The sequence below is a fragment of the Agrobacterium radiobacter genome (assembly GCF_040801995.1).
GTDB lineage: Bacteria > Pseudomonadota > Alphaproteobacteria > Rhizobiales > Rhizobiaceae > Agrobacterium > Agrobacterium radiobacter.
In genome coordinates this window covers 1357501-1472008 of the sequence record NZ_JBEGHX010000002.1, presented here as the reverse complement: position 1 = coordinate 1472008, position 114508 = coordinate 1357501, and the positions used below count along the sequence as shown (strand labels likewise).

At 59.9% G+C, this 114508-nt stretch carries 100 protein-coding genes, 1 tRNA gene, 2 rRNA genes and 1 pseudogene (1 of these 104 cut by a window edge); 38 read left to right on the top strand and 66 right to left on the bottom strand.

Annotation, left to right across the window (positions count from 1 at the left end; genetic code table 11):
* Positions 1–52 carry the final stretch of a type VI secretion system-associated protein TagF gene (gene tagF, locus MRBLRC7O_RS20585; protein WP_020812995.1) on the top strand. 1349 nt of this gene lie to the left of the window's left edge, so only the last 52 of its 1401 coding nucleotides appear in the window; its start codon lies off the left edge, out of view; it ends in the stop codon at positions 50–52.
* Positions 39–935, top strand: coding sequence for a protein kinase domain-containing protein (locus tag MRBLRC7O_RS20580; protein WP_020812996.1), 897 nt, complete (start codon positions 39–41; stop codon positions 933–935). Before tagF ends, MRBLRC7O_RS20580 begins: the two co-directional genes overlap by 14 nt.
* A 10-nt stretch (positions 936–945) precedes the next feature.
* On the opposite strand, the gene MRBLRC7O_RS20575 is transcribed toward MRBLRC7O_RS20580, so the two are convergent.
* Entirely contained in the window at positions 946–2082 is a 1137-nt protein-coding gene (locus tag MRBLRC7O_RS20575) for a polysaccharide biosynthesis/export family protein (protein WP_020812997.1), read from the bottom strand.
* Between the two features lie 276 nt (positions 2083–2358).
* On the opposite strand from MRBLRC7O_RS20575, the gene MRBLRC7O_RS20570 reads away from it, so the two are divergent.
* On the top strand, positions 2359–2655 hold the full coding sequence (locus MRBLRC7O_RS20570; protein WP_003504518.1) for a PRC-barrel domain-containing protein: 297 nt from the start codon (positions 2359–2361) through the stop codon (positions 2653–2655).
* 166 nt (positions 2656–2821) lie between these two features.
* Positions 2822–4342 carry a glycine betaine/L-proline transporter ProP gene (gene proP / locus MRBLRC7O_RS20565; RefSeq protein WP_020812998.1) on the top strand — a complete coding sequence of 507 codons (1521 nt, stop codon included), beginning with the start codon at positions 2822–2824 and terminating at the stop codon, positions 4340–4342.
* A 104-nt stretch (positions 4343–4446) separates the two neighbouring features.
* Here proP and MRBLRC7O_RS20560 read toward each other — a convergent pair whose 3' ends face one another.
* The 14 genes from MRBLRC7O_RS20560 to MRBLRC7O_RS20495 form a co-directional block, all read right to left on the bottom strand.
* Positions 4447–5172: an SDR family oxidoreductase gene (locus tag MRBLRC7O_RS20560; protein ID WP_003504515.1), complete on the bottom strand. Its 726-nt coding sequence runs from the start codon at positions 5170–5172 to the stop codon at positions 4447–4449.
* Between the two features lie 57 nt (positions 5173–5229).
* Entirely contained in the window at positions 5230–6840 is a 1611-nt protein-coding gene (locus MRBLRC7O_RS20555; protein ID WP_020812999.1) for an FGGY-family carbohydrate kinase, read from the bottom strand.
* Between the two features lie 91 nt (positions 6841–6931).
* On the bottom strand, positions 6932–7663 hold the full coding sequence (locus tag MRBLRC7O_RS20550; protein WP_003504511.1) for an SDR family oxidoreductase: 732 nt from the start codon (positions 7661–7663) through the stop codon (positions 6932–6934).
* Between the two features lie 39 nt (positions 7664–7702).
* Positions 7703–8680: an ABC transporter permease gene (locus MRBLRC7O_RS20545; RefSeq protein WP_020813000.1), complete on the bottom strand. Its 978-nt coding sequence runs from the start codon at positions 8678–8680 to the stop codon at positions 7703–7705.
* Positions 8670–10172, bottom strand: coding sequence for a sugar ABC transporter ATP-binding protein (locus MRBLRC7O_RS20540; RefSeq protein WP_020813001.1), 1503 nt, complete (start codon positions 10170–10172; stop codon positions 8670–8672). The genes MRBLRC7O_RS20545 and MRBLRC7O_RS20540 overlap by 11 nt, the downstream gene beginning before the upstream one ends.
* A gap of 69 nt (positions 10173–10241) precedes the next feature.
* Entirely contained in the window at positions 10242–11153 is a 912-nt protein-coding gene (locus MRBLRC7O_RS20535) for an ABC transporter substrate-binding protein (protein WP_020813002.1), read from the bottom strand.
* Between the two features lie 97 nt (positions 11154–11250).
* The gene (locus tag MRBLRC7O_RS20530; RefSeq protein ID WP_003504503.1) at positions 11251–12135 is read right to left on the bottom strand and encodes an AraC family transcriptional regulator; all 885 of its coding nucleotides are present in this window, start codon (positions 12133–12135) and stop codon (positions 11251–11253) included.
* Between the two features lie 373 nt (positions 12136–12508).
* Positions 12509–13561, bottom strand: coding sequence for an NAD(P)-dependent alcohol dehydrogenase (locus tag MRBLRC7O_RS20525; protein ID WP_020813004.1), 1053 nt, complete (start codon positions 13559–13561; stop codon positions 12509–12511).
* A 260-nt stretch (positions 13562–13821) separates the two neighbouring features.
* The gene (locus MRBLRC7O_RS20520; RefSeq protein ID WP_020813005.1) at positions 13822–14280 is read right to left on the bottom strand and encodes a DUF1801 domain-containing protein; all 459 of its coding nucleotides are present in this window, start codon (positions 14278–14280) and stop codon (positions 13822–13824) included.
* Between the two features lie 267 nt (positions 14281–14547).
* Positions 14548–15981 (bottom strand): ABC transporter permease, encoded by a 1434-nt coding sequence (locus tag MRBLRC7O_RS20515; protein ID WP_020813006.1) that lies wholly within the window; start codon positions 15979–15981, stop codon positions 14548–14550.
* Positions 15978–16667, bottom strand: coding sequence for an ABC transporter ATP-binding protein (locus MRBLRC7O_RS20510; protein WP_367727577.1), 690 nt, complete (start codon positions 16665–16667; stop codon positions 15978–15980). The genes MRBLRC7O_RS20515 and MRBLRC7O_RS20510 overlap by 4 nt, the downstream gene beginning before the upstream one ends.
* Before the next feature lie 4 nt (positions 16668–16671).
* Entirely contained in the window at positions 16672–17136 is a 465-nt protein-coding gene (locus MRBLRC7O_RS20505; protein WP_003504497.1) for a hypothetical protein, read from the bottom strand.
* A gap of 115 nt (positions 17137–17251) precedes the next feature.
* Positions 17252–19006: an alkaline phosphatase gene (locus MRBLRC7O_RS20500; RefSeq protein ID WP_020813008.1), complete on the bottom strand. Its 1755-nt coding sequence runs from the start codon at positions 19004–19006 to the stop codon at positions 17252–17254.
* Positions 19007–19296: 290 nt separating this feature from the next.
* Positions 19297–19890 carry a TetR/AcrR family transcriptional regulator gene (locus MRBLRC7O_RS20495; protein ID WP_020813009.1) on the bottom strand — a complete coding sequence of 198 codons (594 nt, stop codon included), beginning with the start codon at positions 19888–19890 and terminating at the stop codon, positions 19297–19299.
* Positions 19891–20011: 121 nt separating this feature from the next.
* Between MRBLRC7O_RS20495 and MRBLRC7O_RS20490 the strand changes: the two genes are divergently transcribed.
* Both MRBLRC7O_RS20490 and MRBLRC7O_RS20485 read left to right on the top strand, forming a co-directional pair.
* Positions 20012–21238: an MFS transporter gene (locus MRBLRC7O_RS20490; RefSeq protein ID WP_020813010.1), complete on the top strand. Its 1227-nt coding sequence runs from the start codon at positions 20012–20014 to the stop codon at positions 21236–21238.
* A gap of 427 nt (positions 21239–21665) precedes the next feature.
* Positions 21666–21818, top strand: coding sequence for a hypothetical protein (locus tag MRBLRC7O_RS20485; RefSeq protein WP_223565243.1), 153 nt, complete (start codon positions 21666–21668; stop codon positions 21816–21818).
* Positions 21819–21855: 37 nt separating this feature from the next.
* Here MRBLRC7O_RS20485 and purU read toward each other — a convergent pair whose 3' ends face one another.
* From purU to MRBLRC7O_RS20455, 6 genes are all read right to left on the bottom strand, one after another.
* Positions 21856–22740, bottom strand: coding sequence for a formyltetrahydrofolate deformylase (gene purU, locus MRBLRC7O_RS20480; RefSeq protein ID WP_003504493.1), 885 nt, complete (start codon positions 22738–22740; stop codon positions 21856–21858).
* Between the two features lie 122 nt (positions 22741–22862).
* Complete coding sequence (glyA, locus tag MRBLRC7O_RS20475; protein WP_080864576.1) at positions 22863–24131, bottom strand: serine hydroxymethyltransferase; 1269 nt, start codon at positions 24129–24131, stop codon at positions 22863–22865.
* 17 nt (positions 24132–24148) lie between these two features.
* Entirely contained in the window at positions 24149–24703 is a 555-nt protein-coding gene (locus MRBLRC7O_RS20470; RefSeq protein WP_020813013.1) for a sarcosine oxidase subunit gamma, read from the bottom strand.
* Positions 24704–24716: 13 nt separating this feature from the next.
* Complete coding sequence (locus MRBLRC7O_RS20465; protein WP_020813014.1) at positions 24717–27707, bottom strand: sarcosine oxidase subunit alpha; 2991 nt, start codon at positions 27705–27707, stop codon at positions 24717–24719.
* Positions 27704–28024: a sarcosine oxidase subunit delta gene (locus MRBLRC7O_RS20460; protein ID WP_003504489.1), complete on the bottom strand. Its 321-nt coding sequence runs from the start codon at positions 28022–28024 to the stop codon at positions 27704–27706. Before MRBLRC7O_RS20460 ends, MRBLRC7O_RS20465 begins: the two co-directional genes overlap by 4 nt.
* Positions 28025–28036: 12 nt before the next feature.
* Positions 28037–29290 (bottom strand): sarcosine oxidase subunit beta family protein, encoded by a 1254-nt coding sequence (locus MRBLRC7O_RS20455; protein ID WP_020813015.1) that lies wholly within the window; start codon positions 29288–29290, stop codon positions 28037–28039.
* A gap of 85 nt (positions 29291–29375) precedes the next feature.
* On the opposite strand from MRBLRC7O_RS20455, the gene MRBLRC7O_RS20450 reads away from it, so the two are divergent.
* Positions 29376–30422, top strand: coding sequence for a GlxA family transcriptional regulator (locus tag MRBLRC7O_RS20450; RefSeq protein ID WP_020813016.1), 1047 nt, complete (start codon positions 29376–29378; stop codon positions 30420–30422).
* 16 nt (positions 30423–30438) lie between these two features.
* Here the strand turns inward: MRBLRC7O_RS20450 and MRBLRC7O_RS20445 are convergent, their stop codons facing one another.
* The 19 genes from MRBLRC7O_RS20445 to MRBLRC7O_RS20355 form a co-directional block, all read right to left on the bottom strand.
* Positions 30439–30762 carry a cytochrome C oxidase subunit IV family protein gene (locus MRBLRC7O_RS20445; RefSeq protein WP_020813017.1) on the bottom strand — a complete coding sequence of 108 codons (324 nt, stop codon included), beginning with the start codon at positions 30760–30762 and terminating at the stop codon, positions 30439–30441.
* A 14-nt stretch (positions 30763–30776) separates the two neighbouring features.
* Positions 30777–31499, bottom strand: a complete 723-nt coding sequence (locus MRBLRC7O_RS20440) for a heme-copper oxidase subunit III family protein (protein ID WP_111820473.1) — start codon at positions 31497–31499, stop codon at positions 30777–30779.
* A gap of 110 nt (positions 31500–31609) precedes the next feature.
* Complete coding sequence (locus tag MRBLRC7O_RS20435) at positions 31610–32314, bottom strand: cytochrome c oxidase subunit 3 (RefSeq protein ID WP_020813019.1); 705 nt, start codon at positions 32312–32314, stop codon at positions 31610–31612.
* A complete protein-coding gene (locus MRBLRC7O_RS20430; protein ID WP_080864577.1) occupies positions 32311–34089 on the bottom strand; it encodes a cytochrome c oxidase subunit I in 1779 nt (592 codons plus the stop codon). Before MRBLRC7O_RS20430 ends, MRBLRC7O_RS20435 begins: the two co-directional genes overlap by 4 nt.
* A 56-nt stretch (positions 34090–34145) precedes the next feature.
* Positions 34146–34961 (bottom strand): cytochrome c oxidase subunit II, encoded by an 816-nt coding sequence (locus MRBLRC7O_RS20425; protein ID WP_020813021.1) that lies wholly within the window; start codon positions 34959–34961, stop codon positions 34146–34148.
* A gap of 179 nt (positions 34962–35140) precedes the next feature.
* Positions 35141–35527 carry a c-type cytochrome gene (locus MRBLRC7O_RS20420; RefSeq protein ID WP_020813022.1) on the bottom strand — a complete coding sequence of 129 codons (387 nt, stop codon included), beginning with the start codon at positions 35525–35527 and terminating at the stop codon, positions 35141–35143.
* Between the two features lie 101 nt (positions 35528–35628).
* A complete protein-coding gene (locus MRBLRC7O_RS20415; RefSeq protein ID WP_020813023.1) occupies positions 35629–36444 on the bottom strand; it encodes a DUF2189 domain-containing protein in 816 nt (271 codons plus the stop codon).
* Positions 36445–36828: 384 nt separating this feature from the next.
* On the bottom strand, positions 36829–38928 hold the full coding sequence (locus MRBLRC7O_RS20410; RefSeq protein ID WP_020813024.1) for an FAD-dependent oxidoreductase: 2100 nt from the start codon (positions 38926–38928) through the stop codon (positions 36829–36831).
* Positions 38929–39004: 76 nt separating this feature from the next.
* Positions 39005–40660, bottom strand: a complete 1656-nt coding sequence (locus MRBLRC7O_RS20405) for a GMC family oxidoreductase (RefSeq protein WP_111820474.1) — start codon at positions 40658–40660, stop codon at positions 39005–39007.
* Between the two features lie 86 nt (positions 40661–40746).
* Positions 40747–42252, bottom strand: a complete 1506-nt coding sequence (locus tag MRBLRC7O_RS20400; protein ID WP_111820475.1) for a GMC oxidoreductase — start codon at positions 42250–42252, stop codon at positions 40747–40749.
* 16 nt (positions 42253–42268) lie between these two features.
* Positions 42269–43384, bottom strand: coding sequence for an ABC transporter ATP-binding protein (locus MRBLRC7O_RS20395; protein WP_111820476.1), 1116 nt, complete (start codon positions 43382–43384; stop codon positions 42269–42271).
* 3 nt (positions 43385–43387) lie between these two features.
* Complete coding sequence (locus tag MRBLRC7O_RS20390) at positions 43388–44272, bottom strand: carbohydrate ABC transporter permease (protein WP_111817593.1); 885 nt, start codon at positions 44270–44272, stop codon at positions 43388–43390.
* On the bottom strand, positions 44272–45150 hold the full coding sequence (locus tag MRBLRC7O_RS20385; protein ID WP_111820477.1) for a carbohydrate ABC transporter permease: 879 nt from the start codon (positions 45148–45150) through the stop codon (positions 44272–44274). The genes MRBLRC7O_RS20390 and MRBLRC7O_RS20385 overlap by 1 nt, the downstream gene beginning before the upstream one ends.
* Positions 45151–45315: 165 nt before the next feature.
* A complete protein-coding gene (locus MRBLRC7O_RS20380; RefSeq protein WP_020813028.1) occupies positions 45316–46557 on the bottom strand; it encodes an ABC transporter substrate-binding protein in 1242 nt (413 codons plus the stop codon).
* Between the two features lie 146 nt (positions 46558–46703).
* Entirely contained in the window at positions 46704–48224 is a 1521-nt protein-coding gene (locus MRBLRC7O_RS20375) for an aldehyde dehydrogenase family protein (RefSeq protein ID WP_367727569.1), read from the bottom strand.
* The gene (locus MRBLRC7O_RS20370; protein ID WP_111820479.1) at positions 48224–49003 is read right to left on the bottom strand and encodes an enoyl-CoA hydratase/isomerase family protein; all 780 of its coding nucleotides are present in this window, start codon (positions 49001–49003) and stop codon (positions 48224–48226) included. Before MRBLRC7O_RS20370 ends, MRBLRC7O_RS20375 begins: the two co-directional genes overlap by 1 nt.
* A complete protein-coding gene (locus MRBLRC7O_RS20365; protein WP_111820480.1) occupies positions 48996–50609 on the bottom strand; it encodes an acyl CoA:acetate/3-ketoacid CoA transferase in 1614 nt (537 codons plus the stop codon). Before MRBLRC7O_RS20365 ends, MRBLRC7O_RS20370 begins: the two co-directional genes overlap by 8 nt.
* Positions 50606–51619, bottom strand: a complete 1014-nt coding sequence (locus MRBLRC7O_RS20360) for a Gfo/Idh/MocA family protein (protein WP_111820481.1) — start codon at positions 51617–51619, stop codon at positions 50606–50608. The genes MRBLRC7O_RS20365 and MRBLRC7O_RS20360 overlap by 4 nt, the downstream gene beginning before the upstream one ends.
* Positions 51616–52662, bottom strand: a complete 1047-nt coding sequence (locus MRBLRC7O_RS20355; protein ID WP_111820482.1) for a LacI family DNA-binding transcriptional regulator — start codon at positions 52660–52662, stop codon at positions 51616–51618. Before MRBLRC7O_RS20355 ends, MRBLRC7O_RS20360 begins: the two co-directional genes overlap by 4 nt.
* A 98-nt stretch (positions 52663–52760) precedes the next feature.
* Here MRBLRC7O_RS20355 and MRBLRC7O_RS20350 point away from each other — a divergent pair, with 98 nt between their 5' ends.
* The 9 genes from MRBLRC7O_RS20350 (at position 52761) to MRBLRC7O_RS20310 (ending at position 61798) form a co-directional block, all read left to right on the top strand.
* Positions 52761–53018 (top strand): hypothetical protein, encoded by a 258-nt coding sequence (locus MRBLRC7O_RS20350; protein WP_162690737.1) that lies wholly within the window; start codon positions 52761–52763, stop codon positions 53016–53018.
* A 56-nt stretch (positions 53019–53074) separates the two neighbouring features.
* Positions 53075–53545, top strand: a complete 471-nt coding sequence (locus MRBLRC7O_RS20345; protein WP_111781634.1) for a heme-degrading domain-containing protein — start codon at positions 53075–53077, stop codon at positions 53543–53545.
* A 203-nt stretch (positions 53546–53748) separates the two neighbouring features.
* Positions 53749–56163, top strand: a complete 2415-nt coding sequence (locus MRBLRC7O_RS20340) for a TonB-dependent receptor (RefSeq protein WP_367727565.1) — start codon at positions 53749–53751, stop codon at positions 56161–56163.
* 65 nt (positions 56164–56228) lie between these two features.
* On the top strand, positions 56229–57146 hold the full coding sequence (locus MRBLRC7O_RS20335) for an iron-siderophore ABC transporter substrate-binding protein (protein WP_111820484.1): 918 nt from the start codon (positions 56229–56231) through the stop codon (positions 57144–57146).
* Entirely contained in the window at positions 57143–58171 is a 1029-nt protein-coding gene (locus MRBLRC7O_RS20330; protein ID WP_111820485.1) for a FecCD family ABC transporter permease, read from the top strand. Before MRBLRC7O_RS20335 ends, MRBLRC7O_RS20330 begins: the two co-directional genes overlap by 4 nt.
* A complete protein-coding gene (locus tag MRBLRC7O_RS20325) occupies positions 58168–59154 on the top strand; it encodes a FecCD family ABC transporter permease (protein ID WP_111820486.1) in 987 nt (328 codons plus the stop codon). Before MRBLRC7O_RS20330 ends, MRBLRC7O_RS20325 begins: the two co-directional genes overlap by 4 nt.
* Entirely contained in the window at positions 59141–59938 is a 798-nt protein-coding gene (locus tag MRBLRC7O_RS20320; RefSeq protein ID WP_080867163.1) for an ABC transporter ATP-binding protein, read from the top strand. The genes MRBLRC7O_RS20325 and MRBLRC7O_RS20320 overlap by 14 nt, the downstream gene beginning before the upstream one ends.
* A gap of 296 nt (positions 59939–60234) precedes the next feature.
* Positions 60235–60786: an RNA polymerase sigma factor gene (locus MRBLRC7O_RS20315; protein WP_003504311.1), complete on the top strand. Its 552-nt coding sequence runs from the start codon at positions 60235–60237 to the stop codon at positions 60784–60786.
* Positions 60787–60844: 58 nt separating this feature from the next.
* Positions 60845–61798, top strand: coding sequence for a FecR family protein (locus tag MRBLRC7O_RS20310; protein ID WP_003504309.1), 954 nt, complete (start codon positions 60845–60847; stop codon positions 61796–61798).
* A gap of 25 nt (positions 61799–61823) precedes the next feature.
* On the opposite strand, the gene MRBLRC7O_RS20305 is transcribed toward MRBLRC7O_RS20310, so the two are convergent.
* From MRBLRC7O_RS20305 to MRBLRC7O_RS20255, 11 genes are all read right to left on the bottom strand, one after another.
* Complete coding sequence (locus MRBLRC7O_RS20305) at positions 61824–63221, bottom strand: FGGY family carbohydrate kinase (RefSeq protein ID WP_111820487.1); 1398 nt, start codon at positions 63219–63221, stop codon at positions 61824–61826.
* Complete coding sequence (locus MRBLRC7O_RS20300) at positions 63221–64483, bottom strand: NAD(P)/FAD-dependent oxidoreductase (protein WP_111820488.1); 1263 nt, start codon at positions 64481–64483, stop codon at positions 63221–63223. The genes MRBLRC7O_RS20305 and MRBLRC7O_RS20300 overlap by 1 nt, the downstream gene beginning before the upstream one ends.
* Positions 64480–65877 (bottom strand): NAD(P)/FAD-dependent oxidoreductase, encoded by a 1398-nt coding sequence (locus MRBLRC7O_RS20295; protein WP_080867464.1) that lies wholly within the window; start codon positions 65875–65877, stop codon positions 64480–64482. The genes MRBLRC7O_RS20300 and MRBLRC7O_RS20295 overlap by 4 nt, the downstream gene beginning before the upstream one ends.
* Positions 65878–66019: 142 nt before the next feature.
* Positions 66020–66814, bottom strand: a complete 795-nt coding sequence (locus MRBLRC7O_RS20290) for an ABC transporter permease (protein ID WP_060724358.1) — start codon at positions 66812–66814, stop codon at positions 66020–66022.
* 12 nt (positions 66815–66826) lie between these two features.
* Positions 66827–67705: an ABC transporter permease gene (locus MRBLRC7O_RS20285; protein WP_020010153.1), complete on the bottom strand. Its 879-nt coding sequence runs from the start codon at positions 67703–67705 to the stop codon at positions 66827–66829.
* Complete coding sequence (locus tag MRBLRC7O_RS20280; protein ID WP_111820489.1) at positions 67702–68775, bottom strand: ABC transporter ATP-binding protein; 1074 nt, start codon at positions 68773–68775, stop codon at positions 67702–67704. Before MRBLRC7O_RS20280 ends, MRBLRC7O_RS20285 begins: the two co-directional genes overlap by 4 nt.
* A gap of 276 nt (positions 68776–69051) precedes the next feature.
* Positions 69052–70092, bottom strand: a complete 1041-nt coding sequence (locus MRBLRC7O_RS20275; RefSeq protein WP_367727560.1) for an ABC transporter substrate-binding protein — start codon at positions 70090–70092, stop codon at positions 69052–69054.
* Between the two features lie 62 nt (positions 70093–70154).
* Positions 70155–70820, bottom strand: coding sequence for an RraA family protein (locus MRBLRC7O_RS20270; protein WP_111820491.1), 666 nt, complete (start codon positions 70818–70820; stop codon positions 70155–70157).
* Between the two features lie 15 nt (positions 70821–70835).
* A complete protein-coding gene (locus tag MRBLRC7O_RS20265) occupies positions 70836–71618 on the bottom strand; it encodes a carbon-nitrogen hydrolase family protein (RefSeq protein ID WP_367727716.1) in 783 nt (260 codons plus the stop codon).
* Positions 71619–71765: 147 nt separating this feature from the next.
* The gene (locus tag MRBLRC7O_RS20260; protein WP_003504286.1) at positions 71766–72674 is read right to left on the bottom strand and encodes a LysR family transcriptional regulator; all 909 of its coding nucleotides are present in this window, start codon (positions 72672–72674) and stop codon (positions 71766–71768) included.
* A gap of 312 nt (positions 72675–72986) precedes the next feature.
* Positions 72987–73646, bottom strand: a complete 660-nt coding sequence (locus MRBLRC7O_RS20255; protein ID WP_020813041.1) for a hydrolase — start codon at positions 73644–73646, stop codon at positions 72987–72989.
* Positions 73647–73800: 154 nt separating this feature from the next.
* Here MRBLRC7O_RS20255 and MRBLRC7O_RS20250 point away from each other — a divergent pair, with 154 nt between their 5' ends.
* Complete coding sequence (locus MRBLRC7O_RS20250) at positions 73801–74721, top strand: LysR family transcriptional regulator (protein WP_099087048.1); 921 nt, start codon at positions 73801–73803, stop codon at positions 74719–74721.
* Positions 74722–74757: 36 nt separating this feature from the next.
* Here MRBLRC7O_RS20250 and MRBLRC7O_RS20245 read toward each other — a convergent pair whose 3' ends face one another.
* Entirely contained in the window at positions 74758–75111 is a 354-nt protein-coding gene (locus MRBLRC7O_RS20245; protein ID WP_003504280.1) for an antibiotic biosynthesis monooxygenase, read from the bottom strand.
* A gap of 127 nt (positions 75112–75238) precedes the next feature.
* Between MRBLRC7O_RS20245 and MRBLRC7O_RS20240 the strand changes: the two genes are divergently transcribed.
* A complete protein-coding gene (locus MRBLRC7O_RS20240; RefSeq protein ID WP_112488678.1) occupies positions 75239–76126 on the top strand; it encodes a LysR family transcriptional regulator in 888 nt (295 codons plus the stop codon).
* Here MRBLRC7O_RS20240 and MRBLRC7O_RS20235 read toward each other — a convergent pair.
* From MRBLRC7O_RS20235 to MRBLRC7O_RS20215, 5 genes are all read right to left on the bottom strand, one after another.
* Positions 76080–76718 (bottom strand): DinB family protein, encoded by a 639-nt coding sequence (locus MRBLRC7O_RS20235; RefSeq protein ID WP_367727557.1) that lies wholly within the window; start codon positions 76716–76718, stop codon positions 76080–76082. The genes MRBLRC7O_RS20240 and MRBLRC7O_RS20235 overlap by 47 nt on opposite strands.
* A 145-nt stretch (positions 76719–76863) precedes the next feature.
* Complete coding sequence (locus tag MRBLRC7O_RS20230; protein WP_035212736.1) at positions 76864–77460, bottom strand: NUDIX domain-containing protein; 597 nt, start codon at positions 77458–77460, stop codon at positions 76864–76866.
* A 27-nt stretch (positions 77461–77487) separates the two neighbouring features.
* Complete coding sequence (locus MRBLRC7O_RS20225) at positions 77488–78333, bottom strand: PhzF family phenazine biosynthesis protein (protein WP_111820494.1); 846 nt, start codon at positions 78331–78333, stop codon at positions 77488–77490.
* Positions 78334–78383: 50 nt separating this feature from the next.
* Positions 78384–79013 (bottom strand): LysE family translocator, encoded by a 630-nt coding sequence (locus tag MRBLRC7O_RS20220; RefSeq protein ID WP_111820495.1) that lies wholly within the window; start codon positions 79011–79013, stop codon positions 78384–78386.
* 39 nt (positions 79014–79052) lie between these two features.
* A complete protein-coding gene (locus MRBLRC7O_RS20215; protein ID WP_111820496.1) occupies positions 79053–79457 on the bottom strand; it encodes a VOC family protein in 405 nt (134 codons plus the stop codon).
* 132 nt (positions 79458–79589) lie between these two features.
* On the opposite strand from MRBLRC7O_RS20215, the gene MRBLRC7O_RS20210 reads away from it, so the two are divergent.
* Positions 79590–80942: an aminotransferase-like domain-containing protein gene (locus MRBLRC7O_RS20210; RefSeq protein WP_162690738.1), complete on the top strand. Its 1353-nt coding sequence runs from the start codon at positions 79590–79592 to the stop codon at positions 80940–80942.
* A 54-nt stretch (positions 80943–80996) separates the two neighbouring features.
* The gene (locus tag MRBLRC7O_RS20205; protein ID WP_111820497.1) at positions 80997–81605 is read left to right on the top strand and encodes a nucleotidyltransferase domain-containing protein; all 609 of its coding nucleotides are present in this window, start codon (positions 80997–80999) and stop codon (positions 81603–81605) included.
* Between the two features lie 48 nt (positions 81606–81653).
* Here MRBLRC7O_RS20205 and MRBLRC7O_RS20200 read toward each other — a convergent pair whose 3' ends face one another.
* The gene (locus MRBLRC7O_RS20200) at positions 81654–82511 is read right to left on the bottom strand and encodes a LysR family transcriptional regulator (RefSeq protein WP_111820498.1); all 858 of its coding nucleotides are present in this window, start codon (positions 82509–82511) and stop codon (positions 81654–81656) included.
* 91 nt (positions 82512–82602) lie between these two features.
* Between MRBLRC7O_RS20200 and MRBLRC7O_RS20195 the strand changes: the two genes are divergently transcribed.
* Positions 82603–83847 carry an MFS transporter gene (locus tag MRBLRC7O_RS20195; protein WP_111781653.1) on the top strand — a complete coding sequence of 415 codons (1245 nt, stop codon included), beginning with the start codon at positions 82603–82605 and terminating at the stop codon, positions 83845–83847.
* A gap of 49 nt (positions 83848–83896) precedes the next feature.
* On the opposite strand, the gene MRBLRC7O_RS20190 is transcribed toward MRBLRC7O_RS20195, so the two are convergent.
* Both MRBLRC7O_RS20190 and MRBLRC7O_RS20185 read right to left on the bottom strand, forming a co-directional pair.
* Positions 83897–84988, bottom strand: a complete 1092-nt coding sequence (locus tag MRBLRC7O_RS20190) for a rhodanese-like domain-containing protein (protein WP_111817609.1) — start codon at positions 84986–84988, stop codon at positions 83897–83899.
* A 40-nt stretch (positions 84989–85028) separates the two neighbouring features.
* A complete protein-coding gene (locus tag MRBLRC7O_RS20185; RefSeq protein ID WP_003504259.1) occupies positions 85029–86636 on the bottom strand; it encodes an ABC transporter substrate-binding protein in 1608 nt (535 codons plus the stop codon).
* A 395-nt stretch (positions 86637–87031) separates the two neighbouring features.
* On the opposite strand from MRBLRC7O_RS20185, the gene MRBLRC7O_RS20180 reads away from it, so the two are divergent.
* The 15 genes and pseudogenes from MRBLRC7O_RS20180 (at position 87032) to MRBLRC7O_RS20110 (ending at position 105341) form a co-directional block, all read left to right on the top strand.
* Entirely contained in the window at positions 87032–87874 is an 843-nt protein-coding gene (locus tag MRBLRC7O_RS20180) for an NADPH-dependent oxidoreductase (RefSeq protein WP_080867155.1), read from the top strand.
* Between the two features lie 310 nt (positions 87875–88184).
* On the top strand, positions 88185–89213 hold the full coding sequence (locus MRBLRC7O_RS20175; RefSeq protein ID WP_003504255.1) for a ketopantoate reductase family protein: 1029 nt from the start codon (positions 88185–88187) through the stop codon (positions 89211–89213).
* Positions 89214–89262: 49 nt separating this feature from the next.
* Complete coding sequence (locus MRBLRC7O_RS20170; RefSeq protein ID WP_111820499.1) at positions 89263–89835, top strand: TetR/AcrR family transcriptional regulator; 573 nt, start codon at positions 89263–89265, stop codon at positions 89833–89835.
* A gap of 12 nt (positions 89836–89847) precedes the next feature.
* Positions 89848–90450, top strand: coding sequence for a 2-hydroxychromene-2-carboxylate isomerase (locus tag MRBLRC7O_RS20165; RefSeq protein ID WP_020813053.1), 603 nt, complete (start codon positions 89848–89850; stop codon positions 90448–90450).
* A gap of 113 nt (positions 90451–90563) precedes the next feature.
* Positions 90564–91940: an FAD-binding oxidoreductase gene (locus MRBLRC7O_RS20160; protein ID WP_111820500.1), complete on the top strand. Its 1377-nt coding sequence runs from the start codon at positions 90564–90566 to the stop codon at positions 91938–91940.
* Between the two features lie 38 nt (positions 91941–91978).
* Positions 91979–94322: pseudogene (locus tag MRBLRC7O_RS20155) on the top strand (molybdopterin guanine dinucleotide-containing S/N-oxide reductase).
* A gap of 398 nt (positions 94323–94720) precedes the next feature.
* Positions 94721–96376 (top strand): ABC transporter substrate-binding protein, encoded by a 1656-nt coding sequence (locus tag MRBLRC7O_RS20150; RefSeq protein WP_003504244.1) that lies wholly within the window; start codon positions 94721–94723, stop codon positions 96374–96376.
* 38 nt (positions 96377–96414) lie between these two features.
* A complete protein-coding gene (locus MRBLRC7O_RS20145; protein ID WP_111820501.1) occupies positions 96415–97425 on the top strand; it encodes an ABC transporter permease in 1011 nt (336 codons plus the stop codon).
* Positions 97422–98267 (top strand): ABC transporter permease, encoded by an 846-nt coding sequence (locus MRBLRC7O_RS20140; protein ID WP_003504242.1) that lies wholly within the window; start codon positions 97422–97424, stop codon positions 98265–98267. Before MRBLRC7O_RS20145 ends, MRBLRC7O_RS20140 begins: the two co-directional genes overlap by 4 nt.
* Positions 98246–99964 carry a dipeptide ABC transporter ATP-binding protein gene (locus MRBLRC7O_RS20135; protein ID WP_111820503.1) on the top strand — a complete coding sequence of 573 codons (1719 nt, stop codon included), beginning with the start codon at positions 98246–98248 and terminating at the stop codon, positions 99962–99964. The genes MRBLRC7O_RS20140 and MRBLRC7O_RS20135 overlap by 22 nt, the downstream gene beginning before the upstream one ends.
* Positions 99961–101073 (top strand): LLM class flavin-dependent oxidoreductase, encoded by a 1113-nt coding sequence (locus MRBLRC7O_RS20130; protein ID WP_111820504.1) that lies wholly within the window; start codon positions 99961–99963, stop codon positions 101071–101073. The genes MRBLRC7O_RS20135 and MRBLRC7O_RS20130 overlap by 4 nt, the downstream gene beginning before the upstream one ends.
* A gap of 129 nt (positions 101074–101202) precedes the next feature.
* Entirely contained in the window at positions 101203–102306 is a 1104-nt protein-coding gene (locus MRBLRC7O_RS20125; protein ID WP_003504237.1) for an LLM class flavin-dependent oxidoreductase, read from the top strand.
* 114 nt (positions 102307–102420) lie between these two features.
* Complete coding sequence (locus tag MRBLRC7O_RS20120) at positions 102421–103602, top strand: acyl-CoA dehydrogenase family protein (RefSeq protein ID WP_111820512.1); 1182 nt, start codon at positions 102421–102423, stop codon at positions 103600–103602.
* Between the two features lie 50 nt (positions 103603–103652).
* On the top strand, positions 103653–104213 hold the full coding sequence (locus MRBLRC7O_RS20115; RefSeq protein ID WP_111820505.1) for an NAD(P)H-dependent oxidoreductase: 561 nt from the start codon (positions 103653–103655) through the stop codon (positions 104211–104213).
* A 198-nt stretch (positions 104214–104411) separates the two neighbouring features.
* Positions 104412–105341 (top strand): MYG1 family protein, encoded by a 930-nt coding sequence (locus MRBLRC7O_RS20110; RefSeq protein ID WP_111820506.1) that lies wholly within the window; start codon positions 104412–104414, stop codon positions 105339–105341.
* Positions 105342–105405: 64 nt separating this feature from the next.
* Here the strand turns inward: MRBLRC7O_RS20110 and MRBLRC7O_RS20105 are convergent, their stop codons facing one another.
* Positions 105406–106086 (bottom strand): DUF2161 domain-containing phosphodiesterase, encoded by a 681-nt coding sequence (locus MRBLRC7O_RS20105; RefSeq protein ID WP_111820507.1) that lies wholly within the window; start codon positions 106084–106086, stop codon positions 105406–105408.
* Positions 106087–106194: 108 nt separating this feature from the next.
* Positions 106195–107478, bottom strand: coding sequence for a cystathionine gamma-synthase family protein (locus MRBLRC7O_RS20100; RefSeq protein ID WP_111781669.1), 1284 nt, complete (start codon positions 107476–107478; stop codon positions 106195–106197).
* 123 nt (positions 107479–107601) lie between these two features.
* Here MRBLRC7O_RS20100 and MRBLRC7O_RS20095 point away from each other — a divergent pair, with 123 nt between their 5' ends.
* The gene (locus MRBLRC7O_RS20095) at positions 107602–108060 is read left to right on the top strand and encodes an Lrp/AsnC family transcriptional regulator (RefSeq protein WP_111820508.1); all 459 of its coding nucleotides are present in this window, start codon (positions 107602–107604) and stop codon (positions 108058–108060) included.
* 77 nt (positions 108061–108137) lie between these two features.
* Here the strand turns inward: MRBLRC7O_RS20095 and MRBLRC7O_RS20090 are convergent, their stop codons facing one another.
* Positions 108138–109832 (bottom strand): dihydroxyacetone kinase family protein, encoded by a 1695-nt coding sequence (locus MRBLRC7O_RS20090; protein ID WP_111820509.1) that lies wholly within the window; start codon positions 109830–109832, stop codon positions 108138–108140.
* A 203-nt stretch (positions 109833–110035) separates the two neighbouring features.
* Between MRBLRC7O_RS20090 and MRBLRC7O_RS20085 the strand changes: the two genes are divergently transcribed.
* On the top strand, positions 110036–110398 hold the full coding sequence (locus tag MRBLRC7O_RS20085; protein ID WP_060724383.1) for a hypothetical protein: 363 nt from the start codon (positions 110036–110038) through the stop codon (positions 110396–110398).
* A 134-nt stretch (positions 110399–110532) separates the two neighbouring features.
* Here MRBLRC7O_RS20085 and MRBLRC7O_RS20080 read toward each other — a convergent pair.
* From MRBLRC7O_RS20080 to MRBLRC7O_RS20070, 3 genes are all read right to left on the bottom strand, one after another.
* Positions 110533–110609 (bottom strand) — tRNA-Met (locus tag MRBLRC7O_RS20080).
* A 100-nt stretch (positions 110610–110709) separates the two neighbouring features.
* A 5S ribosomal RNA gene (gene rrf, locus MRBLRC7O_RS20075) occupies positions 110710–110824 on the bottom strand.
* 280 nt (positions 110825–111104) lie between these two features.
* Positions 111105–113991: ribosomal RNA gene (locus tag MRBLRC7O_RS20070) — 23S ribosomal RNA — on the bottom strand.
* Between the last annotated feature and the right edge of the window lie 517 nt (positions 113992–114508).

The following is a 114508-nucleotide window of genomic DNA, read 5'->3' as shown; positions in this document are numbered from 1 at the left end:
ACGCGAGAATGTCAGCGCCATCGTGATTGGAAACCGGCTTGAGCAAGGGTAAACAACCGGGCGATGGGCCTGCCTATCCGCAGGTCGCCGAGCGCTTTTCCGATCTGTGGGAAAGCATCCGCCACGATGGCACTGAGGAGAGGTCGGCCGAAGACCGGAAGGATCTGATCGACCAGATCAGGAACGCGCTGGATCGGAAAGTCTCGCATTTTTCCGAGGCAAAACCCGACTGGATTGCCGACAGTTTTTCCCTTGAACGGATTGCCTACGAAAGCGAAAACACGCTGCTGCTGCAAGTGCGGCACCGCGATCTCGGCTCCCTTCATGCGCTGAAGACCGTGCCACCGACGTTGAGAAACGACGCGGCGCTGCTGCAAAGATTGCGGGAGGAGGCACAGGTCGGACTGACACTGCGTCATCCGTGCCTGGTGGAAACATCGGCGCTGCTGAGATTGCCCGATGGCCGGCCGGGTCTGTTGCAACCATGGCTCCCGCAGTCACTGGCGTCGCAGCGGCCTACTACCGCGCCGCAGGCGATCACAATCCTTCGCCGCATGCTGGAAGGGCTAAGCGCCATGCATGCACGGGGTTATGTCCACTGCGATGTCACGCCAGCCAATATCTTGCTGGAGGACGGCGATTTCGAAACAGGCAGGCTTGGCGATTTCGGCATTGCGCTTAAAATCGGCCAAAAACATGCGGAACGGGGCATGAGTTTCGCCGCCTCACGCGAATTTGCGGCACCGGAACGGATGCGGGACGCAGCGGCAAAGCCGGATCAGGATATATTTTCAGTGGGACGGCTTGCCCGGCGGCTTGCTGGGTCAGATGGGGCGCGAGCAACGCAAAGCTTGGCGGATTTTGCGGACGCCTGTTGCCATGACGATCCCGCTTTGCGTCCGCAATCGGCGATGGAAGCGCTACAACTTCTGTAGCGCCCGATCGTCAGTTGCCGCTGCCGGGAAGCGGTGCTGCCGCCGTCGGCACGCTCTTCTGGAACACGGTCAGGAGCTTGGCCGAATCCACCAGCGGCGCGTTGCTGGCATAAAGCACATCACCCTTCTGCATCTGGAAAAGCTGCATGAGGGCAATGCTGGAAGCGTCGCGCATATTGACGTGATAGATCACCGGCCGCATGGTCGTGGCTGTCGCGACCGGGCCTTTCGCGCCCGATGCCGTTGCGGCGGGAACCTGAATGATCTCGTTGCGGAAGACATAGACATTGCGTGCGTCCGCACGGTCATCCAGCAACCCGCCGGCGCGGCCGACAGCCTGCGCCAGGGTGAGTTTTCCGGCTTCGAACTGGAATTCGCCGGCGCTCTTGAAGGCGCCGAGCGCCGTGTAACTCGCCGCATCGCCATCGATCATGATCTGATCATCAGGTGACAGTCGGATATTCTGTCGGTCTTCCCGCATGACGCGGTCAAGCGGCGCGCTGGCCCTGTGCGAGCCGCGAACAACGGTGACCGTGGCAGCGCCCGGCGCGACAGTCGGGCCGCCGGCCTGATTGAGGGCGTCGAGCACCCGCTCCTGCCGGGCGGTAAGCGTTATTTTGCCGGGGTTCTTCACCGCACCGCTGAGCATGACGGCGCTCGTCGGTTTATCGACGACGGTGACGACGGCCTGCGGGTTCACGGCCGATCCCTTGAGCCCGGCGACGACCTGCGATTGCAGCCCCTCGGGCGTCGAATCCACCACACGCTGTTTGCCGACGAAGGGAATATTCACCGATCCGCTCTGGTCCACTGTAAAGCGGCCGAGATTGAGCGTCTTGCTTTGCGTCGGGGAGAAAAGTCCGTCTTCTCCCGTATCCAGCACGGTGATGTCGATCACGTCGCCGCGCCGCAATCGCTGGGCGTTGTAACCGGTGTTGCGAAGCGCGGTAAGGCCGGGGCCGGAGGCGCCCTGCAGGCTTCCGGCGGAAACCGTAGCAGCCGGTGCATTCGCCAGTTCGATGACGGGGATTTTTTCGTTGGTTCGCGGGAAGGTCGCAGATCGGATATTGCCTGCGGTCGGTCCGTCAGATGGCTTTGCACATGCGCTCAAAAGCGCCACCAGCAAAACCGCCCCCAACTTTTTCATCCCTCATCCCCTCGATGATTCAACCTGACGCAGAGATAACATCCCGACACGTCATCGCAACAACTTTAGCGGTTGCAATTTAGCGAAAACTTGTCTTCCAAAGAAAAGGTGTGACCATTCCGCAACCTTTTCGAAAGCGCCCAAAAGCAAACCCCAACAATGTACCGATGAGAAATAGGCAGCGATCCCGCGCTCACCGGCATGGGGGATTTTGGATGGAACGGTTTTGCGGTGCGGGAGTTTGTTTTGTGCAAACCCAAGACAGGAGGAAGAACAATGGACCACAGCAATCACGTCCGTCTGGCTGAAACCGAACTCACGCCATCCGTTCTGGAAGGCGCCACCGTTTATGGCGCGGATGATCACAAGGTCGGTAAAGTTGACCATGTGCACGGTGTCGGCGCCAACACGACAGCCATCATCGATGTCGGCGGTTTTCTCGGCATTGGCGCAAAGCCCGTTGCAGTGCCGATCAGCGACCTTGATTTCATGCGCGACGAGGATGGCGACGTCCATGCCGTTACCTCGTGGACCAAGGACCAGCTGAAGGACATGCCCGAACATCGTCACTAAGCCTGTTCCAGCAGACTTCAGAAGCGCCCGGCCATGTGCCGGGCGTTCGTTTATATGGGCCGCTCCCCGCAACACTCCCCTTCGGTCGGCAAATGGAACGCTTGCGCATGTCAGGCATTTTCATGGCGCGCGATAATTGATCGCAAGGCATTCAAGGGGATAACAATTGCACAATCAGGTTCAGGCCAGCCCGCTGAGCATTGACGACGTGACCATCATCGATGACGAAAAGGTCAAAAAGGCCGTAACGGCCGCAGCCCTTGGCAACGCCATGGAGTGGTTTGATTTCGGCGTTTACGGTTTTGTCGCTTACGCCGTCGGCAAGGTCTTCTTTCCCGAGGCGGCTCCCGCCGTTCAGACCGTGGCGGCACTGGCGACATTTTCGGTGCCGTTTCTCATTCGTCCTCTCGGTGGCATTTTTTTCGGCGCGATGGGTGACAAGTTCGGACGCCAGAAAGTCCTTTCGCTCACCATCATCATTATGGCGGCCAGCACCTTCTGCATCGGCCTCATTCCGGGATATGCGACGATAGGCATCTGGGCGCCCGTCCTCCTGCTGCTCTGCAAGCTCGCACAGGGCTTTTCCGTAGGCGGCGAATATACCGGCGCGGCGATCTTCGTGGCGGAATATGCGCCGGACCGCAAACGCGGCTCCCTCGGCAGCTGGCTCGATTTCGGCTCAATTGCCGGCTTCGTGCTTGGCGCGGGCTTCGTCGTGCTGCTCAGTAGCGCCATGGGGGAAGCAAAGTTCCTAGATTGGGGCTGGCGCATACCCTTCTTCCTTGCCGCACCGCTCGGGCTCATCGGCCTTTATCTCCGCCACGCCGCGGAAGAGACCCCGGCTTTCACCGAACGGCTGCAGCGCGCTGAAGAAGAGGACCGCCAGTCGCTCAAGGAGCGGCCGATGGTGCCGATCGCGGAAATCGCCAGAGAGCATACCCGATCCCTGGCAATCTGCATCGGCATGGTTCTCGTCACCAACGTGACCTATTACATGCTGCTGACCTACATGCCGACCTATCTGTCGAAAACGCTGAATTACAGTGAGGATCACGGCGTTCTCATCATCATCGCTGTCATGGTCGGCATGCTGTTCGTCCAGCCGGCGATCGGCTTGCTGAGCGACCGGATCGGCCGCAGGCCGTTTCTCGCCGTCGGCAGCACGGCGATCCTTTTTTTCTCGCTGCCGGCCTTTCATTTCATTGCCAGCGGTCAGGTGGTGCAGATCTTCTTCGGGCTGCTCATTCTCGCAGTCGCACTCAATTGCCTGATCGGCATCATGGCCTCCACCTTACCCGCCCTCTTCCCGGCCCGCATCCGCTACAGCGCTTTGGCAATCGCCTTTAATATCTCGATCATCGTCGCGGGGCTGACACCAACGGTAACCGCCTGGCTGGTGGAGGTGACCGAAAACATCTACATGCCCGCCTATTACCTCATGGTCGCAGCCATCTTCGGCATCGTCACGACCTTCTTCCTGAAGGAAACGGCCAACCGGCCGCTCTATGGCGATACGCCGAATGCCTCCAGCCGGAAGGAAGCAAAATCGCTTCTTGCCGAGCAATATCTCCACATCGAAAAAAGTGTCGAGGAGATCGACGAGGAACTCGTCAAGCTGGAGGAGCAGAAGAAAACCCTGCAGGCGAAACGCGAGGAACTCGTTGGCCGCCATCCGGACCTGAACTGACAACTGCGCGTCAAAAAATAAAATGCGCGGCGGTGCATCTTGCACCCCGCGCATCAGGTTTGATGGTTTTCAGCAATGCGCCTTGATATCCGCCGTTGCCTGTCTCAAACGGCGAGGAAACCGCCATCGACGGGCAAGACGGCGCCGGAAATCATCTTGCTGTCGTCCGAGAGCAGCAGCGCGATGCTCTGCGCCACCTCTTCCGCTTCGGCAAAACGGTTAAGCGGATGACGAACCATCATCGGCTGGCTCTTTGCGGGGTCGTTCCAGGCTTCGGCAGCGAGTTCGGTCAACGTGATGGTCGGCGCAACCGCGTTGACGCGGATACCGTGGGGGCCGAGTTCCTTGGCGAGAACGCGTGTTGCGCCTTCAAGCCCTGCCTTGGACGCTGCATAACACAGGTGATCCTGAAAACCGCGATGGCCGGCGATAGACGTGATGTTGACGATGGCGCCACCGCCGCCATTTGCGATGCGGGCGCGGGCAAATTCCTGGCAGGTGACGAGGGCCGCGCGCAGGTTGATGCCCAGCACGGCCTCATAACCCGCATCGCTCATGTCGAGCACGCTTTCCAGCACGTTGATGCCGGCGCTGTTGATCAGGAAATCGCAGGGGCCAGCTTCCGCCATGGCGGCGCGGGTGGCGGCGACATCGGCAAGATCGACACGGATCGAACGTCCGCCGATTTCGCTTTTCAGGCTGTCGAGATCTGATTGCGTGCGGCTGATCGCCACCACTTCCGCACCGCGCGCGGCCATCAGCTGCGCACAGGCGCGGCCGATACCTTTTCCTGCGCCGGTGATGATGACGGATTTTCCGGAAAACTGCATGGAATCCTCGTTATTTTGCGGCCGATACGGCCGGATGATCTAAGCTTGTGACGCGTTTCAGGAATGGCTGGCGGAACGAATGGCGCGCGCCGCATTCTGTAGCGCCAGAAACGCATCGTAACGCGCCTGATGAACATTCTGAAAATCAGGATCGGGTGTCGCGCAGCTGGCGATACGCGACATCGCTGGCATGGCGGCGATGAGGTCGGGATAGGTTCCCGCAGCAACGGCACCCAGCATAGCCGAACCGAGCAGCACCGGCTCCTCGCATTCGGTCAGTTCAACCGGAAGGCCGGTCGCATCCGCCAGCAATTGCCGGGCAAGCGGATGAGCACCCGCCCCACCGCTGACGCTGATCGTTTCCACAGGCGCGCCGTTGCGGGCCTGCGTCTCGATAATCTGGCGAAGCCCATAACCGAGGCCGAGAAGCCCCGCCACATAAAGCGCGACGAGAGAATCCACGCCCGTCTCCATGCCGTAACCGGCAATGACCGCGCGGGCATGCGGATCGGCGAAGGGCGCGCGGTTACCGAGAAATTCCGGCACCACATGAAAATCCTCGGCGATCTCAGCTGCGGCGGAAACGGAAGCGGCAAGGCCGAGGGCGCGGTCGGCAAGCCAGACCGGCAAGGCTTTGCCATCCTTCTCGGCAAGCGCCTTCGCCTCGGCAGAGGCCGGGTGCAATTGCACCAGGTAATCGATGGCCGCGCCGGCGGCGGACTGACCGCCTTCATTGAGCCATGCGCCGGGAACCATGGCGGAATAATAGGGACCCCAGACGCCAGGCACAAAGGCGGGCTCGGCTGTGGTGGTCATGGTGCAGGAGGAAGTGCCGAAGACATAACCGAGGCATCGCGAGGCGTCGCCACCCGCTGCCACCGTGCCAACGCCGCCGGCATGGGCGTCAATCAGGCCTGCGGCAACGGCGGTGCCTGCAACCAGCCCCATGGCTTTTGCAGCGTCTTCGGTGAGACCCTTGCCCAGCGCCGTGCCGGGGTGAACGACGCTTTCACCGATGCGGCGGAAGCCCTGCTCCGCGAGATCACCAAGCCCGATGCGGGTGAAATAGTCCGCATCCCAACGGTTCTCATGGGCGAGATAGGTCCATTTGCAGGTGACCGTGCAGGCGGAGCGATCAAGCGCGCCGGAAGCCTTCCATGTCAGAAAATCCGTCAGGTCGAAGAAGTGCTCGGCCCGGGCGTAGATTTCCGGCCTGTTTTCGCTGAGCCACAGCAGCTTCGGCGTCTGCATTTCCGGGGAAATACGCCCGCCGACATATTTCAGGACGGCATGCTCGCCCGCATTGATGCGCTCCGCCTGTTCGACCGCGCGGTGATCCATCCAGACGATGATATCACGTTCGGGATGATCGGTAGCGCCGACCGGCAAAGTCTCGTCATCAGCACCACGCACGACAAGCGAACAGGTCGCGTCGAAACCGATGCCGGCAACCTCAGCCGGATTGATACCGGCGCGTGACACGCTTTCCCGCACACTTTCGCAAACGGCCTGCCACACCTCACCACTCGATTGTTCGGCAATGCCCCCATCTTCGCGGTGCATGGTGATCGGGCGCTTGGCGGTGGCGAGAAGCTTGCCCGCGACATCAAAGACACCGGCCCGCGCCGAGCCGGTCCCGACATCGACGCCAACAAGATAGGAAGCCATTTACGATACTCCTCGGAGCGGATCATCCGGTACTTGAACAGATTTTAAGCGGCGGGGGCCGTTTCCGGTTTTCCCGCCGCTCCAGAAGTTTTTAAACGCGGTCGAAGTTGGTCGGCAAGACCAGCATGTCGCGGATGGTGACGGTGCGCTTGCGCGTCAGCATGTAGATGACGGCATCGGCCACTTCGCTCGCATCGATCAGGCTGCCCGATTCCTTGGCCTTGCGGAGGTTTTCCTCCGGCCAATCGGCCAGAAGTGCGGAAACGACCGGGCCGGGAGAAACCTGCGCGACTCGCACGCCGTGCGGGATCATCTGGCGGCGCATGCCCTGCACGAAGCTGGTGATCGCCCATTTCGAGCCCGAATAGACCGGCTCCCAATAGGTCGGGAAATGGCCGGCGATGGAGCAGGTGACAATGATATCGCCGGTCTTGCGCTCGGACATATGCGGCACGACGGCATGAACGTTCTTCATGACGGCGTTGACGTTGAGGTTCAGCATCTTGTCGATGGCTTCGGGCGTCGTCTCCGTGAGATCGCCGCCGATATAGGTGCCTGCGTTGCAATAGAGAATGTCGATATGATCGACCTTCGCAAGTATTTCCGGGATCATGGCGTTGCAGCTGTCGGCATCGAGCAGGTTCGTGACCTGCGGGATGGCGCGGTCGCCAAGCTTGGCCACCAGATCATTCAAGGCTTTCTCGTTCCAGTCGACCATGACCACGGTCGCGCCCTGTTCCAAGAGGGCTTCCGTGGTGGCAAGCCCGATGCCGGATGCGGCGCCGGTGATGACCGCGATCTTGCCTTGCAGCGATTCAGACATTTAGTTCTCCTGCGTTTATGAAGATGTTTCCGGGCCGGCTCAGCGCCACTCGCGCCCGATATAGATGGCCAGTAGGATGATGCCGCCCTTGATGACATCCTGCAGATAGGGGTTGATGCCCATCAGATTGAGGCCGTTATTAAGGATACCGAGCAGCACCGCGCCGATGAGCGTGCCGAGAATGAGACCCCTGCCGCCTGCAATCGCCGTGCCGCCGAGAACGACCGCCGCAATGGCGTCCAGTTCGAAGCCGACACCGGCATTGGGCTGACCGCTCATCAAGCGGCCGGTGAGGATGAGCGCGGCAAAAGCTGCCGTGACGCCCGAGATGCCATAGACCGCAAGCTTGACGCGCTGGGTCTTCACGCCCGAAAGACGGGCCGCCAGCTCGTTTCCGCCAAGTGCATAGACATGACGGCCGAAAGCCGTGCGCTGCAACAGCACCCAGGCGATGGCATAAATAACCACCATGATCACGACAGGCACCGGAACGACGCCGATACGGCCGACGCCGAACCAGGAAATCCAGCTCGGAATACCGCTGACCGGGTAACCGCCGGAATAGATGAGGCCGAGACCGCGCGCCATGCCCATGGTGGCAAGCGTCACGATAATGGCGGGCATCTTGCCCCAGGCGACAAGCGCCCCGTTGAAGATGCCGATGCCGAGACCGATGAACAGGCCAGCTGGCAAAGCAACCGCGGGCGACAGGCCGGTATTCACCATCAGGCCGGCCGACAGCGTGCCGACAAGCGCCATGACCGCACCGACCGATAGGTCGATGCCGCCGGTGAGGATGACGAAGGTCATGCCCACGGCGAGAATGCCGACGACGGAAACCTGCCGCAGCACGTTCATGATGTTGTTGACGCTGAAGAAATTGTCGCTCGCAAGCCCCATCAGGATCGATACGACGATGAGACCTGCCAGAGGCAGAGCAAGTGGCGAACGCAACATGGCGCCGAGACTGAAACCGCCCGTTTTCGCGGCTGTGCCGGTGTTTGCATCAAGCGACATGTTCAACTCTCCCGGTGGTGGCGTTTGTCATTATTGTTTCTGAATTGATGTCTTCGCCCTCGACCGTGGCGACGATGCCGCCGGAACGGAAGACGCAGACCCTGTCGGACATGCCGATCACTTCCGGCAGCTCCGAGGAGATCATGATGATCGAATGGCCCTTGGCGGCGAATTCACGCATGAGCGAATAGATTTCCGCCTTCGCGCCGACATCGATGCCGCGTGTCGGCTCGTCGAAGATCAACACGCGCATGTCATGGTTCAGCCAGCGCGCGATGACGATCTTCTGCTGGTTGCCGCCGGACAGCGTGTCGACGCGGGCAAAAGGCCCCTGCGCCTTCACCTGCACCTGCGCCATGGCCTTCGTCGTGTGCTCCAGTTCCTTTTTGAGATCGAGGAACCAGTGCGCCTTGCGGTATTTGCGGTAATTGTTCAGCGAAATATTCTGCAGGATGGAGAAGCTGGTGATCAGCCCCTCTTCCTTGCGGCTTTCCGGCAAGAGGCCGATGCCGCGCATCAACGCTTCGTCGGGGCCGGAAAAACGCGTGTCCACGCCATCGACCTTGATCTTGCGGCGCGATGCGGAATGCGCGCCGAGCATGGCCAGCACCGTTTCGGTGCGGCCTGAACCGACAAGCCCGGCAAAGCCGAGGATTTCACCCTTGCGCAGCGCAAAGCGCGAGACGGGGCCGCCCTTCTTCAATTGCAGCTCTTCCACTTCAATCACGCTTTCGGCGGAAGGATCGAGCTGCGGCTTCGGCGGGAAATTGGCTTCGATGCGTCGGCCGACCATCATCTCGACGAGACGGTCATTATCGACCTCCGACGTCAGGCAGGAGCCGATCAGTTCGCCATCGCGCAGAACGGTGATGCGGTCGCAGATCTCGAATATTTCCTCAAGGTGGTGCGAAATGAAGATGATCGCCACACCCTGACGACGCAACTCGCGCATGACCTTGAACAGGTGCTCGGTCTCAGACGGGGTGAGCGTCGCGGTCGGCTCGTCAAGAACAAGGATGCGGGCATCCAGCGACAGCGCCTTGGCGATTTCGACAAATTGCTGCTGGGCAACGGAAAGACGATGCACCGGCACGTCGAGCGGCACATCCACGGCCAGCCGGCTCATGATCTCGGCCGCGCGCTTGCGCATCGCGCCCTTGTTGAGAAGGCGCAGCGGCCCGCGGATTTCGCGGGCGAGGAACATGTTTTCCACGGCATTGAGATAGGGGATCAGGCTGAATTCCTGAAACACGATGCCGACGCCGGCGGCAATCGCCTCATCATAATTGGCGAAGCGGCGATCCTTGCCGTCGATGCGGATCGTCCCCTCCGAGGGCTGCAGAATGCCGCACAGGATCTTCATCAAAGTCGACTTGCCGGCGCCGTTTTCGCCTAGAAGCGCATGCACCTCACCGGCGCGCGCCTGAAGGTCGACGCCACGCAGGACTTCGATCTTGCCAAAGCTTTTTCTTATTCCATTCAGTTCCAGCATTTCACCCTCCTCGATGGTCGGGACTGCCCCGCCCCCGCACGAAGCGGGGACGGGACCTGGGAGGAGTTCTTACCAGCTGAACTCGCCGGCGTTTTTGCTGTCAACAACCATGACGTCGATCGGCACTTCCTTCGGCACGACGCGTGCGCCCCACTTCTGGGCGAGCGCCATGGCAAGACCGACACGAACCTGGTCACGCGGGAACTGCGCGGTGGTTTCGATGAAAGGGCCACCGTCGGCAATTGCCTTCACCGCTTCCGGCGCACCGTCTACCGAGGTCAGCTTGATGTCCTTGCCGGAACCCTGGATCGCAGCGAGTGCACCCATCGCACCGCCATCGTTGACCGAGAAGATACCGGCGAGGTTCGGACGCGACTGAATCATGTTTTCGACGACGCCGAGAGCAACGGAGCGGTCCTGACGGCCGTTCTGCGTGTCGACCAGCTTGATGTCTGCGAATTCTGCAAGAGCCGCCTTGCAACCTTCGACGCGCTGCAGGATCGGCACGACCGGAATGCCGTCGAGGATAGCAACCTCACCCTTACCACCGAGGGCTTCACCGAGATATTTGCACGACTGGTAACCCGCGTCGCGGTTCTTCGAGCCGACGAAGGTGTCGACCGGGCCATTGGCGTTGGCGTCGACGGCGACGACAGTCACGCCGGCAGCCTTGGCAGCGTGAACGGCGGCTTCGATGCCGGCGCTATCGGTCGGGTTCAGGAGCAGGATGTCGATCTTCTGCTGAAGCATGTCTTCAACATCGGAAATCTGCTTTGCCACATCGTGGCCGGCATCGGTGACGACGACATCTGCGCCAATGCTTGCGGCGGCTTCCTTCAGGGCTTCCTGCATCGATACGAAATAGGGGTTGTTCAGTTCCTGGAAGGTCATGCCGATCTTCAGCTTTTCCTGCGCCAGCGCCGGAGCGGCCATCATTGCAATTGCGGCTGTCGCCATCAGAAACTTGGATTTCATTTTCATCTCACTTTTCCTCCCGTTTGGAAAGTTGGGGCAACAGGTGCCCGGTTCCGGACAGCCCTCTGCCCGAATTGGTAAAAATCGGCGATGTGTCGCTGGTTTACTCCGCCATGACCGCTGCCTTCTGGGCTGCGAATATGGTTCGGAACCTCGACGGCGACATTCCCTTCAGTTTCAGGAAATGCCGGTTGAAATTCGAAAGGTTGGAAAAGCCCACATCGTAGCAGACCTCCGCCACCTTCACATCCTGATCCGCCAGGAGCATCTGGCAGGCAAGATCGATGCGTAACTGATTGCGATACCGCACCAGCGTCGTTCCCGTGTGGCGCTTGAAGGCGCGGGAAAAGGCGCTCGGGCTCTGACCCACCATGTCGGCGAGATCGATTTCCTCAACCTGCTCGGTCAGATGCTGGCGCAGATGCGACAGAGCACGGTTGATGCCGCTGTCGCCGATGCCGGTCAGATCCAACTCGTAGCTAAGGCTCGCCAGCACCTCCGATGTCGGGGCATTGACCAGGAGATCGAGAATTTCCCAGAAAAGCGCCAGACGCGTCAGTCCCTGCGCTTCGATCAACCGGAGGATCAGCGGGCGGACGCGGTCGCTCGTCTCATCATCGAAAAGAATGCCGCGGCGGCTGCGATCCAGGAGGCCGCGCACCACGTCCATTTCCGACATGGAAGTGCAGGCATCCTCGATAAAGCTCTCCGGAAACTGGATCACGAGGGAACGTGTCGGCACGATTTCGTCCGGCTCGATCTCGCTGATCCAGTTCTGGGGGAGATTGGGACCGGTCATGATGAGCTGACCGGGGCCGAAGCGGCCGACGAAATCACCGATATAAAACGTGCCCGATGTGGCGACGACGAGGTGGATTTCGTATTCGGGATGATAATGCCAGCGCACGGTGCGGAACGGATAGCCATGCCGCCAGGCGGCGAAGGATTCGCCCTTGCGGATGTGCACCAGTTCCAGATCGGGCTGCATCATGGTTCCTCCCATCAGTCGCGTCCGCCGTATTTGCGGACAGGAGCCATTTCCTCTTTATGGCTCGTCCCAGGCGTTGATGAGGAGCATATGGCGGGCGGCTGCGGTACATCCACATCACGCCGAAGAAATTACCGATACTTTTTTGACTCTTTTTTGTCGAAAATTGAAGAGTCGCCCGAAAGGGCTGACCATAAACGCGGCGATGGGGCCGATTTTTCCGCTCAATTTGGCGTGATGCGCTCAAACAATGCGCAACCGGAAGCGATTTTCGTTGAAATTTTGACGTGTAGCCTGCCGGATGCCGGCAAGCTACACTCATACTTTTCCGCAACGTCTCTGCCGCTCAATCATCAGCGGCTGGCTTCGTTCGTTACTGCGGCATCACGATCTGCAGTTTCACATCCGTTTCCCGCGCTTCCACCGCACGGTCGAAACCGGCGATGCTATCTTCGAAGGGGATGGTCGCGGAAATCAGCGGCTTCAGGTCCACCTTGCCGGACGCGATGAGCGCCACGGCGCGGTCATAGACGTTGGCATAGCGGAAAACCGTCTCCACCCGAAGTTCCTTGGCCTGCAGGCCGACAATATCGACCGGAACCGGATCGACGGGCATGCCGACCAGCACGATCGCACCGCCCGGCCGCGCCAGCTTCGCCATGCCAAGCACGGCGGGTGCGGCGCCCGAGCATTCGAAGACGACATCGCAACCCCAGCCGTCGGTCGCAGCCGAAACGGCCTCTGCGAGATTGCGTTCGCGAATGTTGACGGTTTCGATGCCATCATAGGAGCCGATGATATCGAGCTTCGGCTGGGCAAGATCGGCAACGATGACCTTCGCGCAACCGCCGGCAAGTGCTGCGAGCGCCACCATCATGCCGATCGGACCTGCACCCGTTACCACGGCGATATCGCCCGGCTGGATACGCGCCCGCAGCGCCGCCTGCATGCCGATGGCGAAGGGTTCGACCATGGCGCCTTCGGCAAAGGACACGTTTTCGGGCAGCTTGTAGGTGAAGGCGGCAGGATGAATGACCTCAGGCGTCAGGCAGCCATGGATCGGCGGCGTCGCCCAGAAGCGGACAGCCGGATCGACATTATAGATGCCGAGCTTTGCGGCGCGCGATGTCGGATCGGGAATGCCGGGCTCCATGCAGACGCGATCACCAGCCTTCAGGTGTGTTACCTCGGCACCGGTTTCGATCACCGTTCCAGACGCTTCGTGCCCGAGCACCATGGGCGCATTGACGACGAAATGACCGATCTTGCCATGGGTATAATAATGGACATCAGAGCCGCAGATGCCGACCGTATGGGTGCGGATAAGCACATCCTTCGGCCCGAGTTCACCGGATCCTGCTCCACCGGGAATATCAAAATCCCTGAGCGAGAGCTTGCCTTTTTCTTCCAGCACCAGTGCCTTCATCTCATCCTCCGTGGTTTGCGATACGCCTGGCAGCGAGTTCAGCAAGCGTGATGGCGTGCAACATCGGCAAAAGTAAACAGAAATCGGCCGGATCGGCCGGTTTTTCTTCGCGACGGAAAAACTGTATCGAGGAGCCTGCAATTTCTCATCATCCCCAGTGCGGCGCGGCCTTTGAAGGTGAGGAAAGACGGCATGATTCGCCGCCGCATTCCGCGATCTTCACCCGCTCCCAAGCCTGCCGAGCCGGCGAACCAAATCGCTCACATTTTTTCGCCGGGCAAGGCGCTCGCCTGCCGCACCCAGTCGGCAAACTGCGTTTCATCAAACGCACCCTCATGGATATCGAGGTAACGAACCTTCGGATGTTTGGAGGTGCCGGGTGGCAAGGGTTGTAAAGATACGCCGTTGAGAAAGGTCACTTTGATATATTTCGTAAAACAGTGAAGGCTGAGAAACCAGACATCGTCTTCCATGCCGTAAAAGGGCGAATTCCACTTCACGGCCTTACGCACACCGGGCACGAGGCTTTCGATCAGCGCATCGATACGTGCTCCGACCGGACTTTTCCAACCCGGCATGGCGGCAATATAGGCCTGCACCGGGCCGTCGCCATATCCCTTGGCAATCTGCGGATTGCCGCCCGAAAGAAGTGTCGGCGCAGCAGCGTACGGCTCGGTTTGCGCGATTTCGGCAGATTTACCCGGCTTCTTTTCGACCATCTCGGTTCCCTCCCGGTATTACGCGGCTCCTGCTTTTTTTTCCCAAGCCTCGATGCAAGCCTGCCATAAAAAGCGGCCACAGTAAAAAAACTATATTTTATGTGCGTGCTCATGCTTTACGCCTTGGAGAGCATATTTGAGGCCGAAGCGTCGATGTGTCGGCGTGGCTATCAAAACGCTGACGAACTAGACCGTGCCAATCGCCCGGACTTGCACGCCATTCGATCAATCCAAAAAAAGCGCAGGCTGCGGCACCCTGCCCGAGGCCTAGGCGCGGAGGGCGGCGGCTGGAGACTGACGATAGGCGAGCAAAGCCGGTATCGCCGAAAGAACCGCGGCAAAGCCCAGCAGGAACAGTGCAAGACGCAAATCTTCGCGGGTGAAGCCAACCGGCAGGATGACGCCGCTTTTTGCGGTAAAGAGTTGTGCGCCGATATGGGCAGCGCCCAATCCGACCAGAAAACCGATGCCGACACCGAGCACCACCAGTAAAAAAAGCTCCAGCCAGACGATGGCGAATACCGAGCCGCGCGGCGCGCCGAATGCCCGCAATGCGCCGATCTGCCTGCGTCGTTGCCCGACATGGATCACCGTCACCAGCACCAGCGCCGCCGCCACCAACCCCTGCGAACCGGCGGCAACCGCGCTCAGCACCATCTTGGCATCGCCGAGCGTCGCATAGAGACCCGTCAGAACTTCGCCCGGGAAAACGCCAAGCGTATTACCGGTCCGGTATTCCTGCCGCAGGCGATAGGCGTCGGCGATCGTTTTGGGCTTGACGAGAATGGCCGGCAGGCCGGGCGTGCCCTCGCCGAAAGTCTCCACGATTGGCGCATCCGCATCGATGCCGCCTTGATGGTCAGACTCCACATGCGCCGAAGTGGCTGGGCCGAGGGCCAAAGCATGCTTTTGTCGCTGCGAGACCACCAGCTGAACAGCGGCTTCGGCATGATCCGCCTCGCCTTCGGCATGCGTATCACCATCTTCGTGATGTTCTTCGCCTTCATGGGCGTGATCGTGACCGTCCCCGTGGTGATGTTCTTCATCATGCGCGCCCGCATGGCCATCCTCATGCCCTTCATCATGGCCATGATCATGACCGAGACCATGGACGTGCCACACGGCCTGTATCGGCACGAGAATGGCGCGATCCCAGGGCGTGCCGGTGGGCTGCAATTTGCCAACGACTTTATAGGCGATCTCGGTATGGGTGTGGCCGCCGGTCTCGGCGGTGCCGTGCATCGGCTTGATCTCAGCAGCGAGAGACAGATCGACGGCAGCCCCGAGTATGGCTTCGCCTTCCAGCGCGAACATCCTGCCCTCGGCAAAACCTGATGTCGTGTTGCTGACGAGGCTCATCGTCGTGCCGACTATCGGGTATCCGGCAAAGGAATCGCCAAACCCGACAGGTGCCGCCCAGGCAACGCGCGGATCGGCGGCGAGCTTCGTCAGAACAGCGCCGTCCACAAGCGGCAGCGGTGCGGCCTGCAGAAAAATGGAGGAAAGGATCAACTGGGTTTCGCTGCCGGCCGCGCCGATAACGAGATCGAATTTATCGGCGGCACGGGCGCTGCCGAGACGCAGCGAACGCTCCTGCAGCGTGACCGCAACGCCAAGCGCGGTGGCAAGCGCAACCAGGAGAACCACGACGATGCCACCCAGCCAAAGACGGCGCAGGTCGGCAAGGATGAAACCGATCATGCCGCAATCTCCTTCCGCTCGGTATCGGCGACGATACGGCCGCCGCTGAGGGTGAGACGCCGGTCGAGGCGGCCGATAAGATGCTGGTCATGGCTGGCGACGATAAGCGTGCTGCCGGTGCTGGCCGCAACGGAAAGCAGGAGATCACCGACAGCCTCGCCGCTTTCGAGATCGAGGCTTGCGGTCGGTTCGTCGGCAATGATAACGCCGGGACTGCGCAGCAGCGCACGGGCGATAGCGACACGCTGCATTTCACCGCGCGACATGGTCTCAACGTGCTGCCCCGGGCGTTTGAGGCCGACAGTCGCAAACAGGGATTCCGCGCGCTTCATGAGGTCCGCATTTGCCGCACGCGACAGGCGGGCGGGCAGCAGGATATTATCCAGCGCGGAGAAGCCGGGAAAAAGATGAAACTCCTGCATGACGAGGCCGATATTGGCGGCCCGCCAGCGGTCGCGACGGCCCTCGGGCAAATCCGCAATGTTCTCTTCCCCCCAGACAACGCGGCCGGCCTGAACACGCTCAAGGCCGGCGATGATGTTGATGAGGGTGCTTTTGCCCGAGCCGGAACCACCCGTCAGCGCAACGCGGCTACCGGCAGCGATTTCCAGACCGTCGAGAACGAGAACCGGCGCTGACAAACCGGGAAAGGATACGGCAAGATCATCTATCTTCAGGGACAGCATGGTCTCAAACCGTCGCGTATTCTGCCTGGCGGATGCGCAGCAGGCTGACAAAGCCGGTATCCGGATCGGTCCAGGAACCCGTTTCCAGCGTGCCGCGCACTTCGATTGTCTGGCTCGGCTGGGTAAAAGTCTGTTTTTCGCCGAGATAAACGACGACGATGTTGTCCGGCCAATCTGCATCCGTGGAGCAGAAGGGGCAGATCGACATGGGGATTTCGGTCAGCACGAAAAACTGCGCTTCGGCCTTCAGCGGCGGCGCCATGAAACCACGCATGGCGATCTCCTTGCCGTTCAACTGCTTGACCTTTTCGGAAAACTCCAGCCCGAGGACGCTAACCTTGCCATAGAGTTCGTCGAAGGTGATGTCGCTGTTCGCCTGCGCGCGCGTGCCGGCGGCCAGCAGCGGCAGACCGGCAATGAGACCCAGGGTCTGACGACGGTTGAAGTGCGCCCGATCAGCCTTGCTCATGACCATTCTCCTTCTTGAAAAGGTCTGCCATCGTCCCTCGTCAGAATGGACGATGAAAGACCTGAAACTATTGTGAGGGCACGCGATAGCGGCGTGCCCTCACAACATTCATATCTTAGTTGGTCTGCTTGGCGCCAAGTGCGAAAGCTTCGGCGAGACCCTTGTAGACGTCGCTCTGTTCCATGTAGCCACGGAAGCCTTCGGCGCCGGGGCCTTCAGCCTGCAGAACGACATCATCCACCGCGTGGACGCCGCTATCCGAGCTTTTCGGAATGATGCCGGGTACGAACACAGCACCGGGAACGTCCTTGTACTGCTCGTTGGCGACATATTCCTTCTTTTCGTTCTGGACGGCCGGTGTGAACGGGCCATCAAGCTTCGGACGGAAGGTCTCGTAATGGTCAGGACCGTTATTGGCGTTCAGGAACAGACGACGGGAAACGTCGACCTTATCAGGATAACCGTCACCGTCCTTGTCTTCATAGTTCGGGAAGCCGGCCTCGGCATAGGTGCCGACCTTTTCGCGCATTTCGGTACCCGGCTTGTCATCATCGACGGTGCCGATGATGGAAACGCCATGCGTATGGTCGCCGGTGACGACGATCAGCGTATCGGGGTTCTTCGCGGCGAATTCACGGGCGACACCGACGGCCTTGTCGAATTCGATCGTGTCGACGACAGCGCGATCCCAGTCAAGCGGATGGGACATCTTGTCGACGTTGGCAGCTTCGACCATCAGGAAGAAGCCGTCCGGGTTCTTCGACAGTTCGCCGAGCGCAACCTTGGTCATTTCAACGAGGCCCGGCTGATCCGGGAACTTCGCCGTGGTGCCCTTCTTGAGGAACTCGCGGTCGAGCGCTGTGTCCATGTTGCCGGTGTGGAACAGGCCGAGGATCTTGCCGGTGTTGGTGCCGGCGGCCGTGGCGAGTTCCGCCTTGCTGGTCGCCAGCGTGTAGCCAGCTTCCTTGAACAAAGCGATATAGTCCTTGTCATCCTTGCGCTTGGAACCCGCCGTCGCCTGCGGCAGGAAATAAGCGGAGCCGCCGCCGAGGAGGACATCCGGCTTCACGTCGAACAGCATGCCGTTGATGTCGGCCTTGTCGCCGCGCTTGCGGGTGTGGGCAACGACGGCAGCCGGCGTGGCGTCCTGCAGTTCGGCGGTTGAGATGATGCCGATCGACTTCTTGGTCTGGCGGCGCAGGGCTTCCGCGATCGTTTCGACCTTCGGATCGTCGAGCGAGGCCGGGGTGCGGTCGGCATAAACGCCAATGGCGTTCACGGCGGTCTTGTGACCGGTCATGTAGGCTGACATGGTGTTGGCGCTGTCGGTGGCGACGGCGTCGGTGGCGGAGGTGCCGATGAAGGCGACCGGCGGCACATCATCCATGTTGAGGCGGCCATTGGCCTTACCCTCGGTCATGCCCTTGGACATGATGCGGGCAGCAGTGCGGTGAGCGACGGACAGGCCGTCGGCGATCAGGAAGATGACGTTCTTGGCTTTTGCCTGGGCCGGCGTGCCATAAACGGTCCAGGTGATCGCCTTGGTTTCGGAACCGGCAGAAACTTCGACCTTGTAGTCACCGGCGCTGGCGAGCGTGACCCCACGCAGGATGACGGCCGATCCAAGGACCTTGTCCTTGTTCTTTTCTTCGGCGACGAACTCGGCATCCTTGCCGAGAGCGGCCTTGTAATCCTGGCCGTTGACGGTGATCTTGACGTCTTCCGGCTTTACGACGGAAGCGAACTCGACTTTGAAATCGAACGGCGAACCGGTCAGGATCGTAGCACGATCAAGCGGATAAACCTCGGCAGCCTGGACGGCGCCGGCAAGAAAGGTCGTGGCGACCAAAGCAGCAACGATTTTGCGCATATTCCCCTCGCGAAACGTGTGAAAACCACACTTTCTCCTAGACCCGCGATATGACAGTTGCATGACTTGCAGGCAGCATATCCGGGCTCATGGGAAATTCGCGGGGGACGGTTTCAGCACGCCGTCCTCCTCCGGTCGCCGCGCGGCGCGGCAACCCTCTATGATGCGTTTCTCTCCGAGGGGGCCAGCGGATATCGAGCCTCGACGAAATTGTCGGGCGTATGCAGAGATGCTGCGGGGCCGAATGATCGGGCTGCCCGGCGCGCATGGGCAACCGTGTAAAGCCCGGTTCAGTCTTTCCTGATCCGCAATCCCTCCAGAAAGGCCCGGAAGCTGCCCACGGCCCGTTTCGAGGTCATTTCGGGGTCGTCGGAATTGGCGATCCACTGAGCGGCGGCGCTGCTTGCCGCGTTGATGAAGCGGGCGCATGCCTCCGCATCGATATCGCCGATGGTGCCTTCTTCCTTCAGGGCATCGAGGCTTCGCGCGACTGCCGAGATGCAGCCGTTTGCATTTGGCCAGCGCGACGGATCGCCGAGCACCGCCGGCCCGTCACGAAACATGATCCGCTGGATTTCCGGTTCGAGAGCCATGCGCACATAGCCGAGATTCTCCTCGACAAAACCTTCCCACCGGGACTCGGCCCTCGAGGAGATGTCACAGAGCCTCTTCGTCATTTCCGCATCGATTTCGGCCACCACCGCCAACAGCAGGCCTTTTTTGTCGCCAAAATGGTGATAGAGCGCGCCGCGGGTGAGACCGGCCTCGGCGGTGAAGTCATCCATCGACGCTTCCGCATAACCGATGCTGCCAAAGGCCTTGCGGCCGGCAGCCAGAAGCTTCGTCCGCGTCTCGGCAATCATTTCACTGCGAGGTTTGCGCATTTTTTCTCCATTTTCCACATACGACGCGTATATTAGTTGACATACGCGCCGTATGCAATTATCTCATTCACATACGCCACGTATGTATGTGGTGGACACCCTCTGAACAAGGTGCATCCCGATGGCTAATCCATACAGAGAAATTTTCCGGGCTCCAGGCGCAAAAGGCTTTTCCGCCGCCGGTTTCTTCGCCCGCCTTCCCATTGCCATGGCCCCGATCGGCATCGTCGCCATGCTTTCGCAAACCCATGGCGAATATTGGCTGGCCGGCGCCGTCTCCGCAACCTTTGCGCTGACCAATGCCGCCGTCTCCCCACAAATCTCCCGGCTGGTGGATCGCAAGGGGCAGAGCAAGGTCCTCATCCCCGCCACCATCGTCTCGGTCATCGCCTTTGCGGCGCTGATTATCGCGACAAACCAGAAATGGCCGGCCTGGACGCTGTTCCTTTCCGCCTTCCTCGCCGCTGCCATGCCGAGCATTCCGGCCATGATGCGCGCCCGCTGGACGGAAATCTTCCGCGACCGGCCGGAACTGAACACCGCATTCGCCTTTGAATCCGCCGCCGACGAACTCGTCTACATTTCAGGCGCCTCGCTTTCCGTCGGCCTGGCAGTCTCGCTCTTTCCGGAAGCGGGCATGATGATCAGCACCACCTTCCTGGCGCTCGGCACCTTCGCTTTCCTTCTGCAACGTTCGACCGAGCCCAAGGTACGCCCGGTTGAAAGCGGTCGCCGGCAGCGTTCGGCCATCTCCCTGCGTCCGGTCCAGATCATCACGCTTGCGCTGATCTTTGTCGGCTCCACTTTCGCCACTGCCGAGGTAAGTGCCGTCGCAATCACCAAGGAACTTGGCCAACCGGAAGCCGCCAGCCTCGTCATCGGCGTCTATGCCATCGGGTCCTTCGTGGTCGGCCTCATTCTCGGCGCGCTCAATCCCAAAATGCCGCTGCAACGCCAACTGCTGATCGCCGTCAGCGTGCTTGCACTCACCGCTCTGCCGCTGCTTGTCGCCAGCACTTCTGTCGCCCTTCTGGCTTTTGCCGTTTTCCTCAGCGGCGTTGCAATCTCTCCGATCTTCATCACCTCATTCGGCCTGATCGAGCGCCGTGTGCCTGAATCGATGCTGACGGAAGGCGTGACCTGGGTGATGACCGGCATCGGTATCGGCATGGCGCTCGGGGCATTTCTCTCCGGCTGGGTCATCGATAATTTCGGCCCGGATAACGGTTTCTGGGTGTCAGTCGCCGCAAGCCTTTCGACCGTTGCCATCATCACGCTCGGTCAGCGCAGCCTCTCCGGAGATCGCGAAAGATCCGGCATAGAGGCCGTGGCGCAGCCCGCCGAATAACAACCTTTACTCGTAGTCTGCCTCATTCATCGCGGTAATTGATATTTGCGCAGGAAAGGTCACAGACCAATCTATAGTACAGCGATTGTTTTACTTTGCTGTCGCCCCGCAAGCATGATACCGGCAACATTGATGGCCGATGATATCATGCCTGCGGGGCGATCCTGCTTATCGACGCCGTCGCTTCGCATATTCTCGAATTCGGCACCGACTGCTGCATCGTTCGACACTATCTGCTGGCCGGAGATGAAGCGGCCTTGCCGCCCGCATCTGCGAGAACCTGCGCGAAAATGCCGTGGGCCATATCTTCCTCCGGGCCGAGAATTGCCGATATGACATCGCCGCACCTTCGGGAATAAAAATATACTGGCTGCCGCGCTCGGCCGTGTCTTCCGCAAAATTTGTTGAATGCGTTTGCGATGCGGCAATGGAGACAGCCGCTTCCACCAATGATTATTTCCTGTGGCTCGCCAATGCATTCTCCCAATGGCAGGGCTTTCGGGACAAATTATCCGTCCTGTCCAAAAAACGTTATCTCAACGCCTGCTACTGGCGGGACGACATGACGACGAACCACTGACGAAGGACACAAATCACGGCTCCGCGCGACCCCGCATTCAACCCATGCGCTCGGACACGTGTTCTCCGGGAGACGCGGGAAAGACAACCGTCCTGTTTCCATTTAGGAAGACCCGGTGATGAATATGGGCGTGGATGGCCCGCGCAAGAACCTGGCTTTCCACATCCCGACCCAGGCTGACATAGTCCATCGCGCTTTGGGCATGGGTTACGCGGATCGTATCCTGCTCGATGATCGGCCCTTCATCGAGATCGGCGGTGACGTAATGGGCGGTCGCGCCGATCAGCCTCACCCCGCGTTCATAGGCCTGTTTATAAGGGTTGGCGCCCTTGAAAGATGGCAGGAAAGAATGATGGATGTTGATGATGCGGCCAGACATTTCCTGACACAGCCGGTCCGACAGGACCTGCATGTAGCGCGCAAGCACCACAAGCTCCGCTCCGGTATCCCGCACCACCTGCAGGATCGCGGCTTCCGCCTCGGGCTTCGTTTCCGGCGTGACGCGAATGTGGTGAAAGGGAATATCCTCGTTCACCACCTGCTTCTGGTAATCGAGGTGATTGGAAATCACCGCGACGATCTCGACCGGCAGCGCGCCGATGCGAGAGCGATACAGCAGATCGTTGAGACAATGACCGAAGCGCGAGACCATGATCACGACCTTCGTCTTTCGCGAAAGGTCATGAATATCATAGTCCATATCGAAATCGGCCGCGACGGGACCAAAGCCGTCGAGCAGCGCATCGCGTCCCGATCCCTGTTCGGAAACGAAGCTCAACCGCATGAAAAAGCGGCCAGTCTCCTGGTCGGTGAATTGCGAACTGTCGTTGATATTGCATCCGGACCGGGCGAGATAACCGGATACGGCGGCGACGATGCCGCTGCGCGCCGGGCACGCGACTGTCATTATATAGGTGCTCAAATCCTGCTCCCCTGGGTCTTTGCCGCGCGGACGGATCGCCCGCGCTTTCGCGCAGATTGCCTATCAACCGCCGGCCGTGGTCAGGACGGCGATTGAGACTAATCGAAGCCCGGCAGGGCCGCTTACGAACCGTAGATCGGGAAGGCCTCGCAAAGTGCAGCAACCTCTCCCCGCACCTCGGCTTCGACCGCGGCATCCCCTTCGGCATTCGCCGCCAGCGCGTCGATGACACGTAAGATCAGCGCGCCGATCTGTTCGAATTCGGCCACGCCGAAACCGCGGGTGGTACCCGCCGAGCTTCCAAGCCTGACGCCCGAAGTGACGAAGGGCTTTTCCGGGTCGTTGGGAATGGCGTTCTTGTTGCAGGTAAGCCCCGCCCGCTCCAGAGCGATTTCGGCAACCTTGCCGGTCACGCCTTTCGGCCGCAGATCGACCAGCACCATGTGGCTGTCGGTTCCACCCGAGACGATGCCCAGACCACCCTTCGTCAGCACCTTTGCCAGCGCCTGCGCATTGGCGATGACCTGGCCGGCATAGTCGGAAAATTCCGGACGCAAGGCCTCGCCGAAAGCCACGGCCTTGGCGGCGATGACGTGCATCAGGGGGCCGCCCTGATTGCCGGGGAAGACGGCCGAGTTCAGCTTCTTCGCCAGATCGGCGTCATTGGTAAGGATCACGCCGCCGCGGGGGCCGCGCAGGGTCTTGTGGGTGGTGGAGGTGACGACATGGGCGTGCGGCACCGGGTTCGGATATTTGCCGCCGGCGATCAGACCGGCATAATGGGCCATGTCGACCATCAGATAAGCGCCGACTTCGTCGGCTATTCTGCGGAAGCCGGCAAAATCGATCTGGCGCGGATAGGCCGATGCGCCCGCCACGATCAGCTTCGGCTTGGTCTCCAGCGCCCGCGCCCGCACCTTCTCCATATCGATCAGATGTGTATCGGCATCGACCTCATAGGAGACGACATCGAACCACTTGCCGGACATCGTCACCGGCGAACCGTGGGTCAGGTGGCCGCCATGGGCAAGTGACATGCCCATGATCCGGTCGCCCGGCTGCAGCAGCGCCAGAAACACCGCCTGATTGGCCTGCGCGCCGGAATGCGGCTGCACATTGGCGAATTCCGCACCGAAGAGCTGCTTCAACCGGTCGATGGCGACCTGTTCGACCTTGTCGACAAATTCGCAGCCGCCGTAATAACGCTTGCCGGGATAGCCCTCGGCATATTTGTTGGTCAGCACCGAGCCTTGAGCCGCCAGAACATCGGCGGAAACGATGTTTTCCGAAGCGATGAGCTCGATCTGCGTTTTCTGGCGGTCGAGTTCCTCGGCGATGGCGTCAGCGATCACCGTGTCCGAAACGGTATTATGTGACAGGCGGTTGAGCATTGTTTTCTCCTCCCAGATCAAGCGATATCAGCCGCAAGTTCCTTGCAGCCGGTTTCAAGCAAATGGCCAAGATGCGACACGAAACTGTTCCAGATATCCATGCGGAAACGGTTTTCCGCATCGCGCCAGAGCACCACGGTCACGCCGTCGAAAATCGTTCGGCGCGCCTCACCGACAGCAATGGTGTCGATATCGCGGGCGCAGCCCAGCGTCAGCAGTTCGCCAGCCTGTGGCCCCTCGATCGAGAGCGTCACTTCCCGGCCGGAAATGTCGACGAGGCTGTGTGGGTGGCTGGCATAGACAGCGCCGCAGGCCGCAATCAGCCTGTCGGCTTCCCCTGTCGGAGCAAGGATCGTCCATTCGTCGGGACCGAGGCGCACGGCCTCGATTTCGCCTGCGGCGGAGCGGGTGCCGATCCGGTCGGGCAAGGCAAGGCCAAGGGCGGCGCTGAGCGGGGTGAGATCACCCCGGGCGCGTAGCGACAGCCGCGTCTGCACCGGCAGGATGCTGACCCGGGCCGCTTTGCTCTCGGCCAAAGTGCCGGAAACGAGGGAGGAAACGCGCATGTTCATTGTCATCTCCGGGTCAGATTTTCAGGCGGGTATTTTCGGGATCGACAAAGACCATCCCGGTGATTTTCGCGGCAATGGTGCGGTCCAGCATGGGGATGTAGACGGTCTCGCCCATCCGCTCATGGCCACCCTCCACCAGAGCCAGCGCGATGGGCTGGCCGGCGGCATCCGAGTGATAGGACGAGGTGACGTGGCCGACCATTTTCATCGGGATCGGCTGTTTCGGATCAAAGACGATCTGCGCGCCCTCTTCCAGCTTCGAGCGGTCTTCGGTCAGAAGGCCGACGAGATGACGGCGATCCTTGGCGACGAGATCGGGGCGGGCAAGGCCACGCTTGCCGACGAAATCCGGCTTGTTCTTGCCCACGGCCCAGCCCATCGCGGCGTCATAGGGCGTGACGGTACCATCGGTATCCTGACCGACGATGATGTAACCCTTTTCGGCACGCAGCACATGCATGGTCTCGGTGCCGTAAGGCGTGATGCCATATTGCTGGCCGGCCTCCCACAGGATTTCCCAGAGCTTGCGGCCGAGCGGTGCAGGGACATTGACCTCGAAGCCGATCTCGCCGGTGAAGCTGACGCGGAACAGCCGCGCCGGCATGCCGGCCACCGTGCACTCCACGCAGGACATATGCGGGAAGGCCTCTTCCGTCAGTTCGACGCCTTCCACCAGCGGCGCGAGCAGCTTTGCCGCGTTCGGGCCGTTCAGCGCAATGGTGGACCATTGTTCGGTCGTCGAGGTCAGCCAGACATTGAGATCCGGCCACTCCGTCTGGAGGTAATCCTCCATCATGTTCAGCACCCGGGCGGCGCCGCCTGTCGTGGTGGTGACGTGGAAACGGTCTTCGGTCATGCGGCCGATGACGCCATCGTCGCGAATGAAGCCGTCATCGCCGAGCAGCAGGCCATAACGGCAACGGCCGGCGGCGAGCTTCGTCCAGGGATTGGTATACATGCGGTTCATGAACTCGACCGCATCAGGCCCGACAACCTCGATCTTGCCGAGCGTCGAGGCGTCGAAAATGCCCACACTCTGGCGCACCGCCCGGCATTCACGGCCGACAGCCGCATCCATGTCTTCGCCCGGTTTAGGGAAATACCAGGCGCGACGCCATTGTCCGACCGGCTCGTAGACCGCGCCATGCGCCTCAGCCCACCCGTCGATCTGCGTCTTGCGCGTTACCTCGAAATGCGCGCCGCGGTGATAACCGGCGAAGGCTCCGAAGGTCGTCGGCGTATAGGGCGGGCGGAAGGTGGTGAGGCCGACCTGCGGCTGGCGTTTGCCGAGTGCTTCCGCCGCGATGTTGAGGCCGTTGATGTTGGACATCTTGCCCTGATCGGTCGCCATGCCGTTGGTGGTGTAGCGCTTGACGTGCTCTATGGAACGCATGCCCTCACGCACGGCGAGCCTCAGATCCTTGGCGGTCACATCGTTCTGGTAATCCACGAAAGCCTTGGCCTTGCCGGCATCACGGTCGCTCGGCAGTTCCGTGTGCGAGACGCCGCTGCCGGTGCGGTCATGTTCCACCACAAGAGCGGAAGGGTTGGCGGCCTTGCCGAGCACTGCTGCAACTTCGCGACCCCGTTCAGCACCGTCCTTCAGCGCCGCTTCGATGCCCCACAGCCCGCGTCCGGCCCCGGCAATCACGCAATCCTCGTTGGTGGCGGCAGGAAGGAAGGTAGTCCGCTCATCATCCCAGGCGATCTTGCCCTGCGTATGGGAAAAGAGATGCAGCGACGGCGTCCAGCCGCCGGACATCAGCACCGCATCGCAGGCGATTTCCTGTCCCGCACCGACCGACGCGCCACTAACCGGATTGACCCGGACTGACTTGACGCGCAGCCGCCCCGACGTCGCCGTGACCGTATGCGACAGCTTGACCGGAATGCCGAGCGCACGCGCCTCGTTCACCAGTTCTTCCCGCACCTTGGCGCGGGTATCGACAATTGCCTGAACGCGTGCGCCCGCGCCGTGAAGATCAAACGCCGCATACCAGGCGCTGTCATGGCTCGTCACCACCACCGGCCGGTTGCCGACCTTGACGCCATAGCGGTTGAGATAGGTCTGGGCGGCACCCGCGAGCATCACGCCCGGCCGGTCGTTGCCGTGGAAAACCAGCGGCTTTTCCAGTGCACCCTGCGCCAATACGACGTGACGCGCCCGAACGCGCCACAGGCGTTCGCGCGGCGTATCCTTCGGCACGGCCTCTAAATGGTCGGTCAACTTTTCGCAAAGGCCGATCATGTTCTGGTGGTAATAGGCGATGGCCGTCGTGCGGGTCATTACCTTGACGCCGCGCTCCTTCAGTGCCGTCAATTCATCCGCCAGCCAGTTCCATACGGGCTTGCCATCGATCTTCGCCTGCGGCTCCGACAGCAGCGTGCCGCCGGCTTCGGCATTTTCATCGACCAGCACGACCTTGAGACCATCGACCGCCGCCGCACGCGCCGCCGCCAGACCAGCCGGACCAGCGCCGACGATCAGCACATCGCAATGCAGGTTGCGCGAGGCATAGATATCCGGGTCTTCCTCGGTGGGGGAAACGCCGAGACCCGCGGCCGCGCGAATGAAGGGCTCATAGACCTTGTTCCAGAAACTCTTCGGCCACATGAAGGTCTTGTAATAGAAACCTGCTGAAAACAGCATATAGGCCATGTCGTTGACAGCGCCGATATCAAATTTCAGGCTCGGATATTTGTTCTGGGAGGTGGTTTCCAGCCCGTTCCAGATTTCCTGCACCGTGGCGCGGGTGTTCGGCTCAAAACGTCCTGCGCTGCGGCGGGTGCCGATCAGCGCATTCGGCTCTTCGGAACCCGCCGCCACCGGGCCGCGCGGGCGGTGGTATTTGAACGAGCGGCCCATGAGATGCACGCCATTGGCGAGAAGTGCCGAGGCGACCGTATCGCCCTTCACGCCGCGATAGGTCCTGCCATCGAAGGTAAAGCTGACCGAGCGGGTGGCATCCACACGGCCACGGCCGGAAACGCGATAGGAGTTCATTTCGACACCTCGGAACTGGCTGGTGCACGGGTCAGGGAAGAAAGTTCTGGACGCGGTTCACCCGCACGATAGGTCGTGAGGAAGCGGTCGCTCACCGTGTCACGCACGGCGTTGAAGAAGCGGCCGCAACCATGCAGATGCCGCCAGCGCTCGAAATGCGGGCCTTTCACGTTTTCGCGGATGAACAGGAATTCTTCCCATTGCTCATCGGTCTGCGACGAAGGATCGGCGGCGCGGGTAATATGGGCCTGCCCGGCATAGGTGAATTCGGCTTCGGGCAGCGTTTCATTGCAATAGGGGCAGCGGATCAAAAGCATGGGGTCGGCTCCTCAATGCGCCACCGCGGCGGCGGCGGCCTCGTCGATCAGGCGGCCGGTGCGGAAGCGTTCCAGCGTGAACGGCGCGTTGATCGGGTGCGGTTCGTTTTTGGCAATGGTCCAGGCGAAGGTGTGCGCAGCGCCCGGCGTGGCCTTGAAACCGCCCGTACCCCAGCCGCAATTGACGTAAAGCCCGTCAACCGGCGTCTTGCCGAGAATGGCCGAGCGATCCGGCGTCACATCGACGATACCGCCCCATTTGCGCAGCATCCGCATGCGATTGAAGATCGGGAAGATTTCGACGATGGCCGCAATCGTATGCTCGATCAGCGGCAGGCCGCCGCGCTGCGAATAGGATGTATATTGGTCCGTACCCGAACCGATAACCAGCTCGCCCTTGTCGGACTGGCTGATATAGGCGTGGACCGCATTCGACATGACAACGCAGGGGAAGATCGGCTTGATCGGCTCCGACACCAGCGCCTGCAAAGGATAGCTTTCGAGCGGCAGGCGCACGCCGGCCGTGTCCATAACAACTGAGGTGTGGCCGGCGGCGGAAACCGCGACCTTCTTCGCCTTGATGAAGCCCCTCGCCGTCTCGACACCAGCGACGGAGCCATCGGCATTGCGACGAATGGCGGTGACCGGGCAGTTCTGGATGATATCGACCCCACGGGCGGCAGCGCCGCGCGCATACCCCCAGGCGACGGCGTCGTGGCGCGCAGTGCCGGCACGTTCCTGAAGCGCACCGCCCATGACAGGATAACGCGCATTCGGCACAATGCTGAGCGGCGGGCAATATTCCTTGCATTCTTCCGGGGTGAGCCAGCGATTGTCCACACCGTTCAAACGGTTGGAATGGATATGACGCTTGAAGCTCTGCACATCGTGCACATTATGCGCCAGCATCAGCACGCCGCGCCTTGAATACATGACGTTGTAGTTCAGCTCCTGGCTCAAGTTCTCCCACAGATCGACGGCGTGATCGTAAAGACGGGCGCTCTCGTCATAGAGATAGTTCGAGCGGATGATCGTCGTGTTGCGGCCGGTATTACCGCCGCCGAGCCAACCCTTGTCGATGACGGCGACATTGGTGATGCCGTGCTGGCTGGCCAGATAATAGGCGGCACCCAAACCATGGCCGCCGGCGCCGACGATGACCACGTCATATTCGGCTTTCGGCTGGCTGTCCGGCCACTGCTCGTCCCAGTTCTTGTGGCCGGTCAGGGCATTCCGCAAAAGATTGAAAGCATTAAAACGCGTCATGAGCGGACCCGATGGTTGGAAAATCTCGTGTCGTAAACGCTATGAGCATTTGCCGCGCCCCGGCTGGACAATCGCGTCTGTTTGCATGAATATTTGCGTCATGACTTCACACCGCGCCAGAAAACGCCTCAGCGTCGCCTTCCTGCTTGCCGACCGCTTCACGCTGTCAGCCTTTGCGAATTTCGTTGATGTGCTGCGTCTTGCCGCCGACGAGGCGGACCGTTCCCGGCCTATCCTGTGTGAGTGGTCGGTGCTCTCGGCAACGCTGGGCAGCGTGCAATCGAGCTGCGGCGTGAAGGTGCAGCCGGATACACGGCTGATGGACGCCGGGCATTACGACTATATCGTCGTTGTCGGCGGCTTGATCAGCGATCACAGCGCCCTGCCGCAGGAAGCGCTGCGGTTCCTGAAAGACCGGGCGGCGGCGGGCATTCCCATCGTCGGGCTCTGCACCGGTGTCTTCATTCTGCATGAAGCGGGCCTGCTTGATGGTTATCGCTGCTGCGTGAGCTGGTTCCACCATCAGGATTTTCTCGACCGTTTCGATACCGTCCAGATGATCTCCGACCAGATTTTCGTCATCGACCGTGACCGGCTGACCTGTTCCGGTGGTCACGGCGCAGCCCATCTGGCGGCTTTCCTCGTCGAGCGCCATGTCGGCCAGTCCGCCGCCATCAAAAGCCTCAACATCATGATGATCGACAGCGCGCTGAGCGGCGAAAAACCCCAGCCCGGCCAGCAGAGCGCGCGAAAGGCCAATGATCCTCTGGTCAAAAAAGCGATCCTGCGGATGCAGCAGAATATCGAGGTTCCGAAAACAGTGCTGGAACTGGCGAACGACCTTGGCCTTGGCCGCCGCAGCCTCGAACGGCGTTTCCTCACCGACCTGAACGCGACGCCGTCCAAGGTCTATCTCGAGCTTCGGCTGGACCGTGCGCTCTCCCTCCTGCGCACCACGCATGACCCGATCACCCAGATTGCGCTCGCCACCGGTTTCTGCGACGCGCCGCATCTTTCTCGCACGCTGCGAACCGAGCGCGGTTTCACGCCCAGCGAATATCGCAAGACGCAGGCCGGCCACACAGCGACTGACGAGGAATTCGCCGTCGGCGTGCTGCTTCCGCAAGCCTGAAATATGTTGCAGCGGCCTAGGAACCCGCAGTCATAAAGGTCAGCCGGGTGAAAGCCGTATAATTGGATTCCGACACCATCAGGGCGGCGAAGACAAGCACGAGGACCGGTGGGAGCAGGATGACGTAGATCAAGACGAGCCGTTCCCAGGCCAGATGCATGAAAATCGCGATGATCAGCCCCGCCTTCAGCAGCATGAATACGATGATCAAAGACCATCGGGGATAGCCCTGAATGCCGAGATAATCGACCATATAGGAGAACGTGCTGAGAACAAAAAGCAGTCCCCAGGCCACCATATAAAGTCTTATCGGATGCTGCTGTGATTGTTCCTGTGCCATGATGCCATCCTCACTCACCACAGATAGAAGAATGCAAAGATGAAGACCCACACCAGATCGACGAAGTGCCAATAAAGCCCCATGATCTCGACGACCTCGTAGTGCCCCTTGCGGCTGGTGAAAAATCCCCGCCTTTCCTGTTCGAAATCTCCCCGCCATACCTTGCGCGCGATGATGAGGAGGAACAGCACGCCTATCGAGACATGGGTGCCGTGAAAGCCCGTGATCATGAAGAACGTCGAACCGAATTGCGCCGCACCCCATGGGTTTTCCCAGGGACGCACGCCTTCCTCGATCAGTTTCGTCCATTCGAATGCCTGCATTCCGACGAATGTCGCGCCAAGGAGGGCCGTTACCACCATCAGCGCCGCGGTTTTGCGACGGTCACGGCGGTATCCGAAGTTGACGGCCATGGCCATCGTGCCGCTGCTGCTGATGAGGACGAAGGTCATGATGGCAATCAGGATCAGCGGGATATCCTTGCCGCCAATCGTCAGCGCAAAAACCTCGCTCGGATTGGGCCAGGCGACGGTGGTCGACATGCGCGCGGCCATATAGGCCAGGAGGAAACAGCCGAAAATGAAGATGTCGCTGAGGATGAAGATCCACATCATCGCCTTGCCCCAGGAGACGTTCTTGAACGCCCGCTGGTCCGATGACAGATCGGCGGCAACGCCGCGCATTCCCGTGGGGCGCAGATGCGGATCGCTTGCTGGCCTTTCCATGGATGCGGTCATGATCGACACTCCTTAGAGGATTTCCAGTAAAAGTACGTAGCGTCCGGAAAATCTGATGCTTAGATAAAACTTAGAGCGGCGGGACCTGCTCCGGTTCATCTCCCGCCGCTCTAGCTGACCAATTGACGGCATAGATCGACAAAACTATTCGCCCAGCCGGCGAAGAGCGCAAAAAGGATCAGCCACACCACCAGCATGAAATGCCAGTAGATGGCGCACAGCTCCACGCTCAGGAGCATCCTTGCCAACAAGGGCTCGCTGCGGGCGCGGATTGCGGTGCGTCCAAGCACACAGAGCCCGCCCACTATATGCAGGCCGTGCAGCCCGGTGATCATGTAAAAGAAGCTGTTCGATGGGTTATCCGCCAGCACATAGCCTGCGGAGGTGAGTTGCCACCACGCCAGAAACTGCCCGGCAACGAAGAGAACGGCCGTCGCAAAGGCTGCCGCGAGAGCCATATTCAGCCTGTCGCGGCGACCGGCGCCGGCTTCGGTTTTCGCCCATTGCAGCGCCAGACTACTAGCGGCAAGCGTCGCAGTATTGGCCCATAACAGCCCGGGAATGGGGATGCCCCACCAGTCCGCGCCGCCCATGCGGCCGAGATAGGCGCTGATGAGCAGCGTGAACAGCGCGCCCACGACACCCAGAAAAATGCCGAGCCCAAGTTTCGCTATTGTCGCCGACGATCCCTGCATCTGCGGTGCATCGCCTGCCACCCCCACTTCCAGCCATGGCTTTGAAGTGAGCCGCTGCCCCGCCATCCACCAGGCGATGATGCCGGCAATACCCGCCATGAAGATGAGAATGGCGATCATGACAGGGCCCTCTCCGACGGCCCGGCCGCAGCCGGCTGGTTTTGCGGCAGGAAGTCCTCATCCGCGCCGGGCACGCTGTAGTCATAAGGCCAGCGATAGACGACCGGCAGCTCCTTGCCCCAGTTTCCATGAACGGGCGGGGTCTGCGGCGTTTGCCATTCCAGTGTCGTCGCCCGCCACGGATTGCCGCCCGCCTGTTTGCCCCAGCGAAGGCTCCAGGCGAGATTTAACAGGAACAGCAGTTGTGCGGCGCCAACAACCAGTGCTGCAACGGAGATGAACATGTTCAGCGTGTGTGCCGAGGGCGGAATGAAAGCGGCCTCGCCCAGTTCGTAATAACGGCGCGGCACGCCCATCAGGCCGAGATAATGCATCGGGAAGAAGATGGCGTAAGCGCCGAGAAAGGTGATCCAGAAGTGGATATGCCCCATCGCCACGTTCAGCATGCGGCCCGTGACTTTGGGATACCAATGGTGGATCGCGCCGAAAATCACCATGATCGGCGCGACCCCCATCACCATATGGAAATGCGCGACGACGAACATCGTATCCGAAAGCGGAACGTCTACGACGACATTGCCGAGGAAAAGACCGGTCAATCCGCCATTGATGAATGTGACGATGAAGGCGAGCGCAAACAGCATCGGCAAGTTCAGATGGATATCGCCGCGCCAGAGCGTCAGCACCCAGTTATAGACCTTGATCGCCGTCGGCACGGCGATGATCAGCGTCGTGGTCGCGAAAAAGAAGCCGAAATTCGGGTTCATGCCGCTGACATACATATGATGCGCCCAGACGACGAAGCTCAGCGCCGCGATGATGACGATCGCCCAGACCATCATCCGGTAACCGAAGATGTTCTTGCGTGCATGGGTGCTGATGAGATCCGAGACGATGCCGAAGGCCGGAAGTGCCACGATATAGACTTCCGGATGGCCGAAGAACCAGAACAGATGCTGGAAGAGGATGGGACTGCCGCCCTCCTGTTTCAGCTGTTCGCCCATCTCGACGATGGCGGGCATGAAGAAGCTCGTGCCGAGCAGCCGGTCGAACAACATCATGACGGCGGCAACGAGAAGCGCCGGGAAGGCGAGCAGCGCCATGGCGGTTGCCGTGAATATGCCCCATATCGTCAGGGGCATGCGCATCAACGTCATGCCGCGCGTGCGCCCTTGTAGCACCGTGACGACGTAATTCAGCCCGCCCAGGGTAAAGCCGATGATGAACAGGATCAGCGAGGACAACATCAGGATGATGCCCCAGTCGCGCCCGCCCGGCGTTCCCGATAAAAGCGCCTGCGGCGGATAGAGCGTCCAGCCAGCGCCCGTCGGCCCGCCAGGCGCGAAGAAACCGGCGACCAGCACGAGGACCGCGAGCAGGTAGAGCCAGTAGCTCAGCATGTTCGCATAGGGAAACACCATGTCGCGCGCGCCGAGCATCAGCGGGATCAGATAATTGCCGAAACCGCCGAGAAACAGCGCGGTAAGCAGGTAAATCACCATGATCATGCCGTGCATGGTGATGAACTGATAATAATGTTCCGCGTCGATGAAAGAGAAATAACCGGGAAAGCCGAGTTGCAGGCGCATCAACCAGGATAGCACCAGCGCCACCATGCCGATTGCCGTCGCGGTCAGGAAATATTGAATGGCGATGATCTTGGCATCCTGGCTGAAGACATATTTCGTCCACCAGCTTTTCGGGTGATAAAGCTCGACATCCTCGACCTCAGCGGGCTGGATGACCTGCCCCGCGCCGGATCCAATCTCGACCATCTTCCGTCCTCCCTGTTTCCTCCGACGCGGCTTTTCCGTTCAACGACGCATGGCGCTCATCTGGCTGCCGACTTTTCCGCCAAAGCGAGCGATTTCGAGAAAGTCGGTTGCTGCTGTAGCCAGGCCTGATAGTCAGCCTCGGTATCGACGACGACGGTGCCGCGCATCTGCGGATGGCCGACGCCGCACAATTCCGCGCAGAGAACCTCGAAGGTTCCTGTCCGCGTCGGGGTGAACCAGTAGTAGGTGACCGAACCGGGGATCATGTCCATCTTGGCCCGGAACTCCGGCACGTAGAAATCATGCACCACGTCAACCGCGCGCAGCAGCATCTTCACCGGCCTGCCGGCGGGTAAATGCAACTCGCCGCCTTCAACGATGACATCGTCCATTCCGGCGGGGTCGTTTCTGTTCAAACCGAGCGGATTGTCCGGCGCAATGGCGCGCGTGTCGGCCCGTCCGAGCCGGCCGTCCGCGCCGGGCAGCCGGAAACTCCATTGCCATTGCTGACCGACGACTTCCACCTCGCTGGCGCCATCAGGCACGGTCACGAACTGGTTCCACACGAAGAGGCCCGGCAGGAGCATGGCAGCCACCCCGACCCCGGTTCCTCCAGCAAGCCACCCCTCCAGGCGCTTGTTTTCAGGCTGGTATGCCGCCCGGTTTCCCGTGCGATGCCTGAAACGGAACACGCAATAGGCGACGAACAACACGATGGCCGAAAAAACGAAACCGGTGATCCAGAAGGTGATGATGATCGTATTGTCGATATAGCTCCAGTTGGAGGCAATCGGCGTCCACCACCAAGGGCTCAGCAGGTGGAATACGATCGATCCCACCACCAGCAGAACGAGAACCACAACGACAGCCATCGTCTCCTCCCCTGACACGGCCGCGACTATTTCTACAATCCTATCGCGAAACGTATTAGCATTATCTCATGAACAGTTCGGGCGAGCAATTGCGGCAACAGCAGCAGTTCGCCCCTCATTCGGCCCTATCCTGCCGATCCACCCCGGCGAGAAACAGCTCTTCAGCTCGCATCATTTCGCTACTTGGAGTATTGCTTCAGATAGGCGATGAGATTGGTGATGTCGGTGTCGTCCTTCACCCCGACAAAGGCCATTTTTGTGCCCTTCACCTTCGCCTTGGGGTCGTGCAGATAATCGCGAAATGATGTCTCGTCCCATACCAGCCCGGCCTTGCCCGCATCCTGCATCGCCTGCGAATAGGCGAAATTCGGATGGGTGCCGGCGGCTCTGCCGAACAGGCCGTTCAGTGAAGGTCCGACCTTGTTCTGGTCGGTTTCGGCGACATGACAAATGCCGCATTTTTTGAAAACGGTGGCGCCGGCGGCAGGGTCCCCCTCCTGTGCGTGCGCATCAAGCGGAAGGGTCGTGGCGAAAAGCAGACAGATGGCAAGAAAACGATACGACATGGCATCCTCACGCGCTCCATCGCCATCCCGGCCGCAACGGCTCCCTTAGGAGAGCCGCAACAGCGGGAAGGATGATCGACAGCTAGATTTCCGTTATGGGTTCAAGGCATACGGTTTGGATAAACGGGGACGATCAATTTCCGATAGAGGTGCCAGGTTGCATGTCCGAGGATGGGCATGATGACTGCAAGGCCGACGAAAACCGGGATTGTGCCGACGACGAGCAGCGCCGCGACGATCAACCCCCAAAGCGCAACTGGAACCGGATTGGCGAGCGTGGCGCGTATGCTCGCATCCACCGCCGCGACTGCGCCGACATCCCGGTCAAGCATCAGCGGGAACGCCACCACCGTTGTCGCCAGCACAATGACCGCGAAAACGAAACCGGCAAGATTCCCCCAGATTATCAGGGAAAGTCCCTCCGGGGTGGTCAGCACGTCTGACAGAAAGGTTGAGAGTGAAGCCGGACCGGCCGCATCGAACGTCGTGGTGTAGAGGTGCTGCGCCACAATCAGCCAGAGGGCGAAAAGCACGAACAGCATGACGGCGACCGCGATAATCGACGGCAGGGCCGGAGAGTGTCGAACCTCCAGCGCATGACGCCAGGAGCTATCCAACCCCTGCTCACGTCGTCGGCTGATTTCATAAAGACCGATGGCGGCGATCGGACCGATCAGCGCAAAACCTGACATCAAGGGATAAATCAGCGGCAGCAGATTGGCGCCGGAACTCCACATGACCAGAAAAACACCCGCAATCGGATACATAAGACAGAGAAAGACATAATGGGACGGCTTCTCTTTGAAGTCATCAAGTCCCAACTTCAATGCATCGACAATATCCGCGAAACCAATCTTGCGGACTTCGGGGCGAGTAAATTCACCGGTCGCACCGGCCATGACATGGAATGCCGTCATAGCACTTCTCCTCCTGCGCCATGATCCGGCTGGCGGCGTGGAAACGCCTGGAGACTTTATCCGCGCGTCAAACCGCAACCGGCTAAATTGTAATTTATCAAATCCGGGCGCCTTTGTCGCCTGTTCTTTAAATTAGAGAAATTAGATGCTCGTCGTCAGCGCGACCGGGGGCAACGCCGGTCCTCCGAAGACAATCCCGCCGGGGGGCTCCTCGCACCGGCAAGCTGGCCAGCCATGGAGGAAAACACCTCCACCGGCAGAGGCTGATCCGCTTCTTCATTTTTTTTCTTGAAAGGCGCCTAGCTTGCGAGCGCGAGGACAGAATGCTGATCGGCCGTATCAAAGGCGTGAATGGGGCCCGTCCGAGCATAATTCAAAACGAATTCAGTCTTCGGCGCATCCTTCTCTTTCACCGAGATCATAGATGCGTCCGGTGAGCCAGGCGGGCCAGTCCCGTTCAAAGAAGGATTTCTTGCTTTCATCGAAGACGCGGTTGGGACGCGTCGATGTCGCCATATCCTCACCTTCGAGCCTGACGACGATCTGCTCGCTTCGATGGTCGTCTTTCTCCCTGCGAAAGCGGAATTGATGCAAGGGTCCCGCATTGACGTTCGGAACCAGTTCACCGTCAGCATCGCAGATCGCGCGTGCGCCTCGGCTGCCGCCGCCATCGCGAATGAAGTAATCCAACGCCGTGAGCACGGCCTCGGACGCAATCGCCATCTGTTGCCACTGAACGGCGCGAACCGCCTCGGCAGCCCGTCCGTAAGCAATCCCGTTCGAGCGGATCGTCGCATTGAGCGAACGCGCCCCGGCAAGCGCCTGCGAAACGCTTTCGGCATCGCATATCATCCCCGCCTTATCGCTCATGCGGGACTGGATTTCGGTGCGGATGTTCTTGGCGGACAGGCGACTATCCTCCTTCAGAATGGCGAGAAGGTCATTGATGCCCGCTAATGCCGCCGCCTCAATATTTGCCGATGACGGGGATTTCGCGCGGCGACTTGCGCCGATATGTTCGGCCGCGCGTGTGCCGAATACCTGCCCGGCATTCAGCGCCGCACCACCCGGACGTGTCACACCATGCGTACCTGCGGCCTCGCCGACAGAATAGCAGCCCGTCAGGTTGGTCCGCCCCCAGGTATCGACCATGATGCCGCCGTTCATGTGCTGGTTGTTCACCGCAAATTCCAGCGGCTCGCTGGCGATGTCGATCTTGTAGCGCCGGTAGAGTTCGATCGCGAGCGGGTTCATATGCTTCAACCGGTCGATCGGCCGTTCCTTCATCGCGCCGGCGTTTTCGATGTAGCTGCTGACGTCTGCGTCGAGACGGTCAAGGCTGAACGGAAGATCGCCGGGCACCGCCAGCGGATTGCGATTGAAGTCCATAAAGACCCGCCGCCCGGCCGCCGACTCGCGGAAGATCGCAAGGTCGACCAGACTTGAACCGAAATCGAGCATACGGGTCGAATGGAAGGGCCATTGATAGCCCTTTCGGAAAATGTTGGAGGCCATTTCCTGCGTATTGCGATAGTAGTCCGCCAGAAAATGATGCTCTTTGCCCCCGGCATCCAGCGAATAAATATGCGGGATGGCCTGAACATAGGTTCCCGACAGGTTCCAGGGAAATCCCTCCCGTCGGGTGCCTATACCGAACTGGCTTTCCGTGAGGTTGACGAGGTCTATCCCCGCCTCCAGCGCCAGCCCCAGAGAACCAAAACAGCCATTGGGATAAACGCTGTCGCGATAAAGCTCGCCCGGTCCGCCGGCTGCAAGCACAATCACCGGACACACGAAGAGAGCAATCCCGAACGGGTTGGTATCGCTGCGCTCATGGGGCTGCATGGCGAGGACGCCGACGACCCGTCTTTCGTCATTCAAACCTTCGGTCAGTATTTTGACGACGGTGGTATGATTGTGAAACGGGATATCCAGACGGATCGCTTCATCCGCAAGCACCTTGACCATCAGCCGCGATGTGCGGGGGCCGCAACTGGTCGCCCGGCCGACTTCGTCGTGGTCGGTCTGATATCGCAGCGTCCCGCCCAGCGGGTCCTGCGGCAGGGGCAGCCCGAGGAATTGCAGGGAGGCCATCATGCGCGCCGATCCCACCGCCTCGACATAGGCGGTATCCTCATCCATGGCGCCGCCGCTGCGGATGGCGCGCGCCATTGCCTTGAAGTTGTCGCCCTGATCGGCCGTGTTCGCGGTGTGGAGCGTTTGTTTGTCGGATCCGGAACAGGCGGATGTCCCACCCCACGCGCTCTGGCTGAGGATGACGACGTCATCGCCGCGCCGCTTCATTTCCACCGCAGTCCGCAGCCCGGCGGCACCGGAGCCGACCACGACGCAGCCGGCGCGATGAACCGGGACATCGATGCCACCGAGCACGATCATCTCCTTGGGACCGGGCGCTTTCGGCAAACGCGGCATGTTCACATCCGTGAGCGCGTCAAGAATATGCTGCGGGACGGTCGCGTCCATGAGCGTTGTACTCCTCGTAAATTGCCTTGCAGGCTTCGTCTCGGGTTCGCATCAAGACCGCCTGATCGCGGAATGACTATCGAACCTGCGCGCGCGCCCTTGGACGCGTTTCATTGCGTTCGTGCGAGAAAATCGCCGGTGCAAGGGGGGCAAGTCCTCTTATCAGGTCCGCGCCCTTCTCTCCGACCATGATCGTCGGCGCATTGGTGTTGCACGAGGGAACGCGCGGCATGACGGAGGAATCGCAGACGCGCAGTCCTTCAAGACCGTGTACCTTGAGATCAAGGCCGACGACTGATTCCGGCCCGTTGCCCATCTTGCAGGTGCCGACGGGATGGTGATCGGTCTTGGCATTCGCGCAGCCGTATTCGAAAAGCTCATCATCCGTCATGACCTTGGGGCCGGGCAGACGTTCCGCCATGATGTATGGCTTCAACGCCGCCTGCTGGAATATCTCGCGGGCGATCTTGAGACCTTCCAGTGACATCTTCCGGTCATGGGGATCGGACCAGTAATTGGGATCGATCAACGGCGCGGCGGCCGGATCGGAGGATGACAGCCGCACGGTTCCGCGCGATCTGGGATGAAGATAGGCGGAATTCAGCGTGACCCCGGCGTTTTTCAGCCGCTCCACGCCCGCCTCGATACCCGACCCCAATCCCAGATGGAACTGGATATCCGGCGAGCGCGCGTCCGGGTCCGCATACCAGAAACCGCCCGTTTCAAACAGCGAGGAGGCAACCGGGCCGGTGCGGAACAGAATATATTCAAGCCCCGCCCATATCGTCCGGTGAAGTTTGGCGACGCCGTCATAGGTATGGTCGCCGGTGCATTCGGCAATCACGAAAAGATCGAGATGATCCTGCAGGTTCGAACCGACGCCGGGCAGGTCATGCAGCACCTTCACGCCCACGGATTTCAGATGGTCCGCCGGGCCGATACCCGATTGCTGCAGGAGCTTGGGGGAGCCGATCGCGCCGGAAGAGACGAGGACTTCCCGTTCGGCGCGGATGATTTCCGAGCCGGATTTTCCGACAACCTCGACCCCTATGGCGCGTTTTCCTTCCAGAACGATGCGGGAGACGCGTGCGCCGAGTTTGATCGTCAGGTTCTTGCGATGCCGGATCGGGTTGAGATAGGCGAGTGATGCGGACGACCGGCGCCGGTTGCGCTGCGTGAGCTGATAGAAGCCGACGCCGGCCTGCTGCCGGCCGTTGAAATCGTGATTATAGGGCATGCCGAGTTCCTGGCCTGCTCGAATGTAAGCATCGCAGATGGGCAGGGCCGAAACCGGCATCGAGACGCCAAGCGGTCCGCCATAGGAATGATAGTCGTCGGCGAAACGCTGATTGTCTTCGGCGCGTTTATAATAGGGCAGGATGTCGCGATAGCTCCAGCCTTCACAGCCATCCTCGGAGACCCATGTGTCGTAATCGGCCGCATTGCCGCGCGTATAAAGCTGGGCATTGATCGATGAGCCGCCGCCCAGCACCTTGGCCTGGGTGTACCGCAACACCCTGCCCTTCATGTGCTTTTGCGGCACCGTCTCCCAACCCCAGCTCGCCACGCCTTTGGTCATTTTGGCAAAACCGGCCGGCATGTGGAAAAGCGGATTCCAGTCCCCTCCACCGGCTTCGAGCAGCAGGACGTTGACATCGGGGTCTTCGCTCAAACGGTTTGCAAGCACACATCCTGCGGGGCCGGCACCGATGATAATATAGTCGAAACGCATCGAACTATCCTGTTACACTTGAGTAATCTGATGGCCGCCATCGGCATAAAGCGGCATCGCGGCCATGAAATGCGGGGTCGTCAGCCTCATGGGGCGAGGTCCTCCGTCGAGATATGATGGGCAACCCTCAGCGCCTGGCTCGCAATGGTGAGCGCCGGATTGACGGCTGCCGACGTCGGCAGAAAGCTGGCATCGACAACGAAAAGATTGCGGTGGTCATGGGAACGGCAGAAGGGGTCGAGCGGTGCAGCCGCCGGGTCGTTGCCCATGCGGATCGTGCCGCACTGATGCGACGGCGTGCGTTTATCGAAAGGTTTCGACAAGACGATCGGGAAACCGACCGATTTGAGGATGCCTTTGAGTTTCGCAACCAGCGCCAGATGAGCGTCCCAGTTGGTTCGCCGCCAGTGGAGAACGATGCGGTTTCCGTCAACCATTATCCGGCTGTCCGGATGAGGGATATCTTCGCTCATCGCGTAGAAATCGATCGCGTGTCCGGTCAGTTGCCGGAGCAACCATTCCGGCACGCGGGGCATTGCCCCCTTCAAGATCGCCGGAGAAATCTTGCCGAGCAGTTGGACGTTGCCAAGAGGCGGCCCGCCCTCACCGTCGGACAGATAGAAGTCATTGAAGCCGAATGTCTTTTGATAGACGGCCGTGTTGCGGAAGCTTGGCGACACGGCAATTACAGCCGACGAATTGTGGTTCATGAAGTTTCGCCCGACCTGATCGGAGGAATTCGCAAGACCCTTCGGATATCGTTCATCCGCCGAGCGGAGCAGCAGCACGGCCGACTGCACGGCTCCCGCAGACAGGATCACCAGTTTTGCCGTAACCGAGCGGGCCTCGCCGTGCTGTTCATAATGGACGCGCTCAATGCGGCCGCTCGCGCCAGCCTCAAGTCTGGTTACTCTCGCGGATGTTTCGATTTTGACGTTCGGATATTCAAGGGCTTTGAGAAGTGCCGCAGTCTCCGCATCCATCTTGCCATCGCGAGAATTCGGATGGGCATCCCACGGCGTCCGACCTTTCAAGAGCCATTTTTCGATATCGATGGCCAAGGGCAGGGAGAACGGATGCAAACCCTTCGCCTTCAGGCGTGCCCGCACATCCGCCACCGGCGGCTCGTCCGCAACGGGAGAAAATGAATATGCGGCGGAATGTTCGGGTTCGGTCGGGTCCGCGCCCAGCTCGCCGCGAACCTGATACATTGCCTCCGCCTTGCTGTACCAGGGTTCCAGCTCCTCGTAAGCGAACGGCCAGGCGGGCGAAACGCCTTCCCTATGCCTGATCTCACTGAAGTCTTCCTTGCGATAACGGGACAGCACCGCGCCGTAGAATTTCGAATTTCCGCCGACATTGTAATAATTACCGGGATTGAACGCAGCGCCATTGGCCTCGTACCAGCTCTCCTTGGGGCGAAAATGGCCCTTTTGAAAGATGGCGCGCTGGTCGCGATTGACCGGGCTGTCGGCGATGTAATCGCCGGCTTCAAGGATCAGGATGTCGGCACCTGTCGCCGCAAGCCCGGCGGCAGCCGTCGCGCCGCCGATACCGGAGCCGATAATGACAATGTCTGGACTGTTCATCATGCTGTTACCAAATACTTCAGGCGATACGCACCTGGCTCGTCGGATCGAAGAACACGGCCTTGTCGAGGTTGAAGGCAAGACGGGCGTTCTGGCCGGCGTGAATGCGGGCATCGGCGCGCAGGCGGGCAACGACCTCCTTGCCGCCGAGCTTGGTGACGGCGAATGTGTCCGATCCGGCCGGTTCCACGACCTCGATGTGGCATTCTCCCTCGGCAAGCGTTCTGGCGTTCCGGTCCGCCCCTTCCGGGTCTGTCAGCGCTTCTGGACGAATGCCGAAAATGACCTGCCGGCCGGTATGAGACGCCAGCGCCTCCTTGCCGGCAGCGACTGGAAGGCGCATCGGCTCGCCATCGGGTCTGGCAAGGGAAACGGAAAGACCGGACGCGTCCTGCTCAATGGTGCCCGTCAGAAGGTTCATGGCGGGCGAGCCCATGAAATCGGCAACGAACATGTTTGCCGGATTATTGTAAATCTCGGCGGGCGAGCCGAATTGTTGCAGAACGCCGTCCTTCAGAACCGCGATCTTCGTCGCCAGCGTCATCGCCTCGATCTGATCGTGGGTCACGTAGACGATCGTCGTCTTCATCCGCTGGTGAAGCCGCTTGATCTCGGTGCGCATATCGACGCGCAGCTTGGCGTCGAGGTTGGACAGCGGCTCATCGAAAAGAAAGACCTGCGGATTGCGCACCAGCGCACGCCCCATGGCGACGCGCTGCCTTTGGCCGCCTGACAATTGGCTCGGCTTGCGGTCAAGGAGATGGCCGATCTGGAGAATATCGGCAACCTGCTTGATCGCCTTTTCGCGCTCTTCCTTGGGAACCTTGCGGATCTCCATGCCAAAGGCGATGTTCCCGGCAACGGTCATGTTTGGATAGAGCGCGTAGGACTGAAACACCATGGCGATATCCCGCTGCGACGGCGGCAGACCGGCAACGTTGCGCCCATTGATCGAGATCGTGCCTGACGTGATGGGTTCCAGCCCGGCAATCGTGTTGAGCAGGGTGGACTTGCCGCAGCCGGAAGGCCCGACGAGCACCAGAAAGCCGCCCTCCTCGATTTCGATATTGATGTCCTTTAGAATTTCCAGCGCGCCGTAGGACTTGCGCAGATGAGAGATTTCGAGAAACGACATGGTTTATCCTTTCACAGCGCCGGACATGAGACCCCGTACGAAGTAGCGGCCGGAGACGATGTAAACGATGAGGGTTGGGAGGGCGGCGAGGATCGCGCCCGCGAAATGGACGTTGTATTCCTTGACCCCCGTGGACGAGGACACGAGATTGTTGAGCGCCACCGTCATCGGGGTCGAAGACGCACCCGAAAAAGAGGCGCCGAACAGGAAGTCGTTCCAGATATTTGTGAACTGCCAGATGACCGAGACCACGATGATCGGTCCCGATGACGGCAGCAGGATGCGGCGGAAAATCTGGAAGAAACTCGCACCGTCGATCTGCGCCGCCCGGACGAGCTCCGTCGGGAAGGCTTCATAGTAGTTGCGGAAATAGAGCGTGGTGAAACCGAGACCATAGATGACATGCACCATGATCAGGCCCCAGATCGAACCGGCCAAACCCAGCGTACCAAGGATGCGCGCCATGGGGATCAGCACGATCTGGAACGGGATGAAGCATGAAAGCAGCAGCAGCCCGAAGAAGACGTTCGAACCGCGAAAGCTCCACTTGGTCAGAACGTAACCGTTCAGCGCGCCGACGATGGTGGAGATCGCGACAGCCGGAACGACCATCAGGATCGAATTGATGAAGAAGGGCTTGAGACCCGTCGGCTGAACGCCGATCTGCGCCGTGGACCAAGCGGAGAGCCACGGCTCGACGGTCCAAACCTGCGGCAGGTTCAACATGCCGCCCTGGCGGATTTCGTCCAGGGGTTTCAGCGAATTGACCACCATCACGTAGAGCGGCAGCATGTAGTAGAGGGCGAAGAATATCAGCGCCAGATAGATCAGTGCGCGCGTCAGATGGCCGTGGCTGATTGCATTTTGTTGGTTTGGAGCGCCGCTCATCAGCGTTTCCCTCCGCGAATTTCCGAATAGAGATAGGGCACGATGATCGAGAAGATCATGATGAGCATGATGATCGCCGACGATGCACCGATGCCCATGGAGTTGCGCGTGAACGTGTAGGAATACATGAATGTCGCCGGCAGCTCGGTCGCCTGCCCCGGCCCGCCGCCGGTCAAGGCGACCACAAGGTCGTAGGCCTTGATGGCGAGGTGAGCGAGAACGACGAATGCGGACAGGAAGACCGGGCGCATGAGTGGAATGATGATGCGGCGATAGGTCATGACGGTGGACGCGCCGTCGATCTGGGCCGCCTTGATGATTTCATTGTCGACGCCGCGAAGGCCGGCCAGAAACATCGCCATGACAAAGCCCGAGGACTGCCAGACGGCGGCGATCACCACGCAGTAGATGGCGTAGTTGCGGTCCTTGATCCACGCAAACTGGAAGCTTTCCCATCCCCACAGATGCATGGTGTTCTGCAGGCCGATGCCGGGGTCCAGAAACCACTTCCACGCTGTACCCGTGACGATAAAAGACAGCGCCATGGGATAGAGATAGATCGGCCGCAGGAAGCCTTCACCCCGGATTTTCTGGTCGAGCAGGATCGCCAGAAACAGGCCGAGAACCGAGCAGATGATGATGTAAAGCGACGCGAAGATCGCCAGGTTGCTGATCGCCCGCCACCAGTGCGGCAGCGCCCAGAGCCGCTGGTAATTCAGAAGCCCGACGAAATTGTGGGAGGGCAGCATCTTACTGTCCGTCAACGACAGGAAACCCGTATAGGCGATGAAGCCGTATACAAAAATGATAATGACGACGAAGCTTGGAGCCAGAACAAGCTTCGGTAACAGCTCCTGAAGTCGACTACGACCAGTCATCGCGCAGATATCCTTGATCCTTGAAACAGCGCCCGATGCTTGCCGTTTCCATCAGTTGGGTAGCCGAAGGCGACAGGCTGCCTGCAAGGCGCCCGGACGGTTCGACTGCGATTTCATGCGAGCATTGGTGCGGCGGGGGCATGCCCCCACCGCATTTTCGCGCGTTTACTTTGCGGCCGCGACGGCAGCCGGCAGTTCGACGATTGCTTCATCCGGCGTCAGTTCGCCGTTGAATTCACGGGTAACGACGTCATAGATCGCGTTCTTGACGGCGGCCGGGTTGGCGTGACCGTGGGCCATCGAGCCGAAGAGCTTGCCGCTCTTGTCAGCCTCGGCAAGGTCGGCAATCGCCTTCTTGCCGCAGGCGTCAAAGGCCTCGTTCGACACATCGGACCGGGCCGGAGCCGAACCCTTCACGACATTGAATGCCGACTGGAAGGTCGGGCTTTCGATTGCCGCCGCCATTTCCATCTGCGCTGGCACCTTGTCGGCAGCGACCTTGAACATGGCGAACTGGTCGGAGTTGAAGGTCACCGCACCCTGCGTTTCAGGATAACGGACGCAGACAAAGTCCGTGCCCGGCACCTTCTTCGCCTTGACGAATTCACCCTTCGCCCAGTCGCCCATGAACTGAACGCCGGCCTTGCCTTCGATGACCATGGCGGAAGCAAGGTTCCAGTCGCGACCGGAGAAGTTGTCATCCACGTAGGAGCGAAGCTTCGTCATGCGCTCGAAAGCGGTCTTCATCTTCTCGCCGCCAAGTGCTGCCGGGTCGAGGTCGATGAACGCCTGCTTGTAGAAATCCGTGCCGAGCGACAGCACGACCGCGTCGAAGATCGTTGCGTCCTGCCATGGCTGTCCACCGGCGGCGATAGGCGTGATGCCCTGCGCCTTGAAGTTGTCGAGCATGGCGATCAGTTCGTCCCAGTTCTTGGGCTCCTTGCCGCCGGCCTTGTCGAGCGCCGCCTTGTTGATCCACATCCAGTTGGTCGAATGCACATTCACGGGTGCGGCAATCCAGTGGCCGTCATATTTCGAGAAGCGCTGCAGGGCTTTCGGAATGACCTTGTCCCAGCCATCCTTGGCCGCCAGTTCATCGAGATTGCCGAGAGCGCCTTCTTTCGCCCAGTCCTGAATGTCGAAACCCAGCATCTGGACTGCGGTCGGCGCGTTGCCGGCGGTAACGCGGGCGCGCAGCACCGTCATCGCTTCGGTGCCGCCGCCGCCGGCGACAGGCATATCGGTCCAGGAAATATTCTTCGCCTCTAGGTCCTTCTTGAGGACGTCGAGCGCGGCAGCCTCGCCGCCGGACGTCCACCAATGCAGGACTTCAACACTCTCCGCCGCCTGTGCGGCGCCGGCCATCATGGACACTGCCAATGCAGTGCCTGTCAGAAATTTGCGCATATGTTCCTCCCATTGTCGCAAATTAAAGCGAGGAATACCCCGCCCCGTCACCCGTCCTCCTCGGACGCAGTCAGTCTAACCGGCTAGAGCGGGATGGCGAAAAGTGTGTGCGGTTTTCGCCTGAAATCCCGCTCTAATTCTATGATCTACGCCGGTTTTTCAGTCCGCGGCATCCACCAGCTGGTTCGGCCACCGATATGCATGTTCAGGGTCTTTGTTTCCGTATAGTCCTCGACCGCATGGCGGCCGAGTTCCCGGCCGAGGCCGGACTGCTTGTAACCTCCGAACGGCAACTCGCTCGCGCCATCCATGAAAGTGTTCATCCACACCGTACCGGCCCGCACGCGGCGTCCGATCGTCAGGCACGTATCGAAATCGCGGCTCCAGACGCCTGCGGACAGGCCGTAATCGACAGAGTTGGCAATCTCGATGGCTTCTGCGGTTGTCTCAAAGGTCAGAACCGAAAGGACCGGTCCGAAAACTTCTTCACGCGCAACGGCCATTCCAGGCGTGACGTCGGAAAGAATGGTAGGCGACATGAACTGCCCCATTCCCAAGTCGAGCTTTTCTCCCCCATGAGCGATCTGTGCGCCGCTGTTTTTCGCATCTGAAACGTAACCGGAGATTTTTTCAAGATGCTGCGGCGTAATGATCGCGCCGACCTGTGTCGTCGGGTCCAGAGGATCGCCTACCTTTACCTTGCTGGCAAGTTCGCCGACGCGTTTGACCACATCCGCCGCGATGCTCTTGTGAAGAATAAGGCGCGACCCGGCATTGCAGCACTCGCCGGCATTAAAATAGGCCCCGAAGACAGCCGCATCGATGAACGCATCAAGATCAGCGTCCGGAAATACGATCTGCGGGTTCTTGCCGCCCAGTTCAAGCGAGACCTTTTTCAGGCTTTGCGCGGCATTGACCATGGTCAGCTTGCCGACGCCCGTGGAACCGGTGAAAGAAACCATATCGACGGACGGATGCGAGGTCATGATCGAACCGACCTCGGCGCCGGTTCCCGTCACGATGTTGACCACACCCTTCGGCACGCCCGCTTCCTGCAGGATTTCGCCGAGAACAAGCGTCGAGCCGGAACTGAGTTCCGAGGGCTTTACAACCGTGGTGCAGCCCGCCGCCAGCGCAAAAGGCAGTTTCTGACCGACGATCAGGAAAGGGAAATTCCACGGTGTGATGATCGATACGACCCCGATCGCTTCGCGCAGGACAACGCCGAGCGTGCCGTCACCGAGTGTGTTGTAGCTCTCGCCATGCAAATCTCTGGCGAGGGCGGCGGCATAACGCCAAATATCGACGGAACCGGCGATTTCACCGCGCACCTGCGTAATCGGCTTTCCGGCCTCGACGGCGTCCAGATAGGCAAGTTCTTCGGATCGCGCGGCGATGAGGTCCGCAGCCTTCAACAGAATAGCCGAGCGCTCGGAGGCCGTCATGCGGGGCCATGGCCCGGTATCGAAAGCGGTGCGCGCGGCCGCTATCGCCCGTTCCGCATCGGCCCTGGTTCCAGCTTGAAAACGACTGACGATGGAACCATGGCCGGGTGCTATCCGCTCGATAGGATCGACATTGCCTTCGACCCATTGGCCGTCGATGAACATCTTGAAATCTCTGGCCGTCCGGTCACTCAGCATTTTCGGGTTGATCAGAACCGTCATCACCATTCTCCGTTAAATATTGCCGGGCGTTTTGCGCTAAATGCCGCCACGCCTTCTTTCAGGTCGCCGGTCTTGGCAGCCAGGATGGAACCCAATGCTTCGACCGCCGTGCCATTGTCTTCACCGCTTGCCGAAGCGATCATCAGTTTGACGATCTCGGACGCGGCCGGACCACGCGCGGCAACGCGCTCCGCATAGTCTTTCGCAGCGATCAGAGCATTGCCAGTTGTGGTGACGGCATCCACAATCCCAAGCGCCAGCGCCTCCTGCGCGCTGAACACCTCTCCCCCAAGCGCCATCCGGCGCACGGGCTGGGCGCCGAACCGCTTGACCAGCCGCTGCGTGCCCGACCAGCCGGGCACCATTCCGAGGCTGGTTTCCGGCAGACCGATCTTGATCTGCTCCTCGGCAATGCGAATGTCGGCGATACCCGCCAGTTCAAGGCCGCCACCAAGCGCATGGCCGTTCAGCGCGGCAATCAACGGCACCCGCAAGGTCGCGAGACGTTCGAAAACCCGGTGACCGTGGCGAACCCAAGCGTGGCCAAATTCCTGAGGCTGCATGCCACCCCATGCCTTGATATCGCCGCCGGCAGAAAAGCCCTGCCCCTCGCCCGTCAGTATCGCCACACGGACCGCGCTGTTCGCCTCGACCTCATCGGCGGACGCCATCAGCGCGCCGAGCATACCCAGATCGAGCGCATTGCTTTTTTCCGGCCGCGACACCGTCATGATCGCAATATGGCCGTCGATCTCGACGCGAACCGTGCCATTAGCCATGGAAGGTTCCCTCCAGCACGCGGGCGCTTTTTGTCGGAAGCGCAAGGCCGATATTGGCTTCGGCAAAAAGCGAAGCGTCCATCACCTTGAGATCGTCGGCAACGATGAGTTCGAACTCGGATTGATCGAGGATTTGCGTCTGCAAATCGATGCCCGGCGCGATCTCGGTCAACACGACGCCTTGCCGCGTCAGCTTCATCACGCAGCGTTCGGTGACATAGGCGATGTCCTGACCCTGCTCGATCGCCCTGCGGCCGGAGAAGGTCACGTGCTCGACTTCATTGACGAGCTTCTTGAGCTTTCCTTCTTTTTCGACAACCAGCTTACCGTCATTGATCGACAGCTTTGCGCCCGCATTGAACATGCCGGAAAAAACGATCTTCCTCGCCCGCGCCGTGATGTCGACAAAGCCTCCGGCCCCGGCGGTCACATGCGGACGGAAGGAAAGCTTCGAAACATTGACCGAACCGTCCCTGCCGATTTCGAGGAAGGACAGCAGCGACGCATCGAAGCCTGCCCCCTGAAAATAGGTGAACTGATAGGGCGATGGCATATAGGCGTCGGCATTCGAGGCGCAGCCGAATGCGAAATCAAGCAGGGGAACCCCGCCGACCGCCCCCTGCTCGATCACCCAGGTCACGGCACCATGCAGCCCTTCTTCCAGCAGAATTCTCGGCACATTCGCCGAGATGCCGAAACCGAGATTGACGCAACTGCCAGCCTCAAGTTCCTGAGCCACACGCCGGGCAATTACCTTCTGGATATTGAATTCCGGCACCTCGAATGAATCGAGCGGATGGAACACCTCTCCCGAGATCGCCGGATCATAGGCCGTCTGGGTGGTCTGCTTTTGATCGGGATCGACCACCACGTAATCCACCAACATGCCGGGCACCCGCACATCGTGCGGTTTGAGCGAGCCTTCCTTGGTGATGCGCTTCACCTGCGCGATGATGATGCCGCCATTGTTTCGGGCGGCCAGCGCCTGATCGAGACCACCAAGATAAGCGCCCTCATGTTCGTAGGAGAGATTGCCGCGCTCATCGGCAGTCGTCGCGCGAATGATCGTCACCTGCGGAATGATCGACGGAAAATAGAGCCAGTCCTCACCCTCGAAAGTGACGTGCTTGACGACCGGCTCGGCCGCTGCCGAAGCATTCATCGCGCAGCCCTGGCGGGCCGGATCGACAAAGGTATCAAGGCCGATTTTGGTGAGGACGCCAGGACGCTTTGCGGCCGCTTCGCGATGCATGTCGAACATGATACCGGATGGGATATTATAGGCCGGAATTTCATCGGCGGTGATCATCTGCCAGATCAGCGGCGGCTCGGCGCTGGATGGACCGGACGGATATGAACCGCCGATGATCCGCTTCAGCAGGCCCTTCTTAGCAATGTGATCGACGCCCTTGATACCGCTCATATCACCGGCGGCAATCGGATGAAGCGTCGTGATGTTCTTCGGATGTCCGGTTGCATCGAAGCGGTCACCGATCGCCTTCAACATGAGATCGGGGCAGCCGAGACCGCTGGACGACGAGACGGAGACAATAGCATCGTCTGGAATGAGATCCGCTGCCTGCGCTGGAGTGATGTGCTTTTTCATGACCGGCTCTCAATTCCTGTTTTGACCCGAACAGCGGCTCCGCTTTTTGAAGCTTCGACGACGGCAAGCCCGGTCGCCAGCGACCAGATGCCGTCTTCAGCAGTCGCGGAAGGTTTGCCGCCCGTGATGGCCGAGTGAAAAGCTTCGAGCGTGACCTCATAGAGGTTGTCGGAACCTGTTTTGATTTCTTCCTCGCCAGCATCGGTGCGCAGCACGACAGTGCCGACCGACTTCTGGGTCATCACATTTCTGGCGATCAGGGAGCCTTCGGTGCCATGAACCTCAAAACCGGTCTCGGCATATCTGGTCGTGAAGCCATCGTGGAACTGCGCGATAAGACCATTTTCGAAACGGATGACACCCATGACAGCGTCTTCAAGCCCCTCCCGGCTCATGCCGCCGGCTTGAGAAAAAGCGATGGCCTCGACCGGATCGGCACCCAGCACGAAGCGAAGCGTGTCGACATCATGCACGGTAATGTCGAGGATGACACCGCCGCCCGCAGACGGCTTGTCCAGCCGCCAGCCCTGTAAGTGCGGCGGCAGGTAAACCGCATGAAAGACGCGCGCGCTCAGCGGCGTTCCGATCCTGCCGGCGGCGATTGCATCGCGCATCGCCCGGTGAGTGGGCGCATTCCGGAGATGATGATTTGTCGCCAGAACCACATTTGCCTTACGGGCCGCATTTGCCATCGCGTGAGCCTCTTCGAGCGACAGGGCCAGAGGCTTTTCGCAGAGAATGTGTTTTCCCGCGCGGGCAGCGGCAAGCGCCTGCTCGCAATGCAGATCATTCGTCGTCGAAATGTACACCGCGTCGATGGCCGGATCGGCAAGGAGCGACGCCAGATCGGAAGCAACGTTCGGGATGCCGTTTGCCGCCGCATATTCCGCCCCGCGAACAGGGTTGGAACTCAGAACGGAAACGACCTCACCCCCGGTTTTTCTGATCGCGCCGATCACCCATTCGCGCGCGATCGTGCTTGCGCCGATCAATCCCCAACGCACCGTCATGCCAATGTCCTCCCGACTTCATTTCGTTGCGCTCCGCAACTCTCCCGCACAACGAGCCGAACCGCCGTTGTCACGGCCTCCGCATCGGCTTTCTCCGAATTGATCTGTTTGAGAAGCAGTTGCGCCGCCCGCCTGCCAATCCCCTGGGGGTCGACGGCGATGGTCGTCAGAGCCGGCACCGTCGTCTTGGCTTCGATGACATCGTCAAAGCCGACGACCGCGAAATCCCGCCCCGCCTCCATTTGCCGGGCGCGCAGCCCGTCGCAAACGCCAAAAGCCACGGCATCGTTGAAGCAGACGGCGGCCGTGACCGGATCGCTTGCTTCGAGCACGCGCCCGATCGCCTCGACACCGCCGGCACGCGAAGGCGCGCAGGGAACAACGGCCGTCTCCTGAAAAGGCAGACCGGCGACAGCCAAGGCGTCCCGAAAACCGCCGACCCGCTCATGGAAGACCGCCGTATCGGGAAACCCGCCCATGAAGGCGATGTGGGAGTGGCCGAGCGAGGCAAGATGGGCAACCGCCTGCGCCATGCCGGACTGATTGTCCGATGCAACCGACGACACTTTCGCACCGGGCAGGCTGCGGACAACGACCACGACGGGAATGCCGGCGGCAATCAGCGGCTTGAAGTCGAGGGGATCGGTCGCGCGGGCGGGCGATACGATCAGCCCGGAGATGCCGTGCTCCCGCATCGAGGCAATCACCTCGCGCTGCCGGTCGATGCTTTCGCTGGTATTGGCAAGAAACTGCACATAGCCGGCCGATTGCACGACCGTGTCGACGCCCACGGCAAGTTCCGCAAAGAAGCTGTTCGTCAGATCGTTGACGACGACACCGATGATTTTCGATTTCGCGCTGGTCTGGCGCAGGTTCGCGGCGCCGCGGTTATAGACATAACCAAGCTCGCGCATCGCCGCATTGACCTTGGCCCGGGTCCCCTCATTGACGAGCGGCGAACCCCGCAGCACCAGCGAGACTGTCGATTTCGAGACGCCTGCGGCCTGCGCGATATCTATAACGGTCACCCGTCCGCCAGTCATTGAACCCTCCCATGCCGCTCATCAAGATCGAGGGGTAATTAATTGGAACGTTCCAATTTTGTCAAGTGACATCGCCGTAGCAAAGTCGAAAACTGTTGGTGGCGCGATCCAAAATCGCCAATAATGTTTTAAATTCAATTATTTTACAATTGTTTTTCGGTTTCCATGACTTTCAGAACCCCTATGAAATTTCGGCTCAACCACTCTTGAAAAATGGAACGTTCCAAAATACGCTGTTATTTATTCTCAACAGGAGCGATGTGGATCGAGTTTGCAATGTCGGCGAACGCGAAGGCCGGCAGCGTTCGGCCAAGCCGGAACAGCGACGCTTGCCCTTCCGCCCTAATGGATCGTAGTTTACCGGCCAACGCCTACGGCCGGTAAACGATCACCCCTCATTCCGGAGCAATGAATGACCACCGAAACGCCTTCGCTTGACGCCCTGCGGGCCGAACAAGCAGCCCTTCAGCTCAACACCTTCAACTATGACTTCGCCTGGAAGCTGGGCAGCCTGATAAGACTGCGGGCGGCGGCACAGGAGCTTCCCGTCGCAATCGAGATAAGGCACGGCACCGACGTGGTGTTCGCCAGCCTGCTGCCGGGTGCGACCATCGACAATTTTGGATGGACACGCCGCAAATGCGCGGTCGTTCATCGTTTTCATCGCAGTTCGCTTCAGGTCCGGCTCGAAGCCGAGCGAAAGGGATACGACTTCAACGCAAAGTTCGGCCTGCCGGTCAGCGATTTCGTCGCCAGCGGTGGTGGATTTCCCCTCATCATCCGCGGAGGCACACTGATTGGCTCGGTGGGCGTCAGCGGATTGCCTGACGTCGAAGACCACAATCTTATTACACTCTGCCTGAAAGAAATGCTCGCAGGCTGACATGGTTCGATACAGGCCCTCGTCAAAACGGAAGAAGCCGTCCTTCGGATAAGCGGTCGCCAACCATTTCACGATCCGCAAATTTTTCTTTGGCCGAACGTCCCAAATCCCCAAAACCAAACGTCTACCTCACAAGCGGGCGTTTCACCCACGCTTGATGGTGGGCTGCGGCGTGTCGAATACCGTAGGATTTGGGGGTTTTGATGAGTAAGACAATTTCCGTCTCGCGTGGGGCAAAGGCGGGCCTGCGGGCGGCGCTTCTGGCTGGCACTGCCATTGCCATGAGCCCGGCAATACCGGCAATGGTGAGTGCGGCGAGGGCACAATCGGCGGAACGCACAATCTCGGTGCCTGCCGGACCTCTAACCCCGGCATTGAACAGCCTTGCCGCACAGACGGGATTGCAGATTCTCTTCGACGCATCTGTTGCCGCAGGCAAGAAAACCGCTGGAGTCAGTGGCACCCTCACCCCCGAAAAGGCGCTGAATGCCGTGCTGGCAGGCACCAATGTCAATGCACGCTTTGCCGGCAGCAACCGGGTGACCCTGTCGAGCGGCCCCGGCCTTTCGGCCGCAGGCACCGCACAGGACGGCGCGACGGTGCTGGATGCCATCACCATTTACGGCGCGCGCGACGCGACGACGTTGAACAACACGACGGCGAGCGTCGGCGTCGTCACCGCCAAGGCAATCGAGGATGGCCAGATCAGATATACGCAGGACGCTTACCGGCGACTTGCCAACGTGCTCGACAGCGCGACGGTCAATGCCGGCTTCGTCATTCGCGGCATGAGTTCCGAGGGCTTCGTCCCCGGCGGGGCGCCGGTCGGATCGCTTTACGTGGATGGCATTCTCCAGACCCGTTACAATGCCCGTTTCGGTGCGAGAAGCCTCTGGGACGTCGAGCAGGTCGAGGTCTATCGTGGCCCGCAATCGACGCTCTCCGGCCGCGCCGCCATGTCGGGCGCAATCTATATCAAGTCGAAGGATCCGACCTTCGACAAGGAGCTGGAACTGTCCGGCACCGTCGGCAACAATAACCGGGTCGGCTCCGGCTTCGTCGTCAATACACCTGTGGTCGAGGATCAGGTGGCGCTGCGCATTTCCGGTGCCTTCGAGCGTTCCCGTTCGGATGTTTCCTATTCGAATTTCAGAGACTACGCCGGTTATGACGACCTGACCACGGATATCAGCCGCAACATTCGAGCGAAGGTGCTCATAACCCCTTCCGAGATGCCGGATACGCGCGCCCTTCTGACCTACGCCTATTCGAAGGATCGTCCGAACGACCGGCTAGTCGGCCTCTATGACGGGCGCGGCGACTTCAACAACAATCCCGATACCTATACGGAATTCCGCTGGACCGAGGTCCATAATGTCGGTCTCGAAATCACCCATGATTTCTCCGACAGCCTGCGGTTCACCTCGCAGACCGGCTTTCAATACGGCATAAACACACGCCGCTCCGTCGATGCGGGCACGCCCGGCCTGGTCACCGGCATCTGGGGTACGGACGACGATTCGATATTCACCCAGGAACTTCGCCTGAACTACGAAGGAGAACGGTGGAAGTGGGTCGCCGGCCTTTTCGGCAGCCATCAGGTCTTCGATGGCTGGTCGCGTTTTGTCGCGGAAGTGCCGGGCATACCCATGCCCGCACAGCTCGACGACCAGCAGAACCGCAAAACCTCAAACCTCGCCGCCTTCGGCGAGGCGACCTATGAGTTCGCACCGAGCTGGTTCATCACCGCCGGCGGCCGTCTGGACTATCTCGAGGAAACGAATACGGAGCTGAATTCCTTCGTCTTTTACGGGATGGATCCCTTCTTTTCCGGGGGACCCGCATCCTTCGACGAGTTGAATTTCGTACCCAAGATCGGCCTCTCCAGGGAATTCGGCGAAAATCAAACGGTCGGCTTCACCTACACACAGGGTTTTCGTTCGGGCGGCTCCTATGTCAATCGCAGCGATCCGGCCTTCCCCCTCGTGACCTACGAACCGGAATATTCCCAGAGCTACGAGCTTTCGTACAAGGGAACCCTGCTGGACGACCGGCTCACCCTCAATGCCAATCTCTTTTATACCAAATATGAAGATCAGCAGATCGAAATCCGTCCCCCGTCTCTCATTCCGGGATATCGCATCACGGAAAATGCCGCGTCATCGCGCGCATGGGGTTTTGAAATCGAGCCGACCTATCAGGTGACCGACCAGTTCTCGGCTTTCGCCTCAATCGGTTATCTGAACACCAAATTCCTTGAGTTCGATCACGGCGGCCTGGGCGAGCAATCCGGCAAGTCCTTCCCTGAAGCGCCGGAATGGACCCTCGGCTTCGGCGGGCGTTATGAGTTCGAGAACGGGGTTTATGTCGGCGCGGACGCCAAATACACCACGGAGTATAATTCACGCTTCGGCACGCGCGGCATGTACGAAATCGACTCCCGCTTCATCGTCAACGCCCAGCTCGGCTTCAAGAAGGACAATTGGGAGATAACCGCTTTTGCGGAAAACCTCACCGACGAAAAATACTTCACCGTTGTTGATCCGGATGCGGCCCTGCCATTCGGACAGGCCGGCCAAGGGCGGTCGTTCGGTGTCAATCTCCGTGCGAAATTCTGACAATCTGCGTTGCGGGGCGAAAGCCCCCGCAATACGCCTCCACGTTCATTGAATGGGTACCGGTCTTGCGCTTCTGTCTTGCCTTTCTTTTCCTCATCCTGCCCGCCTCCCTTGCCCACGCGGCCTGCCAGGGAAAGGAGATAACCGAAGGCGTTTATAACCCGCCCTTCTGCGTTCCGGCTGAAGTGAAGACGATCGTAACACTCGATCCGCTGCTGACGCTCGGGCTCCTCATCGAACTTGAGGCTCCCGTCGTCGCCACGCCCTATATGGCAATTCAGGACCCTGCGGTTCTTCAGGTCGTCAGGCAGGCGAAGATGATCGATCTGGGCAATCCGAAGGAGCCGAGCCTCGAGCGGATCGCGGCGCTGAAACCTGACCTCATCATCGGCAGCACCGAAGGCCATTCGCCGATCTATGAGACGGCGTCAAAGATCGCACCGACCGTCCTCGTCAACCATATGGACTGGAAGAAATATCTCGCGCTGCTCTCCGAAATGACGGGACGCAAGGGCGCCGCTCAGGAGGCGCTCGCCGCCTACGAAAAGCGGGTGACGTCGATCCGCGCGCGAATGAAGGATGTGACGGTTTCGACCGTTCGTTTCGCTCCCGGCCGGTTCGTCGTCTTCCTGGACGGTCCTGCCGCCTATGCGCCGTTTGCGGTGCTGCGCGAAGCCGGGGTAAAGCGCACGGCCTATGAGACAGTGACTGACGGCACCATCATCAAGCGGCCGGATTGGGAGGAATTGGCCAATCTCGATGGTGACATCCTCCTTTATGTCTCCGCCAGCGGCTTCGAAAGCGGGCCGGACGATGCACTCGAGCAGGAGGTCATCGGCAACCCGCTCTGGCAGCTTCTGCCCGCCGTGCGCAACGGGCGGGCCTACCGTGTCGATCGCATTGCCTGGCAGAGCTTCCACGGCATTGCTTCCGCAAACCGGATACTGGACGACATAGAGCGTTATGTTCTGGCGGATCGATGAACCGCAAACTATCCGGACGTTTTGTCGGCACCGATAGCGGCAAGGCTCTCGCCCTTGCTGCACTGCTGTGTCTACTTGCCGCCGCGTCGCTTCTTGCCGTGGCGCTCGGCACCGTGCGTATACCTCTATCCACGATTCTGGACGCGATTTTCCGGTTTGACGGGTCGCGAAACCACCTCCTCGTCGTGGCGGTTCGCCTGCCGCGTGTCATCGCAGCCCTTCTGGCCGGCAGCGCGCTTGCCGTCTCGGGGGCGATCATGCAGGCCATCACCAACAACCCCCTCGCCTCGCCGGGCCTGCTCGGCATCAACGCGGGTGCTGCCTTCGCAGTTGTCTCCATCATGACCTTTTTCGGTGCGGGTGTCGGCGATATCTACATCTGGTTCGCCTTTTTGGGCGCGGGTATCGCGGCGTTTGCCGTTACTTTGCTTTCCTCGTTCGGCCCCATCCGTCATTCGCCGGTCGGGCTCATTCTTGCCGGTGCGATCGTCGCGACCTTCCTCACGTCGCTCACCAGCGCCGTGCTCATCTTCGATCAAAGCACGCTCGATGCCGTGCGCATGTGGACGGCAGGCTCGGTGACGGGCAGAACCATGGCGCAGGCAGCAACTGTCGCGCCCTATATTGCCTTTGGCCTCATCGTCTCGCTCTTCCTTGGTCAGCATTTGACGACGCTGAGCCTTGGCGCGGATACCGCCCGCTCGGTCGGGCAAAATACGGCCCTCTGCCGCGGGGTGGCGATCGTCACCGTCATCCTGCTTGCCGGCGGCGCAGTGGCGCTTGCGGGGCCGATCGGCTTTATCGGCCTCGTCGTCCCGCATATCGTCCGGATGACCGTCAGCGTCGACTATCGCTGGATCATTCCGTTTTCGGCGCTTGGCGGCGCGCTGCTCGTGGTCGGGGCGGATATGGCCGGGCGCATGGTATTCGGCAGCCAGAATTTTCCCGTGGGCGTGACGATCGCGCTTGTCGGCGCGCCGTTTTTCCTATGGCTCGCACGCAACCGGATGAGAGGCGAAACATGATCCGCCTTTTCCTTTCGCTTACCCTGTTGCTCGCGATCCTTGTCCTCGCAAGCCTCGCATTGGGTGACATTTCGTTATCCTGGCCGGCCCTGTTCGATGTTTTTGCCGGCGGACCAGCGGTAAACACGCAGGATGCGATCATCGTCCTCGACCTGCGCCTGCCGCGCGTGCTGCTTTCTATCCTTGTCGGAATGGCTCTTGCGACCGCGGGCACTATATCGCTCGCCATCATGCGCAATCCGCTTGCCGAGCCCGGAGTGCTCGGCATCAATAGCGGCGCGGCCGCAGCCGTCATGGCCGTCATCGTTCTCATGCGGGACCCGCCGGTGGCACTGCTTCAGGCCGCCGGTTTCGGCGGCGCGGTCCTGATGGCGGCGGCGGTCTATCTCCTTGCCTGGCGAGGGGGAGCCTCGTCGCTTCGCATTATCCTGATCGGGATCGGGCTCGGCGCACTCGCCACCGCCGGCACGACTTTCCTCTCCGCCTTCGGTCAGATCGGCGACGTCCAGCGGGCGATGGTCTGGCTTGCCGGCAGCGTCTACGACGCCACCATGATCAAGGTGCGGCTTCTCGCCTTGTGGCTCATCCTGCCCGCTACACTCGCATGGATGGCTTCACGCGAACTCGATCTCATTCGTTTCGGCGACAATTCGGCAAAAAGCCTCGGCCAGCCGGTCGATCGCATTCGCGGCATGATGATCGTGCTCGTCACGATCATCTCCGGCGCGGCCGTTGCCGTCTCCGGTCTCATCGGCTTCGTCGGCCTCGTCGCACCGCATATCGCCCGCAGGCTCGTTGGAGCGTCTCACGCCCGCATTTTCCCCGTTGCGGCTCTTGTCGGCGCGTGCCTCGTCGTCGCTGCCGATCTCCTGGGGCGCACCGTCATTGCGCCTGCGCAATTACCCGCGGGGATCATTACCGGGCTCGTCGGAGCTCCCTTTTTCGCATATCTTCTCTGGGGACACCGTCATGATCGTGGATGAGCAAAAAGCCGCCGAAAAGCTGGCAGGCGAGGCCATTACACTCGCCTATGACCGCCGCCCTGTCGTCGAGAATCTCGATCTCATCATCCCGGGCGGCTGCTTCACGGCTCTTATCGGCCCCAACGGCAGCGGCAAGTCCAGCATCCTGCGCAGCCTTGCCGGCCTGATGACGCCGCTTTGCGGAACCATCCTGCTCGACGGCCGAAGCATCGCGGCGCTGTCGACCAGGCATATGGCGCGCCGGGTCGGCATGCTCCTACAGGGGCCAGTCGCGCCGGAAGGCCTGACGGTCCGCGATCTCGTCCGCCAGGGCCGCTATCCTCACCGCTCCCTCTTCGGCCGCTGGTCGGTTGAGGACGAAGTGGCCGTCAACGAAGCGCTTATGCTGGCGGGCATGGACACGCTTGGCGATCGCCCGCTCGACAGCCTTTCCGGCGGTCAGCGCCAGCGCGCATGGATCGCCATGACGCTTGCACAGCAAAGCGAGGTGATCCTGCTTGATGAACCCACGACCTACCTCGACCTCGAGCACCAGATTGAACTCATGCATCTGGTGACGCGGCTGGTCAGCCGCCATGGCAAGACCGTCGTCGCGGTGCTGCACGACATCAATCAGGCTGCCCGCTATGCCGAACACATCATCATTCTCAAGAACGGCGAAATCACCGCCGCCGGCCGACCAGCGAACGTGATCTCGGCGGATACCATCGAGACCGTCTTCAACGTCAAGATTGTGGTGATCCGCGATCCGGTCGCCGGAACCCCGCTCTGCATCCCGCTTTAAGCGGCGCGGCTTTCGGCCGCTTTCCAGTTACAAAATTATCACACCAGCTACCTTTTCAAACGAAGCTGGAGACGAGAACCCTCCTTCCCGCCGAAACATTTGAGAGTGAAATCCGCAATAAAATCAGGCATAAAGATGAGTATTAATATCATCTTTAAAGCCTGCCGTAAGTTCAACGTTCGAATCGTTCTAACCTGTTGTGCTTGCAAGCAATCTTTGAAGCCGGTAGCGATTTTACCATTGGCACCCGAGAAACAAACGCACGGGTGAGCCCGGTTATTGCGAATTGAGTGCCGATGTCGAACCCCTCATCTTCTCCGCCTTCCTGGGACATTCCCGACAGCAATGACCTGCTGAACCGGGCGATGGAGATTTATTACCACGACATCACGGCTGCGGTTCACCGCAGGGGGCATCCGCGCTCCACGGCGCGGGATGTGGTGCATGATCTTTATGTCAGGCTCGCCGCAAAACCTGACATCCTGCAAAACAAGCGATCGGTGAAAGCTTTCCTCTGCCGCGCGGCGATCAATCTCGGCATCGACAGGATGCGGCGGGAGACCATGGAATCGCGACTGTTTTCCGGTTCCGAGCGCGAGGCGATGGCGGTGGCGAGCGCAGGTCCGGCACCGGATCATGCGCTGGAGATCGAAGCGCGCATTGCAATTCTTCGTCAGGCGATCACCGAACTGCCGACGCGCCGGCGCGTCGTCTTCATCCTGCACCGGCTGCATCATCTCACACCGGATGAAATTTCGGCAAAACTCAACATCTCCAGAAACATGGTGGACAGGCATCTGCGCCACGCCTTCGCCCACTGCCTCGACCGGCTGCTTCTGATCGGCTAAACGTCCCAAATCGGCGATGCCAAACGTCTAGAAGACAAGGGAGCTGCTGGAGACGCCAATGCGTGAGAACGAAGCGATGAACGCTCAGCGAAAGCGCAACCGCGAGGCTGCGGACTGGTTGCTCCGCAACGGCGATCCTCAGCAATCGGCCGAAGACAGGGCGCACTTCACGGACTGGCTCAACGATCCGGAAAACTGTCGCACCTATAGTGCCGCCGAGCGACTGATGGGCGACGCACGCAAGGCCATCCAGTCGGACCCGAAGCTCGCCGGCATAAAAGCCACGCCGCGTAACCTTGCGAAACCCGTCACAACCACCGTCGTTCTTTTCGCCATGGCAACCGCGACCTTTTTCCTTCTCGACGGCCCGATGCGTCTTCAGGCGGACGTCATCGCCGGGACAGATGAGATGCCGGTCATCGACCTTGAGGACGGCTCCAGAGTTCAGCTCAACGCCTCCTCGGCAATCGCCATCGATTTCAACCGGACCCGGCGAACGGTCCACCTTCTGCGCGGGCAGGCCTATTTCGAGGTTGCCCATGCGCCGGAACGACCCTTCAGCGTCGAAGCCGGAACCACGCGCGTGACGGCCCTCGGGACCGCCTTCGACGTCCGCTACGGCGAGACCGACACGGAGGTGACCGTAACCGAAAACGCGGTCCTTCTTGAACCGGACAATGATGGACCGTTCTCCCGACGCGTCCAGCAGGGCGAGCAGGCGACCTATGATCGAATGAAGGGCGAAACAAGCGTCCAGCCGGTCGACAGTCTCGTCGCACTCGCCTGGAAGCGCGGACAGATCGCCGTCGACAATGCGCCGCTTTCTTATGTCGTTGAAGAAATGAACCGCCATTTCGGCGGCAGGATCGTCATCGCCGGAAGCTCGCTCGCCGCCAGACGCGTGAGTGGAACAGTCGCGATCGCCGACACCGACGCCGCCCTTTCATTCGTGAGGGAAGCGCTCGGCGTGAAAGCGACAAGGCTTGGTCCGTTTATCGTCATCCGCGACTGACGTGGCCATCTCGTAAACAAGCGCCTCACCCGCCCCGCCAGCCCCGCGCATTGTCTATGGCGCGTGCAAAGCGGGCGTGGTCGGCGGCCCCGACCGATCCGTCAGGCGTGAATATCTCGGCATCGTTTCGCATGGCGGCTACATCGATGCCGGAGAGCTCCGCCAAGCCGAGCGCCGTCAACTCGCGCATGGCCGGCACGCGAATGGTCCGGCCACTGGCTGCGGCCAGAAAACGGGCGAAATAGCGACTGTTCGACAAGCCGCCATCGATGGAGATCATGTCGCCTATGGGAGCGACAGCCGACGCCGCCTCGATCAGCCCAGCCGTCAGCAGGGCAATGCCTTCCAGCACGGCGCACACCATGTCACTTCGTTCCGTGGTGTGGTCCATGCCGATGAAAAGCGGCACGGTCTGCCTGTCCCAATAAGGCGCGGCAAGGCCCGAAAGGGCGGGCACGAATACAAGGCCGCGGCGAATGGCCGAGGGTCCTTCGAAACCGTCGAGTTCGGCACTATCTGCGTATAGGCCGATCTTTTTCGCCCATTCGAGCGCCGCGCCGGCATCATAGACGCCGCCTTCAATGGCGAAGACGGCGCGCGCGCCCTGCATCTGCCAGCCGATGGTCGGCAGAAGCTCACCCGTCAACGGACGCCCGTTACCGGCAACGGCCAGCAGAAAGGCCCCGGTTCCGAAGGTTATCTTGCAATCGCCGGCCTTGCGGCAGCCATGCCCATAAAGCGCGGCCTGCTGATCAACGATGGAAACGCGGATGGACGTACCCTCGACCGCGCCAAAACCGCCATCGACAGGACCAATCATGGGCAGGCAATCCATCGGCACGCCGTGAAGCGCGCAGAGTTCAGGGCTCCAGTCTTCGGTTGAGAGATCGAGCAACCCCGTGCGCGACGCCGTCGCAAGGTCCGTGCGGAAAGAGCCCGTCAGGCGGTTCAGAAAAAACACGTCGGTGGTGCCCAGCCGCAAACGCCCTGCAGCCTTTGCCTGCGCCACCGCCGGATTGTGCTTGACCAGCCAGGCCAGTTTACTGGCCGAAAAATAGGGATCGAGCGGCAGCCCGCAAATCTCTTTCGAACGATCCGTTGCCGATGGCGGCAGGGCGGCGAGCGCTTCGGCGGTGCGGGCATCCTGCCAGACGATGACCCGCGACAGCGCCTCGCCGCTCACGGCATCCCACGCCAGACAACTCTCGCCCTGATTGGCGATGGCGATGGCGTCCACCGGTCCGGCGGCAGCCAGCACCGCGCGAATATTGCGCAGCAGTTCTTCCGGATCATGTTCCACATGGCCAGCGGCCGGGTAAAATTGCGCGTGACGCCGGCTGGCCACGACCTCCGCCGTGCCGCTATCGCTCACCACAAGGCACCGGGTCGATGTCGTCCCCTGATCGATCGCCGCAATGCGCATCAATTGGTCTCCCGAAAGTGAAAGGCAATCTGGCTCGCTTCAAACGCAGCGCCGGGAATGGGCACCAGCACACGGCGTTCAGGGCGCCACAGGCCGGTCTTGCTCCACACTTCCGTTCCGTCGAGACGAAGCGAAAGCCGGCCTTGAACGCGTCTGGTGAAACGAAGCTGAAAATCGCGAAATGCCGGTCTATCGAGTCCACCCGGCCGCAACATGGCTGGAACCGCCAGTTTGAGCGGATCGGCGAAGGCAACGGGAACCCCCGGCGCGTTGCAGGGTTCCCGGGCGAGATCGTCAGCCACCGACGCGCCAACGCGGCGGCCTTCGCGAAACGCCCAGCCGCCCGTTTCCACGGCTCGCAAGACATTCCCGCTGGCGAAGAAAATCGGATTGGCCATCCGTCCGTCCTGATCGATCAGCGGCCCGGCACTGCCTGCCGCAACATCCACGGGGGATGCATTGAGAAGCGCTGCCTCAGGTGTGAATCGCCCGGTGAGCAGAACACCGTCGCATTGAACGGTCAGGATGCGGCCATCCGCCAGACGGATATCGGCCTCCTCGACACGGTCACGCCCGCGAATATCCGTGAGTGTCGCACCACAATGAAAGGGCACCCCGACCAGTCGCGGAAACCAATGAAAAGGCGACCGCGCCAGCGGATGAGGCTCCGGCTCGATCATCGCGACCGGTCGGGTGCGATGGGTGAGGCAGGTCAGAAGTGCGGAAAAGGAAACCAGCTCCGAACCGATGATCAACGGCCGGCGAAAGGGCATGATGCCGTGAAAGGCGACATAGGATTGCAGCGTGCCGGTGGTGACCACGCCCACCGGACGGTCGCCGGGCAGAAGCCGCACGGAGCGTGGTTTTTCCCGCGCACCTGTCGCCAGCACGATACGCCGGGCCTTCAACGCCTCGACGCCACGCGCCGATGTCACCAGCAGCACGCCATCCTGCCCCAGTTCCACCACGGAATGACCGGTGCGGATATCGACACCCGCCTCCTGTGCTTGCCGCTGCAGGTGTTGTGCATAGGCGGGGCCGAAATAAACCCGCCTGAATTCGCGCATGCCGAAGGGCGAGTGCAGGCAATGCCGGGTCGCACCGCCAAGGGCCGGCTCGCGGTCGAGGATCATCACACGGGCGATACCGCGCGCTTTCAGCTCCAGCGCCGCAGCCACGCCCGCCGGGCCGCCGCCAACCACGATTGCATCTGCATTCTCAGCGTTTGGATGCTCTCGTTGAAAGTGCTCCACGGCGCTCATCGGTCGTCTCCCTCCCGAACGGCAAGCGGGGTTGCCAGACGGTCGCCCGTCATCGCGGCCAGCCGGGCGTTGCAATAAAAGCCCTGGCAGCGGCCCATGCCGGCCCGCGTGCGTCGCCGCAGCCCGCCGAAATCACCGGGCGGCACCGGGCTTAAAAATGTCGCCTCGATCTCGCGGCGGGTGACGAGTTCGCAATGACAGACGATTTCGCCGTGATCGGCATGCTGCCAGTCCCGCTCACAGGTTTCGGTCAGGTTGGGCATCGTCACTTCGGGGACTGATGGCGGCGGGGCAAAACCCCTACCGAAACCCTCGTGGAGCGTCAAAGCATGCTGCGCCAGCCCGAGTGCTGCGCTGAGACCCGTGGAACGCACCCCGCCAAGCGTGATGGCGCGCCGCTCGGGCCGCGCGGAAATCCGGTAATGTTTCTTTTCGGAGGCCGGCCGCAGACCGGCATAAACGGCGGTTACGGAAACAGAGGCCAGCGCCGGAACGATCTCCGCACCGCGTTTCAGCAGCGCTTCCAGCGTCGCCGTCTCGACCGTCGCGCGTTCGCGGTCGTCCTGCTCTTCCGCCGTCGGCCCGACGAGAACATTGCCGAAGGCGGTGGGGCACACCACGATGCCCTTGGTGATTTCGGTGGGAACAGGCAGAACGATGCGCGGCACATGCCGGCGGGCAGCCTTATCAAGCACGACGAACTGCCCCTTGCGGGGCTTGATGGTGAATTCGGGCGGAAGCCCCAGACGCGCATCGACGATATCGCCGAACAGACCGGCGGTATTGACGACGCTCGTGGCAAGGATAGCGCCCGCCGTCGTCTCTATCCGCCACGCATCGTCGAACACACCGGACAGAACCTCCGCGTTTCGCACCAGCTGCGCGCCCAGCGCCACCGCCTGCGTGAGATAGCCAAGCGGGGCGGACCACGGATCAATGATATGTTCGCCCGGAACGTCGAGCGCGGCGACAAGGCGCTCGGATAGGCCCGGCATGGTTTCACGGGCCTGCCCGGCCGCGAGGAGCTCAAGTCCGGCAATGCCGTTGCGCCGCCCCTGATCGGCGATCGCCTGCAATTTTTCCGCCTCAGCCGGGTTCCAGGCGCAGACGAGCGCGCCGGTTTCGACGAGGCTAAGACCCATCTGCCCATGAATGGACAGATATTCCGCCCGGCCCGCCTTCACCAGTTCCAGTTCCAGACTGCCTTCCGGCGCATCGAAGCCGGTATGGAGGATGGCGCTGTTGGCCTTGGAGGCGCCGGAGAGGATATCGGGGCCTTTTTCGACGACCACCACCTTCGCACCGGCCAGCGCGAAACGGCGGGCGACCGCGCAACCGACCACACCGGCGCCGATGACGGCAACGTCGAATTCCGTGGAGGGGGTCTGAGCCATGGGCTTCCCTTTGCCTTCGTCCTTCAAAGCGAAATCAACAGGCGCGACGGATCGCGCCGATGCAGCAGCGGCGTTCATAAACGAGAGTGAAATTCGCGCCTGTGCCAGTAGGGGCAGCCAGCACCAGCCGGTGGCCCCGCCGTTACTTCACGAAAGTCTTGGTCAGGCCCGCCGTGCGGTCGACGATGAGAACGACGGCAAGGGTGAGCACGATCAAAAGAACGGAAATGGCTGCAACAAGCGGATCCGCTTGCGTTTCCACATGCTGATACATGGCGACGGGAAGCGTGGTGATGCGCGGGCCGGTGAGGAACAGCGAAATCACCGCTTCATCGAACGACACGAGAAAAGAAAGTGCGGCCGTCGCAACGACGCCCGGCGCGATCATCGGCATCGTCACGCGTCGGAAGACCGTGAGCGGCGATGCCCCGAGTGTCGAAGCAGCCTCCTCGAAGATCAGCGGCAGACCCGCAAGCGAGGTGGTGAGGACGCGCAGCGCATAGGGCAGCACGATGATGAGATGGGCGATCACCAGACCGGTGAAAGTGGCGAGCAGGCCGGCGCCAGCGAAGACGATCAGGATCGCGAGGCCGAGAACGATGGTGGGCAGGAGCAGCGGAGCCGTGAAGAAGGCGAGAAGCGCATCCGCGCCGATCACCCGCATGCGCACGATGGCATAGGAGGCAGGCAGCGCGATCAGCATGGACAGCACGGTGACAATGACCGCGAGAAGGGTGCTGGTGCCGAGCGCCGCCATCATCTTGGAATTATGCATGAGTTCCACATACCAGCGCAGGCTCCAGCCGGAAGGCGGGAAGGTCATGTAGCTGTCGGCCGAAAACGAGATCGGCACGACGAGAACCACGGGCGCCAGCAGGAAAAGGAACATGATGAAGGCGACGATTTTCAGCGCCAGCGGTGCGGGACGTTCTTCCATCTTCGATCTCCTTTAAAGAATGGCCCGCAGAAGCCGGGAATAAAGCACCAGCGCCGCACCGAAGATCACGAGGATGATCATCGACAGCGTCGCAGCGAGTGGCCAGTTGAGCGTCACGATGGCCTGATCGTAGATTTCCGTCGCCAGAAGGAAGACGCGCCCACCGCCGAGCAGCTTGGGGGTGATGAACGAACTGACCGCCAGAACGAAGGAGAGCAGGCAACCGAGCGCGACGCCGGGCATGGTGAGCGGCACGATGATCCGCCAGAACACCTTCCAGGGCGACGCGCCGAGCGTTTCGGCCGCTTCCTCGACACGTGGATCAAGCCTGCCGAAACCGGCAAGCAGCGCCAGGATCATATAGGGCATCAGGATTTCCGTGAGGCCGATGACGACGCCAACCTTGTTGAACAGCAACCGCACGCCGCTTTCGGCGCCGAGTGCGAAGAGGATGTTGTTGATGAGGCCGTCATCAGCAAGGATCGCGATCCAGCCATAGGTGCGCACCACGGCCGAGGTCAAAAGCGGCGAAATGACCAGCACCAGCAGCAGGGTTTTCCAACGGCCCTGCGCCCGGTGAAGGTAAAGGGCGATGGGATAGGAGGCGATGAGCGTGAGAATGGTGATCAGGAGACTGGTCAGGATGCTCTGGCCGATCAGTTCGATATAAAAACCGTCGGTCAGCGTGGACGACCAGTTGTCGAGCGTGTGGGCTTCCCCAAGACCGCCGCCGCCGAGGCTTTCACGGAAGGAAAGCAAAAGCAGGTTGAAGACGGGCATCACGAAGGCAAGGCCATTGACCGCGATGATCGGCCCGAGAAGAAGCGTTGCGAGAAACACCATGGAGGATGTGCGGCTGCCGGGAGCCGTGATCATGACCGCCGCCGTCATTGGTCTACTCCGAAGACCAGCGTGTCCTCCACGCGCCAGATGAGGCTGACCGCACTGCCGGCCGCAACCGGCGTTTCGCCGCCGGAGGTGGCGCGCTCCACCGACAATGTCTGCCCGCCCGCAGCGATCTCGTAATGAAGGATATCGCCGGCATAATAGACGTCACGAACCTCACCGGTGATGCGGTTGACCGGCGCGCCATCGAAATCTGGCACGGCGTCATCAGCAACCGTCATGGCCATGCGGTGCGGCCGCACCATAAGGTCGATCTTGCCATTGTGCGAACCGGGTGCCCGCAATACCGCATCGCCGACCGTGATGTGATCGCCGACCGCGTTTCCGACCAGCCTGTTGGTGCGGCCGACGAAGGAGGCGACGAAAGCCGTTGCCGGACGCTCGTAAAGATCATGCGGGGTGCCGAGCTGTTCCAGACGCCCGCCATTGAGGACGGCGACCTTGTCGCACATGCTGAGCGCCTCGACCTGATCATGCGTGACGAAGATGGAGGTGATGCCGAGCTGCTTCTGGATGCGGCGGATTTCCGAGCGCATCTCGTCGCGCAGCTTGGCATCGAGATTGGAAAGAGGCTCATCGAACAGAAGGATGGAGGGCTGGATGACAAGCGCACGCGCCAGTGCGACGCGCTGCTGCTGGCCACCGGAAAGCTGGACGGGACGGCGGTCCTCGCGCCCTTCCAGGTGGACCATGGCAATCGCCTCGCGGGCACGCCGTTCCGCTTCGGCAGCCGGCACCTTGCGCATTTCAAGTCCGAACATGACGTTCTTGAGGACCGTCATATGCGGGAAGAGCGCATAGCTCTGGAAAACAAGGCCAATGTCGCGCTTATAGGGTGCAAGCTGCGTCACGTCCTTGCCGTTGATCAGGATTGAACCTGACGTCACGGGGGCAAGGCCCGCAATCATGCGCAGCGACGTCGACTTGCCGCAACCCGACGGACCGAGGAAGGCAACCAGCTCGCCCTTGGGTATCTCGAGGTTGAGATTATCCACGGCGACCATGGTCTCGTAGCGCTTGGTCAGTGAACGAATCGAGAGAAATCCTGGCTGCATGATGTCTGAAGTTCCCATTCCGGCTTTTTGCCTTTCTCCAGAACATGTCCCACCCCGGCGGGGTCTCGGACATGTTCTGTCCCTTGATCTATGCAATCACGGCGGAAATTCACCTGCGCTGTGCGCGGCGCTTTCCCTAACGCAGACCCTCGAGCCACCTCACTCCTCCATCGACCCCAACACCGACGGAGGAAATGAGCCGAGGCCTATACCGTTTCCGCACCAGCCCGGAGGGATGCGGAAGTCTTGCCATTTTTCACGCCGGGCGCGAAAGCCTTAGCGGCTGAGCGGGATTACCTTGCGGCGCCAGTCCTGCGTGATCTGGTCGCGAACCTTCGAGAGGCCGATCCAATCAACCGGGATAACCTTGTCCATCGCCTTGGCGACCGTGCGATCACTCACATCGGCAGCGACCGTGGCCTTGGCGTTGGTCGGCGCATAATACATGGCGGCGGTAAAGGCGGCCTGGGCTTCCGGGCTCAGCGCATAGTCAACGAACTTGCGGGCCGCCTCGGACGATGGGCCGCCCTTGACGAGGTTGAGCGTGTTGATCTGCAGGATCGTGCCTTCTTTCGGCAGAACCACCTTCATCTTGCCCTTGGAACCATCGGCATTCACCTGGCTACGGGCGTTCCAGCCCACGCCCAGCGACACCTGGCCATTGACGACATTCGGATAGACTTCCGGCTTCGGTTCCCATGTCTGGATGTTCGGCGCCACTTCCGCCATGGCATTGATGCCGGCGTCGATATTCTTGATGAAATTGGTGCCACCATTCATGTGGTCCATGATGATGGTCGTGCCGATACCGACGATGTCAGGAGCGCTCAGCATGGCGACCTTGCCCTTGAAGGCACTGTCTTTCAGGGCATTCCAGCTGTCCGGTGCGGTCTTGATTGCATCGGTGTTGTAGATGAGAACGAGGTTGTCGAAGGTCACGCCAACACCTGCGACGCCCTCGAAGCGGGCGTTCGGATAGAGGTCGGCGACATTCTTGGTGACGCTTTCATCGATCTTGTCGAACAGGCCTTCATCCGTGCCGGTCTTGGCGACAGAAACATCCATCAGCGCAATATCGGCCTGCGGCGCAGCCTTCTGGGCGCGTAGCGAACCAAGCATGGCGGCAGAACCCTGCTGCGGGAAATAGTCGACCTTGATGTCAGGGTTGGCGGCCATGAAAGGCTCGATGACGGCCTTGGTGTAACGCTCCTGGAAAAGGCCGCTATAACCGAGGAACGTTACGGTCTGCTGGGCGTGCGCCGGCAGGGCGGCCGCACCAAGCATGAGAATCCCACTCAGAAGTATCGTTTTCTTCATTGTCCTGTTCTCCTCTATTGTTATTGGGAGTGGCGAACGGATCCGCCACCCGTAAGATTGTGTCAGGCGCTGAGCTTGGCCTGGACAAATTTATTGGCCCCGGAAATATCAGGCAGCTTCTCGCCGTTGCGCAGGCGTTCCAGAAGCACGAGTTCAGCTTCCTGCATGCCGATGGCGCGCTCCGCCATGGCGCGCGCCTGGCTCGGATGAAGGGCGACGACGCCGCTTTCATCGCACAGGATCGCATCGCCCGGATTGATCACCTGGCCGCCGACACTGATCGGAATGTTGATCGCACCTTCCAGACCAAGGATCTTGGTGGTGATCGGCGACGGGCCGCGGCACCACATGGGCATGTCGACCTTGGTGAACTCAGAGAAGTCAGTCGCCGGGCCATCAACGACGCCGGCTTTGACGCCAGCCATCTTCATCGTGTTGGTGATGACACCGCCCCAGCAGGCGTGGCGGGTGTCACCGCAACGGTCGATGAGGACGATATCGCCCGGACGCACGAGTTGCGTCAGGTAGTGGAGCATGGTCGAATCCGCGTTCGGGATACGCAGGGTGACGGCGGTGCCCGCCACGCGCTTGGCCGGAAGAACGGCCCGGATTTCAGGATCGACAAAGCCGGAGTGAAGCACATGACCAATCGTTGCGACTTCGACCTTCTCAAGAAGCTCGATAATGTCGGTGCTGATCTGTTCCGGCATGGGGTTGACGATAAACATCAGGTCTTTCTCCGATCAGAGAACATGGTGGTTTGCCACCGGCACGTTGGCGCGCACCTTGGCCGAATAGTCGAAATCGAGGGTAGCCCCCGCTGTTCCGACAGTGTCAGAGCACTGGGCGACGATGTGGCCCCAGGGATCGATGACCATGGAATGACCCCAGCAGGCCTTCTTGCCACCCGCGTGGGCGCCTATCTGGCCGACAGCGAGGAAATAAGTCTGGGTTTCGACGGCGCGGGCACGAGCCAGCACCTCCCAATGGTCCTTGCCTGTCATCAGCGTGAAGGCGGCTGGCAGAACGATGACATCTGCGCCCTTGTCCCGCAGGGCGCGGAACAATTCCGGGAAGCGGATATCGTAGCAAATGCCGCAACCAACCGTCTTGTCACCGACCTTATAAGTCACGACCTCTTCGCCACGGGCAACGGAATCGGATTCGCGATAGCTGATGCCGCTCGGCGTATCGACGTCGAACAGGTGAATCTTGCGGTAACGGGCAATCTGCTTGCCATCAGGACCGAAAACGAGTGTCGAATTATAGAAGCGGTTGCCTTCCTTCTCGACGATGGAACCGGCATGGAGCGTGATCGCATGTTTCTTTGCGAGCCCCGAAAGCAGCGTATAGATTTCACCACCGGGAAATTCCTCGCCGCTTTCATGCATCTCTTGAGGATTATCTCCAAGAAATGCAAAGTACTCAGGAAGAACAACAAGGTCTGGATTATCCGCCTTGACCGCCTTCTCAATCAAATCGGCAGCAACCTTAAGATTTTCTGCCTTGTCATTCTGGGTATTCATTTGAACAAGTGAGACTTTCACGTTGCTCTCCTCTCATGTTGCGAGGAGAATTAAGAACGGGAACTGTTTTCCTGACAAACGGAAAAACTCTATCGAAACCCATAAGATAAGCTTATGGATTAATCATTTTGCGCTGCAGCATAAAATTTAAGCTGCAGCGGTCATCCATTGAGTGGTGGTTTCACTAACGATTTCCGTCGCCATGTCGGCGATGGCTCGGGCGAGCGCATTGTCGCCGCGCTCCTGGTAAACCGTGTGAAAGGTAAGGGGCGGCACCGGCGGCGTGATGTCGAGAATACGCGCTTCGCCCGATTTGATGATGCCGTCCACCAGCACGCGCGGCAGCGCGCCCACGCCAACGGCGGTCGCCACCAGCCGGGTCATGATCGACAGCGAATTGGAATTATAGATGCGGCTATCCGACAGGCCATGGGAATCGAGAAGCGCGCGCAATGCCTGGTGCGGCTGCGACCCGGTCGAGAAGGTAAGCAGCGGAAAATGCGCGATATCTTCGAGCGTGACGCCCGTTTCCGGCAGCGGCAGCTCGACAGCGCCGACCCAGCAGGATTCGAAGGTACAGAGCGGTGAGTTGTAGATATCCGCCGCCATGATCGGCCCCATGATAAAACCGACATCCACCTCGCCGTTCTGGATGCGCTGGGAAAGTTTCAGGCTGGTATCGATGGTCAGATCGAGGCTGACACCGGGATATTGTTCGTTCATGCGGCGGATGAGCAGCGGCAGCCAGGCGTACACGATCGTATCCGCAGCGCCGATGCGCACGGTGCCCCTCAACGCTTCCCGGTTACTGACGATCTGCCGGAACTCGCCGGTGAGGTTGACGATCTTTTCGGCATGCTGCAGCGCCAGACGACCGGCGGGCGTCAGGTTGACGCAGCGCACATCGCGCGTGAACAGCACGACACCGAGCTCACGCTCCAGCGCGGCAATCCGGTTGGAGACCGACGCCTGCGTCGTGTGCAAACGTTCCGCAGCCGCCGAAAAGCTGCTCAATCGTGCTGCCCAGAGGAAAGTTTCGAGGAATCGCGTGTTCATGGGGTCCATCTCCTCGCATGGCTCCGCGATCCAGCTTTGCATCTCTGGCTTCGTCTTGCCCTTGGCCTTTTTGGTTCAGGAGCCAGTATGTCCGATGCGCGCGCCGATAAGCAAGGGATCACCGCCGGCGCCTCCCTTTCTCATGGGATTGCGCCGGCGGTGCCATGCAGCTGCGAATGGAGAGCCCCTTCCGCGTCGAGGCAACAGTGGAACCGTCGCGGCCGCACGCCTTGCTCAATTCAGAAGGGGTCAATCCGCATATTCGGAGAGGACGGGATGCGGGCCGACAGACGCCCGCCATCCCTGCCGGTTCTAGTGTCCGCCCTTTGTGGTCGGCGCCGGCGTGTTGAGAAGCTGCTGCTCCCAGAGATAAGCGATGCCGCTGCCGCCGAAGTGCTGAATGAGAATCTCGGTCAGTTCCTCGACATGCTCGGTGCGCGCCCAATCGCGCTGCCATTCGCCAGCAAGCGCCATCACGGTCATCACGTTCGCGCCGGCAGCGATCATTCGCTGGATGGCAACTTCGTGAGACTCCTTCGAAATCCCGCCCGACGCGTCGGTGATCACGGTCACGTCCCAGCCTTCGCCGGCCGCCTGGATGACGGGCATTGCGACGCAGACCTCGGTCCAAAGGCCCGCGATGATCAGTTGCTTGCGGCCGGTCGCCTTGACGACGTTCACCACATTCTCGTCCTGCCAGGTGTTCACCCAGGTGCGGTCGATGACCTCCTGGCCGGGGAACACGTCGGTAATCTGCTTGAAGAGAAGTCCACCGCGCGCCGCGATCACGCTGGTGAGAACGGTCGGAACATTGAAAGCTTTAGCCAGCTTTGCCAGCGCGGTCGTGAGGTTGACCACAGCTTGCGGATCATGGCTGTTCAGGTTTGCTAACTGATAGGGCTGGTGATCGATCAGAACGAGGACCGAGTCTTCGGGACGGAGAAGCGAATCAAGGCCGTTACGAAAGGTCATGGGTTCATCCTATATTGGTGGTTTATTGAAGCGCGCTTGCGCAAAAGGCATGCACCCCCTTGGGCGTTGCCGCGGGACGAAACTTGTCATTCCCGTTTCTGATGCGGTAGTCCTTGTCCGTGCTAAGCTGTGTCGCAGAATGGGGAACGCTTGAATGGATATCGAAGATATCAGGACATTCGTCGAAGTTGCGGATGCGGGAGGCGTCACAGCGGCCGCGCTGCGGCTCGGTATCTCCAAATCGATGGTCAGCCGGCGGCTGGTGCGGCTTGAAGCGGAGCTTGGTGTCCAGCTTCTGGCCCGATCCACACGCGGTGCTTCCCTGACGGAGGAGGGCGCAACCTTCCGCGACTATGCGGCGAGGATTTCAGCCGAAATCGACGTCGCCAGAGAGACAATCCTTCCGGCTGGTGAGCTCCGTGGCCGCCTGCGGATTGCTGCGCCGCTTTCCTTCGGCCCAACGCATTTCGCGCTGGTGATTGCGCAGATGGCGCGCCGTCATCCTCAACTCCAGATACAGACCTGTTACACTGATCGTTTCGTGGACCTGATTGCAGAAGGATACGATTGTGCGATCCGGGTCGGCACCCTTCCAGACTCCAACCTCGTCGCCAGACGCGTCGGCCCCCTCTACGGCATTTTCGTCGCCAGCCCCGACTATATCAAGGTCCACGGCTCTCCGGAGACACCGGAGGAACTCGTGACCCATCAGGCTCTCATGCAGGGAACGGAAACCTGGCAGGTGATGGATGGCGACAAGGTGATAACCGTTCGCCCGCAGGGACGGTTCAAGGCCGATAACGGGGTCGCTCTTGCCGTCGCCGCAGCAGCCGGATTGGGGGTCGCCGTGCTGCCTTACGATCTTGTTAAAAATTATCTGGCCTCAGGCGAGCTTGTGCAGGTGATGAAACGTCATCCGCCGCCCCCGGCCGGGATATATGTCGTCAGACCGCCGGGGCAACATCCCGTCAGAAAAATCCGGGTTCTCACTGAAATGCTGATCGAATGCTTCGACCACGGACCGGCGACGGCATCTCTCTCCAATGCCGGGGGAAGCCCCCCGGCCGCTGCCTGACCGGCACATTTTCAGAGCCGAACGTCGCTCTATCTGTCACACAGCCACGGGCTTTGGCAGGACCAGATCGCCGACCGTATATGTGTGGAACTCGCTTCTGGAGACGGTGTCCAGTTTCCGGAATTTTTCGACGAATTGCGGATCGGAAAAGAACTCGTCGACATTGCCGGTTCCCTGAATGGCCTCGACATTAACGACCGTCTCTCCGTCGGTGCTTTTCGCAAGGCTGCTCCAGAGGAACCCTTCCTTTCGTTCGGCAACATAGTGGACGACATCCTGAATGATGGCGAAGGCTTCGTCCTGCTTTCCCGGATGGGCATGAATGACGTTGACAACAAAGGTCGTGGGAGCGGGCGAGCCCGCAAAAGCTGCGATAGGTTTCGTTTCCATGAATTATCTCCATTTGAAGCTTCGGGCCATTTCAGCCGCGACGACATCTGGATATCGGAAGGAAAATAGCGGATAAACGAGCTGCTATTCTCGACATACCGGACAAAAATTCCTTAATCACGACATCATGGACAAGCTCGGAACCCTCGGCATATTCATTCAGGTGGCGGAAGCGGGAAGCTTCGTGGCCGCCGGGCATCGTCTCGGCATCTCCGGATCCGCCGTCGGAAAAGCCATTGCACGTCTGGAGGAGGAGCTGGGCGTAAGACTGTTCAATCGCTCGACACGCAGCATGGCACTGACGGAGGACGGGAGTTTCTTCCTCGATACCTGCCGGCGCATCCAGTCGGAATATGAGACCGTGCAGGCGCAATTATCGAGATCGCAGGCCGTTCCGCGCGGGCAACTGCGTGTCAGTCTTCCGCTGGCAGGCATGTTGCTGATGCCGACGATATCCGCCTTCATGGAGGCATATCCCGAAATCAGCCTCGACCTTGATTTTACAGACCGTCTGGTTGACGTCATCGAAGAGGGATTCGACGCCGTCATCCGAACCGGCGAGATCAGGGACACACGGCTGATGAGCCGCAAGCTCGGCACGTTCAGGCACAGCATCGTGGCGGCGCCCGGCTACCTGGAGGCGCATGGCCGCCCGAAGATTCCGGAAGATCTTGTCCGGCACCGCTGTCTTCACCATCGCTTCGCCAATTCCGGAAAGCTTGAGCCGTGGCCCCTGGTTCACGAAGGCCGCGAGATCAGGATCGATCTGCCGGTCGCCACCGTTGCGAGCACGCTGGAACCCTTGATCTACCTTGCGGAACGTTCATTCGGCATAACATGCCTGCCGTCATTCGCCGTGACGTCCGAAGTCGCTGACGGGAAACTGGTATCGCTGCTGGACGACTATATGGCCGACACAGGGACCTTCCGCGTCCTCTGGCCGACCAATCGATATCTTTCTCCAAAAGTCAGAGCATTTGTAGACTATATGGCCGCCAATCTTTTCGCCCGGTGATAGCACCGACGGCAAAGGGCATAAAACGATGCGCAAGCGCTAAGTAAGCGCCGCGATAGTGATCCCTGATGAAGACGGGAAGATCGTTTGACGGCGGCGTAAAAGGCACCTGATACATCATGTCGCCGACAAAGCCGCGGTGATAGGTGCCATGATTGACGATATGCAGCACGATCTGCTCGCGGGTCATGACGCCTTCTCCTCCTCCGACAAATTCGAAATGAACGGCTTTCGCGAGATCCCCGTCTGACCAGGTGTCGACCATATCGACATACCAGCGGTCCATTTCCTGAACGGCTTCCCATAATTCGCCAATTGCGGGCGTATGGTCGGTGTTGCGGGCGGTGTAGCTGTGTTTCTTTCCTTGTAGATGATGCCTGAAAATATCATCCACCACATAAACGTGGTTCAGCGTATGCACCATGTTTCCGAACCGCGTCGGCCGCTGCCGAAGGGCTTCACCTTCCGGCAGGTCCATCACGCTTCTGAACGTCAACCCGTTCGCCCAGGCTTTGTAGCGTACCAGCATTTTCAAGGTATCTATTGCCGATGCGGTGGATGCGTGAACGGGGCTGAGCGGCGCAATATCCATGCTGAAACTCCTTCGTATTTTTGAACTTCAAAAACGATGATCGGGTTGATCCGGCGCTGTCGCGCCGGATCGGAAGCATTGTTGCCGGCAAACCATGAGAGGATGATCGGCACCTGTCCCGGATCGATAAATCCGGAGGCGAGGATCAGCGTGCCGTGGCCTTTTCCTGCAAAAGTCGGATAGCGAGATGCTGGAGCAGAATGATCGTCTTGGCATCGCGAATATCGCCGCGGGTGATCATGCGCATAGCCTCAGGCAAGGCGATTTCCAGCACATCGATGTCTTCGCCCTCGTCCGCTGAACCGCCGCCTGCCCCAACCTTATGTTTCTCGGCATATTCGCCATAGAAAAAGGCGAGATATTCCGTGACCGATCCGGGGCTCATATAGATATCGAACAGATGCATAAGTTCGGAAACCTCATAACCGGTTTCCTCGATCAACTCCGCACGCATTCGCGTCGCCGGGTCTGCGCCTTCCAGCAACCCCGCCGGTGTCTCGATCAGCGATTCCAGACCGCCATTCAGGAGAACCGGCAACCGGAACTGACGGGTCAGCAGGACATTGTCGCTGGCAGGATTGTACAACAGGCATGTCGCCCCGTTGCCGCGATCATATGCCTCCCGGGTCTGCCGTTGCCAGCTTCCGTCCCTCAGCTGGAGTTCATATTCATACTTCGTCAGCCGCCCCCAATCATCAGCCAATACGCGTTCGGAAATAGGGCGGTAAACACTGCTATTCATCAAAGTCACCTCGTTTTCATCTGTCTTTCAAAGGCCGAGTAAACGGCCTTCGACATGCGTGCGCGTTTCGCCGCCGACCCATATCTGGCCGGCATCATCGCGGGTAAGGTAGATACGGCCATGGCGGCCAAGGCGCGTTCCCTGCGCCGCGACATAGTCTTCGCCAACCACGCCCGTTGCGAACAGCCATTGCGCCAATGAGGCGTTGAGGCTTCCGGTGACGGGGTCTTCAACGATGGTGCCCAGATGATCGCTGAAGAAAGCGCGAACCTCAAAGGCGGTCTCGCCGCCTTTCGCATGAGGGCCAACCACGCCAATATCGATGTGGTGGGTCCAGCTGCGGGCCGGGGTGATGCCAAGCACCTTTTCGGCGGACGCCATCCTGATCCCGAGCCAGCCGGGACCATTGTCGATCCATGCCGCATCGATGATGTCGCAAGCCTCGATCCCCAAAAACTGCCGCGCATCCTCCAGCTCGGCGGGCGTCGGCGCGCCGGAACGGATAAGCGGCGGAGCGGCAAAAGAAAGCCGTCCATGCGAGCGCCGGATCGTGACCAGCCCGGCGCCGCATTCCTGAACAATCGCCGTTTCGTTCCCGGGCATGCCATTGGCGGAGAGCCAGGCATGGCAGCTGCCCAGTGTCGGATGCCCGGCAAAGGGCAACTCCCTGTCCAGCGAGAATATCCTGACCCGGTAATCAGCCTGCGGATTGGTGGGCCGCAGCAGGAAGGTGGTTTCGGAAAGGTTGAACCATCGCGTCATCAGCTGCATTTCATCCGTCGATAAGGCATCAGCACCGATGACGACCGCCAGCGGATTGCCGGAAAGCGGCCCGGAGCCGAATACATCGATCATATGGATAGCAAAACTCATGACATGGCTCTTTCAGTTGGGATTAATCGGCAACGCGGATGGTGGGGCTGTCAGTTCTGCCAGAGAAGCAGTTTCAGCCCGGCGGCGGCAAATACCACGGAAAGCACGGATTCGATCCAGCGCCGCAATCTGGTATAGAGCGCAATCATCGAGGCGGTGGAAAAGAGAAGTGCATAGCTGCCGAACACGATAACGCCGAGAATGGCGCAGCCGCCAATGATCGCCGGCAACATGCCCGCAGGCGCGTCCTCGCGAAACCCCAGCGACATGATCGCTATCCAGGCCATGATGGCCTTCGGGTTTCCGATATGCATGAGAAGACCCTGCCGGTAGAGCGCCCGATAGCGCGGCGTCGCGCGCCCGGTATCCACACTCACAAAGTCGGAGACCGGCTTCATGGCCGACCTGCCCGCTCGAAAAGCCAGATACAGCAGGTAAACGCCGCCGAATATCTTGATGACGAAAAGCGCCTGGGCATAGGCGGCCAGCGCGGCCGACATGCCCGTCGCCGCCAGGATCGCCCAGAACAGCGAGCCGGTGATGACGCCAGCCGTCAAAGCAAGGGCGGGCAGACGGCCGTCACGCATCGCCGTTCCCATGATCGCCATGTTGCTCGGGCCCGGGCTGGCGGTGGCGACGATATAGGTGCCGTAAACGAGGGCGATCTGGCTGGCGATCATTCTGACTTTCTCCGGAAACAGGACAGGTTTCCCCAAGCACTATTGCTGGAGGTCTCCGCGATGCACGATGTGAACCTTGTTGCCGTCAGGATCACGCAGATAGGCGCCGAAATAGCCCTCTCCATAATGCGGCCGCGGCCCCGGGCCTCCTTCGTCCGTGCCGCCATGCGCAAGGCCGTCGGCATGGGCCACACTCACCGCCTCTGTCGACGGCGCCAGAAAGGCAACCATGCTGCCGTTGCCAACTGTTGCCGGTTCGCCATTGAAGGGCTGATAGACATAAAAACGGGGCAACGGGGATTGCGCCCTCACCCAGCAAAGCGCCGCAGGCCCGCCATCGGGGCTCACGGTTCGCCGCTTCAGACCGAGCGGGGCAAGCACGGCGTCATAAAAGCGTTCCGCCCGCTCAAGATCACGCGTTCCGACGGTTACATGGCTGAACATTTGATCCTCTAAGCGCGCCGGCAGGATGGCAGGCCGCCCTCCGTAAAGTGTGGATATCAATCAGCCTCGTCATAGCCTGTGTTACACTTGCTGTTTATTGAAATAGTGTAACGTGACACTTTTATCGAAGGTATGAACGTGCTGCTGCAATCCCCCTGGACTCCCCGTCTTGCAGACATTGAGGCGAATGCCGCAGAACGGCTGGTGCTTGCCCTCGCCGACGACATCATCGAGGGGCGGCTGGCGGGCGGTGACCGCCTGCCAGCCCATCGCGATCTCGCGTGGAAACTGGGAGTGGGCCTTGGCACGGTGACAAAAGCCTATTCCGTTCTGGAACGGCGCGGGCTGACACGCAGCGTCAAGGGCCGGGGAACATTCGTGGCGATCCAGGAGGCGCATAACGACCGGCAGATTGACCTCTCGTCCAACGCACCACCGGCCACGCTCAACGCCCGCATTCTCGCAAAGACCCTGACGGGGATCGCGCGCAGGATCGATGCGGATCATATCAATCTTTATGCCCCGCCCGCAGGGCATCTGGAACACCGCCGCCTTCTGGCCCGCTGGCTCGAAACGCAGGGTCTCACCATCGATCCCTCACATCTGGTGCTGACGAGCGGCGCCCGTCAGGCGCTGGCCCTGGCCTTCGATCTCGCCTGCGGCCCCAAGGGCCTGCTCCTGACCGAACGGATCACCTATCCCGGCGCCATCGCGCTGGCCCGGCGGAAAGGTTACCGGATGCAGGGCGTCGAAATCGATGCCGAAGGCATGGTGCCGGAAGCGTTGGCGGCGGCGCTGGATGGCACCCCATCGAGTGACTGCACAGCAATCTATCTGACGCCGACCCTGCATAATCCGACAACCGTTACCATGGGGGCGGCGCGGCGGCAGGTCATTGCGGATATTTGCCGCCGGGCGGGCGCGTGGATCATCGAGGACGGTGTTTATGCGGCATCCGCGGAAACCTTGCCGCCGCTGGCGTCATTGGCTCCTGAAATCTCATTTCATGTAAACGGGCTCTCCAAGTCCCTTGGCCCCGGCTTGCAGATCGGCGTCCTTGCTTTACCAGCCGGTCTGCACGAAACCGCCGAAGACCTTCTGCAGGACATGCCGATGGCCCCATCCGCACTCTCCTGCGCGGTGGTTGAGGACTGGCTGACCTCCGGCATCATCTCTTCGATCCAGCGCGATTTGCGCCACGAGGCCCAACGGCGCTCCAGCCTGGCCATTTCCCTGCTCGGCACGAACCAGCTTGGCTCGCATCCCGATGCATACAACGTCTGGCTGCCAATGGAACACGACGCCGCCAATCGCTTCGCATTCGCCGCTGCGGCAATGCGCATCAAGTTGACCCCTCCGGAAGCCATGCTTGTTAATCCCGATGATCAGGCGAGCGGCATTCGCCTTTGCCTCGGCGGCCCGTCCTTCGACGATCTCACGGAAGCGCTGAAGCTTCTGGCCGGACTGCTGAAACGCGGGGCTTGACGCCATCAGGAAACAAGCAACAGCACGAGAATTGAATGAAAGTGACCGCATATTATGAATGATCACCCGCCTATACCGGACCAGGATGCCTGGGACGCGTGGAGCCCTGCCCAGTTGTCACGGCGACTGGACGGTGTATCGAGGCCATGGTGCGTTGTCGGCGGTTGGGCTCTCGACCTGTGGCTGGGCAGCAAGACACGCGAGCACGATGATCTTGAGTTCACGGTCCTGCGTGAAGATTTGGGCATCTTTCGCCGGAAGCTGGGTTCCATGGCGTTCTACACCGTCAACGATGGCGTTATCGAACCGTTACCGGCGGATCGGGATCCGGCTCCCGAGATTTTCCAGATCTGGTGCTTCGATCGCGCTGCCGGATGCTGGCGCGCCGATATGATGATCGAACCGGGAACGAATGACACCTGGGTTTACAAGAGAAATCCGGAAATGACGCGGCCCCGTATCGAAATGGTGTCGCTGAGCGCTGACGGCATTCCTCACCTTAATCCCTCCGCCGTGCTTCTGTTCAAGGCGAAGCACAGACGCACCAAGGATGAGGAAGACTTCGCAAGAGCCCAGCCAGGGTTACCTCTTTCGGAACGACAATGGCTCAAAGACTGCCTTAACCGCCTTCACCCGGGTCACGATTGGATACAGGCGCTGTGATCTCAGGCCGCCTTATTGTGGTCTCGTTCGAAATTCGAAAATAGCATTTCAGGTTCGAGGCGACTGAAATGCCCGCGTGATCCGTCGCAGCACCGCGTTCGCGTGATCGCCCGTGACCGCGGAAATCATTACCACATTCAGCTTTGAGAGCTGTGGGAGCAGGCCGTCCCTCACCTCACGCAGACCGGCAGGCGCAACACTCCGCGCCAGCAGTGCGACGCCGATCCCGGCTTCGGCAGCCGCCCCTACCGCCGTTGCCCCAGTTCCAACGAATACCTCCCGCCATGCGATGTCCGCCGCCTCCAGCGCCCGAAGGGCCATGGCCCGCAAATTGCAGGGTTCGGGTTGCAGCACCAGCGGCACCGGCGCGTTCGAAGGCAGATCAAAATCCGCGCTGCAATACCAGCCGAAGCTTTCCTGAAACAGCAGCTCGCCATCCCGGCGGATATCATCATGCCGCAACACGACGATCGCGTCGAGCTCGCCGGCATCGTAGAGTTCAAGCAGGGTCCGGGTGCCGGCCGTGCGCAGATGAAGCGTAACGCTCGTCTCGCGCTCGCTGATCACCCGGAGTATCCGAGGCAGGTCGGCTCCAATCAAATGATGCGTGAAACCGATCGCGAGACGGGTCGGCTCCTGCCCAAAGACATCAAGCGCACGGCGGCCGGCAGCGACATAAGCACGCGCGGGCTCCAGAAAGCGTTCGCCGGCGGCCGTCAAACGCACGCGGCGCGGCGTCCGTTCGACGAGGCGATGCCCCAGCATGTCCTCAAGCCGGCGCAGGCGCAGGGAGATAGCGGCCTGTGATGTGTTCATCACCCCTGCAACCCGTGTGAACGACTGCAGTTCGGCAACAAGAAGAAAAGCCTCGACGGCCTCGGGATCCAATGAGCGCATGTTTTGCATAACAAGCTGTTATCGCTGAAATGCGCAAGCCCCTAATTCTATCTGATAGTCGCGAGCGCTATTGCACGAAAACCCTTGATAGGAGCTTTTCGTGTCATCACAGATTTCCTCGCCCGCACCCGCCACCGACAGCCGGATCTGGGCAGTCCTTGCCGTGGCAGTCGCGACGCAAACCGCAGGCTCGTTCGTATCGCAGGGAATTTACATTCTCGTGCCCTTCTGGCGGGAAGCATTCGGTATTTCCCTCGCATCCGCATCACTGGCCGTGACCGTCATGAACGGTGTTCAGATCGTGACGATGTTCACGCTCGGCCGCGCCATCGACATTCACGGCGAGCGCCGCATCGTCGGCATTGCCATGCTCGGCATGGCGCTCGCGATGGCTTGCGCGGCGGCATTCGCAAACAGCCTGCCCGCGCTGCTTTTGTGCATCGCATTTCTCGGCGGCACCTATGCTGCGGTCCAACCGGGCGGCACGCGGGCGATCATGCGCTGGTTCCCCCCCGCCAAACGTGGCATAGCGACAGGGTTTCGGCAGGCCGCGGTTCCTTTCGGAACCATGATCGCAGCCGCCCTCCTGCCATTCATGGCGGTCCGTTACGGCTGGCACGCGGCGGCATGGCTCTGCGCCGGTGTTTCCGTCCTGGGCGCCGTACTCTTCTGGGGCCTCTATCGCGAAGGAGGCGATGTCGCCGCTAAAACCGAGCGCCCGCTTTCCCTGGGAAAACTTATCCACGAGGTCGGGCAGAATTCGAGCTTCTGGCCCGTATTGCGGCTTGGTATCGCCATGTCGGCATTTCAATTCACCCTCACCGCACACATCATCGGCTTCATGGCGGATGGGCTGGGGCTTGGCCTCTTTGCCGCATCGTCCATGTTTGCCGCAACACAGCTTGCCGGCATTCCCGGCCGGATTCTGCTGCCATGGCTCAGCGACCGCTTCCGGCCCGGACTGCGCACCCAATCGTTCGGCCTGGTATCCGTCATTGCCGCAGGCGCTGCCGCAATCCTCGCGGCTCTCCCCATCGGCACTGCGCCAACCATTGTCCTCTTCGTGCTCGCCGTGCTCGGAATATTCGGGATCGGGTGGTTTCCGCTTTACCTTCTGCAAATCGCCGAAAGTGCGCCGAAAGGTTCGATAGCATCGACAATTGCCTTCGCTTCCACCATCTGTTTGGGGGTCATGGCAATCGGCCCCTACATATTCGGTCTTCTGGTCGATCATTTCGGCTATGGGGCGGCATGGTCCGCACTGATCATGCCTGTCGTTGTGACAGCGCTGCCCCTGGCAATCTCATCGCCGCGCCTGCCGAAGGCTCAAATCGGCTCCTCATGAAACGGGAGAGGCGCGGCGGCGATCGAGTGACATCTACCGTCTGGGAAACCTATGCGGCCGCCGCCTCGACACCCTGTTCGAAGTCGTGCAGATGAAGGGCGATTTCAAAGCCCCGGCGTTTCAGCCAATGAGCAACAACGCGCGCGCGGGCGCCCAGCAGATCATCCACCAGAATGACCCGTGCTCCGCGCACGGCAATGGTGCGATAGGCAACACCGAGAAGCTGGCCGCCTTCCGAGGAAATCGAACCTTTAAGGTGAGAGGCTGCGAATTCTTCCGGTGTTCTCACATCGAGAAGATAGGTCGTTCGCGCCGTGTCCCGCAGCCATGTTTCGGTCGTGGCGCGATCGATGAACTGCAGGTCGTCTTGCCGGGAGAAGGTCTCCAGACGCACCTTCGCGATATTTTTCGCATCATCGCTGGCGGACGGATATGTTTGCGAACGCCCCGTTTCCAGCTCAAACCCGTCATCCGTCCAGCCGCGCGTGCCATCGTGCAAATAGCTGACATCGTTTTCAACACCAGCGTCGATCAATGTCTGCGCCCCGAGGATTGCGCGGGGAAGGCCCGCGCAGGAGACGACAACACGTGTTTTGGGTGATATCACGAGGTCGGGAAAACGCAGCAGAAGTTCGGCACCGGGTACGCCGATGGCGCCCGGCACATGCGCCTTTTCATATTCCGCTATTGTGCGGGTGTCGATGACGACAACATCCTCGCCAGCTTCCTGCCACGCCTTCAGTTCACGGGCGAAAACCACTGGCGTGTTCTTTTCGCTTCTCACCTTCTGGACGAAAGGAACGCCGGGAATATCGAATGTCGGCAGGGCGTCAAGGCCGCCCTCGATCCATGCCGGAATTCCGCCGCGCAGAAAGTGAATATCGCTCCAGCCCCTGGCGGCAAGCCGCTCCGCCCCCTGCTCTGCGCTTCCCTTGCCATCATCCACCAGAACGGTTCGCACGACAGGGCGCGGAATGAAACGGTCGATTTCCGCATCCAGCCTTTCAGCCGGAAGGTTGGTCGCAAACAATGGGGAAGCATATCCCACCTCTTCTGCGGGGCGAATGTCGAGAACGGCAAGTTCCTTGCCATCTGTCAGCCACTCGATGAGGCGGTCTTTGGTTACAGCATTTACGGACATTGCATATCCTCCTGACAAATTCTGGTTTCCACATCGGGTTTCAAGCGGTCGGATCGAGCCATAGGTCGCCGAAACTCCAGTTCAGCCCCTGCGCGCCGGTGACGTAGTTCCTGACGCGCCTGTGCGCCACGATCTGGCTTCCCGCCGCCACAAGATCGACGGAGGCGACGTCGTCATGGATGAGATGCTGGAACCTGCTCCAGGTCACCCAGCGCTTCTTCGCATCGGGCTCGATGGCCGCCGCCTCCAGAAGCGCATCCGCCTCCGGATTGGCGTAGTTGGCCGCGTTGGAAAAGGGCAGTCCGATCTTGAAATTCTTGCTCCAATAGGCCCGCTGGATGCCGAGCGACGGATCGAACGTGTTGGAAAGGGATTCCACAACCAGATCAAAGGCGCGGTCCGTGTAGACCGTCTTCAGATAGGTCGGCAGGTCGTATTTGCGGATTTCGACGGCAATGCCGATCTTTTCAAGCTGGCTGCGAAGGACGTCGGCAAAGCCGGGCGTCAGATAGGAATTGTAGGTCAACCGCACGGGAAAACGTTTGCCGTCTTCCTTGCGGGGATATCCCGCCGCATCGAGCAATTTTTCCGCTTCCCTGGGATCATAGGCATGAGCCTTGACGGATGCGTCATACCAGTTCGGCAGGGCGGTGCTGACGGGGCTCGGCGATATCTGCGCATAACCGAAGAGCGCCACATTGACGATTTCATCGAGGTTGATCGCCTTCGCAATGGCCAGGCGGACATCTTTCTTGCGGAAGATTTCATTATCGTAGTTGAAGAACAGCTGCTGCTGCGGCCCCGCATAAGCATAGGTGTTCGTGTCCAGGACGAGATCGGGGTTCTGCTTCAATCGCTCAAGGTCTGCGAGCGGCACCGGGTTGTCGCCAATATCGACTTCCCCCGTCTCCAGCGCCACCGCCCGCGCGGCCGGGTCGGTGATGATGCGCAGAATGATGCGATCGAGATAAGGTTTGCCGGCATCCCAATAGTCGGGGTTTCTATCGAAGATCAGATGGCTGCCCGGCGTCCACTCCGTCAGCCTGAAAGGACCGGTGCCAATCGCGGTCTGCAATGTCTGGCCATCGGCCGGTTTCAGCTTTTCGAAAATATGCTTCGGCACGATCGGCGATTCCGAACTCGATTGCGCGGCAATCAGAAACGGCGCCGGTTTGGACAGCACGATAATGGCGGTCAGGGAATCCGGCGTCTCCACCGCCTCGACGTTCTGGTAGGTAATGCGGCCGCGCGGATGGGCTTCCTTCAGACGGAAAATCGAAAAGGCAACGTCTTCCGAGGTGAAATCCTCACCGTCATGCCATTTCACATTCGGCCGGAGTTTGAACGTATAGCGCAGGTGATCATCCGAAACGGACCATTCCGTTGCCAGCAAGGGCCGCGGATTGAGGTCGAAATCGAATGTTAGAAGACCTTCAACGATCTTCGGGCCGATCGCCTGCCCCGTGCCTGACGATGTGTTGATGGCGAAAAGTGCGTTGCCGGGATCGACACGATAGAGCAACTTGAGCGTGCCGCCGGAGATGGGCCGGCTCGCATCGCCACTTGCGGCGAATAGCGAACCCGGCAGGGCCGTTCCTGCCGTTGCCAGAAGAAGCATTTTGTTGAACTGGCGGCGTCCTATTGTCATGAAAATCCCCGTTTGAAAACGTCGTTTCGATAGTGAAAGCATCGGGGCAAAGCGGCGCGTTCTTAAGAAGAAAATTCCTCTCAACCATCAAAGAAAACATTTCTTGCAGAATTTTATTCCAATACGTATGCAGCCAGACACCAAAATTTGTGCTGAATAATTGCGCTGCCTTGGACCGCCGTTGCGTTTCTTCGCAACATGGCGAGATAAAAGGAAATCTCGACAACATGACTCTCGGACGCCTTATGGGAATGTTGTTTCCCTGAAAAATCGCCAATGAGTAAGACATTGCTCGGCAGAGGCACCGGCAAAGCATATCAAGTGGAAGGCATTTCAACCTTTCCGACCTTCATCCGGACCTGCCCTCACCTCCCAACATTACGGAGCTACACACGATGACCCTCTCCAGTCCGATCACCAAACTGGAAATCCCACAGCAGCGTGTTGAGGCCCGCTACGGAACGCAGGCCGATTTTTCTCCGCCTTTCTGGAATGACACGATCGACGCCTTGCTGAACCATCGCACCGCCCGCGCCTATCTGCCGAAAGCTCTGCCGGAGGGCAGCCTGGAACTTCTGGTCGCAGCCGCACAATCTGCCCCCACATCCTCCAATCTTCAGGCGTGGAGCGTGGTGGCGGTGCAGGACAAGGAGCGCAAGGCACGTCTGGCGGGCTTCACGGGCGGCAACGCCCATATAAAGGATGCACCTGTTTTCCTCATCTGGCTTATCGACCTGAAGCGGTTGCGAACGGTCGCTTCCAACCACGGCAACAGCGGAGAAGGGCTGGATTATCTGGAAAGCTTCCTGATCGGCGCCATCGATGCGGCGCTGGCCGCGCAGAACGCGGTTGCCGCAATCGATTCACTCGGTCTCGGCTCTTGCTACGTTGGCGGCATTCGCAACAGGCCGGAAGACGTATCCCGCGAACTGAACCTGCCTCCCGAGACGATTGCCGTCTTTGGCCTCACCGTGGGTTATCCAGACCCGGCCGTGAAAACCGACGTCAAACCGCGCCTGCCCCAGTCATCCATCCTGTTTCATGAAACCTATTCGGAGGCCGCACGGGATGATCTTGATTCCTATGACGCGGTCTTGAAGACGTTTCAGGAAAAACAGGGCCTGCCGCAAAGCGGCTGGACAGCACCCATTTCCCAGCGTGTCGAGAACGCCGCCGCGCTTAAGGGCCGCGCGGAACTGAGCCAGACATTGCGCCGTCTCGGTTTCGGCATCAAATAAACTCTGTTGTAGCTGCCCGCATCGAACGCAGACGCGTCCCTGGCTCGGCGATAACGGACCGCCTGCCAGGGGCAACGCAATCTCTCCCGAAATCGCCGATTTCGGGAACTGATTTTCTACAAAATTAGTAGATATAGGATGACCGGTCTTCCTTCAAACTGCTCGCAGGCTTTACGATCTGTCCCAGAGTGCTTTTGAACCGTGTGTTACCGCGATCCTCAATTGCTATCCGCACAGAGCGCCGAACCTATCAGCAGCCAAGCTCTCCGGGAAATCCGGAGCGCGAAAAAGACAAGACGAGAAACGACAGATGCCACGTTACGTTATCATCGGCGCCGGTGCGGTGGGCGCGAGCCTTGCAGCGCAGTTCGCACTTTCCGGCATTGACTATGCGCTTTTCGGACGGGGCGCCCAGATCAGCCATATCAGGCAGCATGGCCTCACCTTTCAGCGCCCCTCGGAGACGCGGCAGATCGATTTGAGGGTTTTCGACCTGACAGATATTCCGGAATTGACGCCGGATGATGTCCTCCTGCTCACCGTGAAAGCGCAGGATGCCGTCAGCGCGCTCGCCTTCTGGTCCTGGCAAAGCATCTCGAACACAACGACACCGGCGGCGGCAAATCTTCCGATCGTAACTTTTCAAAATGGACTGGCGACCGAAGCAAATGCCCTGAGAACATTTTCCAGGGTCTATGGCGCAAGCATTCTAACCCCGGCGCGGTTCACCGAAACCGGCAAGGTGGTGGTTGGCGGCGAGCCGCAATTGGGCATCGTGACAGTCGGGCGCTTTCCGCTCGGGCAGGATGACGTGACCGCGCAGGTCACGGCAGACCTGAACAGGGCGGGATATCTTGCCGAGCCAAGCGACGATATCCGCCGATGGAAAGCAGCAAAGCTCCTTCACAACGTTCGCAATGCTCTGGAACTGTTCGACGGTCCGGCCGATCTGAACGACAGGATCAGCGCGGCTTTGGTGGATGAGGCCCGCCATGTGCTGGAAGCGGCAGGCTACACCCTTGCCTCGCCTTCCGAGCGAAGCCTCGACATCTCAAACTGGCGGGTCGCGCCGAACAGCGGAATTCACCCGGGCCAGCAATCAACCTGGCAGAGCTTCAGGCGCGGAGCCTCGAGCGAAGTGGATTTCCTCAACGGCGAAATCGTTCTGCTGGGCCGGATTCACGGCGTTCCGACGCCCTATAACGAAGCCGTGCAAACGCTTGCCGGAAAGCTGGCACATCAGGGCGGGTTTTCAAAGCCGCTGCCGCTCGATGCGATCACGTCTCTCATCGCCGCCCCGGACCGGGCGGCGCATGCCAGTCCTGCCGTCACTTCATGACCGGCAATCCGTATCAGCGCGACTTTTGAAACGACAGTGTGAAACGATAATGCGAGAAGCCATATCAGACCATATCCTCACCGCCGCTGGCACACTCTTCTATCGCGAGGGCATCCGGGCTGTCGGCATAGATCGTATCATCGAAGAAGCGAATGTGGCGAAGGCGACGCTCTATCGGCATTTCCCGTCGAAGGATCATCTCGTTGCAGCCTATCTGGAGGCGCGTCACGAGCGGGTAATCCATTCGCTCCATAAAGTGCTGGATGCCGACATGACTCCGAAGGAGCAAATCCGGTTGATCTTCGAGCAACTCCACGAAAAGGCCTATAGCCCGGATTTTCGCGGCTGCGCCTTCGCTCTTGCGGTTGCGGAACATGGCGAGTCCGAACGCGTCGTGGTCGTTGCGCGTGCCCATAAGGCGAAGGTCAGGGACGTGTTTGCCGCTGTCCTGGCAAGAGCCGGCAGCACGGTGGAGATTGCCTCTGCCCATCTGTCGCTTCTCTACGAAGGGGCACTGGCAACCGTCGCCGTCAGACGCGATCCCAAAGCAGTGCTGATTGCGCGAGACTGTGCTCTCTCCGTCTTCGACACGGCCGCCGCCTCCACCAATCAACCCAACTGAAAGCAGCAGACAATGACAAAGACGATCGATTATTTTTTCAGCATCGGCTCCCCCTGGGCCTTCATCGGTCTTGAACCGTTTGCTGTGCTGGCGAAAGAACAGGGTGCCACGATCCGCCCTCATGTCATTCCGCTGATCGAGGAGAACGGCGGCATTTATTCACGAAACCGCCCGGAGGCCAGACGCGCCTACTGGATCAGGGATCTGAAGCGCTGGGCGGCATTGCGCGGAAAAGTGCTCAATTTCGACAATCGCGCCGCTCTCTCGGATCCGGCACCCGCCGGCCTGATAGTCGCGGCGGCGATCGAGACAGGCGATGACTGGCTCAAGCTGGCAGCTGCGCTTCAGGAGGCCTTCTGGGTTCGTGGTGAAGACATCGGCAACGCAGATGTCCGAGGGGCCATTGCGACAGCCGCAGGCTTTGATGCTGCAGCGCTCGACAACCACGGCCAAAGCGATGCGGTTGCGGCATTGCAAAAGGCCAGCTTCGAAGCCGCCAGGACAGCCGGCGTGTTCGGCGTGCCAACCTATCGCTATCAGGATGAACTCTACTGGGGGCAGGATAGCCTTCCATTCCTAGAGCGTCATCTCAGGGGCGAAAAGCTCGCCGCCTGATATCACCGCCAGATGGCGGAGACAGTCTGGCGTTCCGCCGGGCGCGCGCTTCGCCTTCAACGTTTGTAAGTCTGCCGTGGCATTCCGCTGCCAGGCTCCCACGGAATCTTCCTATGCCTGAACTATCCCCTTCTCTCATCCAATCCCTGGGGGACCTCCTCGGGGAGCGTCTTTCAACGTCCCTGACATTGCGCGAGCAGCATGGGCGCGGCGAAGCGCATCATGCAGCCGTGTTTCCCGACGCGGTCGCTTTCGCTGAAACCACCTCCGAAGTATCCGAGATCGTGCGGCTATGCGCAGCGGAAGGGGTGCCCGTCATCGCTTTCGGCGCCGGCACTTCGCTCGAGGGGCATTTGACGGCTGTCAATGGCGGGGTCTCGATCGACCTTTCGCGCATGTCGACGATAACCCGTATCAGCAGTGAAGATCTGGATTGCACGGTTGAGGCCGGCGTCACGCGGGAGCAGTTGAACACATATCTGCGAGACATGGGATTATTCTTTCCCATCGACCCTGGCGCAAACGCCTCGATTGGCGGCATGGCCGCAACCCGCGCTTCGGGCACCAATGCCGTCCGCTACGGAACGATGCGGGAAAATGTGCTCGGGCTGACCGTGGTGCTGCCGACCGGTCAGATCATCAGAACCGGCGGTCGCGCCAGAAAATCTTCCGCCGGATATGATCTGACGCGGTTATTTGTAGGCTCGGAAGGAACGCTGGGGATCATCACCGAAATAACGCTTCGTCTCTACGGAATACCGGAAACCATCTCGGCGGCGCTCTGCTCTTTCGAGAGCGTCGAACAGGCGGTGGCATCAGCCATTCAGGTCGTGCAGCTGGGCATCCCGGTCGCCCGCATGGAGCTTATGGACCGTGGCCTGATCAGGGCCGTCAACGCCTATTCCGGGCTGGACCTGAAGATCGAGGACACGTTGGCTTTCGAGTTTCATGGCTCACCCGCCGGCGTTCAGGAACAGGTCGACATGGTATCCGCCATCGTGGAGGAACATGGCGGCAAGGATTTCGAGTGGGCCAATGCACCCGAAGAACGCAATCGTCTCTGGAAAGCGAGACATAACGCGTTTTACGCCGTCGTATCGCAGAGGCCAAAGGCCAAAGGCTGGTCATCGGATGTCTGTGTCCCGGTCTCACAGCTCAGCAATTGCATATTAAAGACCCGCGAACTTCTGAAGGATTGCAGCGTGCCGGCGGCTATCCTCGGCCATGTCGGCGACGGCAATTATCATGTTGTCTTTGCGGTCGATCCCGACAATGCGGAAGAGCTCGGCGAAGTGGCGGCCATCAACAAGAAGATGGTGCAATATGCCCTCTCCGTCGGCGGCACCTCGACCGGCGAACACGGCGTCGGCACCGGGAAAATCGCTTATCTGCGCGAGGAACATGGCGACGCGGTTGATCTGATGGCGCTCATCAAACATGCGGTCGACCCTGCCGGCATCATGAATCCGGGGAAAATCCTGCCGAAATAGAATTGCCACGTTGCAATCCATGATCGTGAGGCCATGCGATGAATTCCTTCAAGACTCACAGTTCCCACTGGGGTGCATTCTCCGGACGCTTTGCAAATGGGCGACTGGAGATAGAGCCCCACCCCGGTGACCCGCATCCATCACCGCTTCTGGGCAATCTTCCAGCGATTGCCGACAGCCCCGTTCGCATCAAACGGCCTGCCGTCCGGCGGGGCTGGCTTGAACGCGAGACCGGCCACGCGCAGCGACGCGGCGCTGACGATTACGTCGAGGTCAGCTGGGCCGAAGCGACGAAGCTGGTCGCGGATGAGCTGAAACGGGTCTATGACGATCATGGCCCGAGCGCCGTGTTCGGCGGCTCCTATGGCTGGTCGAGTGCCGGCCGGTTTCATCACGCACAAAGCCAGATTCACCGCTTTTTGAACGTCCTTGGCGGATATGTCCGGTCCGTCAACACGTATAGTTCCGGCGCTGCCATGGTCATAATCCCCCATGTGCTTGGACCGTATGACAGCTTCGACCGCAAGAGCGTGACCTGGGACGCGATCGAACGCAGCAGCGAGCTGGTGCTCGCCTTCGGTGGAATGGCGATCAAGAACGCCGATGTCCACGGTGGAGGGATCAGCACGCATTCCGTACGGCAGAAACTGGCCGGCGCGAGCGCTCGCGGTGCGCATTTCATATTCATCAGCCCGTTGGCAGACGATTTTCCGGGTGATTTGAATGCCGAGTGGCTTCCCATTATTCCCGGTACGGACGTGGCGATGATGCTCGGGCTTGCTCATGTCCTCGTCACGGAAGGACTGCACGACCGGGCGTTTCTGGAGCGTTATACGGCTGGATATGATCGGTTCGAGAACTATCTTCTTGGCAGGGAGGACGGCCAGCATAAAAGCCCCGAATGGGCGGCCGCGATCTGCAACATTGACCCGGAGACGATCCGCAAGCTGGCGCGGAAGATGGCCGGTTCCAGAACCCTGATCACGGTCAGCCATTCACTGCAACGGGCCGATTATGGCGAACAGCCGGTGTGGATGGGCATTGTCCTTGCCGCCATGCTCGGCCAGATCGGACTGGACGGCGGCGGATTTTCCTATTCCATCGGCGCGTTGGGCAATATCGGCAAGAGCCTGCTCGCCGTTCCCTTGCCAACGCTGCAGCAATTCAAAAATCCCGTGCCGGACTATATTCCCTGTGCGCGCATCGCCGATATGCTGCTCAATCCCGGCACCGAGTTTCATTACAATGGAAACGCACTCCGCTATCCCGATATCCGGCTTGTCTATTGGGCGGGTGGCAATCCATTTCACCATCATCAGGATATCAACCGGTTGCGGGCCGCTTTCCGGCGTCCCGAAACGATCATCGTCCACGAGTCGGCCTGGACCTCGACCGCGCGACATGCCGATATCGTGCTGCCCGCCACGACCACGCTTGAGCGTGACGACATCGGCGCCGCCGATCGCGATCCCCTGATGATCGCCATGAAGCGCCTGATCGCCCCTGTCGGCGAAGCACGCGACGATTATGAGATATTCGCCGGGATTGCGCGGGAACTTGGCAGGTCCGATGCCTTTACCGAAAACCGCAACAGCAGAGAATGGCTCGCCTTCCTGTACGAAACGACCCGTCAGGCGCTTGCGGCGGGCGGCCACGACGCGCCCGATTTTGAAACCTTCTGGGAGCGGGGGGAACTGCTTCTTCCGGTTAAACCCGACGATGGTGGCCCGGCGCGCGCTTTCCTTGAGGGTCCCGGGACGAAGCCGCTGCCGACACCCTCAGGAAAAATCGAGATCTATTCCGAAACGGTCGAGGGTTTCGGTTATGAGGACTGCAAAGGTCATCCGCGCTGGTATCCCCCAAGAATGGAGACGCCCGATGACGCCCGCCTGCATCCCCTGTACCTCGTCTGCAATCAGCCATATCAACGTCTGCACAGCCAGCTGGACTATGGCGATTTCAGCCGTTCGACCAAGATCAGGGATCGGGAGCCTGTCCGCATCCATCCGGCCGATGCCGCGGCCCGCGGAATATCTGACGGCGACGTCGTCAGGCTTTTTAATGCGCGCGGCAGCTGCCTCGCTGGCGCCATCGTCAGTGAGGACGTCATGCCGGGGGGTGATGCAGCTTGCCACCGGCGCATGGTTCGAGCCGCAGGATTCCGCTGACGACAATGCCATCTGCATCCATGGCAACCCCAATATCCTGACCCGCGACATCGGCACTTCGAAACTGTCTCAGGGTTCGACCGGCCAGATCGCCAGGGTGGAGATTGAGCTTTTTACCGGTGATTTGCCGCCGGTCAGGATTTTCGAAGCCATGACATTTGCCCTGCGTGACACGGCATCTTCGGCGCCGGGCCATCCTCAATCACCGGCGTGAGACGGCAATTTAAGGGCGTCTGAAACACCAATCCAAACTGTCGGCAAAATGGCGATAAAATAATTCACTAAATCGATAGAAAAAGAACAACCAGTCTTTCTCCCTCACGCCTGACTGCTAGGTTATGGGCAAGATGAACACCGCAACGAGGGACCGCGTCATGACTGGAATATGTAGAAGCGGGCGCGCTCCTCAGCCAAGCAGGCTTCCAGAAGCCGCTCGCTAACCCCGCGACGCCCAACCCGATCATCAATGAACTCCAGCATTCTCCCGCCCGGCTGAAAAGCCGGTGCGGCAACGGTTTGACGTGCGTTGTACCGATGGCAGCAGCAGTAGTCCGTCCGCAGGAGATGCAGAAATTGCAACGAAAAAAACTTTGAATTTATCAGGATCATACCATGACAAAACGTTCTTTCTCATTCTCCCTGTCGCGTCGCCGGCTGCTTTTCACAGCCTCCTTGGCGGCCTCGGCCTCGCTGTTTTTATCGACAGTGGCACCTCTAAGCGCAGTGGCGGCGGATACGCCGCGCGATGGCGGTGACATCACGTTTCTGATCGATTCACTGGGCGACACGTGGATCCCCAACAACAGCGCCATCTCCAGTTTCCAGGGCCACATCTGGGGTCATGTTACGGATAAGCTGCTTTACGTCGATGCCGAAGGCAAGGTCAGCCCCTGGCTTGCCGAACGCTGGGAGCAGAACGACACCGCAACGGAATTCACCCTGCACCTCAAAAGCGGCGTGACTTTCTCCGACGGCGAACCGCTTGATGCGAAGGCCGTCGTCGCCAATCTCGACATCTGGTATGCCGGCCGCAAGAACGAGGGGATCAACCCGATCGGCCTTTTCCCCAAGACCTATGATCGCGCGGAAGCGGTCGATGCCACGACGGTCAAGGTGTTCTTCAAGAAGCCGACGCTCGGTTTCATTCCGACCCTTGGCTATCACGGTTCCATCCTGGTCTCCCCCAAAAGCATCGCCCAGCCAGCCAGCCAGCAGGCAGACCTCAGCAAGACCGCCGGTAGCGGACCTTATGTGGTGGAGTCCTGGAAAGAGGGTGACCATGTCACTCTCGTCAAGCGCAAGGACTATAATTGGGGGCCCGCCGCAGTCGGCCATACCGGACCCGCCTATCTCGATACCATCACCTACAAGCTGGTGTCGGAACCATCCCTTCGCGTCGCTTCGGTTCAGTCCGGTCAGGCGGACGTCGCCTATAACGCCTCGCCCCAGGAGCTGAAATCGCTCAAGGAAGAAGGCTTTACCGTCGCGACGCCGCGTTATCTCGGCTTCGTCAACGGCTGGGCGGTCAACACCAAGCTTCAACCCTATGATGATGCGAAGGTGCGTCAGGCACTCCAGGCAGGCATCAATCGCCAGGAAATCATCGACACCGTCTATACGCAGGACTGGAAGCTTGCGACGTCGTTCATCCAGAGCAACGTCCCCGGCGCGACCGATCACAGCGATCTCCTCGCCTACAATCCGGACAGGGCGGAGAAGCTTCTGGACGAAGCCGGATGGGCCAAGGGCGCGGACGGCGTTCGGGTGAAAGACGGCAAGCCGCTGGAATTGACGATCCATTCCAATCCCTATCTGGCAACTTCGAAATCCGTCGATGAGCTGATTGCCCAGCAGCTTGGCAGGCTCGGATGGAAGGTCAACATCAGGGCTTATGATGTCGTGACCTATGGCGAGAAGGTCAAATTCGGCGGCGCCGCAGTTCCCGCATATGAAGTCACACGCAGCTTCATCGATGCCGGCACGGTCGCCAGCATCCTGACCAACGCCAACAATGGCGAGAACTGGTTCGCGCTGGATGAGCGTGATGCAAAGCTCAACGACCTGCGTGACAAAATCGCCGGCGCGGGTTCGGTCGAGGAACGAAAGCCTCTTCTGGACGGCCTGCAAAAATACGTGCTGGAACAGGGCTATTTCATACCACGCACCCAAATCGTCCAGCGCATTTACGTGCAATCGCCGAAGCTGAAGGGCGAAGTCTATAACGGCGTCGCTTACGCCAGCTACTACACAGCGTTCATTGCCGAATGAGGCCAGCGCCCACCAAGTAACGTCAAGGAGGTGACGGCATGAGCAATGCCTACCTAACCTACGCCGCAAAGCGGCTCGGCCAGGCGATCGTCGTCATCCTTCTGGCCTATGTCTTCACCTTCGTAGTCGTCAGCGTCCTGCCTGGCGACCCGATCACCAGCGTTCTGCGCAACCCGCAGAACGGTTTCACCGAGCAAGAAATCGCCGAAATCATTGCTGCACAGGGGCTGGACAGGCCGATCATCGTGCAGCTCTGGCACTCCCTGTCGGCATTCCTGACGGGCGATCTCGGCATCTCCATGCGCTCCAATCGACCCGTCGCGACCCTGATCGCCGAGGTGCTGCCATCGACGCTGGTTCTGGCCTCCGCCGGGCTCACGGTTGCGTTGATCCTCGCATTCGCCGTTGCCTATGGCACACAGGTCGTGCCGAAACGATATGGGCAGGGGCTGCTGCGGGCCTTCCCGTCGCTGTTCCTGTCGACGCCCAATTTCGTCATCGGCCTGTTTCTGATCCACCTTTTCGGGTTTCAGCTCAGGCTGTTCCGGGTCATCGAATCCGACAGCTTCTGGGCGACGCTGTTTGCGGCGATCACCATCGGCATACCGTTTTCCGCGCAGATCGCGGAAGTGCTGATCGCCAATCTCGATCATGAAGCGGAACAGGATTACGCGGCGGTTGCCCGCAGCCGCGGCATCGGGCCGAAACGACTTTTCACTACACATCTGCTCAAGCCCGCTTCGCTACCGGTGGTGACCGTTATCGCCCTTACCGTGGGCGAGCTTCTGGGCAACTCGCTGATCACGGAAACCGTGTTCGGCCGTACCGGTATCGGCAGTCTCGTCCAGCGCTCCGTCAGCACGCAGGACCTGCCCGTCCTGCAGGCCATCGTCTCGCTTGGAGCCGTGGTGTTCGTCGTCGTCAACCTCATCGCCGATCTTCTCTATCCGCTGCTCGATCCACGGGTGAAAATTATCGTTGGCCGGAAACGTCGTCTGGCAACCATCGACGACACGCCGCTTGGCCTTGAAACGGGGGCCAAACCATGAGCCTTATCTCCAGCCCGGTTTCCGGCAGCAACCCGTTCGAGAAGCTGAGAGCTCTCAACATTACTTCAACGGTTGCCATTTCCCTCCTCGTCATCGCAATCGTCGTCGCCTGGTCGATTGCGCCGCAACTGTTCACCAGCCAGAGCCCGATCAACGGTGTCCCGGCCGACAAGCTTCTTGCGCCCAGTTTTGCGCACTGGTTCGGCACGGATCATCTCGGGCGCGATCTCTATACACGGGTCGTTTATGGCACGGCTTCATCCGTATCGAGCGCTTTGGTCGCTGTCGTCATCGGCGTCTTCATCGGTGGTGTGATCGGTTTGCTCGCCGGATTTTTCGGCGGCTGGGTGGATATCGTCTTTGCGCGTTTTGTCGACGTGCTGCTCTCCATCCCGAAGTTCCTGCTCGCGGTCATCATCGTCACGGCCATCGGCTTCGAAACGATCAATGCGGCGATTGCGACAGGCATATCGGCCATCGCCTTCTTCGCCCGCGTGGCGCGCTCCGAGGTTATCAAGACACGTCAAGCGACCTTCGTGGAGGCATCTTTTCTCTCGGGTGGCTCGCGCGGCTACATCGTTCTCAGACACGTCCTTCCAAACGCATCCCGCTCGATGCTGCCGCTTGCCGTGCTGCAATTCGGCGAGTCCATTCTGGTGATCGCCAGCCTCGCCTTCCTCGGCTACGGCGACCCTCCGCCTTCTTCCGACTGGGGCCTGCTGATTTCAATCGGCAAGGACTACCTCAAATGGCCCTGGCTCGTTTATGCGCCCGCGTTCGTTACGATCGTGACCGTCCTCTCTGTCAACAGGATCAGCCGATGGCTTCGCAAATCGCACTGAAAACAGCGCCAATCCTTCCCGAGATCGTGGCAGCGTCTCCACAACACGCGATACCCCTCCTCAAGGTCGAAAATCTTGCCGTGTCCTACGGACGGCAGGAGGTCGTCCATAATGTCGGCTTCGAAATCGGACGTGGCGAAAGCCTTGCCCTCATCGGAGAATCCGGTTCTGGAAAATCGACCATCACGAAAGCCGTGCTGAGGCTTCTCCCCACCGGTGCAAACGCCACGGGCCAGGTCGTTTTCGACAGGCAGAATATTCTCGCATTGCCGGAACGCCGCTTCAGGCCGTTTCGCGGCCGTGAAATCGGCTTCGTGCCGCAGGATCCCGGCAACTCTCTCAATCCTGTGAGAACAATCGGCTCCCAGGCGCTGGAAGCGGCAGCGCTGACGGAAGAGCCCAATCCAGCGATCCGCAGGACACTTATTCTCGAAACCTTCGCCAAGGTGGGTCTCGACAATCCGCAACGGGTTTACGATTCCTATCCGCACCAGTTGTCCGGAGGGATGCTGCAGCGCGTGCTGATCGCTCTGGCAATATTGCCGCGCCCTGCACTGCTGGTGGCGGACGAACCGACCTCGGCACTCGACGTAACGATCCAGAAGCGCATCCTCGATCTCCTCTCCCGTCTTCGGGATGAGCTGAACATCAGCCTCCTTCTTATTACCCACGATCTCGCAATAGCGGCCGAAAGGGCGGATAATCTCGTCGTGCTGAAGAACGGCGTCGTGCAGGAGAAAGGCAGGACGTCCGCGGTTTTTTCCTCCCCTTCCTCACCCTATGCCAAAAAACTCCATGGCGACGTCCCTGCGCTCAACCCGGAGCGCTATGCCAAATTCCGCGATCCGGGGTTCAGCCTCCTTGATGGCGACAAATCGCCAAAGATCGCCGTCAGCGGCGTCACCAAACGCTTCACTGTCGATGGCAAAACCCTGACTGCGGTGGACGATATTTCGTTTTCGGTTCCGGCAGGTACGACCCATGCTCTCGTCGGCGAATCCGGTTCCGGCAAGACGACGACGATCCGCCTGCTGCTGGGGCTCGAAGAGCCGGAAAGCGGCACGATTACGGTTGCCAACGAGACCGTCACGAACAAAAACCGCGCTTCGCTGCGGTCCGTATGGCGGCATCTTCAACTGGTTTACCAGAACCCGTTTACGTCCCTCGACCCGACGTGGAAGGTGGGGCAGCTTGTTCGTGAACCACTCGACCGCTTCGAGATCGGGACGCCGAAAGAGCGATCCGAACGCGTACAGGAAGCTCTCGCGAATGTCGGCTTGAGCGAGCACCTCCTGGAGCGTAAACCGTCGGCCCTGTCCGGCGGGCAGCGTCAGCGTGTGGCAATCGCCCGTTCGCTGGTCCTCAAACCGGATGTGATCGTGCTGGACGAACCCACATCCGCACTCGATGTCAGCGTTCAGGCGGATATCGTCGAGGTTCTGCTGTCGCTACAGGCGAAGCTCGGCCTGACCTATGTTTTCGTTTCGCACGACCTCGCCCTCGTCCGGCAACTTGCGCACAGCGTTTCGGTGATGCAGCGGGGACGCATTGTCGAACATGGAGCCGTCACCGAGATATTCGCCAATCCGAGACACGAATATACCGCGTCGCTGCTGAACTCCATCCCGTCGGGCATTGCCGGAACGGTTCGCGCTCCCGCTGTCCAGCGCGCTCTGCGGAAGGAGCAACTCGCATGAATATTGCAGCAGCTTCCCGCGACCTTCCCGCGTTGTTTCGGCCGAAACAGCGGCTGGGTTTCAATACGCGCGTGTCGTTCAACGACGATGACGGTCCGGCACAGGGGCTGCGACAGGGCATAGAGCTGTTCAGGCAGGCGGAAAGGCTGGGTTATCAGTCAGGCTGGGCCTATCAGCGTCACTTCGACCACTATCTTTCTTCCCCGTTACCCTTCTTTGCGGCAGTCGGCCAGCATACGCGGCACATCACACTTGGTTCCGCCGTCATCCCGATGCGTTATCAGGACCCCATCCTTCTGGCTGAGGCGGCGGGAACAACCGACCTCTTGATCGACGGTCGGCTTGAACTTGCCATTTCGACCGGGACCAACGGCGCGTTCGATGCCGTTTTCGGAACCGTCGATACCGATGCCCGCACAGAGGCAAAGCGACGCCAGTCGCGTTTCCTCGCCGCCATTGCCGGTGATGTTTTGCACACTGTTACCGAGCGGGACATTGGTGCACCTCCGGGAGCCGAGTTGCGGGTGACCCCTCATAGCCCAACCTTGCGCAGCCGTATCCGACAAGGCTCCGCCAGCCTCGATTCAGCAATACAGGCCGCCGAACTTGGGATCGGCCTGATTTCCGGGACCGTCCTTCACGATCAGGAAAAAGGCGAGACTTTCGGTCAATATCAGGCGCGGATCATTGATGCCTATCGCACCCACTGGCTCCGCATCTGGAAGACGATGCCACCCCCGGTCGCTGTTGCCGCTTCCATTCTCGTGGGCACCACCCCGGAACTGCGTGAGAAATACGCGGCTTACGACCTTGAGCGTCGCACGGTGGGAATTGCCGCCTCACGCCCGAAGGGTGCGCTGGCCCCTGCCGGCCCGCCTGTTGGCGCGCAGATTTCCCCGGTCTTTCAAGGTACACCGGAAGAAGTCATAGAGGCGGTTTTGAGCGATCCGGGACTGGCGGCCGCAGATGAGCTCGTTCTTTTTTTGCCTCCCGCTTTCGGACTGTCCGAAAACATACGACTGCTCACCGATCTTGCGACGACAGTTGCTCCATCTCTGGGGTGGAAACCTGCTCCCGATCACGAAGGGCCGGAACGGGCGGCAATCTAAGGTTCTAGACCATCAGGATAGTCAGGCAATATTTTCTACATATTCCATAGAAATAGAAAGACCTGTCTTCCTCATATGCCACGCCGGCTTTAGCTTTTACCCGACACTCAGAAACACCAAGGAGCTCCCATGGCTGCGGAATTCATCAGCGTCAGCTTTCCCAACGAGTCCAATGATCTGAACCCCATCCCTGATGCTCCGGTCGATCCGCTGTTCCTGGAACGTTATGCGCGTGCACTGGACGACTATGGGTTCAACTACACGCTCATTCCCTATTCCTCCTCTTCGTTCGATCCCTTCACGCTGGGCGCCACCGTGCTCGCGCATACGAAGAACATCAAGATCATCGTCGCGCTCCGGCCCAACACCGTTTATCCGACGGTTGCGGCCAAGTCCCTCGCCACGCTCGACCAGTTGAGCGGCGGTCGCGTCGTCGTCCACTTCATCGCAGGCGGAAGCGATGAGGAGCAGGCGCGCGAAGGAGATTTCCTCAACAAGGAAGAGCGTTACGAACGCCAGGAAGAATATATCCGCATTCTCCGCCTTGCCTGGAGTTCAACCGAGCCCTTCGATTTCGACGGCAAATATTACCAGTTCAAGCAGTTTCGCAGCGCCGTGCGTCCCACCAACGGTCTTATCCCGATTTCGCTCGGCGGTTCGTCGGATGCCGCCTATCGTATCGGTGGCTCGCTGTGCGACATTTTCGGGCTCTGGGGCGAGCCGCTGGCTGAAACCAAGCAGCAGATTGACCGCATCTACGCCGAAGCCGCAAAAGCAGGCCGAACCGATCGCCCGCGCATATGGGTTACCTTCCGGCCAATCGTGGCTGAAACAGACGAACTGGCCTGGGATAAGGCGCACAGGGTTCTCGACCGTCTGAACGAGAACCGTCAGAGGGGCCTTTCGCGCGCGCCGGTCAACGCAACACCCCCCGCCAATATCGGCTCCCAGCGCCTGCTCGATATCGCCAAACGCGGCGATGTCCATGACCGCGCGCTCTGGTATCCGACCGTCACCGCGACCAATGCAAGCGGCGCGACAACCGCTCTGGTCGGATCGCCGCGCACAATCGCCGACTCCATTCTCGACTATATTGATCTCGGCGCCGATCTGATTTCGATCCGTGGATATGACAATTACAATGATGCCGTCGACTATGGACGATACATCCTGCCTCTCGTCCGCGAGGGTATTCGCGAACGTGAAGAGGCAAAGAAGAAGGCAGCCGCCTGATCACGGCAGTCCGGCCAGGCCGTCGGACCTGTCCACCTCTTCCTCCAAGACCGGGATCATCCATGCCCGCAACGGATGATCCCGCCTCTCGACTTCCAGAAAGCCGTTATCCGCATGTCTTACGATCCCACCGCACTTGACGCCGCTGTGCGCGCCCTTTCCGAAGCCGCACCGGATGCGGATCAGACCGGTCAGTTTCCCTGGACCAGCATTCGCGCCGTTCATCAAGCCGGACTTCTGGAGAGCACCGTGGCCACGCGTTACAGCGGCCCGGGAGGAACCTTGAGCACCGCGGCCCATATTCTGGCGGCCCTTGGGCGCGGCGATCCCTCCGTGGCGCTCATCAGCGCAATGACGATCTTCACCCACCTGGGACAGGCGACGAAGGATCATTGGCCCGACGGTCTTTACAGGGACCTTCTTTCCAAAGCCAAAGATGGGCCACTGCTGCTGAACGCCGCCCGTGTGGAGCCGGAACTGGGCTCGCCGGCGCGCGGCGGATTGCCGGCCACGCGTGCGCGCCGGACGGCAAATGGCTGGTCGATCACGGGCCGCAAGCGCTTCGTGACGGGCGCGCACGGCCTCACCCATTTTCTCGTCTGGGCGCACACCGACGAGGCTCAGGCGCGGGTCGGCACGTTTGTCGTGCCTAACGGCCTGCCCGGCATCAGGATTATCGAGAACTGGAAGAGCCTCGGAATGCGGGCGACAGGTTCGCACGATGTCGAATATACCGAGGTTGAAATCCCGGCAGAAAATGTGCTGGAACTCGTTGATCCCTCCGTTGCCCAGCAGGATAATCGCAGCCATGCGGCAATGACGCTTGCGCTGACCGCAATCTATCTCGGCGCAGCCGAAGCGGCTCAGGAAGCCTTCATCCGCTTCGCGCATGAACGTGTGCCCGCCAATCTGGGCCATCCCATTGCGCGGACAGAACGCTTTGTCACGCTTTCGGGTGAGATCGACCTTCTGGTCTCCGGCGCCCGGCAGATCATCTTCGGCGCGCTCACAGGCCATATTGGCGATGCCGAACACCTGATAAGGGCCCGGCTCCTCGCCGGCAGGCAGATCCGCGAAGCTGTGCAACTGGCTGTTCGTGGCATCGGCAATCCCGGCCTCAACGCCGATCTTGGTCTGGAGCGGCATTTCCGCGATATCCAGTCAGTTCTCGTCCATGCACCCCAGGAAGATACGTCCGTCGCCATTCTCGGACGTGCCGCCTTTGATCGTTGGAAAACCGGCGAGAATGACCGATCGACACATCCAGCCGGCCTTTCAATCCTGAAGACGGCTTAAGACGCGTTGGCGCAAACCGCCCTTCCCCAAGATCACTCGAAAGAACGTCAATGAGCAACAATCTGATCGTCGGCTTCTCCGGCAACACATCGCGCCCATCCAGCACGAAGCGCTTTGTCGAAAACGTCAGCGAAGCGCTGGCCGGGCAACTGGGCCTGCAGCATCAGGTTTTCGACATCGAGGATCTCGGGGCATCATTGAGCTCGGCACGATCCGTGGCGGATCTCGATGGTAACGCGCGGCGGATTGTCCAGACAATCATCGATGCCGAAGCTCTGGTGATCGGCTCACCGACCTACAAGGGCAGCTATACCGGCCTCTTTAAACACGTCATCGATCTTCTCGACCCCGCCGACCTCAGAGGCAAGCCCGTCATCCTGACGGCGACAGGCGGCGGAGACCGGCATTCACTTGTGGTGGAGCATCAGCTCAGACCGCTATTTGCATTTTTCGAAGCCTTCGTGGCACCGACCGCAATCTACACCTCTGGCCGGGACTTCATAGAAGGCGAGCTTTCGCCTGCCATAAACGCGCGGGTAAATCAGGCAATCGCAGAAGCTGCTTTGCTTGTTAAAGCACGGTTTGAAAGAGTAACAGTCGCCGCAGAATAATTGGACGATGCGCCCGGGATATACTCACAGAGACTGACAGCGCTGACGACGTCGGCTGGTTCGATCCACCGACGTCGTCCGGCATGGCATTGCTTTTGATCCCTGTGACGAATGGCGGGTTGAGATAGCGTCCGGCAAAGGATATCAGGTGCCTCAATCTCAGGCGGATATTCCGCAAGCAACAAGGCGCATCCTGACATGATCCCGGACTTCCTCGTCACCCATTCCGGTGGCTTCCACGCCGACGAACTCCTATCCAGCGTCGTGCTCACCCGGCTTTTCCCGCAGGCCCGCCTCATCCGCAGCAGGGCGTCCGAATGGATTACGCCCGGCGCGAACCGCATCATCTACGACGTCGGCGGCGCTTATGACCCATCGGAGGGAATATTTGATCACCACCAGCGCGGCGCGCCACTACGGGACGACGGTCAGCCCTATAGCTCGTTCGGCCTGATCTGGAAGCATTTCGGCCGCGACTATCTTGCCGCCTCCGGCGTTCCTGAAGACCATATCGAAGCCATTCACACCTCTTTCGATACCAGCTTCGTGCTGCCGGTCGATCTGGTCGACAATGGTGCGCTCAGCCCCTCCATCGCCGGACCGCTCGCTGGGCTGACCCTGCCCGTCCTGCTGGAAACTCTGAAACCTGTTTTTGACGAGACCGATCCCGAAGCGGATAATCGCAGTTTCCACGCGGCGCTGGCCGTTGCCCGCAGCTTCGTGGAGGCAAAGATTGCCAACAGCGCTGCAAAATTGCGGGCCGAAGCGCTTGTGAACCGGGCTATCGTGGATGCCGGTGAGGGACATATTCTGGAACTGCCGGTAGGAATGCCGTTTCGACCCGCCATCATGAAGGCAGGCGCCGACCATCTGCTCTTTGTCGTTCACCCGCGCAACAACGACTGGTGTCTGACCGGTATCCGCCGCGCGGATGAGGGCTTTGAGCTGCGTGCCGACCTGCCGGCAGCTTGGGCCGGCCTGACGGACAAAGATCTCGAAGCGGTTTGTGGCGTCGAAGGCGCGACCTTCTGCCATAACGGCCGGTTTGTGGCTGCGGCCAAAACCCGCGATGCTGCACTGGCCATGGCGGAGCTGGCGGTAAAGGAAGCAATCGCAGCAAAGCAGTGATGTGGAGCCGGCCGTGTGGCCGGTCGCATCTTGTGGCGGCGCGAGCCTCCATTGCTGAAAAAAATCAGCCGGTAACAGTGTCAGTTGCCCGCGTATCCTGCTGCGGCCATCGCTGTAATGCTTCACGGCCGGCCTGGGTCAAACCATAGACTCCTCGGTCCTGCCGTTCGAACCAGCCGTAAACATTCGAAAGCAGGATCTTCCCGGCATCAGGTACGCTGGATCTGACTTCACGCACCCGCATCGGCCCTGATGCCAGCGCCAGGGCACAGCCGAGCGCCTGCTGGCGGTACGCGGTCATGATCGGTGCGCGCGTGCTGCCACCTGCCGTCGGATCGCCGCGTCGCCTCTGGTGTTCGCGCATCAGCCGCGACCGCCGTTTCGGATTGGTTCGCGGCATCGGTGATATGGAACCAACGATCACGCTGACCTCACCGGTATCGGAGATGCCGAGCATGCCGATCCCGAGCCTGCGGCAAAGATCGCGGTAACGTCTGTCGGCCTCGCGGCCTTTGCCCCTGGCTGAAACCCGAGCCGCGATCCAGACCTCGTCCGCAATGGCTGCGCGATCGACAGCCTGCAAGATGAGTTCCAGATTGAAGCTCAGTTTCAGCTCGCAAATCACGACAACAGGCGGATCGTCATCGCTCAAGCCGACGAGGTCGCAACCGCCAACCTCGCCCTTGACGGCGTAGCCCGCCTTTTCGAGAAAGCCCTTGATGGGCAGATAAAGCGACGTTTCCATGTGCCTGCAGGTTCAAGTGAAGTTCCCCCCAGATACATCGATCCACCTGCACAGGACAACCTTTATAGCCGCTGGCGCGCTCGGTTACAGATTGTCAGCTACCTGTCGTCAGGCCTGATCCAGGGCGAGGGTCAGGTCTGCGACAAGATCGTCGGGATGTTCGATGCCGATTGACAGCCGGATCGTGGAATCCAGCACACCGATGCGCTGGCGGACATCGGCAGGAACACCCGAATGCGTCATCGTCGCGGGGTGAGAAGCAAGAGACTCCGTACCCCCGAGGCTTACCGCAAGTTTGAATATGTTGAGCGCATTCAGGAATTTGAAAGAGGCAGCCTGCCCGCCGACGATGTCGAACGAGAAGGTCGATCCCGCGCCGGAGCATTGTGTGGCAAACACCTTGCCAACCGCGGATGCCGGATCGCTGAACGGCAGGTAATGGATTTTTTCGACCTTGGGATGCGCGTTCAGGAATTCCGCCACGACCTTGGCGTTGCTGTTCGCCCGCTCCATCCGGATTTGCAGCGTCTCAAGGGAACGTCCGAGCATCCAGCATGAATGCGGATCGAGCTGCGTGCCGATTGCCCCACGCAATGCCTTCACCTGCTTCATGACATTCTTCCGGCCGAGCGCCGCCCCGGCAATGAGGTCGGAATGCCCGCCAACGTACTTCGTCAGTGAATAGAGCGAGATATCGGCGCCATGCTCGATGGGCCGCTGGAATACGGGCCCAAGAAGCGTATTGTCGCAGGCGATGATCGGCCTGTGCCCCTGCTTTTCGCCGATAACATCGGCAACCCGGCCTATCATCGCGACGTCGACAATGCTGTTTGTCGGATTGGCCGGGGTCTCGATGAGGATGACAGACACCCTGCCTTTCGCCATCGCCTCCTCTGCAGCTGATATCACCGAGGTCTCGCTGACACCGTCGGCGAAACCCACTGCCGAGACGCCGAAATTATGGAAGGTCTTCGCCAGCAGCGTCTCCGTGCCGCCATACAGGGGCTGGGAGTGGAGCACGGTGTCGCCCGGCCGGACGAAGGCGAAAAGCGTCGTCGAAATGGCGGACATGCCGGAGGAGAAGAGCGCGCAGCTCTCCGTCCGTTCGTAAACGGCAAGACGATCCTCGACAATCTCGCTGTTCGGATGGTTGAAACGCGAATAGACGAGGCCTGCGCCCCTGCCCTCCGGCGGCTCCTTGCGCCCGGAGACGTAGTCGAAGAAGTCGCGCCCGTCTTCTGCCGATTTGAAGACGAAGGTCGATGTCAGGAACACGGGAGGCTTTACGGCGCCCTCCGACAATTCCGGATCATACCCATAATTGAGCATCTGGGTTTCAGGATGGAGAGCGTGGTTGCCGATATGGGTTTTGGATGGATGCGGCGCGGTCATTTCCGATGATCCCTCAGCTGGCGTTGAATTACCTGCAGATTACACGCAGTGAAACCAAAATATCTTGCATTCTGAAGCGTCCGACTGTCTCATGAAGCAATATATTGCGGAGAATGGTCATTTATGTCGAAGAAAATTGCAGACCCAATCGACAGCAGGATACTCAAGGAACTGTCTGCCGATGCGCGGATCACGAACAACGAACTTGCCGAGCGGGTCGGACTGTCGGCATCGGCGTGCCTGCGACGGCTTCGACGCCTGGAAGAGATAGGCGCGATCAAAGGATATTCCGCCATCATCGATCCGGCAATCGAGGGGTGGACGATGACTGCCCTTGCCTCCATCCGCCTCAGCCGTCAGCACGATGACGAAATCCGCATGTTCGAGGCGGCCGTTCTTGACTGGGACGAGGTTCTCGAATGTCATCTCGTCACGGGTCCGAGGGATTACATGCTCAAGGTCATGTGCGGTGGGCTGGAGGATTACGAGCGCTTCATCAAGGACAAGATTGCCAAGCTGAAATGCGTCGACACCATCGAGACCAGCTTCGTCATGAACACGATCAAGGCGCGGCGTATCTGAGCTTTAAGGCCGGTGGAGCCGGCGCAAGATATTCACGGGCGTCCGGCCGACGGCATACCTGTTCCGGCCCACTCTCATCAGCGCTCATCGTTCCTGATTGCTTCAAGCCAGATACTGACGGCGACCGCTCCCGCATCGAGATGTCCGACAGCCCGCTCGCCAAGATAGCTCGCGCGCCCGAGCCGCGGCTTCATGGAGGCCGTCGCCTCGGCGCCGGCAACGCCTGCCGCCACCGCGGATCGCCAGGCTTCCGCGGCCGAAGCTCCACCTGCGAGTTTATCCCGGAAGGTTTCTGCCGCCGGATGAAGCGCATCTATCATCGTGCGGTCCCCCGGCCTCGCACCACCGAGTTCAGACACCGCGGCAACGGCGGCAACGAATGCTTCCGCCATCTGCTGGGCCGTCGGCTTTTCGATGCCGGCAAGATGGCGCGAGGCGCGCATCAGGCCCGTGGCGTAAAAGGGGCCAGAGCTTCCGCCGATTGCCTTGCGCATCGCGTTTGCCATCGCCATCAATCCTCCGGAGACATCTGCGAAGCTCTCCATGGGCAGCGCCAGGATTGCTTCGGCGCCCCGCACCATGCTTGTTCCGAGGTCACCGTCGCCCGTAACACTGTCCAGCTGCGTCAACTTGGGCTCCGCGGCGATCAGGGCTCCGGCAACCAATTCTGCGGCGGCACGCAATCGCTCACCGGCTGCCGTTATCGTGTTTTCCGCAGTCGCGCTCTTCTCGACGCCTGCCGAAGGCAGGACCCGCGTGCGGTTCACCGCACCGCCGCGCGGCCATGCACCGGCATCGGTTGGCGCATCCATGAGGCTCAGCGTTGCATCGTCCACATGCATGACCGACAGGGAAAAGCCCGGCATGTCGAGAGCGGAGAGGAAGGTGCCTGCCCAGGCCCGCTCGACCACGACGCCCTTCGCCTCCAGGCGTGCGACCGCTGATCGCGCCACGATCGCAAGCTCCATCGGCGGCGTTGATCCCAGTCCGTTGACCAGAAGCGTCACCCGGTCTCCGCTCTTCAGCCTGCCATCGGCTTCGATCGTTTCGAGGACCAGCTTCACCAGTTCGTCCGCCGATGCGACAGGCATCCGCCGCACGCCCTGCTCGCCATGGATTCCGAGCCCGACCTCGATTTCAGCTTCGCCAAGGACGAAGCCCGGCCTGCCGACAGCAGGGAGGGTGCAGGAGCCCAGCGATACTCCCATGGAGGACAATTTTTCTGCGGCTTCCCGCGCGATCCGGGCCACCGCCTGAAGGGGAAGTCCCTGCTCCGCGGCCGCGCCCGCGACCTTGTGAACAAGCACTGTACCTGCAATACCCCGGCGGCGATCGGCGGGAACCGTGTCCTTCAGCGCGACATCATCGGCAACGACCACGATCTCGACCGGAATTCCTTCAGCCCTTGCCAGCTCGGCCGCCAATCCGAAATTCAGCCGGTCGCCCGTATAATTCTTGACGATAACCAGAGCGCCGGCGGGGCCGGCTGCAGCCTTGATACCGGCAAGAACCGCATCGGTGCTGGGCGAAGTGAAGACATCGCCTGCCACCGCCACGGTCAACATGCCCGCACCGACATAGCCGGCATGGGCTGGCTCGTGTCCACTGCCTCCACCCGACAGGACCGCCACCTTCCGCTTTTCCGTTTCCGGAAGACCAGACCGGATCACAACATTCTCATCTGCTAGCAGGACCGTCGCAGGGCTGAGAGCCACCACGCCTTCGAGCATGTCCCGCACAACGGTGGCTGGATCGTTGATGAGCTTCTTCATGCCTTACTCCTCAATGCAGTTCTCAACTGACGGTGGACGCAAACGTGCCCTGCTGATCGTGAACAAGCACGATCTCCCGGCCAATTTCAAGTTCCGGGCATTCGAAACGCAGGTACATTTCCGCCATTGCCTCTCGCGGCGGACGCGCTATCATGATTGTGCTGTGGGGCGGTAAGCTTTGGGAGGAGCGATACGTGAGACGGATGTGGCCAGACGAATTTGCCTTTCTGCTTGATGGTGCGGAAGAGGTTGACCTGCATGTTCCACCGGCGGCAAGCGACGATGGCTCGCCTGGAAAAGCCACCTCCAGAAAAGCCTTGAAAGTCCGGATCAGCCAGGAGGATTTTGAGAAGATCTGGAGCCTGGCAGAGGCTCGCTATCGGCTGAATGGCAGCTTCTCGGGCAAGGCGATCACGCTGATTACCAACAACCCCCACTATCAGAAATGGCATCCCTCCGACGGCGGCAGCGTCGAGAGCGTCTCCGATAGCGGTCAGAAATACACGACGCGCTATGTGATCGTGCACTTTCTCCTGGATGATGTCAGCGAACCTGTCGAAGCCTGAAGTCCTCCGAGTCGGAGGAGCCACCGCCAATGTGTTATTGTGGCGCGCCGGATGATAGTCCTCGGCTATTGTTGGATAGCGTGGCGTAAATCTTTCCGTTGACAGCAAAAGAGCCCGCATGAAGCGGGCCAATTTGGTTGCGGGGGCAGGATTTGAACCTGCGGCCTTCAGGTTATGAGCCTGACGAGCTACCGGGCTGCTCCACCCCGCGGAATGATTTATTATAGCATAAAGGCCGCTTTTGGCGGCCTTTTGATTTGGGCTTGTTGCCCATTTTTGTGATTGAGAAGATTTTGTGTTGCGTTTTGCAGACCTGGCAGCGACCTACTCTCCCGCGTCTTGAGACGAAGTACCATTGGCGCTGGGGCGTTTCACGGCCGTGTTCGGAAAGGGAACGGGTGCAGCCGCCCCGCGATAACCACCAGGTCGGCAAAACGCAACGATTTCCATTTTTGAGATGGAAACAGTTTTCGAGAAGCTGGAGAGCCGAAGCTCTATTTAATTTAACACGTCTTTCTTTGACTGGTCCGTTTGCCTGCCTTGCTCGAGGTTGAGCGAGGCAGCCATACAGGACGCTAGTCCGTCGCGCCTTCCGGTTTTTGCTGTCAAGCAAAATACCTGTGGCGCGCGCCGTCTGCAGGGCCTTGGCCCGTGAAGACAGAAGATGATGTCATCAAGCTTGGCTTGATGAACATGAACAATGGGAACGAAGAAGTCGATCGAGCTATTAGTAACGGTAAGCTTCACACATTGCTGTGCTTCCACACCCGTCCTATCAACGTGGTCGTCTTCCACGGCTCTGATAGGGAACACTCGTTTTCAGGTTGGTTTCCCGCTTAGATGCCTTCAGCGGTTATCCATTCCGTATATAGCTACTCTGCTATGCCCTTGGCAGGACAACAGATCCACCAGAGATACGTCCATCCCGGTCCTCTCGTACTAGGGACAGATCCTGTCAATATTCCTACACCCACGGCAGATAGGGACCGAACTGTCTCACGACGTTCTGAACCCAACTCACGTACCGCTTTAAATGGCGAACAGCCATACCCTTGGGACCTGCTCCAGCCCCAGGATGCGATGAGTCGACATCGAGGTGCCAAACAACCCCGTCGATATGGACTCTTGGGGGTCATCAGCCTGTTATCCCCGGCGTACCTTTTATCCGTTGAGCGATGGCCCTTCCACACGGGACCACCGGATCACTATGACCGACTTTCGTCTCTGCTCGACTTGTCAGTCTCGCAGTCAGGCTAGCTTATGCCATTGCACTCGACGACCGATTTCCGACCGGTCTGAGCTAACCATCGCGCGCCTCCGTTACTCTTTCGGAGGCGACCGCCCCAGTCAAACTACCCACCATACACTGTCCCGGATCCGGATAACGGACCGCGGTTAGACATCCACGAAGATAAGGGTGGTATTTCAAGGATGGCTCCACAGAAACTGGCGTCCCTGCTTCAAAGCCTACCACCTATCCTACACATGCCTTGGCGAATGCCAGTGTAAAGCTATAGTAAAGGTGCACGGGGTCTTTCCGTCTGACCGCAGGAACCCCGCATCTTCACGGGGAATTCAATTTCACTGAGTCTATGTTGGAGACAGCGGGGAAGTCGTTACGCCATTCGTGCAGGTCGGAACTTACCCGACAAGGAATTTCGCTACCTTAGGACCGTTATAGTTACGGCCGCCGTTTACTGGGGCTTCAGTTCAGAGCTTGCACCCCTCCCTTTAACCTTCCAGCACCGGGCAGGCGTCAGACCCTATACGTCGTATTGCTACTTCGCAGAGCCCTGTGTTTTTGATAAACAGTCGCTACCCCCTGGTCTGTGCCACCCCATCATAGTTGCCTAAAATGGGGTCACGCTTCTTCCGAAGTTACGCGTGCAATTTGCCGAGTTCCTTCAACATAGTTCTCTCAAGCGCCTTGGTATACTCTACCTGACCACCTGTGTCGGTTTCGGGTACGGTCTATACGGTGGAGCTATTTCCTGGAACCTCTTCGCCGCACAACCAATCCAATAAGGTTGTACAACACACGAGATCCGTCACTACCACCAGGCCCACGAATATTAACGTGGTTCCCATCGACTACGCGTGTCCGCCTCGTCTTAGGGGCCGGCTAACCCTGCTCAGATTAACTTTAAGCAGGAACCCTTGGTCTTTCGGCGAGGGAGTCTCTCACTCCCTTTATCGTTACTCATGTCAACATTCGCACTTCCGATATCTCCAGCAGCCCTCACGGGTCCGCCTTCACAGACTTACGGAACGCTCCGCTACCACTTGCATTACTGCAAATCCTCAGCTTCGGTGCATGGCTTTAGCCCCGTTACATTTTCGGCGCAAAGACCCTTATTTAGACCAGTGAGCTGTTACGCTTTCTTTAAATGATGGCTGCTTCTAAGCCAACATCCTGGTTGTTTTGGGATCCTCACATCCTTTCCCACTTAGCCATGACTTGGGGACCTTAGCTGGAGGTCAGGGTTGTTGCCCTTTTCACGACGGACGTTAGCACCCGCCGTGTGTCTGCCGACTAGTACTCCTCGGTATTCGGAGTTTGGTTAGGATCAGTAAGACGGTGAGTCCCCATAGCCCATCCAGTGCTCTACCCCCGAGGGTATTCGGTCGACGCTCTACCTAAATAGATTTCGCGGAGAACCAGCTATTTCCGAGTTTGATTGGCCTTTCACCCCTAGCCACAAGTCATCCCAATCTATTGCAACAGATACGGGTTCGGCCCTCCAGTTGGTGTTACCCAACCTTCAGCCTGCTCATGGCTAGATCACTCGGTTTCGGGTCTAATGCAACTAACTCAATCGCCCTGTTCAGACTCGCTTTCGCTGCGCCTACACCTACCGGCTTAAGCTTGCTAGTTACACTAAGTCGTTGACCCATTATACAAAAGGTACGCCGTCACCCTTGCGGGCTCCGACTGTTTGTAGGCATCCGGTTTCAGGTTCTATTTCACTCCCCTCGTCGGGGTGCTTTTCACCTTTCCCTCACGGTACTTGTTCGCTATCGGTCATGCACGAGTACTTAGGCTTGGAGAGTGGTCTCCCCATGTTCAGACAGGATTTCACGTGTCCCGCCCTACTCAAGGACAATGACTGTTCTACGCGTAAGGGGCTATCACCCTCTATGGCCGACTTTTCCAAATCGTTCCGCTTTATTCATCATTGCCACTGGCCTGGTCCGCGTTCGCTCGCCACTACTTGCGGAGTCTCGGTTGATGTCCTTTCCTGCAGGTACTTAGATGTTTCAGTTCCCTGCGTTCGCTTCTTACCCCTATGTATTCGAAAGTAAGATACCTTATCACAATGCTTGGAAACCTGTTCAGTTCTGTCCTCATGGCCAAAGGCCTGCGGACGGCGCGGTGCAAAAGCACCGACGGGCTAGCGCCCTGTATGGGTAAACCCAAACAGACCATCCAGCCAACAAAACAGATTTCCCAAGCATTTAAGGTGGGTTGCCCCATTCGGAGATCCATGGATCAAAGCTTATTCGCAGCTCCCCACGGCTTTTCGCAGCGTATCACGTCCTTCTTCGCCTGTGCATGCCAAGGCATCCACCAAATGCCCTTAATTCACTTCTTCGTTCTCATTGTCTATGCTCATCCATAGCCATTCCCTAGGGAACGGCAATCTGATTACCTTTTACAATCAGATAGTTCTTGATGACATCGACGTGTCGGTACGGTCTTCATTGAGGGCACGCCGGTGCACCTCGAAGCCATACCATTAAGACCAGCTTCTCGAGATATCATCCGGTGATGCGCGGTCAGGCAACATCAATCCAGCATCTTCATCAGAGGAACCGAGGTTCCAACAACAAAAATGCCCAGGACAAGCGATCCTTCCTACCTCCAACCCCTCCACCAATTCCGGCCGACTAAGCCATCACACGGTTTCTCAGGGACTGGGCTCGGACGCTTCAAACCACAAGGGCTCAAAACACCTGGACGCTTCCAGACATATCTTCTCTTCACAATGTATCCAAAACAGGCATCTTTCTTAGCAAAAGATGCAAACCTTTATTTCTTCAGAAGACAATTCGCAGCAGCCGGATCAACTCTCCAGTACAGCGCGATAGCGCGTCGCCGATCGTTCGGCG

What these genes read in the sequence shown, in the direction of transcription:
- MRBLRC7O_RS20575 (WP_020812997.1), bottom strand. Translation starts at nt 2,082, where the DNA reads ATGAAAAAGTTGGGGGCGGTTTTGCTGGTGGCGCTTTTGAGCGCATGT.
- MRBLRC7O_RS20570 (WP_003504518.1), top strand. Translation starts at nt 2,359, where the DNA reads ATGGACCACAGCAATCACGTCCGTCTGGCTGAAACCGAACTCACGCCA.
- MRBLRC7O_RS20560 (WP_003504515.1), bottom strand. Translation starts at nt 5,172, where the DNA reads ATGCAGTTTTCCGGAAAATCCGTCATCATCACCGGCGCAGGAAAAGGT.
- MRBLRC7O_RS20555 (WP_020812999.1), bottom strand. Translation starts at nt 6,840, where the DNA reads ATGGCTTCCTATCTTGTTGGCGTCGATGTCGGGACCGGCTCGGCGCGG.
- MRBLRC7O_RS20550 (WP_003504511.1), bottom strand. Translation starts at nt 7,663, where the DNA reads ATGTCTGAATCGCTGCAAGGCAAGATCGCGGTCATCACCGGCGCCGCA.
- MRBLRC7O_RS20545 (WP_020813000.1), bottom strand. Translation starts at nt 8,680, where the DNA reads ATGTCGCTTGATGCAAACACCGGCACAGCCGCGAAAACGGGCGGTTTC.
- MRBLRC7O_RS20540 (WP_020813001.1), bottom strand. Translation starts at nt 10,172, where the DNA reads ATGCTGGAACTGAATGGAATAAGAAAAAGCTTTGGCAAGATCGAAGTC.
- MRBLRC7O_RS20535 (WP_020813002.1), bottom strand. Translation starts at nt 11,153, where the DNA reads ATGAAAATGAAATCCAAGTTTCTGATGGCGACAGCCGCAATTGCAATG.
- MRBLRC7O_RS20530 (WP_003504503.1), bottom strand. Translation starts at nt 12,135, where the DNA reads ATGCAGCCCGATCTGGAACTGGTGCACATCCGCAAGGGCGAATCCTTC.
- MRBLRC7O_RS20525 (WP_020813004.1), bottom strand. Translation starts at nt 13,561, where the DNA reads ATGAAGGCACTGGTGCTGGAAGAAAAAGGCAAGCTCTCGCTCAGGGAT.
- MRBLRC7O_RS20520 (WP_020813005.1), bottom strand. Translation starts at nt 14,280, where the DNA reads ATGGTCGAAAAGAAGCCGGGTAAATCTGCCGAAATCGCGCAAACCGAG.
- MRBLRC7O_RS20515 (WP_020813006.1), bottom strand. Translation starts at nt 15,981, where the DNA reads ATGATCGGTTTCATCCTTGCCGACCTGCGCCGTCTTTGGCTGGGTGGC.
- MRBLRC7O_RS20510 (WP_367727577.1), bottom strand. Translation starts at nt 16,667, where the DNA reads ATGCTGTCCCTGAAGATAGATGATCTTGCCGTATCCTTTCCCGGTTTG.
- MRBLRC7O_RS20505 (WP_003504497.1), bottom strand. Translation starts at nt 17,136, where the DNA reads ATGAGCAAGGCTGATCGGGCGCACTTCAACCGTCGTCAGACCCTGGGT.
- MRBLRC7O_RS20500 (WP_020813008.1), bottom strand. Translation starts at nt 19,006, where the DNA reads ATGCGCAAAATCGTTGCTGCTTTGGTCGCCACGACCTTTCTTGCCGGC.
- MRBLRC7O_RS20495 (WP_020813009.1), bottom strand. Translation starts at nt 19,890, where the DNA reads ATGCGCAAACCTCGCAGTGAAATGATTGCCGAGACGCGGACGAAGCTT.
- MRBLRC7O_RS20490 (WP_020813010.1), top strand. Translation starts at nt 20,012, where the DNA reads ATGGCTAATCCATACAGAGAAATTTTCCGGGCTCCAGGCGCAAAAGGC.
- MRBLRC7O_RS20485 (WP_223565243.1), top strand. Translation starts at nt 21,666, where the DNA reads ATGGAGACAGCCGCTTCCACCAATGATTATTTCCTGTGGCTCGCCAAT.
- glyA (WP_080864576.1), bottom strand. Translation starts at nt 24,131, where the DNA reads ATGCTCAACCGCCTGTCACATAATACCGTTTCGGACACGGTGATCGCT.
- MRBLRC7O_RS20470 (WP_020813013.1), bottom strand. Translation starts at nt 24,703, where the DNA reads ATGAACATGCGCGTTTCCTCCCTCGTTTCCGGCACTTTGGCCGAGAGC.
- MRBLRC7O_RS20465 (WP_020813014.1), bottom strand. Translation starts at nt 27,707, where the DNA reads ATGAACTCCTATCGCGTTTCCGGCCGTGGCCGTGTGGATGCCACCCGC.
- MRBLRC7O_RS20460 (WP_003504489.1), bottom strand. Translation starts at nt 28,024, where the DNA reads ATGCTTTTGATCCGCTGCCCCTATTGCAATGAAACGCTGCCCGAAGCC.
- MRBLRC7O_RS20455 (WP_020813015.1), bottom strand. Translation starts at nt 29,290, where the DNA reads ATGACGCGTTTTAATGCTTTCAATCTTTTGCGGAATGCCCTGACCGGC.
- MRBLRC7O_RS20450 (WP_020813016.1), top strand. Translation starts at nt 29,376, where the DNA reads ATGAATATTTGCGTCATGACTTCACACCGCGCCAGAAAACGCCTCAGC.
- MRBLRC7O_RS20445 (WP_020813017.1), bottom strand. Translation starts at nt 30,762, where the DNA reads ATGGCACAGGAACAATCACAGCAGCATCCGATAAGACTTTATATGGTG.
- MRBLRC7O_RS20440 (WP_111820473.1), bottom strand. Translation starts at nt 31,499, where the DNA reads ATGACCGCATCCATGGAAAGGCCAGCAAGCGATCCGCATCTGCGCCCC.
- MRBLRC7O_RS20435 (WP_020813019.1), bottom strand. Translation starts at nt 32,314, where the DNA reads ATGATCGCCATTCTCATCTTCATGGCGGGTATTGCCGGCATCATCGCC.
- MRBLRC7O_RS20430 (WP_080864577.1), bottom strand. Translation starts at nt 34,089, where the DNA reads ATGGTCGAGATTGGATCCGGCGCGGGGCAGGTCATCCAGCCCGCTGAG.
- MRBLRC7O_RS20425 (WP_020813021.1), bottom strand. Translation starts at nt 34,961, where the DNA reads ATGGCTGTCGTTGTGGTTCTCGTTCTGCTGGTGGTGGGATCGATCGTA.
- MRBLRC7O_RS20420 (WP_020813022.1), bottom strand. Translation starts at nt 35,527, where the DNA reads ATGTCGTATCGTTTTCTTGCCATCTGTCTGCTTTTCGCCACGACCCTT.
- MRBLRC7O_RS20415 (WP_020813023.1), bottom strand. Translation starts at nt 36,444, where the DNA reads ATGACGGCATTCCATGTCATGGCCGGTGCGACCGGTGAATTTACTCGC.
- MRBLRC7O_RS20410 (WP_020813024.1), bottom strand. Translation starts at nt 38,928, where the DNA reads ATGGACGCGACCGTCCCGCAGCATATTCTTGACGCGCTCACGGATGTG.
- MRBLRC7O_RS20405 (WP_111820474.1), bottom strand. Translation starts at nt 40,660, where the DNA reads ATGCGTTTCGACTATATTATCATCGGTGCCGGCCCCGCAGGATGTGTG.
- MRBLRC7O_RS20400 (WP_111820475.1), bottom strand. Translation starts at nt 42,252, where the DNA reads ATGATGAACAGTCCAGACATTGTCATTATCGGCTCCGGTATCGGCGGC.
- MRBLRC7O_RS20395 (WP_111820476.1), bottom strand. Translation starts at nt 43,384, where the DNA reads ATGTCGTTTCTCGAAATCTCTCATCTGCGCAAGTCCTACGGCGCGCTG.
- MRBLRC7O_RS20390 (WP_111817593.1), bottom strand. Translation starts at nt 44,272, where the DNA reads ATGAGCGGCGCTCCAAACCAACAAAATGCAATCAGCCACGGCCATCTG.
- MRBLRC7O_RS20385 (WP_111820477.1), bottom strand. Translation starts at nt 45,150, where the DNA reads ATGACTGGTCGTAGTCGACTTCAGGAGCTGTTACCGAAGCTTGTTCTG.
- MRBLRC7O_RS20380 (WP_020813028.1), bottom strand. Translation starts at nt 46,557, where the DNA reads ATGCGCAAATTTCTGACAGGCACTGCATTGGCAGTGTCCATGATGGCC.
- MRBLRC7O_RS20375 (WP_367727569.1), bottom strand. Translation starts at nt 48,224, where the DNA reads ATGACGGTTCTGATCAACCCGAAAATGCTGAGTGACCGGACGGCCAGA.
- MRBLRC7O_RS20370 (WP_111820479.1), bottom strand. Translation starts at nt 49,003, where the DNA reads ATGGCTAATGGCACGGTTCGCGTCGAGATCGACGGCCATATTGCGATC.
- MRBLRC7O_RS20365 (WP_111820480.1), bottom strand. Translation starts at nt 50,609, where the DNA reads ATGAAAAAGCACATCACTCCAGCGCAGGCAGCGGATCTCATTCCAGAC.
- MRBLRC7O_RS20360 (WP_111820481.1), bottom strand. Translation starts at nt 51,619, where the DNA reads ATGACGGTGCGTTGGGGATTGATCGGCGCAAGCACGATCGCGCGCGAA.
- MRBLRC7O_RS20355 (WP_111820482.1), bottom strand. Translation starts at nt 52,662, where the DNA reads ATGACTGGCGGACGGGTGACCGTTATAGATATCGCGCAGGCCGCAGGC.
- MRBLRC7O_RS20345 (WP_111781634.1), top strand. Translation starts at nt 53,075, where the DNA reads ATGACCACCGAAACGCCTTCGCTTGACGCCCTGCGGGCCGAACAAGCA.
- MRBLRC7O_RS20340 (WP_367727565.1), top strand. Translation starts at nt 53,749, where the DNA reads ATGAGTAAGACAATTTCCGTCTCGCGTGGGGCAAAGGCGGGCCTGCGG.
- MRBLRC7O_RS20330 (WP_111820485.1), top strand. Translation starts at nt 57,143, where the DNA reads ATGAACCGCAAACTATCCGGACGTTTTGTCGGCACCGATAGCGGCAAG.
- MRBLRC7O_RS20325 (WP_111820486.1), top strand. Translation starts at nt 58,168, where the DNA reads ATGATCCGCCTTTTCCTTTCGCTTACCCTGTTGCTCGCGATCCTTGTC.
- MRBLRC7O_RS20320 (WP_080867163.1), top strand. Translation starts at nt 59,141, where the DNA reads ATGATCGTGGATGAGCAAAAAGCCGCCGAAAAGCTGGCAGGCGAGGCC.
- MRBLRC7O_RS20315 (WP_003504311.1), top strand. Translation starts at nt 60,235, where the DNA reads ATGTCGAACCCCTCATCTTCTCCGCCTTCCTGGGACATTCCCGACAGC.
- MRBLRC7O_RS20310 (WP_003504309.1), top strand. Translation starts at nt 60,845, where the DNA reads ATGCGTGAGAACGAAGCGATGAACGCTCAGCGAAAGCGCAACCGCGAG.
- MRBLRC7O_RS20305 (WP_111820487.1), bottom strand. Translation starts at nt 63,221, where the DNA reads ATGCGCATTGCGGCGATCGATCAGGGGACGACATCGACCCGGTGCCTT.
- MRBLRC7O_RS20300 (WP_111820488.1), bottom strand. Translation starts at nt 64,483, where the DNA reads ATGAGCGCCGTGGAGCACTTTCAACGAGAGCATCCAAACGCTGAGAAT.
- MRBLRC7O_RS20295 (WP_080867464.1), bottom strand. Translation starts at nt 65,877, where the DNA reads ATGGCTCAGACCCCCTCCACGGAATTCGACGTTGCCGTCATCGGCGCC.
- MRBLRC7O_RS20290 (WP_060724358.1), bottom strand. Translation starts at nt 66,814, where the DNA reads ATGGAAGAACGTCCCGCACCGCTGGCGCTGAAAATCGTCGCCTTCATC.
- MRBLRC7O_RS20285 (WP_020010153.1), bottom strand. Translation starts at nt 67,705, where the DNA reads ATGACGGCGGCGGTCATGATCACGGCTCCCGGCAGCCGCACATCCTCC.
- MRBLRC7O_RS20280 (WP_111820489.1), bottom strand. Translation starts at nt 68,775, where the DNA reads ATGCAGCCAGGATTTCTCTCGATTCGTTCACTGACCAAGCGCTACGAG.
- MRBLRC7O_RS20275 (WP_367727560.1), bottom strand. Translation starts at nt 70,092, where the DNA reads ATGAAGAAAACGATACTTCTGAGTGGGATTCTCATGCTTGGTGCGGCC.
- MRBLRC7O_RS20270 (WP_111820491.1), bottom strand. Translation starts at nt 70,820, where the DNA reads ATGTTTATCGTCAACCCCATGCCGGAACAGATCAGCACCGACATTATC.
- MRBLRC7O_RS20265 (WP_367727716.1), bottom strand. Translation starts at nt 71,618, where the DNA reads ATGAATACCCAGAATGACAAGGCAGAAAATCTTAAGGTTGCTGCCGAT.
- MRBLRC7O_RS20260 (WP_003504286.1), bottom strand. Translation starts at nt 72,674, where the DNA reads ATGAACACGCGATTCCTCGAAACTTTCCTCTGGGCAGCACGATTGAGC.
- MRBLRC7O_RS20255 (WP_020813041.1), bottom strand. Translation starts at nt 73,646, where the DNA reads ATGACCTTTCGTAACGGCCTTGATTCGCTTCTCCGTCCCGAAGACTCG.
- MRBLRC7O_RS20250 (WP_099087048.1), top strand. Translation starts at nt 73,801, where the DNA reads ATGGATATCGAAGATATCAGGACATTCGTCGAAGTTGCGGATGCGGGA.
- MRBLRC7O_RS20245 (WP_003504280.1), bottom strand. Translation starts at nt 75,111, where the DNA reads ATGGAAACGAAACCTATCGCAGCTTTTGCGGGCTCGCCCGCTCCCACG.
- MRBLRC7O_RS20240 (WP_112488678.1), top strand. Translation starts at nt 75,239, where the DNA reads ATGGACAAGCTCGGAACCCTCGGCATATTCATTCAGGTGGCGGAAGCG.
- MRBLRC7O_RS20235 (WP_367727557.1), bottom strand. Translation starts at nt 76,718, where the DNA reads ATGGATATTGCGCCGCTCAGCCCCGTTCACGCATCCACCGCATCGGCA.
- MRBLRC7O_RS20230 (WP_035212736.1), bottom strand. Translation starts at nt 77,460, where the DNA reads ATGAATAGCAGTGTTTACCGCCCTATTTCCGAACGCGTATTGGCTGAT.
- MRBLRC7O_RS20225 (WP_111820494.1), bottom strand. Translation starts at nt 78,333, where the DNA reads ATGAGTTTTGCTATCCATATGATCGATGTATTCGGCTCCGGGCCGCTT.
- MRBLRC7O_RS20220 (WP_111820495.1), bottom strand. Translation starts at nt 79,013, where the DNA reads ATGATCGCCAGCCAGATCGCCCTCGTTTACGGCACCTATATCGTCGCC.
- MRBLRC7O_RS20215 (WP_111820496.1), bottom strand. Translation starts at nt 79,457, where the DNA reads ATGTTCAGCCATGTAACCGTCGGAACGCGTGATCTTGAGCGGGCGGAA.
- MRBLRC7O_RS20210 (WP_162690738.1), top strand. Translation starts at nt 79,590, where the DNA reads ATGAACGTGCTGCTGCAATCCCCCTGGACTCCCCGTCTTGCAGACATT.
- MRBLRC7O_RS20205 (WP_111820497.1), top strand. Translation starts at nt 80,997, where the DNA reads ATGAATGATCACCCGCCTATACCGGACCAGGATGCCTGGGACGCGTGG.
- MRBLRC7O_RS20200 (WP_111820498.1), bottom strand. Translation starts at nt 82,511, where the DNA reads ATGCAAAACATGCGCTCATTGGATCCCGAGGCCGTCGAGGCTTTTCTT.
- MRBLRC7O_RS20190 (WP_111817609.1), bottom strand. Translation starts at nt 84,988, where the DNA reads ATGTCCGTAAATGCTGTAACCAAAGACCGCCTCATCGAGTGGCTGACA.
- MRBLRC7O_RS20185 (WP_003504259.1), bottom strand. Translation starts at nt 86,636, where the DNA reads ATGACAATAGGACGCCGCCAGTTCAACAAAATGCTTCTTCTGGCAACG.
- MRBLRC7O_RS20180 (WP_080867155.1), top strand. Translation starts at nt 87,032, where the DNA reads ATGACCCTCTCCAGTCCGATCACCAAACTGGAAATCCCACAGCAGCGT.
- MRBLRC7O_RS20175 (WP_003504255.1), top strand. Translation starts at nt 88,185, where the DNA reads ATGCCACGTTACGTTATCATCGGCGCCGGTGCGGTGGGCGCGAGCCTT.
- MRBLRC7O_RS20170 (WP_111820499.1), top strand. Translation starts at nt 89,263, where the DNA reads ATGCGAGAAGCCATATCAGACCATATCCTCACCGCCGCTGGCACACTC.
- MRBLRC7O_RS20165 (WP_020813053.1), top strand. Translation starts at nt 89,848, where the DNA reads ATGACAAAGACGATCGATTATTTTTTCAGCATCGGCTCCCCCTGGGCC.
- MRBLRC7O_RS20160 (WP_111820500.1), top strand. Translation starts at nt 90,564, where the DNA reads ATGCCTGAACTATCCCCTTCTCTCATCCAATCCCTGGGGGACCTCCTC.
- MRBLRC7O_RS20150 (WP_003504244.1), top strand. Translation starts at nt 94,721, where the DNA reads ATGACAAAACGTTCTTTCTCATTCTCCCTGTCGCGTCGCCGGCTGCTT.
- MRBLRC7O_RS20145 (WP_111820501.1), top strand. Translation starts at nt 96,415, where the DNA reads ATGAGCAATGCCTACCTAACCTACGCCGCAAAGCGGCTCGGCCAGGCG.
- MRBLRC7O_RS20140 (WP_003504242.1), top strand. Translation starts at nt 97,422, where the DNA reads ATGAGCCTTATCTCCAGCCCGGTTTCCGGCAGCAACCCGTTCGAGAAG.
- MRBLRC7O_RS20135 (WP_111820503.1), top strand. Translation starts at nt 98,246, where the DNA reads ATGGCTTCGCAAATCGCACTGAAAACAGCGCCAATCCTTCCCGAGATC.
- MRBLRC7O_RS20130 (WP_111820504.1), top strand. Translation starts at nt 99,961, where the DNA reads ATGAATATTGCAGCAGCTTCCCGCGACCTTCCCGCGTTGTTTCGGCCG.
- MRBLRC7O_RS20125 (WP_003504237.1), top strand. Translation starts at nt 101,203, where the DNA reads ATGGCTGCGGAATTCATCAGCGTCAGCTTTCCCAACGAGTCCAATGAT.
- MRBLRC7O_RS20120 (WP_111820512.1), top strand. Translation starts at nt 102,421, where the DNA reads ATGTCTTACGATCCCACCGCACTTGACGCCGCTGTGCGCGCCCTTTCC.
- MRBLRC7O_RS20115 (WP_111820505.1), top strand. Translation starts at nt 103,653, where the DNA reads ATGAGCAACAATCTGATCGTCGGCTTCTCCGGCAACACATCGCGCCCA.
- MRBLRC7O_RS20110 (WP_111820506.1), top strand. Translation starts at nt 104,412, where the DNA reads ATGATCCCGGACTTCCTCGTCACCCATTCCGGTGGCTTCCACGCCGAC.
- MRBLRC7O_RS20105 (WP_111820507.1), bottom strand. Translation starts at nt 106,086, where the DNA reads ATGGAAACGTCGCTTTATCTGCCCATCAAGGGCTTTCTCGAAAAGGCG.
- MRBLRC7O_RS20100 (WP_111781669.1), bottom strand. Translation starts at nt 107,478, where the DNA reads ATGACCGCGCCGCATCCATCCAAAACCCATATCGGCAACCACGCTCTC.
- MRBLRC7O_RS20095 (WP_111820508.1), top strand. Translation starts at nt 107,602, where the DNA reads ATGTCGAAGAAAATTGCAGACCCAATCGACAGCAGGATACTCAAGGAA.
- MRBLRC7O_RS20090 (WP_111820509.1), bottom strand. Translation starts at nt 109,832, where the DNA reads ATGAAGAAGCTCATCAACGATCCAGCCACCGTTGTGCGGGACATGCTC.
- MRBLRC7O_RS20085 (WP_060724383.1), top strand. Translation starts at nt 110,036, where the DNA reads ATGTGGCCAGACGAATTTGCCTTTCTGCTTGATGGTGCGGAAGAGGTT.